This window comes from Sphingomonas sp. AC435, from assembly GCF_979253005.1.
The window spans coordinates 1-114093 of record NZ_CEEDCJ010000001.1; the positions used below are offsets into that span (position 1 = coordinate 1).

Genomic DNA, 114093 nt, shown 5'->3' on the forward strand with positions numbered 1-114093 from the left:
CGTCATACCTTCTATTCTCCCCTCCCCTGAAGGGGAGGGGAGAATAGAAGGTATGACGACATGCAGGTCTGGGTCGGGCTGGGCAATCCGGGGCCGCAATATGCGATGCACCGGCACAATATCGGCTTCATGGCGGCCGACGCGATCGCCGCGGTGCACGACTTCGGCCCGGTCAGGAAGCAGTTCCAGGGATGGACGCAGGAGGGCCGGATCGGGTCGCAGAAGGTTCTGCTGCTGAAGCCCGCCACCTTCATGAACGACAGCGGCCGGTCGATCGGCGAGGCGCTACGCTTCTACAAGCTGGGCGTCGAGGCGCTGACGGTGTTCCACGACGAACTCGACCTCGCACCGTTCCGCGTCAAGGTGAAGACCGGCGGGGGTGCGGCCGGGCATAACGGCCTGCGATCGACCGACCAGCATCTGGGGCCGGAGTATCGCCGCGTCCGGCTGGGTATCGGCCATCCCGGGCACAAGGATCGCGTGACGGGCTATGTCCTCGGCAATTTCGCAAAGGTGGAGCTGGACTCGCTGTCCGACATGCTGGGCGCGGTCGCAGCCGAGGCGCCGCTGCTCGCCGCGAACGAGGACGTGCGCTTCGTCAACGACGTCGCGCTGCGCATGGCGGGCTGACGTGTGAATGATAGTCGTTCGCAACTATGCGCGACGTTGCTTTTGATAGTCTGTCGCAAACAACTATACTGTTATTGACACTAACTCTCATCTTGTATGAGAATAACTCGCAACGGTGATTTGTTGTTGTCTTGGGAACTTTGCGGACGTACTTGCCGTTTTGTCATCAAGATTACGACTACAGGAGCAGTTCTCATGGCCCTCACCACCGCTGGCGTTGCCGCCTGTGCCAAGTGCAAGTTCTTCGACACCGAGGCTTCGGGCGAGCAGCTCGGCCTGTGCCGCTACAACCCGCCGATCAGCCAGCCGAGCGGCGACACCGCCGGTGTCTGGCCGAAGGTCGAGGCCAGCGACTGGTGCGGTCACTTCGAAGCGGTTGCCGCCTGATCGAACAACGGCGGGCGGTTCGCTCGCCAGCCGATTACGGAACGCCGGTCGCGCAAGCGGCCGGCGTTTTTGTTTTCCGCCGTTCTGCCGGGCTCGTCCCGGCATGACGAAGACTATTCCCCCAGCAACTCCGCCAGCCCCACCGGCCGGAACTTCCGCGCATCCACTCCCACGTCGAACTGCCGCAACATCGGCTTCAACCGTCCGTGACTATGGCCATGCAGGTTGATCGCGCCGCGATGCTGGCCGTTCCAGCTTCGGAAGGGATAATGGCCGAGAACGAGCCGCCGCCCTGCCTCTTCGATCTCGGCATAGTCGCGCACGCTGGCCCAACCCGCGATATCGCCGATCTCCGCCGGGTCGTTGTTCCCGCGCAGCAGATGCTTGGTGCCGTTCAGCGTCGCCAGCAACGCCGGCAGGTCCGCCAGCCGGCGACAGACATCGCCCAGGTGCCAGATTACATCGTCCGGTCCCACGACCGCGTTCCAGTTGGCGATCAGCAGCGCATCCATCTCCATGACGCTGGCGAACGGCCGGCGCTGGATGTTGATCGTGCGGTGATCGCCGAAATGCGTGTCGGCGGTGAAGAACACGGCCACGATCAGGTCCAGTAGAGGATGCGAGCCTGCGGCAGGTCGCGGGCGATCCGCATCTGGAAGAACGCCCGCAGGTCCCGCATCGTCGCGGCGTCGTAGACATGCTTCACCGATCCGAACTTGGTCCGCTTCTCCGAGCGTTGCGCGCCGGTCATGTCGAGCGCGGAACCGGGATACCAGCTATCGAGCACGGCCTTCGATCCCGGCGTGTAGCGGTGGGTGATGAGTTCGATCGTCAGGTCCGGCGCATCCGCGAGCAAGGCCGCAACTTGCCCGATAAGGTCGCCATACGCCTGCTCCCATCCCTCGACCGCGATGATCGGCGCGATCGTCAGGCCGAGCGGATACCCCGCGCGGCCCATGCGGGCGAGCGCCGCCAGCCGCTCTGCGACGGGATCGGTGCCCCCCTCGAACCGGGCGAATCGCGCCGGATTGACCGACGCACGCATGCGGGTGCGGCCGTGGTGGTCGAGCGACAGGAGCGGATCGACGGCGGCGAACTTGCTGGTGAAGCGAAGCTGCACGTCGGCGTCCCACACCCCGAACCACGCGATCGTCGCGGACAGCGAGCCGGTCAGATGTTCGAGCGCGAGCGGATCGGTGTAGCAGCTCGCCTCGAACGTCGTACCCTCATGCGCGCGGGCGGCGGAGCGCGAGGTCACGGCCCCCTGCCCCAGCCGTGGCGGCAGCTCCGCCCAGATTTCGGGCAGGTTCGCGTAAGCGCGCGTGATCGGCGGCCCCTTCAGCGATCCGGCGAGGTAGCAATAGCTGCAATGCGCCGGGCATCCTTCCGCCAGATCGATACGCCAGTCGGCGGACGGCGCGATCGGTTGCGGGCGGCGCTTCGACGGCGGCGCGACGACGATCGCCAGCGTCTGCTTCGCTAGCGCATAGGCGGCGCGCGGGTCCTCGGGCTGGGCGAGCGCGAGGCGATCGGTCGCGAGGCGTTCGACGGCGATCCCCAGCGCCTCCACCCGAGCGACGATGGCGCGGCCATGCTCCCATTCTAGCGCCGACCTGGTCGCGACGACCCGGCGCGGTCGCCACAGGCGCGGGGCGGACGCGGACTGCGGTGTGGCGAGCGTGTCGGTTGGGGCGGAAGCCATATCGTTCAAACGCATCAACGCGGGATCGGAAGCATGGATGTCGGCGATCGGCATCCTATGTGACTGATGACGATGCCAGACCCTTCACCGCTCATCCTCGCATTCGGCGACAGCCTGATCGCCGGTTATGGCTTGCGTCCCGACGAAAGCCTGCCCGCCCGGCTTCAGGCGCGGTTGCGCGCGACCCGTCCGCTCGCGCAGGTGGTGAATGCAGGCGTGTCCGGCGACACGACCGAAGGCGCATGGCGGCGGCTGCCCCGCGTGCTGAGCGCGTTGCCGGGCCGGCCCGACCTCGCACTGGTGCAGATCGGCCCGAACGACGTGCTGCGCGCGATCCCGCCGGAACGGATGCGCGCCCATCTGGAGGCGATCCTGACCGAGTTCGAGCGCTGCGCGATTCCCGTGCTGATGGCGACGGTCGCCGCGCCGCCGTTCCTGATCCAGCGGACAGAGGCGTATGCCGGCATTCACGAAGCCGTCGCGGCGCGGCACGGCGCGACGACCTGTCCGTTCTTCCCGCCGGGCGTGTTGGGGCACCCGGACATGGTGCTGTGGGACCGTGTCCACCCCAATGCCCGCTCGATCGCGCTGGTCGCGGAACAGCTTGCGCCGGCGGTGGAGCGGATGCTGGCGCTTGCTGGTTCTGAAGCGGGATAGATCCACCTTTCGTCATTCCGGGCGCAGCGAAGCCATCCAGTCCTGCACTCGCGGCTCTGGATCGCCGCGTCGCTCCGCTCCTCGCAAGGACGGGTGCGCCTAGTGCGACAGGGTGGCGACGGCTCGCGCATCGGAATCGTCGCGAAGGGCCAGCGACAGGCTGGTCGGCGGCATCGCGGCGGCGGGCAGGTCGATCGTCGTGCCGGTGAAGCCGTCCGGAACCGGCGTCCGCTCCGCGCCGCCGGTCCCGACATCGCGGATCAGGAACAGGTTGCTGCCGCTGACGGTGCAGCGCGCCGCGTCGCAGGTGAAGCCGCTCAGGGTCGGCAGGCGGACCAGCGTCATCAATGGCTGCCACTCGCCGGTGGCGTCGCCCCGCTTCAGGCGGAAGCGCAGCGGACCATAAGCGGAGGGGCCGAGCGCGGTCCCAGGAGCGACCGTGGCGACCGCGACCTGTGCGTCCTGCAAGCGCAGGGGGACGCTCGTCGTCAGGCGCTCGTCGGCGGCGGCGATCTCCACCGTGTCGCCGGGCGCGAACCTTTCCTTGGTGCGCAACGAGAAGGTCAGGCGCGCGTCCTGCGCGATGAGGTTCTCGCCCTCCAGCCGCAACGGCATCGGCCCCGGCGGGGCGGTCCGCTCCACCGATTTCGTCACCAGCGAAGCCTGCGGGCGCGGCGGGGCTGATTTGACCGTACACGCGGCCTTGTCGCCGATCACGAAACTCGGTCCGTCGAACGGCGTGAAGCCCCACAGGCCGTGCAGCACGCCCGGCATGGCGGTATCCACGTCGGCTGGCGCTGCACTCGCGAGGACGTAGCCGCCCGTCGCCGCGTCGACCGCCACCGGCAGGTCGATGCTCGCGCCGTCCTTCTTGCGCAGTCGCAACGCCATCCGGCGCGGATAGTCGGTCGCGAACACCAAAGGCGCGCCGTTCACCGGCAGCACCAGCCCGCTGCGGCCGAGGCACAGGGGAGCGTTCGCGGCGGATTGCAGCGGCGGCAGCTTCGGCGCGGAGACGGGCGGCAACGCGACGACCAGCACCGATTGCGGTCGGCGGAACGAGGGAACGGCGTTCAGCAGCAGCCCGGTCGCACCGCCATCCTGCTCGCTGAGCGCGGGGATGAACTGCAACTGCGCCGACTGGAACGCGCCGAAGATGCGGGCAAGATCGCGGACGACGCCGATATAGGGGCTGTAATAGCCGTACCCGCCCTGCGGCGTCGCGCTGAGTTGCAGCGCGAGGTCGACCGGAGCGCCCGCCAGCGTTTCCGCGATCGAACTGGTCTGGCTGTCGGCGAGAACGACGGCGTTGCTGCTCTGCGTCAGGCACGCCGCCTGCACGTCCGCCTGACGCAGCAGGCAATTGGTGTCGAGCTTCACCGCAAGGCTCTGGGCGAGTTGGGGCGACACTTCGGCGATGCGCGTCGAATCGTGGCGCTGGATGCCGTCGAGGAACGCCGCCAGTCGCGCGCGGTCGAGCATCGCCTGGTTCAGCTCCTGCGACGCGCGCACGAATGCGCCCGGCCGGTCGCGGACCGCGCTCGTCACTGCGCCGATCGCGCCGCCGGTATCGGGGACGAGGAACACCAAGGCCTGCTCAGCGCCCTTCGGCACGACGGTGTCGATGATCGCCTTTTTAGGCTTCCACGTCTCCGCCTGCGTCAGCCAGTTCTTAGGGGGCGGGTTGGTCGCGCCGCGCAGGAACGCCAGCACCATCAGGTAATGCGCGCCCTGTTCGGGCGGCAGGTCGACCGCCACACGGATACGGTCGCCCGCCGTCAGGTTGGGCACCTGCGACAGCGGAAGCGTGACATCGCCGTGCCGGACCGACACGCGCAGCGACGGGCCGACAAGGTCGAACTGCCCGGTCTGCGCGACCGCGGCGGAGGTGGCGAGCAGCGCGGCGACCGCGAGGATCAGGGCCTTGGCGAAAGCGGGTACGGACACGCGCGGTGCTGTAGCGTGCGGGGCGCGCGTCGCCAAATCGCGTGGATCAGTACACCCGCTCGCCCACGACATTTCCGGTCGGGCTGTACCGGCACACCAGATACTCGTTCTGCGCATCGCCCGCCATCGCGCAGCCCAACCGCTGCGAATTGCGCCAGACGATCTGGGCATAGTGGCTGGCATCGCGGTAGTCGCCGGTGGTGCTGAACGCCGGGGTAATGCCGTTCACGAACACCTTTCGCTCGTCGAGCCAGTGCCCCAGCATCTCCTGGTAGGTGTAGGCCCGCGTGGTGCCCGTCCACAAATTTTCGCCCTCGTGATCCGGGCCGGGCGGCTGGTCGGCGTGGCGGAAGCGGCCGATCCGCGTCATTTCCAGTGCATAGGCGCGCGCACTCGTCACCAGGGTAGGATCCCAGGTCAGCGGCGGCAGCCCCAGCGTTGCGCGCTCGGCATTCTGCCCGTCGAGCATCGTCGCGCGCAGCAACGCCGCGCCGCGCGGCGCCGGTGCGGCGTCCGTCCTCGGCTCCACCACGCGGCGTGGCCCGTCGGTACAGGATGCCAGCAGCAACAGCGCCGCAATCCAGAGCTTTCCACGCATCCCTCGCATCTCCATAGACGGGGCCGATGACCGCACCTGACTTGGCCCTCTACGTCCATTGGCCGTTCTGCATATCGAAATGCCCCTATTGCGATTTCAACAGCCATGTCCGCGATTCCGTCGATCAGGCGGCGTGGCGCGACGCGATGCTGGCCGATCTCGCCTATGAAGCCGCGCTGACGCCCGGCCGGCGGCTGGGGTCGATCTTCTTCGGCGGCGGCACCCCGTCGCTCATGCCCCCGTCCACCGTCGCCGCCGTGCTGGAGGCGGCCGAGCGTGCGTGGGGCTTCGCGGACAGGATCGAGATCACGCTGGAGGCGAACCCGTCGTCGGTCGAGGCGGCGCGCTTCGCCGATCTGGCGAGCGTCGGCGTCAACCGCGTGTCGCTGGGGCTACAATCGCTGCGGAACGAGGCGCTGCATTTTCTGGGGCGAGCGCATGACGTGGACGAAGGGCTGGCCGCGCTGGCGACCGCGCAGGCGGCGTTCGCGCGTGTCAGTTTCGACCTGATCTACGCGCTGCCCGGCCAGACGATGGCCGAATGGCAGGCGGACCTCGCCCGCGCGCTGGCGCTGGGGACGGAGCATCTGTCGTTGTACCAGCTGACGATCGAGCCAGGCACGCGCTTCGCCACCGATGCGGCGGCGGGGCGGCTGACGATACCGGACGGCGACAGCGCCGCCGACCTGTTCGAGGCGACGCGGGCGACGACCGCGGCGGCGGGGCTGCCCGCCTACGAAACGTCGAACCACGCGCGACCGGGCGCGGAGAGCCGCCACAACCTCACCTATTGGCGCTACGGCGATTATGCCGGGATCGGTCCCGGCGCGCATGGCCGGCGTGCCCATGAGGCGGGGGCACTGGCGACGGTGCGCCACAAGAAGCCGGAGAACTGGCTGGGCGCGGTCGCGCGCAACGGCCACGGTGCGCAGGTCGAGGACCCGCTCAGCCCCCATACCCGCGCGGTCGAGGCGCTGTTGATGGGCCTGCGGCTGACCGAGGGCGTGGACCTGAAGCGGATCGCCGCGTTGGCGGGCGGGGTCGCACCGCTGGACCAGCGCGCGATCGAGCGGCTGTCGGCGCTGGGGCTGATCGTCGCGACGCCGGACCGGCTACGCGTCACCGAGGCAGGCGCGCTGCTGCTCGATGCGATCCTGACGGAGGTCGTGGAAACGCGCGTCGCCGCCTAACGGAGGCGGCACGCCGTCGATACCGCGAGCCCGTTCCCGAAATCGCGGCAATCCCAGCGCGCGTCGCGGGCGAAATCCGGATTGCGTGGGGCATCGCCCAGATGCGGCGTGTTCGCGACCCACAGGATCGCCGTCCCCGCTGCATGGCCCGCCCGCCCGAGGACGTAGCCGTTCGCGTCGATATGGGCGGGCACGATGATCTGGCGCACGGCGACGCCGCGCCCCGCGCGATCGAAGAAGAAGCGCGCGACCTGCGCCATCCGTCCGGTGTCGGATCGCTCTGCATCGGGATCGCTCCACACGAACACCAGTTCGCGGACGGGCCGCTGCATCAGCCATTCGCTGGGGCGTTCGAGATTGAACGAATGGCGCTGGTCCGCCTCCTGGGTGCCGAAGGACGAGCCGACCAGCCCGACCGCCCCGACGATCATCGCGAGGAACGCCGCCGCGACGGCGGGCGCGTTGAAGCGGAGCGCCCACCGGGCCCAGACCGCGATGCCGAACAGCAGAGCCGGACAGGACGGCAACAGGTACCGGGGCGCGAATCCGGGCCGATAGACGCCGATCACGAAAAACAGCAGCACCGCGACGACGCCGCTGATGCCCAGCCACGCCTGCGGCGAGGGATCGAGGCTCAACGATCCGCCGAACCCTGACCGGCCCCTTCTCAGCCGCTCGACCAGCGTCCACAGCATCGCCGCCACGCCGATGCCGGCGAACACCGGCGTCCCCGCCAGCACGCCGGGCAGGCTGACGATGCTGGACCACGGGATCGTATAGCTGCTGCCGACATAGCCGCCGGTGAACCGCAGCACGAACGGCAGATGCACCGCCATCCACGCGATAAGAACGGCGAAAGGCGCCAGCGCCGGCCATGTCGCCAGCGCACGCCGGGGCCGCGTGCCGACGATGATGGCCCCCTGCACCAGTCCGATCAGCAAGGCCCAGTAATGCGTCAGCCCCATCGCGGTCGTGATCGTGGTCCAGATCAGCATCCGCGACGTCGTCGTGCGGCGCATGGCCGCGACGAAAGCGATCCCCTGCGCGGTCGCCTGGAATGCCAGCAGCGAATAGGGCCGCGCGTCGCTCGACAGGATCGGCGCCGGCAACCACAGGAGCGTCGCCGCCGCCCAGAACAGCCGCAGGTCACGATCGGGGTGGCCACGCCACAGGATCATCGCCGGCGCGGCCAGCGACAGTATGAGGCTGGGGAGACGCAGGGCCACGTCGCTGATGCCGGCGATCCGTGCCCATAGCCACATCGGGGCATAGAAGAGCGGCCCGGTCAGCTCGGCGCGCAACCAGTTCCAGAGGCCGTTTGCGTCGTGCTGGCCGGCAATGACGCCCGTGAAGGTTTCGTCGAACCACAAGGGCGCGTGCCGGTTGAAGAACAGGCGCGTGGCGAGACCCAGCGCCAGCGCAGTCGCGAGCAGCGCCGGCCGCCAGTGTCGCTCCGCCCAACGCTCCGCCGCCAGGACGAGCCGCGGCGTGCGGACGGCAGAGATGCTGGTCGCCATGCTGCCCCGTGTACGGGCGAGCGGTTTGCGAATGGTTAATGGAATGCGAAGGCGGGGGCCGCCGATCCCCCCGTCATAGCGAGCGCAGCGAAGCGATCCAGGCCCATGCTTGCGGCTCCGGATGCCGCGTCGCTACGCTCCTCGCAATGACGGATTGGTCAGCATCGCGCTGCACGACCTCAAAGAAAGTTATACGGGTCCACGTCCACCGTCACCCGCGCCTTGGCAGGCCATTCGAGCGCCCCGAGCCATTCGCGGATGACGTCCTGCACGTCCAGCGCGCGGCGGGCATGCACCAGCAGGCGATACCGATGCCGCCCGCGCAGCATCGCCAGCGGTGCGGGCGCGGGGCCGTAGACGTGCATGCCGTCGACCTTCGGTGCGGTCCGGCCGACGAGGCGGGCGATCTCCAGTGCGCAGGGCTGGTCCTCCGACGACACGACGATCGCGGCATAACGGCCGAACGGCGGTGCGCCCGCCTCCCGCCGCGCCTCCGTTTCCGCGGCGTAGAAGGTTTCGGCATCGCCGGTAATCAGCGCCTGCATCACCTGCGCCTGCGGGCTGTGCGTCTGGATCAGCACGCGACCGGGCTTCTCCCCCCTGCCCGCGCGGCCCGACACCTGCCGGATCTGCTGGAACGTGCGCTCGGCGGCGCGCAGGTCGCCGCCCTCCAGTCCGAGATCGGCATCGACCACGCCGACGAGCGTGAGGTTGGGGAAGTGATACCCCTTGGTGACCAGTTGCGTGCCGACGACGATGTCGATGTCGCCGGCCTCCATCCGGCCGACGAACTCCGCCGCCTTGGCCGGCGACCAGATCGTGTCGCTGGTGACGACCGCGGTCTTCGCCTCCGGGAACAGCAGCGCCACCTCGTCGGCAATGCGTTCCACGCCGGGCCCGCAGGCCACGAGCGTGTCCTCGCCCTTGCACTCCGGGCAGGCGCGCGGAACGGGCTCGACATGGCCGCAGTGATGGCAGGCCAGCCGCCGCGTCAGCCGGTGTTCCACCATCCACGCGGTGCAGTTGGGGCATTGAAAGCGATGACCGCAGGTCCGGCACAGGGTCAGCGGCGCATAGCCGCGGCGGTTGAGGAACAGCAGCGACTGTTCGCTTCTCTCCAGCGTTTCGGTCAGCGCCGTGACGAGGCGGGGTGCGAGCCAGCGTCCCCGCTCCGGCGGCTCCGCGATCAGGTCGATCGCGGCGATGTGCGGCATCTCCGCCGGGCCGTAGCGGTCGGGCAGCTTCAGTTCGGCATAGCGGCCCAGCGCGACCTGTTGCCGCGTCTCGATCGCGGGCGTCGCCGAGGCGAGGATCACCGGACACTGTTCGAACTTGCCGCGCATCACCGCCACGTCGCGCGCGTGGTAATGGACGCCCTCCTCCTGCTTGAAGCTCGTCTCGTGCGCCTCGTCGACGACGATCAGGCCAAGATTGGCATAGGGGAGGAACAGCGCCGAGCGCGCGCCGACCGTGACCAGCGCGCGACCCTCCGCGATCGCCCGCCACGCGCGGCGGCGCTGCGTCGAGCGCAGGCCGGAATGCCACGCCACCGGCTCGACACCGAACCGGTCGTGGAAGCGCTTCAGGAACGGCTCCGTGAGGGCGATTTCGGGCAGCAGGACCAACGTCTGGCGGCCCTGACGGATCGCCTCCGCCACCGCCTCGAAATACACCTCCGTCTTGCCCGAACCGGTAACGCCGTCGAGCAGCGTCGGCTCGAAGCGATGATCCGCGACGGCAGCGATCAGGACGGCGGCGGCCTCCGACTGGCCGGGATTGAGCGTGGGGGCGGCGTGGTCCGGGTCGGGCGGGACGAAGGGGCTGTCGATATCGACCTCCACCGCCTCGATCGCGCCCGACTTGACGAGGCCGCGGATGACGGCGTCGGACACGTCGGCGATGGTGGCGAGTTCGCGGATCAGGCCCTGCCGATCGGCGATCCGCTCCAGCGCCTGCTCGCGCTGCGGCGTCAGGCGTGGCGGCGCGTCCCCGGTCGCACGGTACTCGGTGACGGTGCGCGCTCCCTCCAGCGCCGAGGTGGAGGCAAGGCACATGCGCAGCACCGACGCCGGACTGGCGAGATAATAATCCGCCGTCCACTCCACGAGCCGACGAAGCGGCGCGCGCAGCGGCGGCACGTCGGCGACGGCGAGGAGGTTGCGAAGGCGATTGTCGCCGACCTCCGCGTCGGACGGCATCCGTTCCGGCTCCCACGCCACGCCCAGCAACTGCCGCGGCCCCAGCGGCGCGACGACGATCGAACCGGGCTCGACCTCGGTGCCGTGCGGCACGCGGTAGTCGAGCGGGCCCAGAGCGGCATTGAGCAGGAGGACGCGGGCGCGGGTCATGCACCCGCCATATGGCGACGGATCGACTCGCGCGAAAGTCTGGGCAGTGGCAGGGAGCGGGAATGGACCTCCCCTTTCCGCTCGCCGAAGAATGGGCCGCGCATCTGGCGCGCGATCGGCGGCGGTCGGAGCATACGGTCAGGGCGTACCGCGCGACGGCGGTGCGGCTGCTGCGGTTTCTGGGCGAACACTGGGGCGGTGTGGTGACGCGGGAGGCGCTGGGTGGCGTCAGCGCGGCGGACCTGCGCGCATTCCTGGCGTGGCGGCGGACGGACGGACTCGGCAACGCCTCCGCCGCGCGCGAACTGTCGGCGGTGCGCGGGTTTCTGGCGTTTGCGGGGGCGGACGCGCCAAGATTGCGCGGGCCGAAGGTGGCGAAAGGCGTGCCGCGACCGGTCGCCCCTGCCGACGTTCTCGCGCTGGCGGGCGAGGTCGCGGACGAGGCGAGCGCGCCGTGGATCGGTGCGCGGGACTGGGCGGTGCTGCTGCTGCTCTACGGCGCGGGGCTGCGGATCGGGGAGGCGATGGCGCTGACCGCGTCGGTGCTGCCGCTCGGCGACACGCTGACCGTGACCGGTAAGCGCGCCAAGACCCGCGTCGTGCCGCTGCTGCCGCAGGTACGGACCGCGATCGACGACTATGTCGCGCAGGTGCCGTGGCGGCTGGAGCGCGACGCCGCGCTGTTCCGCGGGGCACGTGGAGGTGCCCTGTCGGCGGGCGTGGTCCGGGCGGCGGTGCAGCGCGCGCGCGCCGGTCTGGGGCTGGGTGAGCGGACGACACCGCATGCGCTTCGCCACAGTTTCGCGACACACCTGCTCGGCCGCGGTGCCGACCTCCGCGCGTTGCAGGAGTTGCTGGGCCATGCCAGCCTGTCCTCGACGCAGGTCTATACGTCGGTCGATGCCGCGCACCTGCTCGACGTGTATCGCAACGCCCATCCGCGGGCGTGATCGCCGGCCGCTCCTACCGCTCCCCGCGCGGCTTCCACGTCGTGACGCGGTAGATGTACCAGCCGACAATCGCGACCGTCAGCGCCGCCGCGAACGGACCGACATAGCGGTCGAGCACCTCAAACCTGCGGTCGAGATACACGCCTGCCAGCGCCAGCACCGCGTTCCAGATCGCCGATCCGGCCGCCGTCGCGATCAGGAAGCGCCAGTGCGGCATGCAGGACATGCCGGCGGGGAGCGACACCATCGTGCGGAACGTCGGCATGAAGCGGAACACGAACACGACCCAGCCGCCGCGGTCGTGGAAGAAGCGGGTGATTTTCTCCACATCCTCCCAGTCCAGCGTCAGCCACCGGCCCCAGCGATCGACGAACGGCTTCAATCCCTGATAGCCGAACTTCCGCCCCACCGCGTACCAGAAGTAGTTGCCGATGACCGTGCCGAGCGTACCCGCTGCGATCAGCCAGCCGAGCGTCATGTGACCGCGCCCGACCGCCATGCCCCCCAGACCCATGATCACTTCCGACGGGATCGGCGGAAAGACGTTCTCCAGCGCCATCAGGAAGACGATGCCGAGATAGCCGCCGCGGGCGATGAGTTCGACGATGAAGTCGGTCATGCCGGGCACCGGGGGTCGACTGGCAGGTGGTGCGAGTACATCGCGCCTCAACGCGTCGTGGAGGCATTCCGTTCGCCGACCTTCGCCTCGACCGCGTCCCAGATCATGCCCGCAACGTCCGTGCCGTCGAACTTTTCGATCGCGACGATGCCGGTGGGCGAGGTGACGTTGATCTCGGTCAGCCATTCGCCGCCGATCACGTCGATGCCGACGAAGATCAACCCGCGCGCCTTGAGCTCGGGGGCGAGCGCGGCGCAAATCTCCCGCTCCCGCGCGGTCAGTTCGGTCTTCTCCGCCGATCCGCCGACCGCCAGATTGGAGCGAATCTCCCCCTCCCCCGGCAACCGGTTGATCGCGCCCGCGACCTCTCCGTCGACCAGCACGATCCGCTTGTCGCCCTTCGCCACCGCCGGCAGGAACGCCTGGATCATGTGCGGTTCGCGCCACGTCTGGTTGAACACCTCGATCAGGGCGGACAGGTTCGCGCCGTCGCTGCCGACCTTGAAGATCGCCTTGCCGCCATTGCCGTGCAGCGGCTTGACGACGATCTCGCCGTGCCGGGCGAGGAACGCGCGCGCCTCGTCCAGCGAGCGGGTGATGAGTGTCGGCGGCATGAAGCGGGCATAATCCAGCACCCACATTTTCTCCGGTGCGTTGCGGACGCTGGCCGGGTCGTTGACCACCAGCGTGCGGTCGGCGATCCGCTCCAGCAGATGCGTCGCGGTGATGTAGCCGAGGTCGAAGGGCGGGTCCTGTCGCATCAGCACGACGTCGGCCTGCTCGCCGAGATCGAGCGATACCGGTTCGTCGAAGCGGAAATGATCGCCGACCACGCGCTGCACCGTCACCGGATGCGCCTTCGCCCAGAGCCGCCCGTCGGACCAGTTCAGATCCTCCGCACCGTAATGGAACAGCCGGTGCCCGCGGGCCTGCGCCGACAGCATCAGCGCAAAGGTCGAGTCGCCCGCGATGTTGATGCCGGCGAGCGGGTCCATCTGGACGGCGACGGTGAGGGTCATGCACGGCTCCTGAAATCTGCCGCGCATGTAGGGGGGCGACGCCGCGAAGTCACCCAAGCCCTAACCGATCCAGGCATTCTCGATGTGGCGCGGTCGGGTGCCGGGCGCGAGCAGGATCACGTCGACGCGGATATCGTCGCCCGGCCCGGCATAGCGCGACATCAGCACCTCCGCCGCCGCCGCGACGCGGGCCAGCCGGCGTTCGTCGATGGCGTGATCCAGTTCGGCCACCGTGCGACGGGTCTTCACCTCCACGAAGGCGACGAGATTGCCCTTGCGCGCGACGAGGTCGACTTCCCCCGCCGGCGTGCGGACGCGACGGTCGAGGATGCTCCAGCCCTTCAGCCGCAACCACCAGCCGGCCAGCCGCTCGCCGCGCCGGCCGGCGGCTTCGGCGGTGCGGCGCTGGGGTGTGGAGCGGGACATCGCGGCAGCGTGGCGGAGGGCGGGCCGCTACTCAAGCGCCCCTTCTCCGCGTCGTTCAGGCGGCTTCGGCCCACAACCATTCCAGCGCTTCGTCCTCGCGATCGAAGATGCGATGCTTTTCCTGCGTCGACAGGCGCTTGGCCTGCAATCGGTGCAACGTACCCGACACGACCAGCGCGATCTTGCGCGAGGGGGAATCCGGCCGGACGATCTTGGCGAATTCGGCCGCGGCCTGCTGCGGCAGGATGTTCTTCTCGCGCATGTCGACGATCGTGAGGAACTGACCGTATCGCGCGCCGGCACCGATCATCCCGCGGATCGTGCGTTCCAGATCGGCCACGAACACGGTCGTCAATGGTTGATCCCAAGTCCCTGCGAGTTCGACGCGCAAGAAATTTCGAACAGGATCCGTTTCGAATTTATAGCGACCGTCCGACACGGCATCCTCCAGCGATGTTGCTTCATGTTCGACGATGCCGATGTCTCACATTGCGCTTAAGCAATCATCTCCGGGCCGGTCTTTATTTCGGCAGCGCTTTCAACTCCAGCGCACGTGCATACAGGGTCTTGCGATCGAGGCCGAGCGCCTTGGCGACTTCGCCTGCGGCCTGCGAAACGGTGAGACGCGTCATCGCGTCCGCCAGCGCTGCATCGGCGTCGTCGGCGCTGGCGGGTTCGGCGGCACCCGGCGGCGCCACCACGATCGCGATCTCGCCCTTGGGCGGCGATTCGGCGTAGCGTGCGGCGAGCATGGACAGGGTCCCGGTCACCGCCTCCTCGAAGCGTTTGGAAATTTCGCGGGTCACGGCGGCGTCGCGGTCGCCAAGTCCTTCCGCGAGCGCTGACAGGCAGGCGGCGAGGCGCGGCCCGGATTCGTACATGACCAACGTCGCGCGTACGCCGGCGATCTCCGCGATGGCATCGGCGCGCGCCTTCTCCTTGGGTGGCAGGAACCCCAGAAACAGGAAGCGATCCGTCGGCAGTCCCGCCAGCGTCAGCGCGGCGACGGCGGCGCAGGGGCCCGGGATCGTCGCGACCAGATGCCCGGCCGCCCGCGCGTCGCGCACCAGCTTGTAACCGGGATCCGAGATCAGCGGTGTGCCCGCGTCGGACACCAGAGCGACGATCTCCGTCGCCATGCGCGCGATCAGGCCCGGTCGGACGCCTTCGGCATTATGATCGTGATACGGCGTCATCGGCTTCTTGATGCCGATGTGCCGCAACAAGCCGGCGGTGACGCGGCTGTCCTCCACCGCGATCACGTCGGCCGCGCCCAGCACCGCCGCCGCGCGAGGCGACAGATCGCCGAGATTGCCGATGGGGGTGGCGACGATGTAGAGCCCGGGAAGAAAATCTTGCATGGGGACGTACATGGCAGAGGCCGCATCGATGCCGCAACGGGCGTTCCGCCGGCTGCACTGGGCCACGCTGGCGACAGCGGGGCTGCTCGGCGGGTGCCAGACGGTGCTGCCGCGCGGTGTCGAGCCGCCCGCGCCGACGACGCGCGCACCCGCCGCGACCGCGCCACGCGTGGAGCCGGGCGTGCAGGCCGGCCTGCCGCGCGACGAGGGACGCAACCGTGTCGCGCTGCTGGTGCCGCTGAGCGGCAGCAACGCCGGCGTCGGTCAGTCGATCGCCAATGCGACGATGCTGGCTCTGCTGGACACGCAGAACCGGTCGGTGCGGATCACCAATTACGACACGGCGACCGGCGCGGCGAACGCGGCGCAGCGGGCGATCGCCGAGGGTGCGCAGTTGATCCTCGGGCCGCTGCTCGCCGACGACGTCCGTGCCGTCGCTCCGGTGGCGAAGGCGGCCAAGGTGCCGGTCCTGAGCTTTTCCAACGATACCGGCGTGGCGGGCAACGGCACCTATGTCATGGGCTATGTCCCCGCGCAGTCGGTGGACCGGGTCGTCAGCTATGCGCGCGGGCGCGGTGTCACCAGCTTCGCCGGGCTGGTTCCGAACGGTTTGTACGGGGAGCGCGCATCGACCAGCTTCCTGCGCGCGGTCGAGGGGGCGGGCGGACAGGTCGTGTCGCTCCAGGCCTATGGCCGTACGTCCGGCGGGGTCGCCACGGCGGTGCAGCGGCTGAACACCAAGGCGCCTTACGACGCGGTGCTGATCGCAGACGGCGGCGCGACGGCAGCGGCGGCGGCGCCGCTGGTCAAGCGGGGTGTCGGTGCGGGTACCCGTATTCTCGGCACCGAATTGTGGAACAGTGAGGCCAATATCGGCGCGCGCGCCACCCTGACCGGGGCGTGGTATGCCAGCGTGTCGAACGGCCTGTATCGGCAATATGCGGCCAAGTACCGGACGCGCTTCGGGGCCGCGCCGTATCGCCTGTCGAGCCTCGGTTACGACTCCGTGCTGCTGACCGTCCGGATCGCGCGCGACTGGGCCGTGGGCACGCCGTTCCCGGAAGCTAAACTGCGGGATGGCGACGGCTTCGCGGGGCTGGACGGCGCGTTCCGCTTCGGTCGCGACGGTGTCGCCGAGCGCGCGCTGGAGGTGCAGGAAATCCGCGGTGGTACGACCGTAACGGTGTCCCCGGCCCCGAGCGGATTCGGGAAATAGCGGGCCCTCCGAGGGGCTCGTCCCGGCGACACGGGTCTTTGGCGTTTGAGTCGGTCGACGGACGACCGACCTGTAGCTCCCTCGGCTTGAGAGGTCGTTGCGAAATAACTCCGCTGCCCGCTATCGCGTCATTACATTGGCGAAGGCGGGATCGCAGAATAGGTTTGTAACGATCCCTTCGGTGGAGAATCGGCGGGCCTCTGCACCAGCAACAAGCACGCGAAAACTACCTCGTCTTCGATCTCCGGCGATGGACTCAGAGCGTGATGACACCAGCTTGAACCGTTCGAGCCAAGCCCGTCGAAGCACAGGTGAGACTTATGGCCTTCGCCAAGATCGGGGCAACGGGCAAGGCAGATCGACGTCCTGCCGTCGCGCTTCGAAGCGAAACCTGCACCAAAGGCGGTCGAGGCGGGGTACCGTGGATGCCGGGGAAAGCCCGCCGCGACTGGGCCCGATCGGATCAGCCTGCGTGTTCGGCGAGGACCGTCAGACCCTTGTCGTTGACCTCTGCGAAGCCGCCCTGAATCGCGATCGTCTCGGGCGTACCGCCCGCGGTGCGATAGACGTGGATCGCACCGTCGCGCACGGTGGACATGAAGGGCGCATGCCCCTCCAGCACGCCGAAATCGCCTTCGGTGCCGGGGACGACGACCATATGGACCTCCTCCGACCGGACGAGCTTTTCGGGGGTGACGAGTTCGAAGTGCAGCATGGTCTGTTACCTTCTCCCCTCCCGCAGCCGGGGGAGAGCCTTTCCGAAGAAGCGCAGGCAGTCGACCGGCCCCTCCCGCAGCGGGAAGAGCCGGTCGTCGATTACGCGTCCTGCGCCATCTTCTCGGCCTTGGCGACGACTTCGTCGATACCGCCGACCATGTAGAAGGCGGCTTCCGGCAGGTGATCGTATTCACCATCGACGACAGCCTTGAACGAGCGGATCGTGTCTTCGATCTGCACGAACTTGCCGGCGATGCCGGTGAAGACCTCGGCGACGTGGAACGGCTGCGACAGGAAACGCTGGATCTTGCGGGCGCGCGTGACGGTCAGCTTATCCTCTTCGGACAGTTCGTCCATGCCGAGGATCGCGATGATGTCCTGCAACGACTTGTAGCGCTGGAGCAGCGACTGCACCGCACGGGCGGTGTCGTAGTGCTCCTGACCGACAACGCGCGGCTCGAGCACGCGCGACGTGGAGTCGAGCGGATCGACCGCCGGATAGATGCCCAGCTCCGAGATCGCGCGGTTGAGCACCGTCGTCGCGTCCAAGTGAGCGAACGACGTCGCGGGGGCCGGATCGGTCAGATCGTCCGCGGGAACGTAGACGGCCTGCACCGAGGTGATCGACCCCTTGTTGGTCGACGTGATCCGCTCCTGCAACGCACCCATGTCGGTCGACAACGTCGGCTGATAGCCCACGGCCGACGGGATACGGCCGAGCAGCGCCGACACTTCCGCGCCCGCCTGCGTAAAGCGGAAGATGTTGTCGACGAAGAACAGCACGTCCTGCCCTTCCTGATCGCGGAAATACTCGGCGATCGTCAGGCCCGACAGCGCGACGCGGGCGCGAGCCCCCGGCGGCTCGTTCATCTGGCCGAACACCAGCGCGACCTTCGATCCCTCCGACTGCGGATTGCCGTCGGCATCCTTCGCGATGACGCCCGCGTCGAGGAACTCGTGGTACAGATCGTTACCCTCGCGGGTACGCTCGCCGACGCCCGCGAACACCGAGGTGCCGCCGTGACCCTTGGCGATGTTGTTGATCAGCTCCTGGATCAGCACGGTCTTGCCGACGCCGGCGCCGCCGAACAGGCCGATCTTGCCGCCCTTCGCATAGGGCGCGAGCAGATCGATGACCTTGATGCCCGTCACCAGAATCGCGTTCTCGGTCGATTGGTCGACGAACAGCGGCGCGGGCGCGTGGATCGGGTTGCGCATGTCGGTCGCGACCGGGCCACGCTCGTCGATCGGCTCGCCGATGACGTTGAGGATGCGGCCGAGCGTCGCCGGGCCGACGGGCACGGAGATCTGCGCGCCGGTGTCGCGCACGCTCTGGCCGCGGGTGAGGCCCTCGGTCGCGTCCATCGCGATCGTGCGGACGGTGTTCTCGCCGAGATGCTGGGCGACTTCGAGAACGAGGCGGCTACCGTTGTTGTCGGTCTCCAGCGCCGACAGGATCGCCGGCAACTGCTCGGGGAAGTGCACGTCGACGACCGCGCCGATGATCTGCGAGATCGTGCCGGTGGTGTTGCTGCTGCCCGTCGACTGCGTCGGGCGGATGTCGTCTACGACGGTTGCCATTGCGGTTCTTCCTGCTTCGAAACTTTTAGAGCGCTTCGGCGCCCGAGATGATCTCGACCAGTTCGGTCGTGATCGCGGCCTGACGGGTGCGGTTATACTGGATCGACAGGCGGTTTATCATGTCGCCCGCGTTCTTCGTCGCGTTTTCCATCGCGTTCATACGGCTGCCCTGCTCCGACGCCGCGTTTTCCAGCAGCGCGCGGAAGATCTGGATGGCGACGTTGCGCGGCAGCAGGTCGGCGAGGATCGCCTCCTCGCTCGGCTCATATTCGGTCACCGCCGCCGGGGCATCGGCCTTGCCGGTCGCGCCCTTGATGCTGGACAGCGGCACCGGGACGAGCTGGATGCCGGTCGGCTCCTGCACCAGCGCCGAGACGAATTTGGCATAGAACAGATGCGCTATGTCGAATTCACCGGCGGTGAAGCGGGCGATCACGTCGTCGGCGATCGCGCGCGCATCGTCGAACGCCAGCTTCTTGATGTGGCCCATCTCATGATCGGCGGCGATCATCGTCGGATAGAAGCGGCGCAGCACGCGGCCCTTCTTGCCGGCGATGTAGAACTTCACCGTCTTGCCGTCGGCGATCAGCGCATCCGCCTTCTTGCGGGCGGCGCGGACGATGTTGGTGTTGAACGCACCCGCAAGACCACGCTCGGACGTGGCGACGACGATCAGGTGGACCTGCTCCTTGCCCGTGCCCGCCAGCAGAGGCGACGCACCCGGCGCGATGCCGACGCGGCCGGCGATGCTGGCCATCACGCCCTCCAGCCGGTCGGCATAGGGGCGCGCGGCGACCGCCGCCTCCTGCGCACGGCGCAGCTTGGCGGCGGCAACCATCTTCATCGCCTTGGTGATCTTCTGGGTCGATTTGACCGAGTTGATCCGAACCTTGAGGGCCTTCAAACTTGCCATCTTACGCCAGTCCGTCCGCGAGTTCAGTCATTTGGACCGGCCCGGCGAGCCAATCCTCATAACGCTTGAACACCGCGCGCGTATAATCCTGCGCGTGGTGATGATCGAACGCCGCCCGGTCGGTCCAGCGCTCGTATATGTAGAGCCGGGGCGAACCGTCAGCGGCGGGGTGCGGATCGAACCGCTCACAGCCGCTCTCCGCCCGCGTCGCGGGGACGATCTCGGCCACCGCACGACGCGCCGCGTCGAAGCAATCGGGCTTGAGATCGATCTCCGCGAGATAGGTCAACGCCACTTACGCGAAGTTCTTCGCGAACTGGTCCAGCGCGGCCTTCAGCCCCGACTTCGCCTCGTCGCCCAGATCGCGCGTGTCGCGAATCTTGGTCAGGACGCTGGCATGGTTGGCGCGCAGGTCCTGCAGCATCGCAGCCTCGTAACGGGTCACGTCGGCGACCGGTACGGTGTCCAGATATCCTTGCGTACCGGCGAAGATCGACGCGGTCTGCTCCTCGAACGGCATCGGCGAGAACTGCTTCTGCTTCAGCAGCTCGGTCAGGCGCGCGCCGCGGTTCAGCAGCTTCTGCGTCGAGGCGTCGAGGTCCGAGCCGAACTGCGCGAACGCCGCCATTTCGCGGTACTGCGCCAGCTCCAGCTTGATCGAGCCGGACACCTTCTTCATCGCCTTGGTCTGCGCGGCCGAGCCGACGCGGCTGACCGACAGGCCGACGTTGATCGCCGGACGGATGCCCGCGAAGAACAAGTCGGTTTCGAGGAAGATCTGCCCATCGGTGATCGAGATCACGTTGGTCGGGATGTAGGCCGACACGTCGCCTGCCTGCGTCTCGATGATCGGCAGCGCGGTCAGCGAGCCGCCGCCGTTCGCGTCCGACATCTTGGCCGCACGCTCCAGCAGGCGCGAGTGGAGATAGAACACGTCGCCCGGATACGCCTCGCGGCCCGGCGGACGGCGCAGCAGCAGCGACATCTGGCGATAGGCGACCGCCTGCTTCGACAGATCGTCGAACACGATCAGGGCGTGCATGCCGTTATCGCGGAAATACTCGCCCATGGCTGCGCCGGTGTATGGCGCGAGGAACTGGAGCGGAGCCGGCTCCGACGCGGTCGCGGCGACGACGATGGAATATTCCATCGCGCCATTCTCTTCGAGCGTCTTGACGAGCTGCGCCACCGTCGAGCGCTTCTGGCCGACCGCGACGTAGACGCAGTACAGCTTCTTCGATTCGTCGGTACCGGAATTGACGCCCTTCTGGTTGATGAAGGTGTCGATCGCGACGGCGGACTTGCCGGTCTGACGATCGCCGATGATGAGCTCGCGCTGACCGCGGCCGACCGGGACGAGGGCGTCGATCGCCTTCAGGCCCGACTGCATCGGCTCCGACACCGACTGGCGCGGGATGATGCCGGGGGCCTTCACCTCGACGCGGCTGCGCTGGTCGCTGACGATCGGGCCCTTGCCGTCGATCGGGTTGCCGAGGCCGTCCACGACGCGACCGAGCAGGCCCTTGCCGACGGGGACGTCGACGATCGTGCCGGTGCGCTTGACGGTGTCGCCCTCGCGGATCTCGGCGTCCGAGCCGAAGATCACGACGCCGACGTTATCGGCTTCGAGGTTGAGGGCCATGCCCTGCACGCCGTTGGCGAATTCGACCATCTCGCCCGCCTGGACGTTGTCGAGGCCGTAGATGCGCGCGATGCCGTCGCCGACCGACAACACCTGACCGGTTTCCGAGACCTGCGCCTCGGTGCCGAAATTGGCGATCTGGTCCTTGATGACCTTGGAGATTTCTGCGGCGCGGATATCCATTATCTTCAGCCCTTCATCGCGCTGGCGAGCGCATTCAAACGGGTACGGATCGACGAATCGATCATCTGGGAACCGATGCGGACGACGAGCCCGCCGAGCAGCGCCGGATCGACCGACAGGTCGACCGACACCTCACGCCCGACACGGGTACGAAGCTGCTGCTTCAGTTCGGAAATCTGGCTCTCGTCGAGCGGGTGGGCGCTGGTCACCTCCGCCGACACTTCCCCGCGGTAGCGCGAGGCGAGCTTGCGGAAGGCGCGGATGATCGCGGGAAGCTGCGCCAGACGGCGGTTCTCCGCGAGCACGCCCAAAAAGCTCTTCGTCGTGGCGTCGATGCCGAGCTGGTCGGCGGTGGCAAGCACCGCCTTCACCGCCGGGCCGCGACCGACCATCGGGCTGGTCGTCAGCGTGCGGAAATCGTCCGACTGCGCCAACGCGTCGCGCACCGTCGTCAGGCTAGCCTCGACGGTGTCGATCGCCTTCGCGTCCTGCGCCAGCTCGAACAGCGCGAGCGCGTAGCGTCCACCCAGGCTCGCCTGGATGCCGCCGCCTGCAATACCTCCGGAAGTCTCCACGGACCTGGAATTCCTCGTCGCCGTAACGGATGATGCCCAACACCACGGCGCGCGCAAAACACGCCTCCGAAGGGCTGGCGGGCGGCTAGCATGAGGTCCGCGATTGTGCAAGCCGTGCGGGCCGAACGGTGGCTGCGGCCAGCCACCGTTCAGCCGCGGCGGTTATCGTACCGGCAGCGAAACGGGGGGTGACGATGCGAGGCTGGCGGGCGGCGGCGGTAGTGATGATGGCTTCGACGCCCGCAACGGCGGAGACGATCCGGGTCACCGGCATGCTGCCGGCGGCGACGTCCGAGGCACCGCTGTTGCGAACGATCGCGGTCGCACGCTTCGGCGGGCCGGACGGGAACGCCGTTGCCGGTGCGATCGGCGCGCGGCTGGCGCAGGCGGACGACGAACCGCGCCCCTTCTTCGACCTCGTCGCCCGCCCCGCCGCCGCGGAGGGCGTGATCGACGGTCAGGCGAGTGTCGATATTTCCGAGAGCAGCTACACGGAAACGCGCAAGCGCTGTGCCGAGAAGGTGAAGAAGGAATGCGTGCGCCACGAACGCTATGTCGTCGAATGCCTGCGACGGAGCGTCGCGCTGCACGGCGACTGGCGGTTGGTACGGCAGCGGGACGACCGCGTGCTGTTCGCCCGCCCGATCGCGCAGGAGGCGAGCGATGAGGCGTGCGAGGATTCGGGAGCGCTGTCGGATGTCGGATCGACGGTCGACCGGATGCTGCCCGCGGTGGCGGCGCAGGTCCGCGTCGACATCGCCCCACACCGAGAAAGCTGGACTCCCCGCATCCGCGAGGGGCGCGACGGCATGAGCAAGGCGGACGCAGCGGCATTCAAGGCTGCGGTGGCGTGGACGAAGACCGATGTCCGTGCGGCCTGCGACGCTTTCGCGGCGATCGAGGCGCGGGCGCCGCATCCCTCCACCCGCTTCAATGTGGCGCTGTGCGCAGAGTCGCGCGGCGACTTCACGCAGGCGCAGGCCGGCTATGCCAGCGTCGCGGCGTGGGTGCCCGGCGATGCGGACGACGCGCAGAAGGGGTTGCGCCGGGTCGAGCGGCTGGTCGCAGGCGAGCGCCAGATGGCAGACGTCAAGCGAGCGCGGAGCGAAGCCCGGCTTTGATCGCAAGCCGCGGGATGCGGGCGGCGGACGAAGCGCGTAGATCGACCGATATGGACAGCATCGATCCCGAGAGCGCCTGGACCGCCTTCTCCGCCCGCGACCGCACCGCCGACGGATGCTTCGTCGTGGGCGTGCGGACCACCGGCATCTATTGCAAGCCGAGCTGCCCGGCCCGGCATCCGCGGCGCGAGAATGTCGGCTTCTATGCGGACGGCGCGGCGGCACGGGCGGCGGGCTTTCGCGCCTGCCTGCGATGCACGCCCGACAGCATCGGCCGCGATCGGCTGGCGGTGGCGGCGGCGGCGGAACTGCTGAACGGCGGTGTGGCGATGCCGCTGGCGGAACTGGCGGCGCGGGTCGGCTATGCGCCACATCACTTCCAGCGACTGTTCACGCGCGCGACGGGGTTGAGCCCCGCCGCCTATGCGCGGGCGCGGCGCGAGGAACGCGCGGTCGAAGCGCTGTCGAGGGAGGAGAACGTGACGGACGCGATCTACGAGGCGGGTTACAATGCCGCCAGCCGCTTCTACGACGCCGCCGCGCCGCGGCTGGGCATGATGCCCAGCGTGTGGGTCCGGGGCGGTGCGGGGGCGACGATCCGCTGGACGGTGGTGCCGACGACGCTCGGCCCGCTGATGATCGCGGCCACCGCCAAGGGCCTGTGCCGCGTTGCGTTCGACGAGAACGAGGGGGCGCTGCGGGCACGTTTCCCCGCCGCCGACGTGATCGCGGGCGACGCGGCGCTGGCCGACCTCGCGGCGCGTGTCGTGGCGGAGGTGGAGCAGCCCGCCGGCGCCGCCGACCTGCCGCTCGACGTGCGTGGAACGGCGTTTCAGGAGGCGGTCTGGCGCGCGCTGCGCACGATCCCGAAGGGGGAGACGGTCAGCTACGCCGAACTGGCGGCAATGGTCGGGCGGCCGGGCGCGGTCCGCGCGGCGGGTACGGCATGCGGGGCGAACGGGGTCGCGGTGGTGGTGCCGTGTCACCGCGTGACGAAGCGGGACGGATCGGTGGGCGGCTACGCCTATGGACCCGAGCGGAAGCGGGTCTTGCTGGAGCGGGAGCGGGAGAGCGGGCCAATATGATATTTCGGGGCGGGCGCGCACCTCGCCACATGCGCCTTGCGCGAGGTCCACGCCTGCCCCGGTCCTGCCCTGAACAAGGGGGTAGCAGACTTGTTCGGCAGTTATTCTTGGAGACATGCACCGAGCATGTGTCCCCGCGAAGGCGGGGAGCCAGTACTGGGCTCCCGCCTTCGCGGGAGCACATGGGACGTCGCGCGGGTCGCCTTCACGGTTCGAACGGGTAAATATCGAGTTATTTGGCCGCCTTCGCCTGCGCCTCCAGCGTCGCAATGGCATCGGGTCCCTTCGCGCCGCCATCGAGCAGCGCGACGAGCTTCGCCGCCGGGTTGTCGGGCGCGGCGTGCGGATCGAAGGCCAGCGGGCGGAGCAGCATCTTCGCCTCGGCGACATCCCCGTCGATCAGGAACTGCCGCGCCGCGCGCCAGCGCAGCGAGCCGTCCTGCGGCACCAGCTGCGTCGCGCGCTTCAGGCCGAGGATCGCCGACCTGGTCGGCGGCGCACCGGCCATCGCGAAGCTATCGTAGTAGAGCATCAGCGCATCGGCGTCGTTGGTGTCGACCTTGTTTGCGCGGACGATCCAGCTTCGCGCCTCCTTCCACGCCGCCGCATCCGGCTCTGCTTTCGCGACGATGGCCCGGCGAAGGTGAACCCGCGCCCTGTACAGCAGCGCCTGTGCCGACTTCGGGTCGGCGGCGATCGCACGATCCGCCGCCGCCTCGGCCAGATCGTCCTGCTTGGCGTCGTAGGCGATCTCGGCGAGCCATCCTTGCGCGACGGCATCGTTCGGATGAGCGGCGGCAACCGGCGCGGCCTGCGCCAGCAGCGCCTTGGCCTGTTTCTCGTCGACGCCGCGGTCGGATCGCATCCGAAACCCGATCATCGCCGCCTCTCCCGCCGTCAGCGTGCGGATCGCGATCGGCGCGATCGGCAGCCGCGACCGCGCCATCTGCTTCACGACGAACTTGTTGCGGCTGAGATACGCATCGACCGTGCGGTTGAAGTCGGACAGCTTGCCGAACGCCTGCGTCGCGGCCTCGACGCTGGGCACGCCGGCGGACAGCTTGTCGAGATAGGCGTTGAACCGGCCCGCCATCGCGGGGTCGGACACGATCATGTGCGTGAGCAACCAACCCCGCCCATACATCGCATCCATCTCCTGCGGTCCGCGGATCGTATCGCGGCCATCGAACAGGCGCTTGACCGGCATGGCGTAAGCAAGGCCGTAGACGCGGTGCTGTGCGGGCACGCCGAAGCGGACGTCGGTGGCGTCGAACTTCGTCGTCGCCATGTACTCGGCATAGCCTTCGGAGAACCACGCCGGATACGGGGCCGCGTAATTGCCGAGCAGGAAGTGGTGGCCATATTCGTGGAACAAGACCAGTTGCGGCGAGAAATCGTCGGCACTGGTCGCGGCGGGTGTGTAGGCGACGGACCCGCTGACACGCGGCAGGTAGAAGCCGGCGACGTTCTGGCCGCCCCGCCCCATCAGCTTGCGGATCGCATCCTCGTTGCGGACGGTATAGACGGTGACGACGTTGGCGCCCTCGTCCAGTTCCTTGGGCGTGGCGCTGATCAGCCGCATCAGCGCGTCCAGTTGCTCCAGCCGCGTCGCGGATTCACGAATTTGTTCTTCGGTGGCGTCGGCGTAGACGACGAAATGCCTGCCCTTCGCCTGCCGCCATTCCGCCTGTGCGGCCGTCGATGCCAACAGCGCCGCGACGGCGGCGATCCGGTACTTGAAAGACAGCATCGGCTCAGCGCGGCTTCAGCGTCGTGGCGGGACGCGCCGTACGGTACATCTGCCACGCGATATCGTCGAGCAGGCCGGTATTGTCCTTGCCCTTGTGGAACAGGTCGAAATGCGTGCGATCGGGGATGTAGGTGAAGCTCTGATGCGCGCCCAGCCGCTCGAACACGGCCTGTAGACGGCGGGCCGGACCATCGAGATAGAAGGTGTCGGCGGTGCCCACGGTCAGGTGGATCTTGCCGTCGAGGTCCGATCGCAGCGCCGGCCAGTCGCGCGCGACGATATGCGCGATGTCGTAATGATCGCGCCAATAGGTGGCGACCGCCGGATCGACATCGCCGGTCGCGCGGTCGAACAGCGACACGGGCTTGCCGTCCGCGCCCTTGGGGGAGAACACCCAGTCGAATGACGCGAACTGCCCGCCGACGGGGCCGAGCACCTGTTCGATCGCGGCGAACTGCTGCTGCGTGGCGATGACCTTGCCCTTTTCGCGGGCGACCGGGATCGGCTGGCCGGCAGTATCGCGATAGGCGTTGGCCTTCGCCGCATAGATGTCGACGTTGGTGAAGTCGTGGAAGTCGCTCGGGTCGGGCGAGGTCGGCCATGTGCCGCCGAACGTCTTCGGATAGCGGACCTGCAACCACAGGCTGGCCCAGCCGCCCGAGGAATGGCCGGTCAGGAAGCGCGAGCCGGCGCGCGCATCCATCGCGTAGCGGCCCTCGATCCACGGGATGAACTCCTCCGTCAGCGCCTGACCCCAAGGGCCGTTGTTCGCCGAATCCGCGAACTCGTGCGTGCCGGTGGGGGAGCTTTCGTCGAGGATTACCCAGATCATCGGCGGGGCCGCGCCCGATGCCATCTTGCCGCTCATGCCCGCCGCCTGCCCCTGCGCGCTCATCAGCGTGCTGCCGAAGCCGCCGGTCGAATAGACGGTCGGATAGGTCTGGCCATCGACCCCATAGCCGGGCGGCAACGCCACCCAGCCACGGATCGCCGTCGGCTGGCCCCGGAACCGGGTCATCGTCGGGCTGACGAATTCGACGGACTGCACCTTCGCCAGATTGGCGCGCAGCCGATCGCGCATGGCGACATCGGGAATTTGGGCAAGCGCCTGTTCCGTCGTCTTGGCCGGGATCCCCGTCGCCAGCGTCAGGACCGGCGCGCGGCCGGGCAGCGCCGCCTCGACGATTGGCGACACGAGATCGCCGGCGTCGCGACCGCGATAGTTATAGTTGTGGTTGCGATCGAGGACCGCCTGGAACCGGTACGTTCCGGGCGGCAGGGTCGAGAACGGCGCGGGGAAGGCGTCCGCCTCGCCATCGACCTGCGCGGTCTGGCCCGCGGTCCACCGCGTCGTCTCGCGCGCGGCGATGGCGGTGCCGGACGGCTCGAATGGCGACGTGTCGATCGCCTCGTCCGCCTTCGCACCGGGCTCCACGCGCTTGGCGAAGACGATCAGCCGACCTGACTGCGGCCCCTGAATCGTCGGCGACAGGGTTACCGGAATCGCAACGGGTGTCGCATCCTGCGCCGCCGCAGGGGCCGCGACCATCGCCAAAGCCAGGGCCAGCGAACCCAGCATCATCCCGCGTCTCATCGCCATTCCCCTCGTCCCCGAAGCGTCGATGCTGCCGCAAAACCCGGCGGCGGCAAAGCGGGTTTGGTTAGGCAAATGTAAAACCTTGCCGATTAGTCCGGGACGCGAACAGATTGAGGTCCCGGTATGAGTGCGTTCGGACGTCGGAGCGGAATGGGAACGGGTCAGGGCGCACGACCCGCGTTCGGAGTCGCTCGCCCGATGCAGGGTGGCGGTCCCGCTCCCCGTCCCGAAGCGGATGCCGGCCTGTCGGGCGGCGCGCAATTCCCGTCGATCGACATGCTGACGCCGATGCCGGGCGAGTCGGATGCCATCTTCGCCGCGCCGCAGGCCGATGCGATGCAGCGGCTGGCCGATCGTCAGGCCGCCAGCGGCGAAGCGGGATCGAGCCGGGTCGAAGGCTTCGAAGCCTCCATCCACAAGATCAAGGAACAGGTGCTGCCGCGCCTGCTGGAGCGCGTCGACCCCGAGGCCGCGGCGACGCTGGGCAAGGACGAGCTGGCCGAGGAATTCCGGCCGATCATCCATGAAGTGCTGGCCGAACTGAAGCTGACGCTGAACCGCCGCGAGCAGTTCGCGCTGGAAAAGGTGCTGGTCGACGAGCTGCTCGGCCTCGGGCCGCTCGAGGAGTTGCTGGCCGACCCGTCGATCAGCGACATCATGGTCAACGGTCCCGAGCAAACCTATGTCGAGCGCAAGGGCAAGCTGGAACTGGCCCCGATCCAGTTCCGCGACGAGGAGCATCTGTTCCAGATCGCGCAGCGGATCGTGAACTCGGTCGGCCGGCGCGTCGACCAGACCTCGCCACTCGCCGACGCCCGCCTGAAGGACGGATCCCGCGTCAACGTCATCGTGCCGCCGCTGAGCCTGCGCGGGACGGCGCTGTCGATTCGTAAATTCTCCGCCAAGCCGATCACGATCGACATGATGGCGGGGTTCGGCAGCATGTCGCCCAAGATGGCGACGGCGCTGAAGATCGCGGGCGCAAGCCGCTTCAACGTCGTCATTTCGGGCGGTACCGGTTCGGGCAAGACGACGATGCTCAACGCCCTGTCGAAGATGATCGACCCCGGCGAGCGCGTGCTGACGATCGAGGACGCGGCCGAGCTTCGCCTGCAACAGCCGCACTGGCTGCCGCTGGAAACCCGGCCCGCCAATCTGGAGGGTCAGGGCGAGATCAGCATCCGCGACCTCGTCAAGAACGCGCTGCGTATGCGCCCGGATCGCATCATCCTGGGCGAAATCCGTGGCAGCGAGTGTTTCGACATGCTCGCCGCCATGAACACGGGCCACGACGGATCGATGTGCACGCTCCACAGCAACAGCCCCCGCGAGGCGCTGGCGCGGATGGAGAACATGGTGATGATGTCCGACATCAAGGTGCCGAAGGAAGCGATCAGCCGCCAGATCGCCGATTCGGTCGACCTCATCATCCAGGTGAAGCGCCTGCGCGACGGTTCGCGGCGCGTGACCAACGTCACCGAGGTGATCGGCATGGAAGGCCCGGTGATCGTCACGCAGGAGCTGTTCAAGTTCGAGTATCTGGACGAGTCGGCGGACGGCAAGATCCTGGGCGAATACCGCTCGATGGGCCTGCGCCCCTACACGCTGGACAAGGCCAAGCAGTACGGGTTCGACCAGGCGTATCTGGAGGCCTGCCTGTAGTGCACCGTCACGGCGGTTCGCCCTGACAGCGATTAGTGGCTAGAGCCACCCGCGTGCTGGCCCTGTTCCTTCTTCAAGCCTCCCCCGTCCCGGCCGAGCCGCCGGCGGGCAATGTCACGATCGCGGCGGATGCGGAGGCGCGGTGGGTGCCGTTCACGCTGACGCCGGGCAACCAGATCCTGTTCGACGCGACGCTCGACGGACGACAGGTCAGCGCGATCCTCGACACCGGCGTCAGCGTCACCCTGCTGGCACGTACTTCCGCGGCTCTGGTCCCGGCCAAGGTCAAGGCCGGCGGGACTGCGGCGGCGATCGGCGGGGCGGTGCCGATCGGCTGGATGGCGACTGGTCGCATCAGTTTCGGCGGGGTCGAGCGACGCGGCGGATCGGTGGCGGTCGCCGCCCTGCCCGCCGCCGCGACGGGGCGGACGGAGGCCGTGGACCTGCTGGTCGGGCGCGACCTGCTGGCGAAGGGGGCGCTCGACATCGACTTCGCCAACCGGCGCTTTCGGGTGCTGCCCTCGGGTCGCCTCCCTTTCGCGGGTGCCACCGCGCCGTTGACGATCTCTCGCGAGCGGCGTGTGTACGAGACGAGCATGACCCTCGGCACGCGGCGGCTGGCCCCGGTGGTCGTCGATACCGGCGACGGGGCGTCGGTGACGATCGCCGCACCGGAATGGCGCGCCGCCGCGGTGCCGGGCGTGACGACCACGAGTGCGATCGGCTTCGGACTGGCAGGGCCGCTGGTCACCGACCTCGCGATCGTTCCTTCCCTGAAGCTGGGCACATTGACGACGGGCGAGGTCGAGCTGCGCGTTGAGCCGGCTGGCGGGTTCAGTCAGGCGATCGGCGTCGCGGGGCGCATCGGGTCCAGCTTCCTCCAGCATTACCGCGTCCTGCTCGATCCGGGCGCGGGACGTATGGTGCTGAGGCTGGACGATCCGAAGCCGCCGCTGCGTTCCACCAGCGGTATCCTGCTCGGCGTCGCGAAAGACCGGCTGAACGTGCTGCACGTCATGCGCGGCGGGCCGGCGGCGGCAGCCGGCTGGCGCGCGGGCGAGACGATCTGCGCGATCGACGGCGTGCCGGTGCCGGCGGATTATGCGGAAAACCGGATGGCGGCGTGGTCGATCGGCGCGCCCAGAACCGTCGTGCGGCTGAAGCTGTGCGGGGGCGAAGAGCGACGCCTGACGCTACGGCGCTTCTATTGAGCCATAGCGTCAGGCATCGTCCCTACCGCTCCACGCCCTTCGCCTTGCCCCAGCTGCGCGCCACCGTATAGCCGAGGTAACCGGTGCCGAAGAGCGCGTAGAGCGGCTCCGGAATACCGGCCAGATAGGCGTTCATGCCCGCCGCGATGTTGGTCGCCATCGCCGGGGCGATCGCGGCGATCGCGCCCATCGGAATCGCCCAGAGCAGCAGCGCGTACATCACGTACAGGAACATCGGCCGCGCCCGCGATGTCCACGGATCTGGCGACTGCGCCTCCGCGATCACCGCCGCCATCTGCTGGCGAAGACGTTCGATATCCTGCGTATTCTCAAGGCGAAGCAGTTCCAGCTTGGCCGCGTCGCGCGCCTTGGGATCGGGTATCAGTTTGTCGAGAAGCCCCGCGACGGGGCCGATGATGGCATCCACGATGGCCATGTCGATCCTTTCTAAGGTTAGGCTAAGGTTAGTCCAACGACGCGCGTCAGCTGACGCGGTTTGCGAGCCAGCCGTAGAGGAACGCCTCGTTCGCCGGCCGTCCCTCCGCAAGCGTCAGGTAGCGTTCGCCCTGCAACGCCTCGACCGCGCGGACCAGCACGCCCTCCCCCGATCGACCGCGCCGGCGCAGGAACGCGTCGAGCGCTGCCAGCGTATCCGGCCCGACGCGCCCGTCGACCGCGATGTCGGCGTAATCGCCGCCGCCGCGATTGAGTGCGGTGAGCGCCCGCTGAAGGAAGCCGATCGCGACCGCAGGCCCCATGTTCACCGCCGTATCGAACAGCTCCGCCGCCAGCTTCGGCGCGAGCGCGGCGACCCCATCGAGCCGCGGGCGCGACCAGTACAGCCGGCGGTAGATCGCGACCGCCCTGTCGCGCGGCAGGTCGCGCATCGGCCCGCTCCAGCCGTCGGCGCGCGCCACCGCCTCCGTAATGCCCCAGCGTGTCGCGCCGCCGCGGTCGGCCGGATGGTCGCCGAAGCCGCCTTCGCGGGCGATCACGGCGTTGATCAGATCGTCGATGTTCATGAGGTGCCCACCTGTTGCTGCAAAGGGCGCTCCATTTATACGAGTCGCCGCGTGTAGGACAGCAGCGCCTTTTTTCGGGCGGGCGCTTTGGCTAGAAGTGCAGCGATGAAGGCCATCATCATCGCGGCGGGCCACGGCTCTCGCCTGTTGCCGCTGACGCTGACGACGCCGAAATGCCTGGTGCCGGTGGGCGGTCGCGCGATCCTGGACCACCAGCTCGATGCGATCGCGGCGGCGGGGATCGAGACGGCGGTAATCGTCGGCGGCTATCGCATCGGCCAGATCGCGGAGCATCTGGCGGCGCGGTCCGCGCGGGAAATCGCGACCGAACTGGTCTTCAACCCCTTCTGGTCGGCGGCGAGCAGCATCGGCAGCGTCTGGGCAGCACGCGCGCATCTGGCCGGACCGTTCGCGCTGATGAACGGCGATACGGTATTCGACGCGGACGTGATGCGCAGTGCGGTCGAGGCGGCCCCGTCCGGCGTGACGTTGATGGTGGAGGCGCTGGGCGCGGCGGAGCTGGACGACATGCTGGTCGCGGTGGAACGCGGCCGCGTGCTGGCGGTGGGCAAGACGCTGGAGAGGGCGACGCACCGATCGCTCGGGCTCGTACTCTCGCGTGGCGGCGACGCCTATGCCCGCGCGCTGCGGCTGGTGATCGGCGAGGACGAGGGTATCCACGCCTATCATCACGCGATCGTCGACCGGCTGGCGAAGGCGGATGCGGTGGCGGCGGTGACGATCCCGGCGGACGGCCACTGGCAGGAGATCGACCGGCCGGAGGACATCGACCGCTGGCGGCGGGAGCATGGCGGTGGGTGAGTCGGGGGTGGGCGATGAGGTGATGCTTCGACTCCGGCCATTGTGCGACCCCGGCGCAGGCCGGGGTCCAGTCGCGAAGGTTTCGATTGGCACGGACAGCCCCCACCAACTCTGTGCGCGGCAACGGGGCCCCGGCCTTCGCCGGGGTGGGGTCTGTAGAGACGGCGGTGCCGAACGTCGGATCAAAGAAGCAACCTCTCAGCGCGTTCGCCAAGGACTGCCCGCATGAACAGCGTCGGCTTCCTGTTCCTCGGCGAGTTGCACCTGATTCCGCATCTGCTGCCGATCGCGGCGGCGCTGGCGCGGCGGGAGGATGCGCCTGCCGTGACGCTGCACGTCGCGACATCCGTGCATGAGGAGATCCTGCGCGAGGCGGTCGCGACGCTGGGGATCGATGTCGCCATCCGGCGGGTGCGGGGCTTCCGTGAAGCCGAGCCGGGATCGCGGGAAACGCCGCCCCTGCCCTCCAAGCCGCTGGTGCTGGCGCTGAACGCGCGCCGCTTCCTGCGGCATGACGTGGTGGTGGTGGCGGAGCGGACCAGCCTGTGGCTGCCGCGGGTCGCGCGACGGCTGGGGGTCGGAGGCCGCACGCGGTTCGTCTACAACGAACATGGCGCGGCCCCGCACGCCAACTTTGCCGATCCCCGCAACCGGGAGGCGGATGCGATCCTGATGCCGAGCGAGGGCATGGCCGCGCGCGTGCGGGCATCGGGGCATGACGACGCGCCGATCCACGTCGTCGGCTATATCAAGCCGGATTATGTCCGCGACCTCGTCACCGCCGCCGCGATGCCGCGCTTCCCGGAAGATCGCCCGGTGGTCGTGTACGTGCCGCACTGGAAGCGGGACAAGTCGAGCTGGTGGGGGATGGGCGAGGCGGTGATGGCGTGGTTCGCCGCGCAGGACCGCTACAACCTCATCGTCGCGCCGCACGTGCGCCTGCCGAAATTCGATCCCGAGTTCGAGCGCCGCGTCGCGCCATATCGCGACCGGCCGAACATCGTCGTCGATGCGACATCCTACCGGCTGATCGACCAGAGCTATACCGGTCATGCCGACCTGTATCTGGGCGACGGCAGCAGTCAGGTGGTGGAGTTCGCCGCCGTGAAGCCGCGGCCGGTCGTGTTCCTCAACCCCGACCGACACCCCTGGACGGACGACCCCCGCTTCAGCCACTGGTCGATGGGCGACGTGATCGACGACATCGCCGCGCTGCCGGCCGCACTGGACGCCGCGCCGGGCAAGCTGTCGCACTATGAACCCGTGCAGCGCGCCTATGTCGAGCGGATGATGGGCGTCGACGACGGCCACGCCAGCGACCGGGCGGCGGCGGTGGTCATGGGCTTGATGCGCCAAGATAGTGGCAGCCGGAGCGGAAACCGCTAGGAACGCTGGCGATGACTGCCGTGACCAAGCCCCGCCTGACATCCGTCGGCAACAATCCGACCCGTATCTGGGGCATGACCAATGCCGAACGGACGCGGCGGATCGCCAAGGCGCAGGAGCTGGACGGCGGCGGCGATGCTGGCGTGATGCTGGCGAACGACGATTACGCGTTCGATCCGGCGTGGAGCCGCTACGTCGCCGCGCGGCCGGGCAGCGTGTTGATGCTGGAGGGCGTGCCGGTGCTGGCGCATGTCGATGCTGCACAGGCGGATGCGGTGGCGGCGGAGATGCTGGATGCCAGCAGCGATGCTTCGACTGCGCTCAGCACGAACGCGGGTTCGGGGGCCTCCACGTCTACGCCCCTGGAAAGTTCAGCCACCCCCCTCGCCTCGCTGACGATCATCGACGCCAGCGATCCCGCCGGCATCTACGACGACGTCCTGCGCAAGCGGGAGAAGCCGTTCGCGCTTCCGCTCACGCCAGAGACCGTCCCGGCGATCGAGCGCGCCAGTTATCAGGGCGCGTACAAGGGCGTCACCGACCTGCTGACGCTGTACCTGTGGCCGGTCTGGGCGTTCCACATCACGCGGTTGTGCGCGCGGATCGGTATCTCGCCCAATGGCGTGACTGCGATCGGCAGCGTGCTGTGCATCGTCGCGACGGTGGCGTTCTGGTACGGGTGGTTCTGGTCGGGACTGGCGATCGGCCTCGTGTTCATGGTCTTGGACACGGTCGACGGCAAGCTGGCGCGGTGCACGATCACCTCGTCGAAGCTGGGCAATGCGTGGGATCACGGCGTCGATCTGGTCCATCCGCCCTTCTGGTGGTGGGCATGGGCGGCGGGGTGCGCGCCGTACGGGCGGCCGCTGACCGACGAGACGTTCTGGATCGTCATCGGCACGATGCTGTTCGGCTATGTCGCGCAGCGGTTGATCGAGGGGGCGTTCATCGTCCGCTTCAAGATGCACATCCACGTCTGGCAGCGGTTCGACAGCAAGTTCCGGCTCGTCACCGCGCGGCGGAACCCCAACATGGTGATCCTGTTCGCCAGCCTGCTGATCCTGCGCCCCGATTGGGGCATCATCGGCGTCGCGGCATGGACCGCGATCTCGCTGGTCGTCCATCTCGTCCGTCTGTTGCAGGCGATGGCGATGAAGGCGCGCGGGGTTCCGATCGTCAGCTGGCTGGCCGATTGAGCACGGCGGCCGACATGGTGGAGGAACCGGAAGGCCGCTTCAGCGGTGCGATGGGCGCGGTATGGCGCAACCTCGGCTGGCTGCTTGCCAGTCGCGGCGTGCTGGCGGTGCTGTCGCTGTTCTACCTGGGCATCGCGACGCGGTCGCTGGGCGTGTACGGGTTCGGGCGGTTCGCGCTCATCATCGGCGCGGCGCAGACACTCGCCACCTTGGTGGCGTTCCAGAGCTGGCAGGTGATCGTCCAGTACGGCACGCCCGCACTGGCGCGCGGCGACGACGAGGCGCTGGGCCGCGTGTTCCGCGGGTCGGCGCTGGTCGATGCGGGCAGCGCCGCGATCGGCGCGGTGCTGGCGTGGCTGATCCTCGAATTCTTTGGCGAGGCGCTGGGGATCGGCCCGACATTGCAGCGCGCGACGCTGATCTTCGCCATCGTGCAGCTCGTCACTATCCGCTCCACCCCGCTTGGTATCCTGCGCCTGCGCGACCGGTTCGCGCTGTCGGCGGCGGCGGACAGCGTGACGCCCGTCGCGCGGTTCGTCGGCACCGTGCTGGTCTGGGCGGTACACCCGACCGTGCAGGGATTCCTGTTCGCCTGGGGTCTGGCGGAGATCCTGACCGCGGCGACCTATTGGATCATGGTCGCGCAACGCGGCGAGATCGAATTGATGCGGCGCGGGCGCGGCATGAAGCGGCTGCTGGCCGAGCATCCCGGCATCGTCCGCTTCGCACTGTCGACCAACGCCAGTTCGACGCTGGGCCTGTCGAGCAAGCAGATCCCGCTGCTGGTCGTCGGGGCCGCGGCCGGGCCGGCGGCGGCGGGCGCGTTCCGTCTTGCCAGCCAGATCGCGCAGGCGCTGGCGAAGCTGTCGCAACTCATCAGCCGCGCCGCCTTTCCGGAAGTCGTTAAGACGGTGCGCGACGCCAAACCGGGCGAACTCGGCCGGTTGCTGCGGAGGCTGTTCCTCGCGAGCGGCGCGGCGGCGATCGTCATCATGGCGCTGGTCGCGGTGGCGGGTCGGCCGGTGCTGAATCTGGTCGGCGGGCGCGACTTCACGGGCGCGTGGCCGATCCTGTTGTGGCTGGCGGTGGCGGGGTGCCTCGACTTCGCCACGGTCGGCGTCGACACGGTCATGACCGCGCTGCAACGCGCCGGCACCGTCTTCGCGATCCGGGCGCTGGGTGCGGGACTGATGCTGGCGGCGGCGTTCGCGTTGATGCCGTTCTTCGGACCGACCGGCGTCGCGATCGGCGTCGCGGTCGGGTCTGCGGGGGTCGCGGTGATGATGGCGATCGTGGCTGTACGGCTTGCGAAACATGGGGCGAAACGGCCTTCGTAGCGCCTTCATAAAGCCGTGGTTGCTCCCCATCTGCCACCGCATGATGGCGAATAATCTGGTAAAAACGATGCTTGCGGGCGCGCTGGCGCTCGCCCCCTCCGCTGTCGCGGCGGAGAGCTGCACCGGTACGCCGGGCGGCAATGCGGTGAAGCTGACGGTGCAGGCGACCGGCCTGCGCAACGGTAGCGGCGAGGTCGCGTTCACCGTCTATGCCGATGACAAGAAGCGGTTCCTGGCCAAGGGCGGCAAACTCGCCCGTGTCCGCGTCCCCGCCCGCGCGCCGGTGACGACCGCCTGTTTCTGGCTGCCGGCCGGCAAATACGCGGTCGCGCAGTATCACGACGAGAATGGCGATCGGAACTTCAACCGGACGCTGTGGGCGCCGAAGGAAGGCTTCGGCTTCTCCAACGACGCGCCGACCTCGATCGGGTTGCCGGCGCTCGACGCGGCGCGGTTCACCTTGCCCGCCGGGGGCCGAACGCTGAGCATGGCGATGCGCTATCGCCGTTGAATGCGGCAAGCCGTTAAGTCTGCATTCGATTGCCTGATCCGAAAATCGGAACCGATGCGCTGGCGAAACATTCCCGCCCTGAATTGGTCACAAATGTGTAGTCAGGCATAATGTCCTAGCCTGTCCGGAAGCCCAACGCCGATGTCTGCCACCGTTCTCGCCTTTGCCGGGGTCGAACCGCACTTCACCCCCACGGTGAAGGCGGCGCCGAGCGCGTCCGCGGCGGGCAATCTGCGCGTCGGCATCGTCTGCAACCCCAAGAGCCATCGCAATCGCGGTGCGGCCTATGCCGCGGGCGTACCCGGTGCCGGTCGGGTGATGGTCGCCGCACCGTCGACGCGGGAGGCGCTGGCCGACACGCTCGCCGATTTCGCCAAGGCGGGGATCGACCTGCTGGTGATCGACGGCGGCGACGGCACCGTGCGTGACGTGCTGAGCGGCGCGGGCAACGCCTGGGGCCGGCGCTGGCCGACGATCGTCGTCATCCCGTCGGGCAAGACCAACGCACTGGCGATCGACCTAGGGCTGCCTGCCGACTGGACGCTGGACGACGCGCTGGTCGCGGCGCGCGTCGGTCGTACGGTGACCCGCCGGCCGCTGGAGATCGCACGCACCGACGCACCCGGCACGCCGGCGCTGCGCGGTTTCCTGATGGGCGCGGGCGGCTTCGTCAGCGCGACCGAACTGGCGCAGCGCACGCACCGGGTCGGTGCGTTCAACGGCGTCGCTGTCGGCCTCGCGCTGGGCTGGACCGTGGTGCAGACGATGTTCGGCAGCGATTCGGGTGCGTGGCGCTCCGGCACGCCGATGACGCTGACGACACCCGCCGGCATCGTCGAGGCGCACCCGCGCTATCTGCTGCTCGCCTCGACGATGCAGCGCATGCCGCTGGGGCTGAAGCCGTTCGGCCCGACACGCGAGGGGCTGAAGCTGCTCGACGTCGACGCGCCGCCGCGGCTGATGGCGGCGGCGGTGCCGGCGATCCTGGCGGGCCGTGCGAGCGGGTGGCTGGCGAAGCTGGGCTATCACCGCCGCGACATGACCGGGTTCCGGTTGGACATGGAGGCGAACTTCATCCTCGACGGCGAGCATTTCCCGGGCGGGGCGCTGGAGGTTCGACAGGGCCCGCGCCTCTCCTTCGTCGTCCCGTGACCGACGCACTGCGGGCGTACGTCGCCGATACGCTCGCCGCGCCCGTGCCGGCGGCGGTGCGCCATGTGGCTGAGCTGCTGGCCAAGGATGCCGGCGCGGAGGCGGTGCTGTTCTACGGCTCCAACCTGCGCACCGGCTCGCTGGACGGCGTCCTCGACTTTTACGTGCTGACCGCAGGCGCACGGGAGAGGGGTATCTGGCCGCGCGTCGGCTACCGCGAGTTCGCGATCGGGCCAGCGACGCTGCGCGCGAAGATCGCGACGATGACGCTCGCCACCTTCACAGCCGCCGCCGAGGGGCGGTCGATCGACACGACGATCTGGACCCGCTTCGTGCAGCCCGCCGCACTGGCGCAGGCGCGGTCCGACGCGGCAGCGTCCGCGGTTTTCGACGCGATCGCCGCGGCGGCGGTGACGGCGGCGCGGTTCGCCGCTGCGCTGGGTCCGCCAGAGGGGAATCCGGCGGATTACTGGCGTGCGCTGTTCCGCCAGACCTATGCCGCCGAACTGCGCGTCGAGGCGCGCGGGCGTGAAGAGCAGATCCTGACGCATGGCGGCGACCGCTATGACACGCTGCTGCCGCTGGCGTGGGAGGCGGGCGGCGTGCCGTTCGTGCGCGACGGATCGAGCCTGATCGCGCGCATGCCCGCAAGCGAAGCGGCACGGTGGCGCGCGAAATGGGCGCGGCGGCGGCGGCTGGGCAAGCCGCTGAACGTCGTGCGGCTGGTCCGCGCGGCCTTCACCTTCGACGGCGCGGCGAAATACGGCGCATGGAAGATCGAGCGGCATACCGGCATCGCGGTGGCGATGACGCCGTGGCGCGAACGCCACCCGATCCTCGCCGCACCCGGCATATTCTACCGCGTCTGGCGGGCGCGGCGGTGACGCCCGCCGCCGTCATCCTGGCCGGGTCGCGGCCGGGCGCGCCCGATCCGCTCGCCGCGGCGGCGGGCGTCGCGCACAAGGCGCTGATCGTGCTTCAGGGCGACACGCTGCTGGCGCGGGTGGCGGCGGCGTTGCGGGCGGCGGGGCTGGAGCGGATTGCGGTGTCGGCGTCCGACCCCGCGGTGCTGGCGGAAGCGGCCCGACTCGGTTTGCAGGCGCTGCCCCCCGCCGCCGGACCGAGTGGCAGCGTTACGGTGGCGCTGGAGACGCTCGGCGCGCCGTTGCTGGTCACGACGGCGGATCACGCGCTGCTGGAAGGAGCATGGGTCGAGCGTTTCCTCGCGGACGTGCCTGCCGGTATCGACGTCGCCGCGCTGATGGCGGAGCGCGCCGAGGTCGAGGCGGCGGCACCGGGCACGCGGCGGACATATTTGCGCTTTGCGGACGGCGCGTGGTCCGGCTGCAACCTGTTCCTGCTGGCGACGCCCGGTGCGGGCCGCGCGCTGGATTTGTGGAAGCAGGTGGAGGCGGACCGCAAGCGGCCGTGGCGCATCGTGCGGCGGCTGGGGGTGGGGCTGTTGCTGCGCTACGTCGCGGGGCGGCTGACGCTGGCCGATGCGGTGGCGGCGCTCGGCGCACGCGCGGACCTGACAGCGGCGGTGGTGGCGAGTCCGTTCGGGCTGGCGGCTGTGGATGTCGACAAGGTCGCCGATCTGGAGCTGGTGCGGGGGATTGTTGCAAGCCGGTGATCCTCACCCTTCCCACCAGCTACGCCGGTTGGCCCTTCCCTCTCCTTGAGGGAGAAGGAAGGAAGAGTGCAGCGACGGGAGAGTGAGGGCGACTAGAGCCCCTCGCCCAGTTGCTCCAGCGATCGCTGTTTCGTCTCCGGGAAGAACAGGAACACGATCACCAGCTGCGCGACCATCGCCAGCGCGAACACCACGAACGGCGCACCGCGCGAATAGGCGGCGACCAACGGAAAGCCGCCGGCGATCACCGCGTCGAACGCCCAGTGCGTCGACGACCCCAGCGACTGGCCGCGCGCCCGGACGTCGGTCGGGAAGATCTCCGAGATGTAGACCCAGATCACCGCGCCCGAACTGAACGCGAAGAAGGCGATATAGGCGAGCAGCAGCCACAGCAGATACTGCTCCCCCTGCCCGCCGAGGAAGATCGCTGCGGTTCCCGCCAGCGTGGCGGCCAGCCCGACCGACCCGATCATCAGCAGCGTCCGCCGCCCGAGCCGGTCGATGACGGTCAGCGCGAGACCCGTGAAGATAAAATTGGCGGCACCGATCGCGATCGCCTGAAGATCGGCGGACGTGCCGCTGAACCCCGCCGCCGCGAAGATATCGTTCAGGTAATAGAGGATCGCATTGATGCCCGTCAGCTGGTTGAACGCCGCGACGGCGAAGGCGAGCAGCATCGGCTTGCGATGCCGTGACCAGCTGAGCTTCGCGCTCGACGCGTGATCATCGGCACGCTGATAGGCGGCGACGCTGCGGTCCGGATCGGGATCGCCCAGGCTGGCGAGCACCGCCGCCGCTTCCCGCGCCCGGTGCTTCGCCGCCAGCCAGCGTGGGCTGTGCGGGATCGTGAACAACAGGGCGAGCAGGATCACCGCCGGCACCGCGGTGACGCCGAACTTCACGCGCCAATCCCACGCCCCCAGATCGAGGCTCGAAACGAAGAAGTTCGACAGATAGGCGACGAGGATGCCGAACACGACGTTCAACTGGAACGCGCCGACCATCGCGCCGCGCTTCTCCGCCGGTGCGATCTCCGCGATGTAGACGGGCGCGAGCACGGACGATGCGCCGACCGCCAGCCCCGCCATGACGCGGAACAACAGCAACGCTCCCCAGTCCCACGCCAGCAGGCAACCGACGCCCGACAGGATATACAGCAGCGCGATGGCTTGCAGCGACGTGCGCGCGCCGTAACGGTCGCCGGGAATGCCAGCGGTCAGTGCACCGATCAACGTGCCCCACAGGGCGCTGGACACTGTAATGCCGACGCCGCCCGCATCCAGCGCGAAGGCATCGCGCACACCCGATGTGGTTCCCGCGATCACGGCCGTGTCGAACCCGAACAACAGGCCGGCGAGCGCGCCGACCGTCACACCCCGGATCAGCGTTGCGTTCAAACGGCTACTCCTTCGCTCGCGTGGGCGCCCGTGGTGCGCCCGACGCCGCGGGCGGGTCAAGCCATGCGAGGCAACCCACTGATGAAGAATGTTTCATGGGCAGCAAAGCATGCGCAACAATCATTGATCGTATACCGGGTTTAGTATACGATCCTCAATCTCACTGGACAGCGATCCAGATTTTTTCGGGGGCTTCAATGATTTACAGGATTCGAGCAGCGGGTGCGATCGCGGTGGCGTGTGGCGCTTTGCTGACTAGCACCGCGATCGCGCAGGTTGCGACTTCTCCGGCCGATCTGCCGCAGGGTGCGCCCACCGGTACCGATGAGGGTAGCGCCGACATCCTGGTCACCGGCACCCGCATCAAGCGCGCGGACCTGAACAGCAACAGCCCGCTGACCGCCGTCGACAGCCAGGAAATCCAGTATCAGGGCGCGACGACCGCGGAGGCCGTGCTGAACCGCTTGCCGCAGTTCACCGCCGACGCGAACGAGAACGTCTCCAACGGATCGGACGGCACCGCGAACGTCAACCTGCGCAATCTCGGCAGTTCGCGCGTCCTGACGCTGATCAACGGTCAGCGCATGCTGCCGCAGCAGGCGGTCGACATCAACTTCATCCCCAGCGCGCTGATCGAGCGGATCGACGTCGTCAGCGGCGGCGCATCCGCGGTGTATGGCTCGGACGCGCTGGCCGGCGTCGTCAACTTCGTCCTCCGCAACAAATTCGACGGGCTGCGGATCGATGCGCAGGCCGGATTCGCGCAGCACATCAACGATAACAAGGACATTCGCGCCGTTCAGGCCGCACGCGGCTATGCGCTGGCGCCGCGGCAAGTGGCGGATGGCGGCAAGCAGGACATCAATGCGGTGTTCGGCAAGACCTTCCTCGACGGTCGCGCCAACATCACCCTCTACGGCGGCTACCGCCACTTCGATCCGGTGCTGCAATCGAACCGCGACGTGTCGTCGTGCGGTATCAACCCCGACGGAGACTCCGCGTTCGTCTGCGGCGGATCGAGCAACACGCCGTTCGGCACCTTCGTGCCGCTGGCCGGGCCGAACCAGGGCCGCACGCTGACCAACGCCAAGGACGGGTCGCGCACCTGGGTCCCGTACGACAACAGCTTCGCGTATAATTTCTCGCCGACCAACTATTTCCAGCGCTCGGACGAACGCTACACCGGCGGCGGCTTCGCCAGCTTCAAGATCGCCGATGCGGCGGAGGCCTATGGCAGCCTGATGTACATGAAGGATCACACCTTCTCGCAGGTCGCACCCTCCGCCCTGTTCCAGGGCACCACCTTCAACATCCCCTGCAACAACCCGCTTGCCAGCACGAGCCAGTTGAACGCGCTCTGCGGCGCCAATGCCGGCACCGGTACGCTGCAACCCGCATTCATCGGCTATCGTCTGGCGATCGCGCCGCGGCGCGACGATCTCCGGCACGAAGACTATCGCTATACCGCCGGCCTGCGCGGCGATCTGGGCAGCGGCTTCAGCTACGATGTCGGCTTCCTGCAATCGCGCGTGAAGTTCGACGAGACGTATCTGAATAACGTCGACAACGTGAAGGCGCAGCGCGCGCTGGATGTGGTGACCGTCGGCGGCGTCGCGACCTGCCGCTCGGTCGTCGACGGCACCGATCCCGCCTGTATCCCCGTCAACGTGTTCCAGGCGAACGGCGTTACGTCCGAACAGGCGCAGTATCTGTTCTCCCCCAGCAACACCGGTTCTCGCAATCGCCAGACGGTGTATTCGGGTACGATCAGCGGCGACCTCGGGAAACTGGGCATCACCAGCCCGTTCGCGACTGCGGGCGCATCGCTGGTGCTGGGTGCCGAGCGCCGCATCGAGACGCTGCGTGCGTTCGGCGACGCGGTTGCGCAGCAGGGTGGCTTCCGCGACAGCGACGGCCGCATCGCCGTCAACGAAGGTTATGGCGAACTCGAAGTGCCGCTGGTGCAGGATCGGCCGTTCTTCCACGACCTGACGATCAACGGCGCGGCGCGCTATTCCGCGTACAAGAACACGCAGGGATCGACCGGCTTCGGGTCGAAGTACAATGTCTGGACGTACAAGGGCGAGCTGACGTGGAGCCCGGTCCGCGACATCCGCGTGCGCGCCAGCTACAACCACGCGATCCGCGCGCCCAATATCGGCGAGCTGTTCGCGGCGCAGAGCATCGGCAACGTGTCGGCGCAGGACCCCTGCTCGGGCGCAACGCCGGCGGCCAGCGCGGCGGTCTGCTCGCTCACGGGCGTCACGGCCGCTCAATATGGCAACATCATCGCCTGCCCGGCGGACACCTGCTCCGGCCAGTTCGGCGGCAACCGCAACGTCAAGCCGGAGACGGGCGACACCTACACGATCGGCCTGGTGCTGACGCCGCGGCAGATGAAGGCGTTCTCGCTGTCGATCGACTATTTCAACATCAAGGTGAAGGATTACATCAGCTCGGTCGCGCCGCAACTCGCGATCACTCAGTGCGCGCAGACCAGCGATCCGTTCTTCTGCAACCTGTTCAACCGCGATCCGCGCAGCGGCGCGATCTTTGGCGATCAGGGCTATGTCATCTCCACGACCGTCAACACCGGCTATCTGAAGACGTCGGGCATCGACGTCACCGCCGACTATACGCTGGAACTGGGTGGCGCGGGCCGCATCAACATGAACATCGTCGGCACGTGGCTGAACGAGCAGGTGTCGCAGCCGCTGCCGGGCCTCGGCAGCTACGACTGCAAGGGTCTGTACGGTTACACCTGCGGCCAGCCGAACCCCGAATGGCGGCACGTGGCGCGTGCGACGTGGATGCTGCCGGACGATGCGACGCTGTCGCTGTCGTGGCGCCATCTGGGCGCGACCAAGCTGTCCAGCCTGTCCGACAATTCGTTCCTGGAGGGCACGCCCAGCATCATCAACCGGCGGATCGGCGACTATAACTATTTCGACCTCGCCGGGACGGTCAGCGTCGGCAAGCAGTTCACGCTGCGGATGGGCGTCAACAACCTACTCGACAAGGACCCGCCGATCATCGCCAGCGGCATCCTGTCGGCCTTCGGCAACGGCAACACCTTCCCGGGCGTGTACGACGCACTGGGCCGGACGGTGTTCGCAGGCGCGACGGTCACGTTCTGATCGCGTGACGGGCCGATCGCAGGATGGGCGGGTGCGAGATCACCCGCCCATCCCGCTGATCTAAAGCCCATCCATTCAACGCTTTGGCATTGACAAGCAAATTGCTTTAATCGATCGCACGGGTGCAGCCCGGCCGATGACGCGGGCGCCTTCGCAGGGGAGTGACGCCGATGGCCATGACAGACCGCGCTCGCCGCGCCGTTCGGCCAAACGGCGTCCCCGCCGGTGGCAACATCGCCGCCCCCGCCCGACCCGAGCTTTCGATCTTCCCGTCACATCCCTGACGGGCAGCGCCCGCCGTTATACCACCCCCCTCCCCGGCGGCGGAGCGAGGCACTCCGGACCCCCATCCGGGGTGCCTTTTTTTTGCGCGCCCAATTTCGGGCGTGCCCAAATCCGAAAAGCACCGAAACGGCATGATTTGATGTCCTCGCCGCCCGCACACGCGGGAACATGCGCCACCACTCACGACGATGAGGGCGGGGCTGGACGACGGGGGAGACTGGAATGGGACGGGGGCTGGTCGAATCGGCACGGCGGGTGGCGCAACTGGACAGCTTGCGTGGGATCGCCGCGCTGCTGGTCGTGCTCCATCATTCGCGACAGGCGTTCATCAACGACGTGAACGATGCGACGACCGGGCTGTCGGCCTATCTGGACATGGGCAGGCTGGGCGTCGTCATATTCTTCATCATCAGCGGCTTCGTGATCGTCAAGGCGGTACCCGGCCGCGGACCGCGCTCCGTCGGCCTATTCTGGAAGCACCGGTTCTTCCGCCTGTTTCCCGCTTTTTGGATTTCCGTGATCCTCGCCACGATCGTCGCGCAACTGGTGGCGGGCAGCCAGTGCTGCGCGTTCGCGACGCCGGTCAGCCGCGACATCGTCCTCGCCAATATGACGATGATCCCGCTCCGCCTGCACGAGCCGATGCTGATCGGGGTGTACTGGTCGCTCGAGTTGGAGCTGTTCTTCTACGCGCTGATCTCCGCGATCGCATTGGCGGGCCGGAACGTGGGGCAGAACGGAGCACGCACCGTGACGCTGACGGCGTTCGGCATGTTCTTCGCGGCGATCGTCGCCGCCGGCGCCACGGCGATCCGCGAAGGCACCGGGGAAATCGGCAAGGATCAGGTGTTCCTCGCATTGCTGCACCTGTCGCTGATGTTCGCGGGCAGCGCGCTGCGCTATCATTGGGACGGCACGCCGCGTCGCGAAACCTTCCTGCGCGATATGCCGGTGGCGCTGAAGGCGTATCTGTTCCTGCGACTCGGCTTCTTCGTTGGCGTCGCGGCAATCAAGATGCGGCACGGCATCGAACCGCACACCTTCCGCGTCGCCGCCACGTACCTGCTCGGGATCGGCGGATTCCTCTGGTGCCTGCGATCATTCGACGGATCGTGGCTGGGCACCGTGGTCGGCAACCGTAGCTACGGCATCTACCTGGTCCACGTGCCGGTGATGAGCCTGCTGTCCTACGCTATCGCCCGGTCCGTGTTGCCGCCGCTGGGCTATGCGACGTACCTGATTGCGACATTGGCCGTGACCATGCTGCTCGCCGACCTGATGCGCCGCTTCGTGGAACGCCCGGCGATCCGGCTCGGCCACCTCCACGACCGTTGGGTATCGAACCGGCGCGTGCTGACGGTCGTTGCGCCGCCGGTCGCAGCACTGGCGGTGGAGCCGATCCCGGTGCCGGCGAACGATGCGCTGGCGAGACCGTCGACGCAGCAGGCGTGAGCGCGAGCAGCGAGAGTTGATAGCGTCATGCCGGGCTGGTGCCGACATCCACATCACCCGAGCCAGACGGCGTCGAGTTTGTTGCACGGCAGGATGCCGGGACGAACCCGGCATGACGAGCTACGCGATCATGCGGAAGGCCCCTGCCCCGCCCCGCGCCCGAACGACGGGGGCCGGTCCGCGACCGCCATCCCGAAGCGCGACGGCGCGGTGCCCATCGTGAACTCCAGTTCGCCACCACGGATCAGGTCGGCGTGCGCAATCCAGTTCTTCGTCCACGGCCGACCGTTCCAGCGCACCGACTGGACGTAGGGCGCATTCGGCGCGTTGCCGATCGCGCGGACGCGCAGCCTGCGCCCCTTGCCGACTTCGACCTCCGCCGTGTCGAACAGGGGCGATCCGAAGACGTAGATCGCGCTGACCGGATCGACCGGATAGAAGCCCAGCGCCGACAGCACGAACCACGCGCTCATCTGGCCGCAATCGTCGTTACCGATCACACCGTCCGGGTCCGCCTTGTACATCTCCACGCACAGGCGCCGCACCATCGCCTGCGTCTTCCACGGCGCACCGGCATAGGCGTAGAGATAGGCGGCATGCTGGTCCGGTTCGTTGCCGTGCGCATACTGTCCAACCAGCCCGGTGATGTCGGGCGGCGCGTTGCGCGGCAATGTCGACGGCGCGGTGAAGAACGCGTCGAGCTTGCGCACATAGTTGTCGTCGCCGCCGAACAGCTCGATCATCCCGTAAATGTCGTGCTGGTTCAGGAACGTCGCCTGCCAGCCGTTCGCCTCCGTATAATCGCGGTACTTCTCCGGATTATGGCCAAGCTGGATCGGATCGTACGGCGTCCACCACTTGCCATCCGCAAAGCGCGGGCGGGCGAAGCCGATCGAGGGATCGATGACGTTGCGATAGTTGCGGCTGCGCTGGCGCAGCGCCGCCGCGTCGTCGCCTGCGCCGACCGCATCGGCCAGCACCGCCATCGCCCAGTCGTCATACGCATATTCCTGCGTCCGGCTGACCGACTCCCAGATCTTGTCGGCGGGCACATAGCCCAGGTCGTAATAGAAACCGCGGCCCAGGGTGCTGTCGGCATCCTTCAGCGTGCGGTCGAACGCGCGACGGCGGATCATCGGCCAGGCGGCGGCATAGTCCGCCTCGATCCCCTTCGCCTTCGCCTCCGCCAGCACCGACACTGCGTGCCAGCCGGTCATCGTCCCGGTCTCCACGCCCTGCAGCGGCCAGATCGGCGGGCCGTACGGGCTCTGTGCGGTCTGGCGGATCAGGTCTCGGGTCAGCAGCGTCGCCACCTCCGGCCGCACGATCGTCAGCAGCGGGTGCAGCGCGCGGTACGTGTCCCACAGCGAATAGGCGCTGTAGGCCTTTTCGCCCGCCGGCACGCTATGCACCTGCCGGTCGAGCCCGACATAGCGGCCATCGCGATCGGTGAAGAGCGTGGGCGACACGAAGCTGTGATACAGCGCGCTCGCCATGATCGTGCGCTGCGCCTCCGTGCCGCCCGACACCTTCACGCAATCGAGTTCCTTCGTCCACGCACGTGCCGCCGCCTTGCGCGTCGCGTCGAACGGCCAGCCCGGCGCTTCCGCCGCGAGAGCCGCCTTCGCGCCCTCGACATCGACCGCGCTGATGCCGGTCTTGATCTCGATCGGCGCGCCGCCCGCCTCGTCGAAGAAGAACGCGACCTTGAGCGTGTTGCCCGTCACGCCGGTGGCGCCGGCCGCGGCCGGCGCATCGCTGTCGCCGAAGAACTGCACGCGGTCGGGCTGGCGTGACATCCGCATTGCGAAGTGGATGCGGCGGCCCTTGGCCCAGCGATGGACGCGGCGGCTGCCGGTCAACAGCCCGTCCGGCGACAGCGCCAGCGACGCCTCGTCGACCAGCGTTCCCTTGTCCCACACGTCGAGGATCATATGCGCGAAGTCGATCAGGATGTGGCCCGGCCCGGCCGGGAAGCGATAACGGTGCTGCCCGGTCCGCTCCGTCACGGTCAGCTCCGCCAGCACGCCCGATTCCAGCTTCACGCGGTAATAGCCCGGCTCCGCGTGCTCCTCGGAGAACCGCTGTCGATAGCCCGCATCGGGATTGTCGAGAGGCCCCGGCTGCAATTGCAGCGGCCCCGTCGTGGGCACCACCAGCACGTCGAGCATGTCGCCGATGCCCGTGCCCGACAGGTGCGTGTGCGAGAAGCCCATGATCGACGTGTCGGTCCGGTGATAACCCGAACACGCGTCCCAGCGTTTGTTGTCGGTGTCGGGGCCAAGCTGCACCATCCCGAACGGCATCGATGGCCCCGGGAAGGTATGGCCATGACCGCCGGTGCCGACGAACAGGTCTGGCTTCCCCGCCACGGCGCGTGCCGCGAACGCGGGGGCGGGCAGCGCACCGGCGACGCCGGCCAGCCCGGTCGTCGCCAATACCTGTCGGCGGGTCGTGGTCGTCAAAGCGTGTCTCCGGGTGAAATCAGATTTTGGCGGCGAGCAATGCCGGCTTGCGCTTTTCCAGGTCGAGGATCAACTCGCCGAACAGCCCGTTCGCCCACGCAAACCAGCTTCGCGTGAACTTCGCCGGGTCATCCTTGTGAAAAGATTCGTGCATGAAGCCGGTGCCGCCATGCGTCGTCTTCAGCCACGACAGGCATTGCCGGATCACGGCCTCGTCGTCGCTGTTCATCGCGTGCGTGACGATCGACATCGGCCAGATCATGTCCAGCCCGATATGCGGCCCGCCGATCCCCTTCGCGGCGGTGCCGCTGAAGAAATACGGATTACGATCGCTGCACGCCAGCGCGGCGGTGCGGCGGAACAGCGGGTCGGTGCGATCCGCCGCGCCGAGCAGCGGCAGGCCAGACAAGGACGGCACATTGGCGTCGTCCATAAACACGGCGTTGCCATATCCGTCGACCTCGTACGCCCAGACCTCGCCACCCTGCCCGTCCGGCATCTTCCCGCACTGGCGCAGCGCCGCCTCGACCTCGGTCGCCAGCGCCTCCGCATCGGTCGCCGCCGCGGTGTCGCCGCGCGCCTCGCGCTGGACCGTCGCCATCATGCGCAGCGCGGACACCGCGAAGAGGTTGGACGGGATCAGGAACGGGTACAGCGTGGCATCGTCGGACGGGCGGAACATCGAATGGATCAGCCCGACCTTCTTCGTCGGTGCGCCCAGCCCCTCGAACATCAGCGTCTCGGTCGGGGAGACGTTCAGCCGCTGAAACCGGTACGGACCGGGGCCGTCCTTGCGCTGCTGCTCCCGGAACGTGGCGACGGCGCGAGCCATCGCCTGCGCCCAGAGGGCGTCGAACGGCGTCTTGTCGCGCGTCGTCGTCCAGTACGCATGCGCCAGCCGCATCGGATAGCAGAGCGAGTCGATCTCCCACTTCCGCTCGGCCACGCCCGGCTTCATCTCGGTCTGGTCGGTCCGCGCACCGAGGTTCGACTTTGCGGTCGGGTCCTCCATGAACGCGTTGGCATAGGGATCGATCAGGATGCAGCGCGCCTGCCGCTGGATCAGCCCCGCGAACAGCTTCCGCAGCTTAGCGTCGCGGGGCGCGAGATGGACATAGGTCTGGAGTTGCGCGGAGCTGTCGCGCAGCCACAGCGCCTCGATATCGCCGGTGATGACGAACGCGTCGGGCCTGCCGCCGATTTCCGAATATTGGACCGTCGTGTCGAGCGTGTTCGGGTAGCAATTCTCGAACAGCCACGCGAGTTCGGGGTCGGCGATCTTCGCCTTTACGCGCGCGATCTCCGCCTCCACCGCCTTGCTGACGAAGCGGCGCTGCGCCACCGGCGGCCGCTTGCTGGCGAGGCCGGTGGTTGCCGCCCGCAGCGGCATCGCGCTCGTCACGGCCAGCGCCGCACTACCGGTCAGCATGTCGCGCCGGTTCACTTCTGCGCACTCCGCGCCGTATTCGGGGCCGCGCCTTGGGGCGCACTCATCGAGAACGGCGCATCCGCCTTGCGCGTGCCCCAGTTGCGGTTCGGCGTCGGCCCCATCACGAAGCGCAGATTGCCACCCTGCTTCAGTGCGTCGCGCGACAGCCAGGGCTTGTCGTACGCCTTGCCGTTGAAGCGCACGGACTGGATGTAGACGTTGTCCGGCCCGTTGTTCTGCGCCTCGATCGTCAGCGTCCTGCCGCCCGGCATCGCCAGGCGGACGTTGCGGAACAGCGGACTGCCGACCGCATATTGCCCGACCGCGGGCGTCACCGGATAGAAGCCGAGCGCGGAGAACACGTACCACGCCGATGTCTGGCCGTTATCCTCGTCGCCCGGATAGCCGTCCGGCGCGGAGGAATAGAGCTTCCGCATCACGTCGCGGACGTGGAACTGCGTCTTCCACGGCTGGCCCGCCCAATCGTACAGGTAGATCATGTGCTGGATCGGCTGGTTGCCGTGTGCGTACTGGCCCATATCGACGATCTGCATCTCGCGGATCTCGTGGATGACCTGCCCATAATAGCTGTCGTCGAAGATCGGCGGCGTGGTGAACACCGAATCCAGCCGGTCGGTGAACGCCTTGTCGCCACCCATCAGGTCGATCAGGCCCTGCACGTCCTGCATGACGGACCAGCTGTAATGGACCGAATTGCCTTCCGTGAAGGCGTCGCCCCATTTGTACGGATTGAACGGCGTCGACCACGAACCGTCCTGGTTGCGACCGCGCATCCAGCCACTCTCTGTGTCGAACAGCTTGCGGTAATTCTGCGCGCGACCCGCATAGAGCTTGGCGTCCTCGGTCTTGCCGAGCGCGGTGGCGAGGCGCGACAGCGAGAAATCGGCGGTGGCATATTCCAGCGTGCGCGCCGCATTCTCGTTGATGTCGACGTCGTACGGCACGTAACCGAGGCGGTTGTAATATTCGACGCCCTCGCGCCCGACCGCGCCCACGACCTTGCCCTTCTTGTCGCGCGGGCGCCCCTCGGACGTGGTCGCGTTCTTGACCATCGCCTCGTACAGCGTGTTCACGTCGAAGCCGCGCACGCCCGCCGAATAGGCGTCGGCGATCAGGTTTGCGGAATTGGACCCGATCATCACGTCGCGGTGGCCGGGGCTGGCCCATTCGGGCAACCAGCCGGACTCCTTGTACGTGTTGACCAGCCCCTGCATGATCTCCCCGTCCCGCTCCGGATACATCAGCGCGAAGAAGGGGAAGACCGCACGCCACGTGTCCCAGAAACCGTTGTCGGTATACAGCGGGCCGGCATGGACCTTGCCGTCATACGGGCTGTAATGGACCGTCTGGCCGCCCGCATCGACCTCGTGGAAGGTGCGCGGGAATTGCAGCATCCGGTACAGCGCCGAATAGAAGATGCGCCGGTTCTCGGTATCGGGATCGGTGACCTCGATACGGTCGAACTCGCGCTGCCACGCGGTCTTCGCCTTCGCCTTCGTCTGCTCGAACCCGTCGCGGCCGATCTCCGCGTCCAGATTGCGCGCGGCCTGTTCGGCGCTGATGAAGGACGATGCGACCTTGACCGAGACCTGTTCGCCCTTGGCGGTGCGGAAGCTGACGACCGCGCCGACATGATCACCCTCGCGCGTCGGTGCGGCGGTGACCTGGCCGTTGTCGTCCCATGTCCGCGTGACGGTGAAGTCGTGGTCGAACTCGGCGACGAACCAGTTGTGGAAATTGGCCGGCACGCCGCCGCTGTTGTTGCGGACGTAACCGGTGATCCGCCGCCGCGCGGGATCGACCGACACCATCGAACCGCCCGCCTGTCCGTCGATCAGGATGTGCGCGTCGTCACTCTTGGGAAAGGTGAAGCGGAACTGCGCGGCGCGGTTGGTCGGCGCCACCTCCGCCGTGACGTCGTAATCGGCCAGATACACCTTGTAGCTGTACGGCCGGCTTTCTTCCGCCTTGTGGCTGTACCACGATGCGCGCTCGTCCTGCTTGACGCGCAGCGGCCCCGTCATCGCCATCAGCGCCAGCGCGGCGTAATCGTTCATCCACGGACTGGGCTGGTGCGTCTGCTTGATGCCGTTGATCTTGTTCGCGTCATAGGTGTAGCCCCAGCCGCTACCGAGCTTCCCCGTCACCGGCGTCCAGGCATTCATCCCGAACGGCACCGCGACCGCCGGGTACGTGTTGCCGTAGGACAGTTCGTAGCTGGAATCGGTGCCCATCAGCGGATTGACGAGATCGACGGACGCGGTCCGAGCGGTCGCCCCCGCTTGCGGCCGCGCGAACGCCGCGCCGGCGTCGATCACGCCCGTCGCCAGCATCGATCCGGCGAACAGCGTCGCGACCGCGGCGCGCAGCGGCCGGGTGGTCAGGATGCGCTTCATGTCATTCTCTCCCATCGCGCATCGGCGCGTGTCGTCGTCATCGTCTGGCGATCAGCGGCCGGGGTGCGACACCGCTGTTCGTCATCTTGACCGGCCGGATCGTACCATCGGCGGCGAAGCTCAGGCGATCGATCGCGACCTGACGATGCTCGCCCTTGTCGTCGTTCAGCGGGCGGCGGTGATAGACGATGTACCAGTCGTCGGTGCCGGGCACGTTGACGACGGAATGATGCCCCGCGCCGCGCGCGATCGTCATGTCCTGCGCCAGGATCTTGCCCTTGGGCGTGAACGGACCGAGCGCGGTCGGCCCCGTCGCATAGGCGACGCTGTAATCGGGGCCGGTCCAGCCACCCTCCGACCACATCAGGTAATATACGCCCTTGCGCTTGATGACGAACGATCCCTCGACATAGCCGGGCGGCGTGATCTCCTTGTAGGTCGTTCCGTCCGCGAACGGCTTCACGCTGCGCAGGTCGTCGCTCAGCCGCACGACGTTGCAGTGCTTCCAGCCGCCGTAGAACAGGTACACCTGCCCGTCGTCGTCGCGGAACACGAACGGGTCGATCGGCTGTGCGCCATTGTGGAATGTATCGATCAGCGGCTTGCCGATCGCATCGCGGAACGGCCCGCCGGGCGTATCGCTGACCGCCAGCCCGATACCGCCGACCTCCGCATCGCTCTGGATGTCGTTGGCGCTGAAGAACATGTAGTATTTGCCGTGCGCGTCGATCACCGTCGGCGCCCAGATCGCGTAGGATGCCCAGGCGACGTTCGTCACGTCCAGCACGTGCGGGTGCTTGGTCCAGTGGACCAGATCGTTCGACGAGAACGCGTTGAAGAACGTCTGCTTCCCATAGGACGGCCGCACCATCCGGCGCTTGCGGTCCTCCTGCTGGCGCGCGGAAAAGCGTGTCGTGACGTCGGGCTTGCCGTCGTCGTCGGAATAGGTCGGGTAGATCCAGTAGCGGTTCTGGAAGACGCGGATTTCCGGGTCGGCGTACCAGCCCTTGACGATCGGGTTCGCCGCGATGACCGCCACCGGCAGGGTCAGCAGCGCCAGTCCGGCCAGCAGCGCCTTCTTCATCTCGCGTCCTTCCCGAACGGCCGGGCCGGGATGCTCGCGATCCCGGCCCGATTTAGCATCAGAACTTGTACGACACGCCGACATAGGCGCGACGACCCGAATAGAGGTTCGAGATGAACCGCGCATCGGTGTCGTTGCCCAGATGCTGGCGCTGTTCCGACTTGGTCAGGTTGATGATCGACGCGCTCAGCACGACGTTGTCGAGCAGGTTGTACGACGCGTTCAGATCGATCTGCTCGTACGGGTTGTCGTAGACGTTCAACCCGGACTGAAGCCCGCGGACGACCTCGCCACGACGATTGTACGACGCGCGGAGCAGCATCTTGTCGGTCTCGTAGAACAGCGACGCGTTGACCTGCGTCTTGGCGCTGCCGATCAGCGGCGAGCTGCCGACATTCTGCCCGTCGACCGTGATCTGCGCGACCGACGTATCGTTGTAGGTGAAGTTCACCTGCGCGCCGAGACCGAACGGCAGCGTGTGCTGCGCGTACACCTCGACACCCTGCGACCGCGCGTTGGAGCCGTTGGCGACCGTGCTGTACGGCTGGATCAGAACCTGCTCGCCGTTCACCGTCTGCGTCACGTCGAGCACCAGCGGCACGATGAAGTCCGACACGTCTTTGCGGAACAGCGTCGCGCCCAGCACCGACCCGCGCTTGAAATACCATTCGATGCCGATGTCGTACTGCCACGCCTTGAACGGGTTGAGCGCACTGTTGCCGCCCGATCCGGACCAGCCCTCGCGCTCGCCGAACTGACGCCGGTCGAACGCGTATTCGGGCGTGCGGAACGTCAGGTTGCGCTGCGATCCCAGGTTGCTGAACGCCGGGCGGGAGACGACCTTGGCGATCGCGCCGCGCAGCAGCAGGTTCTCGGTCACGTCGAACGCCGCGTTCACGCTCGGCAGCCAGTCGTCGTACGTCCGGGTCTGGTCGAGCCGCGTGTTGACGATCTGCTCCCGCTGCGCGAGCGGCAGCACGATGCAGTTGCCGTCCGCCCCGACCGGGGGGGTCTCGAACGGTCCACCGGGCGCGTTCACGCAGTAATCGGACAGTAGCTGCAACCGGTCCGACGTGACGCCGGTCTGCTTCGTGTTGACGTAGCGCAGGCCGATATTGCCGCGGAAGCGATCGGTCTTGAAGTTGGTCTGGACGTACCCTGCCCAGATCCGCTCGCCGATGTCGTAGACGAAGTCGGTCTCGTCGACGCGTACCGCTTCGCCGTACGTCGTGTTCAGGTAATTCAGGTAGTTCTGGAAATCGATCGCCGGGAACGCATTGCCGGTAAAACCACCGGCGATATTGCCGATCGGCTTGTCGAAGAAGAACCCCGGCTGTGTCGTCGCGGCCCCGGGCGTGTCCTGATAGCGGAGCTGCGTCGCAGGATCGGCATACCATTCGTTGCGGCCCGTGGAGCGATGCACGCCACCGTCGCGCCACTTGGCGCCGACCTGCACCGAGTCGAGGAACGTCTCGAACTTCCGCGTCAGGTCCAGCTGCGCGTAACGCTGGTCGATGCGGCTGCGGTTGAACGACGAGTTGGTCGAACCCAGATCGATCTGTGTCAGGCCCTTGTTGATGTTGTCCTGAAGCTCCGGCGAGAACTCGAAATTGGCCGACTGGTCGGTGAAGTTCCACGCGCTGTACAGGTTGCCGTTGATGCCGCTGGTGCCGTTCACGACGCGCGGCTTGGCGGCGACGCTGAACCGGCCGGAGGGGCCGCCGGTGGCGCGCGTCTTGCCGATCTTGAACGTCGCCTCGAACCGGTCGCGGGCGAACGCGCCCTCGACGTCGAAGGTGTTGGAGACGGACTTCTCGCGGCTGTACGTGCCGTAGATCTGTGGCGTCTCCATCGTGCACGGCGGCTGGTTGCCGACCTGCACGCGGCACCCGGTCCCGTCCTGCGGCACGGTGAACTGCGCCGATTGGAAGATCGTGCCGCTGGGGTCCAGCGACGCACCCGAGAAGAAGTTGCCGTAACCCCATTCCGGGATCTGGATGCCGTTGCTGACGAAGTTGTCGTTGACCTGGAAGCGGAAGTAGTTCGCCGTGACGGTGAAGTCCTCGAACGGCTTCATCTGCGCGGTCGCCTGGATCCCGAGCCGCTTGCGCCGCTGGTCGGTGATCGTCTGGCTGACCTGCTGCGGCGCCCAGTACCCGGAATAACGCTGCCCCGACTGCGTCGTCGCGCCGGTATTCTCCGGCCAGTAGGAGATCGCATCGTCATTGGCGAAGGTGTTGCCGTTGACGTCGGTCGCCGGCTCGCTCGCGCGGTCGTACGTCCACCAGTTCCAGCTCGACGCCGCGGCGCGGTGATCGCGCACGGTGCGGACCTGGTAGGTGCCGCCGACCAGCACGCCGAACGTCTCGTCCGCATTCTTCCACGACAGCTGGCCACCGATCTGCGGCTCCACCTTCTTCGTCACGTCGGCATAGGTGCCTTCGGCGGAGATGAAGCCGCTGAGCGACTTCAGGTCGAGCGGTCGGCGCGTGTGCAGGATGATCGTGCCGCCGACGCCGCCCTCGTCGAGGCGCGCTTCGGGCGACTTGAACACGTCGACGCTGCCGATCATGTTCGACGGCAGCAGCAGATAGTTGAACGAGCGCGACGGCTCGTTGTCGTCGGCGGACGCGATGAAATTGCCGTTGAGCTGCGTCAGCGTCAGGTCCGACTGGAGACCACGGATGCTGACGCGCGAACCCTCGCCACCGTCGCGATCGATGATGATGCCGGGCACGCGTTGCAGCGAATCGGCCACGTTCTTGTCGGGGAACTTGCCGATGTCCTCCGCGGTGATGACGTCGACGAACGCATTCGCCTCGCGCTTGCGGCTCAGGCTCTGTTCGATCGACTGGCGGTATCCCGTCACGACGATATCACCCCCGGCCGCATCGTCCTGCGGCGCGGCCGTGGCGGCGTCGCCCAGCGGCGCGGCCTGGTTCTCGGTGCCCGGCTGGTTCGATGGCGCCTGCGCCTGCGGCGTTTCCACCGGTTGTGCCGTCGCAGGGGCGGTGGCGGGCGACGTGGCCTGCTGCGCCTGCGCAGAGCCCGCACCGATGACGAGAGTGGCGGTCGCCAGCAAATGCGGCAGCGCGCGGCGGCGATAGCGATCGGAAACGGTCATGCGAAATCCTCCCACGGGTCGGACGCGCTCTGCGTCGCCAACCTCAGTCCCACGACCGTCTGCTGCCGCGTCCCTACCCCACGGGGCGGACGGCGATCGGCAGCGGCCTGAGGCGCATTTCGCAATATGAAAAGCAAATTGTCAATAGAATGATATAGATAGGTCCTATCCGGTCATAGATGAAGCGATGCAAATGATTGCGGTATCGCTCCCATCAAGTAGCGAGCCGGAAAGGGAAGTTGGGTTCATCTCCGAAGCGGGAAACGAATCGCGCGGCCGCGGACCGGTGCGCGCGCCACGACGTGTCCTACATCGGTATGCCCACGCGGGTGACCGCGCCGTCGCCCTGCGCGGCCTTCCACAACGCTCCCGGCTTGGGCAGCAGGAAGTGGCTGAAGGGCAGGATCGCGGCACCTACCGCCGGCGCATCCTCCGACAGCGCGGCCCGCGCGACCGGTGCGATCGCCGGCGCATCCGTGGCATCGCCGATCCGCGCGTTCACCCGCTCCGCCAGTTGCTCGACGATCGCGCTCGGGAGTCGCCCGCCGATCAGCACCACCGCCGGATTGATGAGGCAATTGATCGCATCGAGCGGCGTGCACAGCCGTTGCGCGGCACGGTCCACCCACCGATCGACGCACGCCGCCAGCGCAGCGTCGCGGTTACCGCCGCGCAGCATGTCGGCCAGTGCGAATCCCTCGCCGCGCAGATGCTCGGCCAACCCCGATAACGAGACCAGCGCCTGCACCTGCTCCTGCCCGCCCTCACCGTCCGGCGCGAGCATGAAGCCCAGTTCGCCGCTGCGCCCGTTCGCGCCGCGTGCATACGCGCCGTCGATCACGAAGCCGCCTCCGAGCCCGGAGGAGATGAGGATGTAGAAGAAGCTGTTGAAGCTCTGCCCGAGCCCCAATTGCATCTCGCCCGTCGCCGCCGCCGCTGCATCGTTCTCCACGAACACGGCGAGGGGCAGCGGCTGCGCGAACAGCTCGGCCATGTCGACGTCGTTCCACGCCGCATAGGCCGCCGGTCGGCCCGGCAGATCGACCGACCCGAGATCATCGGGCACCGCGACGCCCAGCCCGACCAGCTTCGCCGGATCGACGTTCGCACTCTTCAACATCGGCTTGATCGAGCGGCGGTACAGCGCGCGGACATCCTCCGGCAACGCGAAGTCGATCTCCTCCGATTTGCGTGCCAGCACGTCGCCCGCGAAATCGACCAGCACGATCGTCATGTGGTCGCGGTCGACATTGACGCCGATCGAGTAACAGGCGTCGCGCCGCACCTCCAAATTGGTCGGTGGCTGCCCCCGACCGCCGCGACGCTGGCCCGCCTCCTCGATCAATCCGTCCTGCAACAGCCGGCGCGTGATGTTGGCGATGGCCGGCGCGGTCAGGCCGGTGATCCGCGCCAGATCGACCCGCGTCAGCGATCCGCCGACGCGGATCGCGTGCAGCGTCACACGCTGGTTGTGGTCGGCGGCGCGTTCCAAATTGGTCCCCGACAGCCGCGGGACATCGCGGCGCGTCACGCCGCTATCGCGATCGAGCTTAGGGCGGCACCCGGCCGGCCGATCGTCAGAACCCGCTGCCCCATTCGTCCTCCCCCGCAAGATCGCTGTTTGAATTATGCAATTTGATTGTTTAATCGGCTGCGATCATCGCACAAGAGCGAAGCAGACGACCGGTATCGAGTAAAGCCGGCACGTAAGGGGACAGGACGCTTGGGTCCAGATACGCAGCATCGCCACCCATTTGCGGGCATCGAGCTCGGCGGCACCAAATGCGTCTGTACGCTGGCGCACGGTCCCGGCGAGATCGTCGATCAGCGAACCATTCCGACCACGCTGCCGGCCGAGACGCTCGCAGCGATCCTGACGACGTTGCGCAACTGGGATGCGGCGCATGGCTTCGCTGCGGTCGGGATCGCGTCGTTCGGGCCGGTCTGCCTCGACCACGCCGATCACCGCTACGGACATATCCTGGCGACGAACAAGCCCGGCTGGCGCGACACCGATATCGTCGGGCCGATCGCCGCCGCCGTCGATCGACCGGTCGGATTCGACACGGATGTCAACGGCGCCGCGCTGGCGGAGATGCGCTGGGGCTGCGCGCAGGGCTTGCACGACTTCGCCTATGTCACGGTCGGCACCGGCGTCGGCGTCGGCCTGATCGTCCACGGCAAACCCACGCGCGGCATCAGCCATAGCGAGATCGGCCATATCCGGGTGCCGCGCCTGCCGGACGATAGTGTCGCCAGCGCCTGCATCTACCACGACGATTGCGTCGAGGGTCTGGCGTCGGGCAGCGCGCTGGTCGTGCGGCTCAAAGGTCGCGCGGTCGCCGACGTGGCGGCGGACGATCCGGTCTGGGACCCGGTCGTCGCGACGCTGGCGGCGATGTGTCATTCGCTCGTCGCCACCACCGGACCCCTGCGCATCGCGATCGGCGGCGGCGTGCTCAACCGCCAGCCGCATCTGCTGCCGCGAATCGAATCGGCGCTGGAGCGCAGTCTGGGCGGCTACATGGATCTGCCCGACACCCGCCCCTTCATCACCGCGCCGGCGTTGGGCGATCTGGCGGGGCCGCTCGGCTCGATCGTCCTCGCCGCCAACGCGCTCTGACATCCCCATCCGGAAAGGTCCGACTATGGCATCCAAGCTGCACCGCCTCGGCCTGACCGCCGCGCTGATCCTGACGTCTCCGCTCGCCGCGCAGGACGCGGTCCGCCCGTCCGACGCGGTCGATCCGTTCATCGGCACCGGAGGAGAGGGTCACACCTTTCCCGGCGCGGTCGCACCGTTCGGGATGGTGCAATTGTCGCCGGACACCGACACCGGTTGCCAGATCCGCGACTGTTACGGCCACGCCGCGGGCTATCGCTACGACGATCCCACGATCGAGGGGTTCAGCCACACGCATTTCTCCGGCGCGGGCCATTCCGATCTCGGCGACATCCTCGTCATGCCGGTCTCGGGCGATACGGTGCCGATGGATCCCGGCACCCCCGCCGCGCCCGGCTATCGGTCGAAGTTCGCGCACGCGACCGAAACCGCCCGCCCCGGCTATTACGCCGTCACGCTCGACGGTCCCGGCGTGCGTGCGGAGATGACCGCCGGCACGCGGGTCGGAGTCCACCGCTACGCTTTCCCCAAGGGCCGCGCGGCGCATCTGGTCGTCGACCTGCGCTCGTCGCTGTACAATTATCCGGGCAAGATCCTCTGGTCCGGGTTGCATCTGCGTCCCGACGGCATCCTGACGGGCTTCCGCGAGACGCGCGGTTGGGCACCGGGCCGCAAGCTGTTCTTCGCGATGCGCTTTTCCGCACCGCTCACCGGGCACGCCCTGGTCGACCGCGACAAGGACGTCCCCTATCGCGGCTTCCAGGGACCCGGCCGCGGCAGCGATGCGCTCGCGGAAAAGCTCGGCAGGGCGCTGGAGGCGCGGCTCGACTTCGGCAAGCTCGACCGCCCGCTGGAGGTGAAGGTCGCGCTGTCCGGCGTCGACGAGGCCGGCGCGGTCGCCAACCTGTCGGCCGAACCCGGCGACTTCGACGCGGTCCTCGCCCGCACCCGCACTTCGTGGGACGACGCGCTGGGCGCTGTCGCGATCGAGGCGGCGACACCGATGAAGCGCATCGTCGCGACCGCGCTCTACCACAGCCTGCTGGCGCCCAGCGTCTGGAGCGACGCCGACGGGCGCTGGCGCGGTCCCGACGATCAGGTGCATGTCGCGGACGGTTACACCGTACGCTCCACCTTTTCGCTGTGGGACACGTTCCGCGCCGAACATCCGCTGCTGACGCTGATCCAGCCGGAGCGCACCACCACCGATGTCGTCCGCTCGCTGGTCGACAGCCAGCGCTACAGCCCCGACGGTATCCTGCCCGTCTGGCAGTTCGCGGGGCGCGAGACGTGGACGATGATCGGCTACCACGCCGTGCCCGTGATCGCCGATGCGTACATGAAGGGCCTGCGCGGCTTCGACGCCAACGCCGCGCTCGACGCGATGGTCGCGAGCGCCGACGCCAAGGCCTATGGCGGTCTCGGCGAGTATATCGCGCGCGGCTACGTGCCGATCGACAAGGAGCCGGAGGCGGCGTCGAAGACCGTCGAATACGCCTATGACGACTGGACGATCGCCCGCATGGCGCGCGCGATGGGCCGCACCGATGTCGCCGCGCGGTTCGAAAAGCGCGCCGGCAACTGGCGCAACAGCTTCGACGCCAAGACCGGCTGGCTCCGCGCCCGCAAAAGCGACGGCAGCTTTCGCGTGCCGTTCGATCCGACCGCGATCAACTACGGGTCCGACTATACCGAGGGCAATGCATGGCAATATAGCTGGTTCATGCCGCAGGATCAGGCCGGGCTTATCCGCCTGCTCGGCGGCGACCGCAAGACCATCGCCAAGCTCGACGCGATGTTCGATTACGACAACTCGAAGCTCGACTACAGTCACGCCGAGGACATTGCCGGGCTGATCGGCCAGTATATTCACGGCAACGAACCGAGCCACCACGTCGCCTATATGTACAACTTCGCCGGCGCGCCGTGGCGCACGCAGGAGCGGTTGGCGCAGATCGTCGGGTCGCAGTACAAGGCAACGCCGGACGGACTGTCGGGCAACGACGATCTCGGTCAGATGTCGGCGTGGCTGGTGTTCACGTCGCTCGGCTTCTACCCCGTCGCGCCGGGATCGAACGAGTACGTCATCGGCCGCCCCTTCGTCGACCGCGCGACGCTGCGCCTGCCCAACGGCAAGCAGTTCGCGATCGTCGCGGACGGCCTGTCGGACGCGAATCGCTACGTCGCTTCGGTGACGCTCAACGACCGTCCCCTGACCCGCAGCGTGATCCGCGACGAGGACATCCGAGCCGGCGGCACGTTGCGGTTCACGATGGCCAGCACGCCGAACAAGGTCTGGGGCAGCGACGCGAAGGCGCGGCCGTACTCGATGTCGACGGCGCGATAGGCGGCAACGAGGACCTCAGCACTATACTTCTTACCCACCCCGGCGAATGCCGGGGTCCAGTTGCCACGAATTCGGTGAGATGCACTGCCTGTGCCGAGACTGGACCCCGGCCTTCGCCGGGGTGGTGGCAAATCAGAGGCCAGCCAAGCCTCGGCCAGTTGAGGACGAGGGGGGCCTCGCCGCCAGCACACCGCCGGCGAACGAAGCCCCCCGCCCGATCAGGCCCGCATCGCCTTCACCGCATGATCCGCGGCACGCGCGGTGAGCGCCATGAAGGTCAGCGACGGGTTCACGCACGACACCGACGCCATCTGCGCGCCGTCCGTGACGTACAGGTTCGACGCATCGTGCGCCTGGCTCCAGCCGTTCAAGACCGACTTGCGCGGGTCTGCGCCCATGCGCGCGCCGCCCATCTCGTGGATGGCGTCACCCGGAACATGCTCGCTTTCCGAACTGGAGACGTTCAGCAGGCCCGCCTCGCGCAGCATCATCTCGCCCTGCTGACGCGCGTCCTTCATCATCTTCAGCTCGTTGTCGCGGAACGTCACGTCGAACCGCATCACCGGCATCCCGAACCGGTCGAGCTTGTTGGCGTTCAGCGACACGCGATTGTCGGCATAGGGCAGGCATTCGCCGAACGCGCCCATGTCGAACTTCCAGCCGCCATACTTGCGCATGCCCTCCTTCATCGAGGCACCGAAGCCGACCGGCTTCGCCGGCTCGCGCCGCGCGCTGCCCTGATAGCCGTAGCCGCGCTTGAAGCCGACACCCTCTTCGCCGCCGATGTTGCGGAACCGGGGGACGTAGACGCCGCCGGGACGACGACCATATTCGATATAGTCTTCCATGCCCGGAATGTCGCCGCGCACACCAACGCGGAAGATGTGGTCCATCACGTACCGGCCCAGCGTGCCGCTATTGTCGAAATAGCTCTTGTCGCTGCCCGGCGCGCGGGAGTTCATCAGGATCTGAGTCGAGGCCATCGCGGACGCGCACAGGAACACCAGATCGGCATTCACGACCTGCGCCTGCCCGGTCTTCGCATCAACGTAACGGACACCCGTCACCTTCTTCCGCGCGGCATCATATTCCAGGTTGGTGACCACCGCGTCGGACCGCAGCGTCAGCTTGCCCGTCGCCCGCGCCGCCGGCAACGTCACCGCCTGCGTCGAGAAATACGCGCCGAACGAGCAGCCGTTGCTGCACTGGTTGCGGAACTGGCACTTGGTCCGGTTCTGGTCCGGCTTGTCCTGCGTCATGTTCGACAGGCGCGTGTTGATCAGCTTGCGACCGGGGAACTTCGCCTCCAGCCGCTGCTTCACCCACTTCTCGGCGATGTTCATCGGCATCGGCGGCTGGAAGTCGCTGTCGGGCAGGTACGGCAGGTTCTCGCGCGAGCCCGACACGCCGATGTATTTCTCGATGTAGCTGTACCACGGCGCGACGTCGTCATAGCCGATCGGCCAGACGCCATCGATCCCGTCACGCTTGTTCGCCTCGAAATCCTCCGGCGCCCAGCGGAAGCTCCAGCGACCCCAGATCAGCGACTTGCCGCCGACCGCACCCGGACGGATCCAGTAGAACGGGCTGCCTTCGTCGTAGTCGTACGGATTGGCCTTGTCGTCGTTGTAGAACTTCTGGTTGCTCGGCGCGACGTAGCCGTGCTTGGCGATGAAGTAATTACTCTGCATCAGCGACTGCGGCATCATGTTGCGCGCCGGCACTTCGTAGGCGGGCTTGCCGTCGTAGGTATAGCCCTCCTGGTGCTCGACCATCACGCCGCGGTCCAGCATCAGGACGCGCAGGCCCTTTTCCGTCAATTCCTTCGCGGCGAAACCGCCGCTGACGCCCGATCCGATGACGATCGCGTCGAACCTGTTCGTGGAAGCCATAATATCCTCTCCCCGTATCGTTCAGAATCGCTGCTCAGAAACGCAGTGCGCGCAGCGTCCGGTAGCTGGTGGTGATGTCGGGAAGATACGGCGCTGGCGCCTCGTCGTTCTCGACGTAGAAATGGCGGACGCCTGCTCCGGCCTTCAGCTTGAACAGCGACGCGAAGTCGATCGTCCCCTGTCCGACCGCGGTCATGCTGCGGTCGGGGCGCATGTCCTTGACGTGGTACGCGTAGAGCCGCGACCCGAGCCGCTCGATCAGCGCCTTCGGATCCTCACCCGCGTGCACCGCCCAGTACAGGTCCAGTTCCAGCTTCACGAGCGACGGGTCGGTTTCCTTGAGCAACCGGTCGTACAGGCTGACGCCACCCGGCTTGATCGTGAACTCGAAGTCGTGGTTGTGATAGGCGAAGCCCAGCCCCGCCTTCTTCAGGTCCGCGGCGAAACGGTTGATGTTCGGCAGCGCCGCGTTCCAGCCCGCCTCGGTCCGATGCTCGTCGGTCATGTACGGCAGGACGACTGTCGTCGCGCCCAGCGTCTTCGCCATCGTCACCGACTGATCGAAATGTCGCAGCAGCGCGTCATAACTGATATGCGCGGACGGTGCCTTCAGCCCGAGCCGGTCCGTGGTCCGGCGCAGCATCGCATGGTCCATCGTGTCGTAGCCGCCACCGCCATATTCGACCTCGCGGTACCCGATCTTCGCGATCGCCTCCAATGTGGCGGCCGGGTCCTTCTGGAACAGTTCGCGGACGGTATAGAGCTGGATGCCGATCGCCTTGAGCTGAGCGGCGAAGGCCGGCGCGATCCCCAGATCGGTGAGCGCGAGGGCGGCGATGCCGCCTGCCCCCGCCAGCAGATGTCGACGGGAGACGATCATGAGGAATACACCTTGTTGACCTTGGAGTAGAGGAACTCGCCGTTATATTCGCCCGGCACCGGCAGATACTCGCGCTCCTGCGTGATGCCGACCTCCGACGTGAAGTAGCCGATGATGACGAGTTGGCGGAACGGTTCGAAGAACTTGGCGCCGCCGGGGATCTGATCGTTCATCGCCAGCGTCAGCAGCGCATCCTGCTGCGCCGGCGTCGCCTTCGATCCGGAGACCTTGTAGTCCTTCATACTGCGCGCTTCGATCGCGTCGAGGCCGGCGACGATCGGCACCTTGTCGTTGGGGGAGGCCCAGTCCGCCAGCAGCTTCTCGATGAACGCCGGCACGCCCGCGGTAATCGCGCCCGGCGTGTCGGTGGTCGGCATCACCCGCTCGCTCAGCGCCGTCATCAGCGCGCGTTGCGGCGCGGTGAAGATCGCGGTGGTCGGCGGTCCGTCGTTGATGACGGGCATCTTCGCCACCAGCGACGCGCCCGCGGCGCGGGCGATCGGCGCGAACAGTGCGGAGCCGAACATCGCCACGGCTCCTGCCAGGGCGGTTCTGCGATCGATCATTGGCCATATCCTCCCATGCCCTGCGTGGCCGGTATCTCGGCGTGCGGGCGTACCCAGATTTTGCGGAAACTATAGATGGTTATCAACGCGGTCGTCACGCTTGATCGATTTCGCAATAGGCCGCGATCAGGCGATCCTCGCCGGCCCGGCCGGCGAGCGAATTGCCATGTTCCATGCCGATCACGCCGTCATACCGCTTTGCTTTCAACCATGTGACGATGTTGCGGTAGTTGATCTCGCCCGACGTCGGCTCCTTGCGGCCCGGATTGTCGCCGAACTGGATGTAGCCGATCTCGCTCCAGCAGGTCTGAAGCGAAGGGATCAAATTCCCCGACTGGATCTGCTCGTGATACAGATCCGCCAGGATCTTCACCGCCGGGCTGTTCACTCCGCGGGCGACCGCGAAGCCCGCCGCGAACGACTGCATGTACACGCCCGGATGATTGGTCCGGGTGTTCAGCGGCTCCATCACCAGCGCGGCTCCCGATGGCGCGACGATGTCGCCCGCGCGCCGCATCACGTCGATGACCCGCGCGGTCTGGATCTCGACCGGGATCTTCGGATCGAGGAAGCCCGTGACGACCGTCATCCGCGACGCATTCAGCCGTTTCGCGACATCCAGCGACGCGCGGACGTCGGCCAGAAACCCCTCGCGCTCCGCTTCGTCGTTCCCGCCCAGCACCGGCCGCGACTGCGACCATTTGGGCATGCTGGCGACGAACACGCCCATCGTCATGCCGCGCTGTTGCAGCGCCTTCGCCATCTGCTCCTGCTCAGCGACGGTGCGGCCAGCGGCCTCGTTATCCTCCCAGGCAGTGAAGCCCTGGTCGGCGGCGTAGGCGATCTGCTCGATCCGGCCGCCGCGGCTGGCGAAGCTGCCCTCGTGCGGCGCGTATTTCAGCGCGAACCGCGCCGCATTCGACCCACGCCGCTGCGCCGCGACGAGCCCGGGGATGACCGACGCCGCGGCCCCCACGGCCAGCATCGCGCGGCGCGAGACGGTCATGCCGGAAGCCGAGGAAGCGGCGTGTGGATCACTTGGACCCTTCCGCCTTCAGATAGGCGATGATCGCGGCGCGCTTCGCCGGATCGGGCGTGGCGATCGGCATGCGCGTACCGGGCACCTTCTTCTGCGGCGCGGCGAGATACTCGCTCAGCGTCTTTTCGTCCCACTTCAGCTTCGACGCCTTCAGCGCGGGCGAATAGTTGAACCCCGCTGCCGATGCGGCCGGACGCCCGACGACGCCGTACAGATTGGGGCCGATGCCGTTCCGGCCGCCCTTGTTGACCGTATGGCAGGCCTTGCATGCGGCGAACTGCGGGGGCGACGCCGCGGGCGCGGTCTGCGCCGTCGTGGGCTCCGACAGCCCCAGCACCGCGAAAGCAGCAGCCGCCGCCGCGGCCATACCGATGAACAGCTTCATGCACTCTCTCCCGAATCGACCATCGTCCATTTCTGGTCGGACGATGCGTTCGTTATCATGGCTTCGATGAACCGCATCGTACGCAAACCGTCCGAAATGCCCGGATACCAACGATTTGCATCCCCGCGGATCGTCGCGGCGAACGCGCGGTAAAGGTTGGCGAAAGCCTCGATATAGCCCTCCGGATGGCCCGCCGGCGTCCGCCCCAGCGCGACGCTGCGCGGGTCCAGCCCGGGTCCGCCGGCCCGCACCACCTCAACCGGGCGGTCCAGCCAGCGCAGCGTCAGCGTGTTGGGCTCCATCTGCGCCCATTCCAGCCCCCCGCGCTCGCCATAGACGCGCAGCTTCAGGCCGTTTTCCTCGCCCGCCGCGACTTGACTCGCCTTCAGCATGCCCCGCGCGTCGGTGTCGAAGCGCAGCAGTGCGCTGACATCGTCATCCAGCCGGCGTCCCTCGACATGCGTCGACAGGTCGGCCGATACCGACGCCACGCGCAGCCCGCTGACATGCTCCGCCAGCTGGAACGCGTGCGTGCCGATATCACCCAGACAGCCGCCCATGCCGGCGCGCGCCGGATCGGTGCGCCACTCCGCCTGCTTGTTGCCGCCGGTGTCGATCGGCAGGCTGAGCCAGCCTTGCAGATATTCGACCTGCACGAGGCGAATAGAGCCCAGATCGCCGCGCTCGACGCGCAGCCGCGCCTCCTCGACCAGCGGATAGCCGCTGTACGTAAAGGCCAGCCCGAAATGGCGGCCGCTCGCCTTGGCCGCGTCGGCGATCGCCACCGCTTCCGCGACGTTCATCGCCATCGGCTTTTCGCAGAACACGTGGAAGCCGGCGTTCAGCGCCGCGATCGCCATCGGCGCGTGGAGGTAATTGGGCGTGACCACCGCGACCGCGTCGATGCGCTCGCCATCCGGCAACGCCGCCTCGCCCGCGACCAGCGCGTCGAGCGTGTCGTATACGCGCGCCGCATCCAGCCCCAGCAGTTCGCCGGTGCGCGTATTGCGCCCGGCGTCGGTGCTGAACGCGCCCGCCGTCAGGCTCCAGTCGCCGTCCAGCGCCGCCGCCATGCGGTGGATCGCGCCGATGAATGCGCCTTCGCCACCGCCGACCATGCCCAGCCGTAGAGGTTGCACCGCCGCCACGCGCCTAGTTCCCCTGCCCCGCGTTGAATCCGGCGGCGGGGAGCCCCATGATCGCGCGGATCGCGTCGCGATCGACGCCGCTCTTGGCGAAGTCGTCGAAGGCGTGGTCGGTCAGGTGGATGATGTGGTCGCGGATGAAGGGCGCACCCTCGCGCGCGCCGTCCTCGGACCGCTTCAGCGCACACTCCCATTCCAGCACGGCCCAGCCGGTATAGCCATACTGCGCCAGCTTGCTGAAGATCGACGAGAAGTCGACCTGACCGTCGCCCAGCGAACGGAACCGCCCGGCGCGATCGACCCAGTCCTGATACCCGCCGTAGGCTCCAGAGCGCCCGGTCGGGTTGAACTCCGCATCCTTGACGTGGAAGCACGAAATGCGGTCGTGATAGCGGTCGATGAAGTCGAGATAGTCGAGCTGTTGCAGCACGTAATGCGACGGGTCGAACAGCAGCCGCGCACGCGGATGCTCGCCCACCGCGGTCAGGAACCGCTCCCACGACGCACCGTCGTGCAGGTCCTCGCCGGCATGCACCTCGAATGCGCAATCAACGCCCGATTCCTCGAACACGTCGAGGATCGGCAGCCACCGCCGCGCCAGTTCGGCAAACGCTTCCTCGACCAGCCCCGCCGGCCGCTGCGGCCACGGATAGACATAGGGCCATGCCAGCGCACCGGAAAAGGTCGCATGCGCCTTCAACCCCAGATTGGCGCTGGCCCGCGCCGCCATCTTCACCTGCTCGACCGCCCAGATCTGACGTTCGGCGGGCTTGCCGTGCACCTCCGGCGGCGCGAAGCCGTCGAACAGCGTGTCGTACGCCGGATGCACCGCGACCAGCTGCCCTTGCAGGTGCGTCGACAGCTCGGTCACCTCGATACCGTGCCGCGCCAGCCGCCCTTGCAGGTCCTGGCAGTAATCCTTGCTCTCTGCCGCCGTCTTCAGGTCGATCAGCCGCGAATTGCAGGGGATCTGCACCCCGACATAGCCCAGTCCGGCGGCCCATTCGGCCAGCCCGTCGAGCGTGTCGAACGGTGCGGTATCACCCTGGAACTGCGCCAGGAAGATTGCGGGTCCCTTCATCGCCGTCATGCCGTCGCTCCCATGCGGTGGTCACCCCTGCTGTTGTCGCGGAACGTCAGTTGGAACAGGATCGCGATCAGCGCCGCGGCGATGGCGGGATACCACCACATCTGATGCCAGTCGGCGATCGTCGGATTGGCCGGAAGCTGCGAATACAGCAACGCGCCGATCTGCGACCCCAGCAGCATGCCGACGCCGTAGGTGAACAGCGTCAGCATCCCCTGCGCCTGCGCGTTGACGCCCTTCGGCGTCGCAATCGTGCCGGTGTAGATCGCGCCCGCGACGAAGAAGAAGTCGTAGCACACACCGTGCAGCGCCACGCCCAGATACACCGCCCACAACGACCCGCCGCCGTCGCCGATCGCGAACAGCGCATAGCGCAACGCCCAGGCGAGCATGCCGACCAGCAGCAACGGCTTCACTCCGAACCGGCGGTACAGCCACGGCATCGAGAACATGAACACCAGTTCGGACATCTGCCCGATCGCCAGCGTGCCGCCGACATTGGTGATCCCCGCCGCGCCGACGAACGGCGACGCATAGGCATAATACATCGCCAGCGGGATCGAGATCAGCGTCGCGCAGAGGATGAAGATCAGGAACGACCGCTGTTGCAGCAGGCCGAACGCCTCGACGCACAGCACCTGCCGGACGATACCCTCGTCGCTCGGCTTGTCGGCCTCCACGTTCGGCAGCGTCAGGCTGTAGAAGCCGAGCGCGATCGACACGACCGCGGCGACGCGGAATATCTGCGGGCTGGCGGACAGTCCGGCCCAGCCGATGATGAGGCCGGCGGTGATCCAGCCCAGCGTTCCGAATGCGCGCACGAAAGGGAAATTATCGGTGCGGTCGCCGAAGCTCTTCAGCGCGATCGTGTTCGCGAGGCCGACCGTCGGCATGTACAGCATCATATAGCCGAGCAGCAGCCAGACGAAGGTCGATCCGGTTTCGGGCGTCAGCAGCGTCGGCAGGATGAACAGCAGCACGCCGCCGAGCAGGTGAAGGATCACCATCAGCATCTTCGGGCTGACGTAGCGCGCCGCGGCCATGCCGAGCAGGAACGATCCCGCGATCGATGCGATCGGCCCGACCGAGAAGGCGTTGCCGATCAGGTTGCCAATGCCGACCGTCTGCATCACCAGGCCAAGCGTGACGGCCCCGGCACCCCAGACGAAGAATTGCATGAACATCAACGCACTAAGGCGTGCGGTCAGCATGCCGCCGTTCCGATCACCCGCCGTCAACACGGCGTCCGCAGTGGCCATTCGCCATACCCTCCCCACGCAGCTTTGCTGCTTGTCGGACAACAGGCTAGGCAGATCGTAAAGCGATGTAAAGGATTACATCATGCGGGCTCGACAGGTCGTCCGGCCGGCCCCATGACGGTGGCATGCCGACGATCATCGACGTCGCCGCAATGGCGGGTGTCTCCACCGCGACCGTGTCGCGGGTGTTGAGCCAGCCCCAGCGCGTGGCCGAGCAGACGCGCCTGCGCGTACTTCAGGTCGTGCAGTCGCTCGGCTATTCGCCCAACGTCGCCGCCCGCACGCTGCGCACGCTGCGCGCCGCGAAGATCCTGCTGACCGTGCCCGACATCTCCAATCCGTTCTTCGCCAGCATCATCCGCGGCGCGGAAGAATCGGCACGCGACGCCGGCTACGCGGTCGTCGTCGGCGACACTCGCCATGATCCGGAGGTCGAGGACCAATATGCCGACATGCTGTCGCGCCGCGAGGTCGACGGCCTGATCTTCCTGGGCCACCGCCTGCCCGACAGCCTGAAACCGCTGCTCGCCGCACAGGGCGCCGCCGCGCCGATCGTCAACGGCTGCGAATACAGTCCCGACATCGGCGTCCCCAGCGTCCATATCGACAATGCGGCGGCCAGCATCGACGCGGTCGAACATCTGATCGCGCTCGGCCACCGCGACATCGGCGTCATCGCCGGCCCGGCGATCAGCCCGATCAGCCGCGACCGCCTTGCCGGGGCGATGACCGCTGCCGACCGCCACGGCCTGCGCCAGCGCCTGCTCGTCCGGGCCGGCGATTACTCGGCGCAGTCCGCCTTCGAACAGGCCGGCGCGCTGATCGCGCGCAACGTCACCGCGATCTTCTGCTTCAGCGACGAAATGGCGATGGGCGCGATCAGCGCGATCGCGCAGGCCGGTCTGTCCTGCCCTCAGGACATATCCGTCATCGGCTTCGACGACCTGCCGCTCGCCCGCTTCTTCCAGCCCGCGCTGACGACGATCGCGCAGCCCAAGGCAATGATCGGCCGCCGCGCCGTCGACCTGCTCGTCGACATCCTGCGCGACGTCGAAAGCCCGGTACGGCAGGTGACACTACGCCACGAACTCGTCGTCCGGAACAGCACCGCGCGGGTGCGATAGGAAACGGCCGGACCGCGCCGGTCGTTGCGGCAGGCGTCACCACATCATAGCGTGCGGGCGGGTTTGTCGTCGGGGAGCGTGAAGCATGGTCATATTAGCGGTGCTTCTGCAACTCGCCCCCGTCACACCTCCAACGGCGCCGCCGGCCTACACACCGCCCCCATTGCACGGCGGCCCGCGCGAGATGACCTGCCCCGTCGGTGGCGAGCGCTTCTCTATATGGCAGCCGACGATGTACAGCACCTATGGCGAGCGGCCCGATGGCAAACCCTACGGCTATCTGCCGTTCCCGTTCCCCGTACCCGAATGCCCCAGTAACAGGCTGATCGCCTTCGATAGCTTCTCGCCAGACGAGGTCGCGAAGCTGGCCGGCATCATCGACACCGTCGAATACACGCGGCTGACCACGACCGAGACCACCTACTACCGCGCCTGGTGGCTCGCGGAGCGTCTCGGCCGGCCGCCCCAGGATTCACTCGGCTTGCTGCTGTCCGCGATCTGGCAGGTCACGCCGGACGCGGTCAGCGAACCGACGGCCAGCCGCGACGCCGAACAGCGCCGCCGGTATCAGGAATTGTTCGTCGCCGAAGTTCGCCGCCTGCCCGCCGCCACGCCCGCCAAGGACCGCTTCTGGCTCGAAGCCCGCGCCGCGAACGCCACCCGACAGTTGGGACGTTTCGGGGACGCGGAAGCCTTTCGAAAAACCGCTGAAGCGTCGCTGTCCGGGCTGTCTGAGAAAAAGGGTTGGGACACCTATCTCACCAAGCTGAAGAGGGTCATCGCTCGCCGCGACACCGGCGTCGAGCCGCTCGACATGATCCCGGAACAGGAGGCCGACATCGCTTGCGCATTCCGCCCCCCGTCGCACGCCTTCGACCGCGCCTTCTGCGCCAGTCCCGAAACGGCCGCGCGCGTCGCCGAGATGCGCAAGTCCCGATAACGGCTGCGGCATTGGGGTTCTCGACCATCAGGTACGCGTCGCACTAGCCCCACACCGTTGGTGCCGAACGAAGTCGCAGCCATAGGCGGGGCGATATCGCCTTCAACTCCGCGCAGACCGGCAAAAATCGATGCGAACGGGTCGGATATGTCCCAGCGCCGATCGACATTCAGCATGGCTCTGTCACCCCGGACTCGTTCCGGAGTCTACTGCGCGGCTTTCGGCACGAAACCGCACGTCGGCGACTGAATGCCAACCGGCCCTAGCGCTTCGCTGACGGACTGCTCTGCCGGGTGCTCGCCGGCTTCCCGTCGCGGCTCGTCGGACAGATGCGCTGAAAGGGCTGGCACGCGATGCCCGGCGTCGAGCAGGCCATCTTGCCCCCGGTCGTCGTGCAGGCGCGGCATTGCTGCTTCACGGCGACGCACGCCTGCGGAGCGGCGAGCGACAGGATGATCGTCATCAGCATCGCAATATCCTTCGCTCGACCGATCGGCTCGGCATCGGGACGACGATGACCTCGCCGTCGTAAACACCACGATCGCGGCTGTCCTACAAGCGTCGATCCGGGTTACACGGCGTCGCCCAATCAACGCAGCCTGCCGCTCCTTGCATCGTGAACCAACACCCGTATCGAAGGCATTCGATCCGAATGTGCGTCGTTGGACTAACCTTAGCCTAACCTTCCGCGCGCACCGACAGACGCCATTTCGGCCAAGCTCCTACGATCCAGCCATATTTCCCGAAACGTCTACGACTGGCTCGACCGGCTTGGGCGGCAGGTCGACCGCCACTTCAACTCGCCGGTTCCTGGCGCGTGCCTCCGGATCGTCGCTGCCGTCCGGGCGGGCGTTGGGCACCAGCGGAGTCGTCTCGCCGAGTGCCACCACGGTGATCCGGTCCGCCGCGATACCCTTTTCGACCAGATAGTCGCGCACCGCCTCCGCCCGCGATTGCGATGCACGGAGGTTGACGCGATCGTTGCCCGGCGAGTCCGAATGGCCGCGCACGGTGATCGGCCCACCAGCCGCCATCGTCGGGCTGGCGAGCACCGCATCGATCGCCGCCCGCCCCGCATCGTCCAGCACCAGCCCGGATGCACCGAAGGCCACCGTCGCCGCGACCGGTTCCAGCGCTGGCGGGGTCGGTTCCGGCTCGACGATCTCCGGCCGCAGGATCGACTTCGCGGGTTCCGCGGCGTTCTGCGCGACGTTGGCCAGAGCGTCGTTGCCGACCGCCTCGTTCGTCGTCGCCGGCTCGACCCGGTTGCCGTCCGGCCCCGGCGCACAGGCCGCCAGCCCCGCCGCCGCCATCAGCACCGCATGTTTCATCACGCCGCCTCCCCCTGCATGCGCCTTGCCCCCGGTCGGGTCGGCGGGGCGTAGGACAATATCGTGTCGCCCGGCTGCGGCGTCGGCCGGCTGGCGTGCGAGAAGAAGCGCAACGCGCCGCCCTTGCGCAACAGCAGCAGCATGTCCGCTTCATCGGGCAGATCGGCCTTGATCGCGTCGAAGTCGAACTGCTCGGTGATCCGCGTCTTGCGAAAGCCCCAGCCCTGCCGCTCCCGCGACACGATTTCTTCCACGCCGTGGCCGCTGGCGAACAATGCCCGTCCGCGCAGGGACGACGGCAGGGCGCGCGTATCCTCGTCGTGTTCGTCGGTGCCGCCGCCGAGCTGATAGACATTGTCGCGGCCGATCTCCGGCGCGAATTCGTTGCAGACCAGCGCGTTGTACGCTTCGTTGTCACTGGTCGCGACCAGCACCTGGAATTGTTGCAGGTCCAGCCGGTCCTCCGTCGCCTCCGCCAGGATCTCGCCGTGATAGGTGGCGATCCCCGCCTGCCGCGCCGGCGACAATCGCTGCCAGCTGGTGTCGCAGATCGTCACCGGCACCTCCAGCGTGCGCAACTGGTCGGCCAGCGACAGGCTCCACGGCGTGCCGCCGACGATCAGCAGCCCCCGTTCCGCCGCGCCGGTCACCTTCAGCCAGCGCGACACGGGGCCGATCGAGAACCCGTGCGCGACGATCGTCGCCACCACGACCGCGAACGACAGCGTGACGAGGATCGACCCGTCACCATACCCAAGCTGGTCGAGCCGCAGCGCGAACAGGCCGGAAATCGCGACCGCGACGATGCCGCGCGGCGCGATCCACGCGACCAGCAGCCGCTCGTTCCACGGCACCCGCGTGAACGCCAGGCTCAGCAGCACCGTCGCCGGCCGCACGACGAACAGCAGCGCGAGCAGGAACCCCGCGAACCGCCATTCGAACCGGCGCAGCACCTCCAGGTTCAACGTCGCCGACAGCAGCACGAACACGCCGGAAATGAGCAGGACGGTGACGTTTTCCTTGAATGCATGCACGTCGCGCAGCGACGCCAGCCGCATGTTCGCCAGCGCGACGCCCATCACCGTCACGGTCAGCAGGCCGGTCTCCTGATGGATCAGGTTCGACACGACGAACGCGCCGACGACCGCGACCAGCAGCACCGGCGCCTTCAGATATTCGGGCACATATCCGCGCGGGAACGCCCAGCCCACCGCCCGCGCGGCCAGCCAGCCGATCAGCCCGGCGATCACGCTCGCCGCCAGCAGCGACACGACGACGCTGGCGATCGTGCCGCCCTCCCCCACCCGGCGCAGATATTCGTAGGTGACGACACCGCACAGCGCGCCGATCGGATCGTTGACGATCGCTTCCCATTTCAGGATCGCGCGGGGCCGCGCCGCGATGTTGCTCTGGCGCAGCAGCGGCAGGACGACGGTTGGGCCGGTCACCACGAGGATACCGGCGAACAGCACCGCCACCGGCCACACCAGGCCACCGATGTAATAGCAGGCCAGCGTCCCGAGCACCCAGCCGATCGGTACGCCCAGCAGCAACAGTCGCGTCACCGCACCGTCGGTCCGTCGCAATTCGCGGAAGTTGAGGCTCAGTCCGCCCTCGAACAGGATCAGCGCGACGGCGATCGAGACGATCGGCTCCAGCAGCTCGCCGAAGACGTGCTTGGGATCGATCAGGCCGGTCACGGGGCCGGCGACGACACCCGCCACCAGCATCAGCGCGATCGCAGGCCAGCCGGTGCGCCACGCCACCCACTGCGCGCCGATACCGAGCGCGCCGATCAGCGCGATCACGAGGGCGGGATGCTCCATCCGATCGTTCGATAGCGACTACGATCCCGAAGGTGAACCCGAAGTTTCAGCCGTGGGTTGTTCCTGTGAACAAAATTGCCTATATTCGTTCGGAGGAGAACGTCATGGCGACGCTGGCTAGAGCGGCCGACACATCCAACGCCGCCCGCGTATTGAGCGAAGCGGTCGCACGGATCGCAGGCTTCTGGAACCTGTCCAACGCACAGGCAGGGGCGATCCTCGGCCTATCGGCGCCGACCATTTCGCGGCTGCGGGGTGGGCAGTATCGGCTGGAACCGGGCAGCAAGCCATTCGAACTCGCCCAGCATCTGCTGCGGCTGTTCCGCTCGCTCGACAGCTGGCTGGGGCAGGACGACCTTTCGGCACGATCCTGGCTGGAAACGCCGAATCTCGACCTCGGCGGCCCGCCGATCGCGCAACTGGCAACGGTTCGCGGGCTGCTGCGAACGAGCGACTATGTCGACGCGCTGCGTGCCCGCGTCTGACATTCGCCCCTATAAAGGGCGCGGCATCCGCATCGTGGAGGCGCAGCACCGGATCGCCACCAACCGCCTCGCCGCCGATGCCGTGGATCAGGCGCTGCTGGAGGCGCTGGCCGACGAGGTGAAGCCGCCGCTGCCCGACGCGGCACGGCACCTGCCGTGGCTGCTCGCTTCGCCCTTCCGCTATGGGCTGGGCCGTCCCTCCCGCTTTCGCGCGGCGGATGTGCTGCCCGGCATCTTCTACGCGTCGGAGGATATCGAGACCGCGGTGACCGAGACCGCCTATTGGCGACTGGTCGCATTCGCGCGCTCGCCGGGCTTTGCACGACCGCGCACGCCGACGCCGATGTCCGCCTTTTCCGTCGCGGTCGACGCCCCGCGCAGCATCGACCTGACCTTGGCCGACCCGGATCGCTGGACCCACCCGTCCGACTATACGCGAACACAGGCACTCGCCGCCAGGGCGCGCGCCGACGATGTCGCGGCAATCCGAGCCCCCTCCGCCCGGCGTACGGGCGGCGTGAACCTCGCCGTCCTCGACCCCGCCGCGCTGAAACCGCCGCCCCGCCCGCATTCCAGCTGGGCCTATCTCACGACCGGGGACGGCCTGCTCGCCACGCGGGAGATGAGCGATCAGGCGATGCGCTTCACGCCGGCCGGGTTCGGCCTGTCGCCCGAGCTCGCCTGAATCCGCACCCTCTCCGGGAGAGCCCCTTGCCCAAGTCGCTGACGATCCTGCTCGCATCGTTACTCTGGCTCGGCGGGTGCACCGCCGCCGATCCCGTCAACAGCCTCGCTGCGATCGGCACCGAGACGCAGGCCCCTCCCGCCGCAGCGCGTCGCACGATCGACGTCGCGGTCGCGTACTGGGCACGCGGCCGGTTCACCCCCGGCACGCCACGCTGGTTCGTGCTGAAGCCCGGCCTGCCCGGCATCGCCGTGATGAAGGCGATGGACAACGGGCTGGGCGGACGCGCCCGTCGCTTCGTCGAAACCGGACCTGACGGTATCGATGCCACGCTCTACGGCTGGCGGCTGAGCGAACCCGCGGCGGACAGCCACGATGCCCTGATCGCCGTTGTCAGCCACGGCGATCCCGCCGTCGCCGCCTATCTTCCGGCGACGCTGTCGGGCCACCGGCCGCAATGACCTGCTGGCACCTGCGTCGCATTTAGTCGCAGGAAACGTGCGGTACATCGCGCCCAACCACATGGGTCAGGGTTCTCGCCGGATTCAACGATGACAAAGCGCTCATCTTTTGTCAGAGGCGCGTCATGATCGACCTCGACCGAAAGCTGATTGCCTACGCCATCATCGGCGTGGTGATCATCATCGCATTGCCGATCATCATCGCCGTCCGTCGCAAGCGCCACCGCGAGAAACTGCGTCGGCGCGGGATCAAGACTTACGGCCACTGATCGGCGGCCGTCCTTGGACGGGTGCGTAGCCTAGCGGGGCGCATCCAACGCAACGCCCGCCGTCGGTATCGGAAACACTGGCCTGCCATCCGCCGACCAGTCCACACGCTGGATACGCGGCGACCGCTTGGCGGTGCACTTCAGATCCGGGCCCGGATTGGCGTGGTAGACGATCCACGTTTCACGCCCGTTCGGCGACGTGAAGAATCCATTATGGCCCGGTGCATAGACGCCCTGCGCCGCCGCGGTCGCGATCACCGGCTGCGGCGACTTTCGCCATGCCCGCGCGTCCAGTGGATCGCTGCCCCTCGCCGCGCTCAGCAGTCCGATCGCATAGCCGTCCGACCAGCAGGCGCTGGCGGAATAGGTGATGAACAGATCGCCTTTGGGCCCCGACAGGAACTCCGGCCCTTCCAGGATCTGGCGACCTCCCTGCCGCTCCCACTGCAGGTCGGGGCGTGCGATGATCGTCTCCAGCCCCGTCAGCGTCCACGGGTTCGTCATTTTGACGATCGCCAGCACACTGTCGGGACCGACATAGGGCGAATAGACGAAATACCGCTGGCCACGATGCGCGAAGGTCGTTCCATCAATACCCCGGTGCGCGGTCTTCAGCATGCCGCGATCGGTCCATTCACCGGCCAGCGGGTCCTCGCTCGCATTCTCCAGCACGAACACGCCGCGATGCGCGTCGTCGTCATGCCCGCTCGCCGCAGCGGTGTAATAGAGGTACCATTTGTCATCGATCCGGTGCAGCTCCGGCGCCCAGATCGACTGCGCGTTCGGTCCCGTCGCGGGGGGCGTCCACACCACCGTCTCGGGTGCCTCGGCAAGCCGCGATACATCCTTCGTCGCGCGGATCGCGAGCCGGTTCCCGAGCGTGTGCATGTAATAATAGGTGTCGCGATGCCGCACGATCCACGGATCGGGCCCGGACGGTAGCAAGGGGTTGGTGAAACTGCGCACGGAGGGAGCCAGTGCGGCACTCCCCGTCATCGGCGAAGCCGTACACGCGGCGGCCGCGATCATCGTCGCGATCTTCATCGCCTCGACCCTTTCATGAATCCGGAAACGCCGCCACGATCGCATCGTACTGCGTCTTCGATATGGCGATCATCGATCCGTGCCGAACTCCTGCGGGCATCGTATAGCGGTCCCATTCCGGCATACCGGTATTGCCGGCGACCTGATACCATGGACCGTTCAGCCGCGGTGCCGTCGACAGCCCGTAGCTCGTTCCGGCATATTGCTCGTAGTAGAGCAGCCAGTCGCCTGAGTGCGGCGAACGGATCACCGTCGGCGCCTCCCGGAAATTGGGGCTGATCGGCGGACCGGGCGGCGGATAGGGCCCTAGCAGCCGCTTCGCACAGCTGATGCGGATCGTCTTGCCCGTCGGCCAGTCGGTCGACGGGTAGCGTTCGTCCTTTACGATCGCGCAATAGCCGCCCGACCCGTTCGGCTGCACGACCGTGTCGATCGTCGCCATCGGCCATGCGAACAGCCGCAACGGCCGATCGGGGAAGGACTTCAGATCCTTCGACAGCACGTACAATGTCCGCTGGCTGGCCCAGTAGCGTTCGGGGTCCTCCCGCGATGTGTCGCGATTGGGCGTGTGCCAGCTCAACAGGAACCGGCCGGACGGCGCATCGAAGAACAGTTTCGGCGCGCCGATCCGCTGCAACGGATGCGGGTGGCCCGGCGCCGCGCTCAGGTCCGGCCGGTATGTTCCGTAAGGTGTCCAGCGGATCAGATCGTCCGACACCCAGAAGCGGATCAGCGGATCGTCGTCGCTGCGATTGCCGACGAGATAATAACGCCCATCGCCCCCGCGCGCGATCGATGCGTGGCCGTGATAGTCCGCGGACACGGGCCGTCCGCCATTCACCGACCGCCAGTGCAGCCCGTCACGGCTGACGGAATAATGCAGCACGCCGTACCGCGCCTTGGTCATGTGCGCGAACAGATAGGCACCGTCGACATCGATGCGCGGCGTGACCGGGCCGCCCGGCGGGTTCTGGCGCGGCGGTAACGGGCTGTGTGCCAGCAGGAGCAGCGCGGTACCGGCGAAGACCGTGCAACCGACGCGATGCATATGCCTAGACCTGTCCGGCGAAGGCGCCGCTCGGGCGAAAGCCGCCGACATGCGCGCCCTTAGATCTGGGCCTGTGCCGATGTCATCGCGTCACGGTTCCACGCGAGTCGCCGACTTCCAGCCAATATCCGTCCGGGTCCTGCACGTATATCTGGCGCACGCCGTCGAAGCGGGTCTGCATCGTGCTGGGATCGCCCGCCAGATTCGTCCAGACCAGCTTGTGCCGGTCGAGCCAGGCCGTCACGCGCGCCAGATCGTCGACGTGCAGCGCCAGATGCTCGTTGCGGTTCGACGGCTTCGGTGCCGTCCGACCGTCCAGGATATGGAGTGCCATGCCGTTGCCGAGGTCCAGCCACCGCCGGTTCTTGAGCGGGGTCGGGATCATCCGCAATCCGAACGCTTCCCGGTAGAACGTCGCGCTCCTGTCGAGATCGGCCGCCTGGATCGCGACGTGCTCCGCCTTGGCGGGGACCTGGCTCTCCGCCTGCGGCATCATGGCCATCAACAGCAGCGCGGAAACCGGGACCATCGACATCTCTCCATTACGAGTGTTTCCAGCAACCTATCCGCTTCTCCCGCGGACGCCAGCCCCCGTGGTGCAACAATCCCGACACCTCCTTGTCGAGCAACGCCTAGTTGCGTCCGCAGCACTTCTTGAATTTGTTGCCGGACCCGCACGGACAAGGGTCGTTGCGGCCAACCTTGGCGACCGACGGTGCGGGCGCAGACATCGAGCCCCGACGCGCGGACCGATCCCTATGCAGCGCGGCGGTCCACATCGCGATCAGGTCCGCCGCACGGTCTGCAATGGCATCGATTTCGTGATGCGCCAGATCGCTACGCTCGTGAGCGATATCGATCAGCGTGTTCATCCCCGTCAGCGCTGCGCGCGTCTCGTCGTCCCCGGCATCGGCGATCACGGCCCAGCCTTCCGGTTGCAGGACCAATGCCTTCTCGAAGCCCTCCACCCAGAATTCCCACAGGAGCTCACCATTCCGCTCGTCCACGTCCAGCAACGGCTGATAGCGGCTGCGCTCCATTGCCCGCGACAGTTCCTCGGCATAGGCCGTGATCATCGAGGTGAACCAACGGACGTCGTCGGCTTCTTCGAACGGCGCGTCGCCACCGCCCCAGATCACCGGCATCCAGTCCGCCTGTGCGATGCTTTGCGGACTCACGAGGATGCCCGCGAGATAACCGTCCAGTTCGGAAAGGAGCATCGCATCGTCGATCGGCAGATCGGCGAGCGCGCCATCGAGGCGACGAAGACGGGAGGGTGGCTTGGCAGCGGCGTTCAGCATGATCGCCGCCTTGGATCGGGGCGCGGCGCTTCGCAAGCGATCACCAAGTCTAAGCCGCGGGGAACGACGCCATCACGCAACCGACTGCTCAGCGGTGGCCGACGCTCCTGCCGGTCAGACTTCGTGCCGCTCTTCCGATTGCGGACTGCTGCCGAACGCGAGAGCCTCTGCCGAGCCGACCGGCTGCTCGCCGCCGAACAGGCGGTCGAGCCGTTCCCTGATCTCGCGACGGAAGTTCTGAATGGCGGTTCGTCGGGGCGCGGCGATCGATACCTCGTCCGCGATCGCATCCTTGATGCGCTGCAAGGCGAGGTCGCTCAGGATGTTGGCGTTGTGCAGCTCGATACAGAGTTGCACCAGTCCCACGGCGGTGGCCTGCGCCCGCAGCCCGACGTTGGTGACGTCGAAATGCAGTCGCTTCTGCTTGTCTACGGAGTTCACTGCTCCTCTCCTTTTCAGCGGCAATAACGCATCAAGGCCGTGATTGGCTGCCAAAAAGTCTGGGGGCGGCGACACAGTGGCGTCAGGACCCGGGGCGGCGCGTCCCTTCGACATCATCGTCCGCAAGCCCGCCGCCGAGCGACCGGTAAAGTTCCACGAGGTTGCTCTCCCGGTTCAGCCGCGTCGTGACGAGCTGCTGCTGTGCGGCGTAAGCGGTGCGCTGCGAGTCCAGCGTGTTGAGGAACGACTCGACGCCCGCGCGGTACCGGGCATCCGAGATGCGCAGCGCCACGGAAGCGGCGTTGACGCGCGCAGTCTGCGCGGAGACCTGTTCGTCGATCGTCCCGCGCTGCGCCAATGCATCCGCAACCTCGCGAAAGGCTGTCTGCACAGTGCGTTCGTAGGTCGAGACGGCCGCCTGCTGCTGCGCCTCGGCCACCTGCACGTTGCCGCGCAGCCGGCCGCCGTCGAACAGCGGTAACGAGACTGAGGGCGCGCCGGTGTAGGTGAAGCTGCCACCCGCGAAGAGGCCGCTCAACGCCGTGCTGATCGTGCCCAGCGTCGCCGTCAGCGAGATACGCGGGAACAGCGCGGCCCGCGCCGCACCGATATTGGCGTTCTGCGCGATCAGTTGATGTTCGGCCTGCAACACGTCGGGACGTCGCAACAGCACGTCGGACGTGATCCCGCCCGGCAACGCCTTCAGCGCCGCACCGCCTTCGCCCAGGCCCTGCGGCAGCAGCTCGGTCGTGACGGACGCACCGACGAGCAGGTCGAGTGCATTCTTGTCCTGCGCCAGCCGGGTCCGCAGCACTGCAATGTCGTTGCGGGCGGTCTGGTAGCTGGTTTCCGACTGCCGCGCCTCCAACTCGGACGCAACGCCGATACGGAACTGAGCCCGCGTCAATTCGAGCGATTGTTCGAACGACTTCAGCGACTCCTGCGAGATGCGGAGCTGATCCTGATCCGACGCATAGGTCAGCCACGCGGTCGCGATCTCGGCGATCAGGCTGATGCGCGTGGAGCGCTGCGCCTCCTCGGTGGCGAAATACTGTTCCAGCGCGGCGCGGCTGAGGTTCCGCACCCGGCTGAACAGGTCCAGCTCGAATGCCGAGAAGCCCGCATTGACCGAATAGAATTCCAGATTCGAGGAGGACGAGCCCACCCCGGCACCGACGCCGCCCGTGCCGGTACCGGTCCCCGTTCCGGTGCCGCCACCGGTACCACCGCCGGCGGCGCCACCCAGCGCGCCGGCCGCACCCTGGATGTTGTTGGTGTAGGTACCCGACCCCGACAGCGTGGTGGAGGGGACCAGATCGGCGCGCTGGATGCGATATTGCGCCCGCGCCTGAAGCACATTGGCCGCCGCGATCCGCAGGTCGCGGTTGTTGTCCAGCCCCAGCGCGATCGTGTTGCGCAGCCGGTCATCCGTGAAGAACGCCCGCCAGCCGATCCGGGTGATGTCCGGGGCGTCGGTCGCGGCGACCGGATAGACGCCGCCCTGTGGCAGCACGGCCGGGACCGCGCCGACCGGCCGGACGTATTTGGGTGCCAGATTACACCCGGCGAGCGCGGTCGCCGCGAGCAGGGCCAGGACACACTTGCTGTTCATCACCACTCAGGCTCCCTGCGGCGCGGGCGTGTGCCCATGCTCGCCCCCATCACGTCGGTCGTCGTCGCGCCCGCCGTCATCCTCCGGCTTCACCTCCGCGCTGTGGCCGAACAGGCGCAGCACGATGATGAAGAACATCGGTACGAAGAAGATCGCCAAGACGGTCGCCGAGATCATGCCGCCGACCACCGCCCGGCCGATCGCGTTCTGCCCGCCTGCGCCGGCTCCGCTGGCGATCGCGAGCGGGAACACGCCGAACACGAAGGCGAGACTGGTCATCAGGATGGGTCGAAGCCGCAGCTTCGCCGCCTCCACCGCGGCGTCGAACGGCGTCAGCCCCTGCCGGATCTTCTCCTCCGCGAACTCCACGATCAGGATGGCGTTCTTCGCCGAGACGCCGATCGTCGTAATCAGGCCCACCTGAAGGTAGATGTCGTTGTTGAGACCCGTCAGGCTCGCCGCCAGCAGTGCGCCGACGATACCCAGCGGCACGACCAGCATCACCGAGATCGGCACCGACCAGCTCTCGTACAACGCCGCGAGGCAGAGGAAGACGATCAGCAGCGACAGGCCGTACAGCGCCGGTGCCTGACCACCCGACAATTGCTCTTCGTAGCTGAGACCGGTCCAGTCCAGCCGCGTGCCCGGCGGCAGCTTGGCCTGCATATCCTCCATCGCCTTCAGCGCGGCACCGGACGAGACGCCCGGCGCAGGCTGCCCCAGAATCTCCATCGAAGGCTGTCCGTTATAGCGCGTGAGCTGCGTCGGACCCTGGCTCCACGACAGGGTGGAGAAGGCGGTGAACGGCGCCATCGACCCACTCGCCCCGCGGACGAAGAGGTCGCCGATATCGTCCGGCGCCATGCGATAGGGTGCATCCGCCTGAATATAGACGCGCTTCACGCGACCACGATCGATGAAGTCGTTGACGTACGATCCGCCCCACGCGGTCGCGATCGTGCTGTTCACCGTCGACAGGTCGAGACCCAGCGCGCGCGCCTTGTCCTGATCGACCTCCACCTTCAGCTGCGGCGCGTCGTCCAGCGCGTTCGGGCGGACGCCGACGAGTTGCTTGTTCTGCGACGCCATGCCGAGCAGCATGTTGCGCGCGGCGAGCAGCTTCTCGTGACCCAGCCCGCCGTCATCGACGAGCTGGAGGTCGAAACCGGTGGCGTTGCCCAGTTCCTGCACGGCCGGCGGGATGACCGCGAAGATCAGACCGTCGCTGTAGCGCGAGAACACGCCCATCGCGCGGCCGATCACCGCCTGCGCCTTGTTCTCGGCGCCCGGTCGATCCTTCCACTCCTTCATTGGGATGAAGGCGATGCCGCTATTCTGGCCCTGCCCTGCGAAGCTGAAGCCGTTGATCGTGTAGACGCCGCGGATCGCGCTGCCTGCATCGCTCAGGAAGTGATCGCGGACGAGGTCCAGGCCCTTTTGCGTCCGGGCGGTGGTGGCACCCGGAGGTCCCTGCACCAGCGCGATCATCACGCCCTGATCTTCATCGGGCAGGAAGCCCGTCGGCAGGCGCATGAACAGGAACGTCATGCCCGCCAGGATCAGGGCATAGGCGATCAGCGACCGCACCCAGCGATTGGCGGTGGACCGCACGCCACGCTCGTAACGGTCGCGGCCGCGATCGAACCGGTCGTTGAACCAGCGGAAGAACCGCGTCAGCGGGCCGTTACCCTGATTCTTGTTCTTGTCGTGCGGCTTGAGGATCGTGGCGCAGAGCGCCGGCGTCAGGATCAGCGCGACGGCGACCGACAGGACCATCGCCGACACGATCGTGATCGAAAACTGGCGATAGATGACGCCGGTGGAGCCGCCGAAGAATGCCATCGGCAGGAACACCGCGGACAGGACGACGGCGATGCCGATCAGCGCGCCGGTGATCTCGTCCATCGATTTGCGCGCGGCCTCCTTGGGCGTGAGGCCCTCGTCGGTGATCAGGCGCTCGACGTTTTCGACGACGACGATCGCATCGTCGACCAGCAGACCGATCGCCAGCACCATGCCGAACAGGGTGAGCGTGTTGATCGAATAGCCGAACGCCGCCAGCACCGCGAACGTCCCCGTCAGCACCACCGGCACCGCGATCGTCGGGATCAGCGTCGCGCGGAAGTTCTGGAGAAAGAGGAACATCACGAGGAAGACGAGCACGACCGCCTCGACCAGCGTATGGATCACCTGTTCGATCGACAGCCGGACGAACGGCGACGTGTCGTACGGGAAGATGACCTTCACGTCGGGCGGGAACTGCTTGGCGATCTCGTTGACGCGCGCCTTGACGGCCTCGACCGTGTCGAGCGCGTTGGCACCCGGTGCCAGCTTGATGCCGATGCCCGACGCGGGCTTGCCGTTCCACTGCGCCGAGAAGGCGTAGTTCTCGGCCCCGATCGCGACGCGCGCGACGTCGCCCAGCCGCACGACCGACCCGTTCGCGTTGCTCTTCAGACGGATCTGCGCGAACTGCTCGGGCGAGGTCAGGCGCGACGACACCGACACGGTGGCGTTGAGCATCTGCTCTTTCGGGGCGGGCTGCGCACCGATCTGGCCGGCGGACACCTGCGCGTTCTGCGCCGTGACCGCGCTGGTCACGTCCGCCATCGTCAACGCGAAATTGTTGAGCTTCAGCGGGTCGACCCAGATGCGCATCGCGTACTGGGAACCGAAGATCTGCGTGTCGCCGACGCCGGTGACGCGCGACAGCGGGTCCTGGATCTTGGAGGCGACGATATCGGCGAGATCGTCGGCGTCGTGGCTGCCGTTCTCGGAATACAGGCCGACGAACAGCAGGAAATTCTGCGTCGCTTTCGCCACGACGATGCCCTGACGCTGCACTTCCTGCGGCAACAGCGGCGTCGCCGCCTGCAACTTGTTCTGGACCTGCACCTGCGCGATGTCGGGATCGGTGCCCTGCTCGAACGTCAGGGTGATCGTGACGATGCCGGCGGACGACGACGAGGACGAGAAGTAGCGAAGGTGGTCGATCCCCTTCATCTGCTGCTCGATGATCTGGGTCGTCGTGTTCTCCAGCGTCTGCGCGTCGGCACCCGGATAGTTCGCGGTGATCGACACCGCGGGCGGCGCGATGGCGGGAAACTGCGCGATCGGCAGGACGCGGATCGACAGGATTCCGACGATGACGACCATCACCGCCAGCACATAGGCGAAGATCGGGCGGTCGATAAAAAAGCGTGCCATCAGCGTCTACTTCGCCTGCGCCTGCGCCTGACCCTGCTGCGGCGGCTGACCGGCGGGCTTGGCGTTGGGATTCCACGGCTTGCCCTGCACCGGCATACCCGGACGCAGCATCATGCCGCCTTCTACGATGACCTTGTCGCCGGGCTTCAGACCGCCGGTGACCAGCCAGTTGTCGCCGATCGCGCGGTTGGTCTGAAGCGTGCGCGGCTCGACCTTGTCGCCGGCCCCGACGACCAGCACGGTCGCCTGACCCTTTTCGTCGCGACTGACCGCACGCTGCGGGACCAGCATCGCCTTCGACTGCGTCCCCTCGACGAGCGAGGCGCGGACGAACATGCCCGGCAGCAGCAGCCCGTTGGGATTGGGGAACAGCGCCCGGATCACCTGCGAACCGGTGGTCGGATCGACGGTCACGTCCGCGAAGCGCAGCGTACCCTCGGGACCATAGTCGCTGCCGTCCTCCAGCATCAGCTTGACGCGGGCATTGCCGTCACGGGTCAATTGCCCGCTGATGATCTGCCGGCGCAGCTTCAACAGGTCGGCGCTCGACTCCTGTATGTCGACATAGATCGGGTCGATGCGCTGGATCGTGGCGAGCGCGTTGGTCTGCGCCGCGGAGACGAGTGCGCCGGTCGTGAACACCGATCGGCCGATGCGGCCGGTGATCGGCGCGCGGATCGTCGTGCGTGCGAGATCGATCTGCGCCGTGCGCAACGCCGCCTGCTGAGCGGCGACATCGGCCCGCGCCTGCGCCGCGGTGGTCTGGGCGTTTTCATACTCCTGCCGCGCGATCGCGTTGATCTTCACCAACTCGCCGTAACGGCGGGCAAGGGCGGCGCTCGACGCGATGCTGGACCGCGCGCGGGTCAGGGCGGCGCGCGCACTCGCGACCTGTGCCTCGTACGGGGCGGGATCGATCCGGTAGAGCGCCTGCCCCTTGCGGACCACGTCGCCCTCCACGAACAGGCGCGCCTGCACCAGCCCGTTGACCTGCGGCCGAACCTCGGACGTTTCGAACGCGGTCGTTCGACCGGGCAGTTCGGTCGTCAGCTGCACCGGCTCCTCGCGAACGACGACGTAGCCGACCGGCGCCGGGCCCTGTGGAGCCTGCTGCTGCGGTGCACCGCCCCCGCACGCCGACAAGGCGAGCAAGGCGGACGACGCCAACACACAGCCCATCAGCCGCTTGGAGAACATAAATTTTCCTGCTTGAAAAAAGGGAAGAGAGCGATCACTCACGAAATCGGTCGTTAGCCGCGCCATTCGGACGCGTCAACAAGGCTTGAGAGAGGTTCTGAATTGTCGATTGTCGAATGCCCGCCCTTGTCGCGTGCGGAGTTGCGCCGGGAAAACGTCAAGGACGTGGCACGAAGGCTGTTCGTGGAGCACGGCTTCCATTCCACCGGTATCGCATTGATCGCCAAGGAGTCGGGCGTTGCCGTCCAGCAACTTTACCGCGACTTCCCGTCGAAGGAGGACATCATCGCGGCCATCGTCGAGGAAGATTGCCGGAAGTTCGCCGACCTCGCCACGCTGGACGCAGCCCTGGCGGCGAAAGATCGGACAGGCGTGCGAACCTGGCTCGATTCGGCGACGTGCAAGGAGGACGAGGAAGGCGACCGTCTCTTCCTGGAAATCGCAGCGGAAGCATCCCGCAACGATCGCATCCACGCGATATTCACGAAGATACGACTGATGATGTCGGACAACATCAGCAGAGCTTTCGCCGGCCTGATGGGCAGCACGGCCGTCACCCACGAACATCGACTGCTCGCGGAATCGTTCATGATCGTGTCGATCGGCTCGGTCTTCACCCGAACGCTGCACAGCGAGGCGGTACAAGCCGCCAGCGCCAAGCTCATTTCCTGCCTTATCGACGGCGCGTCGAGTGGGACCGCGATCGGCTGCGAGGCTTGATTATCGGGCAGTGCAAGGTCCGGCGACCATTGCTGTTCACGCAAGTTTCTCGTGAAGGCTCCGCGTGCCCTTCATCGGCGAAGCTGAACGTCACGATGCGCTCCTGAGCGGCGATCGATTGGCAATCCTCTCTCGGGGAAGCCCCCGATCAAGGCCTCAGTGCTCGTGCGGAGTTGCCCTCAGCGCCTCCAGCACCTCCTCCGCCCGCGCGGGATCTCCGATCGCCAGGACATGACCTTCACTCGATGCGGTGAGCGGGTCGCCGTTCCAGTCGCACAGGCGTCCGCCGGCTCCCTCCACGATCGGCGCGAGCGCGGCGAAATCGTATAGCTGCAACCCCGATTCGCAGACGATATCGAGGTGTCCCGACGCGAGCAGCCCGTAATTGTAGCAATCGCCGCCATAGACGGGCCCCTGCCGGACGTGCCCGCCCGACGCTGCTGCGACGAGCGCCATGTAGTGCGGCACGTCACCCTCCGCGAACAGATGCGGGCTGGTGGTGGCGACGACCGCGCCTTCCAGAGCGGGGCAGGCGCGGGTGCGAACGGGGACGCCGTTGAACGTCGTCGGGCGGCCGGCAACGCCGACCCAGCGTTCGCGCTGCACCGGCTGGTCGATGATGCCGAGCACCGGCCAGCCATCCTCCAGCAGCGCAATCAGCGTGCCGAAGATCGCGCGGCCGGCGGTGAAGCTGCGCGTACCGTCGATCGGGTCGAGCACCCATTGCCGGTTCGTCACCCCCGGCTTGATCCCGTATTCCTCACCGTGGACGCCGTCGCCCGCGCATTCGGCGTCGAGCAGGCGGCGCATCGCCGCTTCGGCCTCCTTGTCGGCGAGGGTGACGGGGCTGTGGTCGGCCTTCGTCTCCAGCCCGTGAGGCTTGCGGAAATAAGGGCGGATCACCGCGCCCGCGGCGTCGGCGAGGCGGTGGGCGAGGTCGATATCGGCGGGGCGGACTGGCATGACACCGGCCTATCGCGGCGCACGCGCCCGCGCTACAGCCTTGTCCGATAACGCCCGAGAGGATTTTCCATGCGCCTGCTGCCGATCATTGCCGCCGTTGCGATCGCCGCCCCTGCCTGTGCGGCGCTGGCGCCCGGTGCGCAGGCACCCGACTTCACCACGCGCGGCGCGGTCGCGGGCAAGGTGGTCAACGTCCACCTCGCCGACCTGCTGAAGAAGGGCCCGGTCGTGCTCTACTTCTTCCCGGCGGCGTTCACCGGCGGCTGCAACGCGGAGGCGCATGCGTTCGCGGAGGCGATGCCCGCGTTCCGCAAAGCGGGCGCGACCGTGATCGGCATGTCCGCCGACGACGTACCCACGCTCCAGCGCTTCTCGTCGGAGAAGTGCGCCGGCAAGTTCGCGGTCGCGAGCGCCGGGCCGAAGGTCATCGCCGGCTACAACGTGTCGCTCGGCAAGCAGATGGCCGGTCGCGACATCACGAAGCGCACCAGCTACGTTATCGGCCGCAACGGCCGGATCGCATTCGTCCATGATAATATGGATGCCAGCGGCCATGTCGAAGAGACGCTGGCGGCCGTCCAGAAGCTGAAATCCTGATCTTTTTACGCTTTTTGTCAGTCGGTTGACGCTCTTGACCCACCGCAAACCGTTAATGTTGCGGCTCCGACATGATTACCGGATGCTAACGGTTGTCCCGTAAACGCCTTCGCTGGAGATCAGCGGAGGGTGGGAATGGGACACGCCGGCATTGCGCGGCGACAGGATCATGGGGAAGACCTGTACGATCGGATCGGGGCATTTCTGGCCGCGCACCGGCTGAGCCCCGATCCTGCGCATTACATGTTCGCTCACGCCGTGTTGTCGGAGCCGGGGGGGGATCTGGCACGCGAAGTCGCGCTGCTGACCGATGGCGGTTATCGGCTGACGCACGAGCAGATCGAGCAGCTCGGCGGCGAGGTAGTCGCCGGCGGGATGCCGCCGGCGCGGTGGGCTGGCGGCGACGTCGCGCTCGACCGTCAGGCCGAAGCGCTGGTCGCGCAGACCCAGGCGCAGGTCGACGTGTTCGCGGCCATGACGCGGGCGATGCATGTCGAAACGCGCGACTTCGGTCGTGATCTCGCCGCCAGCGCCGCCGCGATCGAACGCTCGCCCCGGTTCCAGCACAGCGACGAAGTGACGCGGATCGCCACCGCAATGATCCGCCGCATCCGCGAATCGGAAGCCAAGCTGGCGCAGGCTACCGAGGAAGCCGACACGTTGCGCGCCAAGCTCGCACAGGCGCGCGACGACGCGCGGCGCGATCCGCTGACCGGTCTGTGCAACCGACTCGGCTTCGCCGACGCGTTTGCGGAGCGGGTGGAGGGCAGCGGCCCGCACTGCCTCGCCCTATGCGACATCGACCGGTTCAAGCGCGTCAATGACGAGTTCGGACATCCCGTGGGCGACCGCGTGCTCTCGGCGATCGGCGAGGCGCTGGCCAAGACGTGCGACGGTCATATCGTATCGCGCCACGGCGGCGAGGAGTTCGCGATCCTGTTGGCGGGATGCGACCTGGCGAGTGCCGCCGCATTGCTCGACGCGGCGCGGGCCGAGGTCGCTTCGCGCCGGTTCCGCGACCGCGATACCGGCAAGCCGCTGGGCATGGTCACCATCTCTGCGGGCGTGACGGCGATCCGGGCGGGCGAGAAGGCCGATACCGCCTTCGAGCGCGCCGATCGGCTGTTGTACACGGCCAAGGATACGGGCCGGGACAAGGTCTGCGCCGCCTGACGCAGGCTGCGCCATTAGCTGGCGCCGAACCCCATGCGAAATGGCGAAGAACGCCAGACGCTTCGGTCGGGGCGAACAGAAGTCATAGTTATCAATGGCTTAGAAAATTGGCACGGTGTCTGCAAAGCTGCTGACATCGGAGCCGAACGGTCGGTTCCGCCAAAAGGAGAACGACCATGACCCAGTATTTTCAGTCCGCCCAGCGCTTCGCCGTCTGCTTCGTCGCTGCCCTGAGCTTCGCCGCAATCGCCGTCAGCGCCGCCGTTCCCATCGTTCCGATCGCCTGAACGATCCACCCGGAGCAACGGACATGAAACAGAGCATCCTCATCGGCCTGATCGGCTTCGCTTCGACCGTGATGCTGATGATGGGATCGGCGCACGCCACGCTGATCTGAAGCCGAACCGCGGGCGGTGTGTCGATCAGGCCGCCGCCGCCCCCGCCCCAGCGCCTACCGGGCCTACCGGGCCTACCGGAGCCTCCTCCATCCGCGAATAGGTCCCGATCAGGATCCCCGCCGCCAACACCTTCCCGGCCATCGCCGCCAGCAGGGCCGTCCGACCCGGCGTATCGCCCGGATCGCCCGTCCCCTCCGCCAGCGCGAAAAGCTGAAACGCATAGCGATGCTCGCCGTGGCCGGTCGGTGGATCGGGCGGCAGCCAGCCCTCCCGGTAATAGGAATTGCGGCCGACATCGCGGCCCGCCACGTCGCCCTGCCCGTCGGCGACGATCGCACCTTCCGCCAGATGCCCCGCCTCCGGTGCGAGGTCCCAGATCACCGCATGCACCAAGGGCTGCGGCGTCGGCGAATCTGCATCCTCGACCAGCAGCGCGAGCCGGGCCGTGCCCGGCGGTGGATCGCGCCACATGAGGGGTGGCGAGGTGCCAGCGCCATCCGCGGTGAACCGGTCCGGCAGGCGGCCGCCATCAGCGAAGGCCGGGCTGGACAGCGTCAACGCCTCGAACGCCCCCAACCCCTCCTGTGCGACCGCCAGCTTGTCGGTGCCCGCGCGCAAGCCCTTCAGCGCGCTTCCCAGCCAATGCGGCACGTGTTCCAGCATGTCGTATCCTTCAGGCGGAGGGGCAGTCGCCGGGCCGGCGTTCGGCGCGGGCGCGGGTGGTCCAGCGGCTGGCGTCGCCCATCGACGCCACGTCGTGGTAGCAGACGACCGCCTTGTCGGCGTTGGCGTCCGCGGCGATCATCACGGTCCAGTTCCGGTCGCCGCAATTGTTCTGCTCGCACCCATGCGCCGCCACTAGCGCGCCGCGGCGGAAGATCGGCGTCGTCGTCGCCTCCCGCCCGGCGATCAGGTGCCGCGGGCGTTCGTCCGGCACCAGTTCGATCAGCACATTCGCGACCTCGCTGCGGTCGAAGAAGGTCACGCCGTCGACCGCGTCGTTCGGCAGATGCCCGATATAATTGGACAGCGGTGTCGTCTGCGCCTGCCCGGCGATCGGCGCGGGCGCCTGGGTCGCGGGTGGCACGAAGCCGCTGGGAGCGAGGGTATTGCCGTCCGGCTGACCCTTGCCACACCCGGCGATCGACAACGCGACGGGGAGGATCGCCGTGGCGATGATCGTATGACGCGACATGCGCAGCTGTTCCTCCCTGCGATTATGGTCTTGGCGGTGGGAACGCGCCGCACGGACGGCGGTTGCAGTCGGCACAGAACGAGGGAGCCGTGCCGTGGACTTGTCCCGCTTCATCGATGCACAGGCCCGGAGCTGGCCGACCGCGATCGCCGAACTCACTGCCGGACGAAAACGAAGTCACTGGATGTGGTGGATCTTTCCGCAGATCGCCGGGCTGGGGCGCAGCGAAACCGCGCGCCATTACGCGATCGCTTCGGCCGACGAGGCCCGCGCCTATCTGGCGGACCCGCTGCTCGGATCGCGGCTGATCGAAGCGACGCGGGCGGCGATCCCCGCATCGGGGTCGGCGGAGACGATCTTCGGATCGATCGACGCGATGAAGCTGCGGTCGTCGCTCACGCTGTTCGAAGCGGTCGCTGCCGATTCGCAGAAGGCCGTGTTCACGGCCGGGCTGGACCGGTTTTATGGCGGCGAGCGCGACAGGGCGACGCTGGATCTGCTGAAATGAGGAATATGGTCACCACGCATAAACGAACATGCGTGGTGTGATCGATCAACGGTCGCGTCGAGAAGCGGTTGCATCGACAGCAAAATTCCAACCGGAATACATCCGGATCGGTAACATGGCGCAATTGCAGTCAGTTCAGGAGCTATTTCACCTGCGAAAGCCGAATTGGGCCGCAGTATTCCGGTGAGTTGCATGGTTACGACATTGTTAACCCTGTCCGCTTTTGCTCATGGAAGCGGATGGCGAAGCTGTTGATTGCCAATGTGACTTGGTAGATTCTGCTTAATATAAATCGAGCGATTTTGTTCCCGCGAAAAAGCGCTGGGAGCGAAATTTGACGTGTTCGGGTACAACGTTGCGACTGTGGATGGGGGGGCTTCCCGCAGCCGCCCTTGCTGCTGCCGCTGCGTGCGTTCCCGCCTCCCCTGCGACGGCCGACACCCGCGCCGGCACCGCGATCACCAACACCGCGCAGCTTCGCTACGACGTGGACGGCAAGTCGCAGTCCATGCCCTCTAACACCGTCACGATCGTCGTCGCGGAACGCCTGGACATCGGGCTGTCTCATGACGGCGGCATGGTCACGATCGACACGACGCCCGTGTCGGTGCCCGTGCAACTGACCAATCAGGGTTCTGGTCAGGAAAGCTTCACCGTCACCGCCGGCACCTCCACGCCGACGACGACGGTGCAGACCGTCGCGATCGACACCAACGGCGATGGCCGGTTCGAGCCGGAGCAGGACATCGTCCTGACCGGGGCGACGCCGGTCCTCGCGCCCGGCGAGACGCTGCCGCTGGTCGCGGTGCTCGCTCCGACCGCCGGCACCACCCCGGCCGACGGCAGCCTGACGGTGACGGCGGAGGCGACCACCGGTCACGGCGATCCCAAGCGGCAATTGCCGGGTCTTGGCGACGATGGCAGCGATGCGATCGTCGGGGATACCGGCGCGATCGCGAGTGCGGCGATCCCGTTCGTCGCCACCGCCTCCACCACCCCGACGCTGGTCAAGTCGCAGTCGGTCGCCGCCGCCGACGGCACCCCGCTGGCGGCAGGGGCAACCGCCGGCAGCGGCGCCGTCGTCACCTACACGCTGGTGGCCCGGATCCCCACCGATGCCGCCCTCTCCGCGGCGATCATCGACGACCCTGTCCCCTCAGACGCGGTCTACCTGCCCGGCACGCTGACCCTCGACGACGCCAGGATCAGCGACGCCGCCGACGGCGATGCCGGCGGCTTCGACGGCCAGTCCGTGTCCATCCGCCTGCCCGACCGGCCGGGCGGCCCCGCCACCACCCACACCGTCCAGTTCAAGGTCCGTCTCCAGTGAAGGAAATTGCGATGATCCCGTTCCTGTTCGCCGCGGTCGCGGCGGCAGCGAGTCCCCAACCCGCTGCCGCTGCCGCTTCCCCGCTCGCCCTGACGACGACGATGCTCGCGGAGACGCGGGTGCCGGCGGCGGACGGCAGCGTCACGATGACACTCGCCGCGCCGAACCATGTAGGACCCGGCGACCGCGTCGTCGTGCAGCTCGCCTATCGCAACCGCGGCACCGCGCCGATCGCCGGGCTGGTGCTCGCCAATCCGGTGCCAACGGGGCTTGCCTATCGCGGTCCGCGCGGGGCCGGCGCCGCGCCGGAAGTGTCGGTCGACGGCCGCACCTTCGGACCGCTGTCCACCTTGCGCGTGCCCGCCGTCGCGGGCGGCACGCGTCCTGCCACCGCCGACGACGTCACGCACGTCCGGTGGCGCCTGAATTCGCCGGTGACCGCGGGCACCGGCGGCGAACTCGCCTTCCAGGCGATCGTCCGATGACCCGTCCCACCACCACCACCACCACCACCACCATCCGAACGACAGGAGGCACCATGTTCACGCGTACCATGCGCCTGCTGCTGACCGGCACCGCGGCCGTTTCCGGCATCGCGGCGTCGCAGGCAGGAGCGCAGACCACCCCCAACGGCACCGCCGCCGGCGTGTTGGTCACCAACACCGCCAATGCGACCTATTCGGTCAACGGCCAGTCGCAGACGACCGCGTCCAACGCCGCGACGTTCGTGGTCGATCGCAAGGTCAACCTGACCGTCGTCGCGCTGCAATCGGCGGACACGCAGGTGAACCAGGGTCAGGTCGGCGCGGTGACGACGTACCGCGTCACCAACAAGACCAACGCCATTCAGGACATCCTGCTGGACGGCGACCAGAACCTGTCGCTCGGCCTGGGTCTCGGCACCGACAATTTCGACATGCAGAACCTGAAGGCGTACGTCGATTCGAACGGCAACAACCAGTATGATCCGGGCGTCGACACGGCGACCTTCATCGACGAACTGGCCCCCGACGGCGCGGTGACGGTGTTCCTGGTCGGCGACGTGCCGGCCAGCTCCGCGCAGCTCGCCATCGTCAACCTGCACGCGACGGTCGCGGCGGGTGGGCAGGCCGGCACCAAGGGGGCGGCGCTCACCGCAACGCTGCTCAACAGCAAGGACGATGTCGACGTCGTCTTCGCCGACGCCGACACCGACGGCGTCGGTGCCGATCTGCTGCGCGACGGGCAGGCGCGTGCCTATCTGGCCTATGTCGTCGGTATTCACGACGTCGCGCTGAGCGTCACCAAGTCGTCGTTCGTGGTCAGCGACGGCGTCAGCACGCTGAACCCGAAGGCACTCCCGGGTGCCGTCGTCGAATACTGCCTCGCCGTCCGCAACGCGACGCTCGGCACCGGCGCCAATGCGGTGACGCTGACCGACGTCATCCCGACCAACACCACCTATGTCCCCGGATCGCTGAAGATCGGCCTGCCGGGCGGTAGCTGCGTGTTGCTCGGCGGCGAGGCGCAGGACGACGACGCCACCGACGATACCGACGGCACGACGTACAAGGGCAGCTTCGACACGCAGACCAAGACGGTCACGGCCATCATCCCGACCGTGAACGGCGGCGCCGCCGTCAGCGCCGCCTTCAATGTGACGATCAACTAAGCCCCTCCCCCTCCCCGAGGCCCCTCCCCCCTCGGGCTCCGGCACGCGCGGACCGTCTGTCCCCTCGTTCGCGCGTGCCGGCACTTTTTCAGGATATCATGCGACCGCTTCACCGCCTTGCCCTGTCGATCATGCTCCCCCTCGCCCTGTTGTCGGCGGGCGTGGCGGCATTGGCGCAGACGGCGACAGGCGGACGCGTCGAGAATACGGCGACGCTGTCGTTCCGCGCCGCGACCGGCGAAACCGCTACGGTCCGCTCGAACACCGTCACCCTGCCCTTTTCGCGCTCCAAGCGCCCGACGCGCATCAGCTTCCGCCTTGCCCCTCCCGGTCGCGAACTGACCGGCGCGCGCTGCGACCTGACGCCGTCCCCGCAATATACCCCCGCCCCGATCGACGAAGCGATGCTGGCCGCGGCCCCGCCCCTGGCCGCGTTCGACCTGTCGCAGCCGATGATCTTCGTGCTCGACGCCCCCGGCGCCAATCGCGATCCCGCCGTCCGCGACACCGCCAACATCGGCATCTCCACGCCCAGCTACAAAGGCGAGATCCCGATCCTGGAAACCGCCCCCGACAGCGGTGTCTTCGCCGGCGGCGTTCCGCAGGTCGGCACGCAAGCCGAGCTGAAGCCGTGCGAAGCGATCCTGAAACGCGGAGAGCGGCTGAGCTTCAGCTATTCCGAGGACAATTTCAGTTTCTCGTCCGACAACTCGCTGCTGATCGACCCCGCCGGCTACGTCTTCGATTCGCGCGACGGCACGCTGGTCGACGGTGCGATCGTCAGCCTGGTCGATGCCAACGGTGCCCCCGCCACCGTCTTCGGCGTCGACGGCATAAGCCGTTACCCGTCCACCGTCGTCAGCGGCCAGGAGGTGACCGACGCCAGCGGTCGCATCTACGTCGCCGACAAGGGCCGTTACTGGTTCCCGCTGACCCTGCCCGGCACCTATACGATCCGGATCCAGCCGCCGGGCGACTATACCGCGCCCTCCGTCGTCCCGCGCGAGGATCTGGCGAAGCTGGCCGGCAGCAACGGCGCATACGTCATCAACGATGCGTCGTTCGGCCTGCCCTTCGTGCTGGAGACGCCCGATCCCTTCCTGACCGATATCCCGCTCGACCGGCCGGGATCGAACAGCCTGTTGCTGACCAAGACCGCCTCCGTCCGCGACGCGTCGCCGGGTGATTTCGTCCAGTACCGCCTGCAACTGTCGAACCGCGGCGACGCGCCCGCCCGTGCGCTGAAGGTCACCGACACCCTGCCGACCGGCCTGCGGTACGAGCGGGGATCGACCCGCGGCGCGGCGGAGCCCGACGTCGCCAGCGACGGCCGCACGCTGTCGTTCACGATCCCCGACGTCGGCGTCGGCGGCAGCGTCGACGTGCGCTATGTCGTGTCGATCGCCCCCGGTGCGCCGGTCGGCGAGGCGCTGAACCGTGCCCGCGTCGCCGGCAGCGGCGTGACCAGCAACGAAGCCGCCGCCTCCGTCCGCCTGCGCGCCTTGCTGTTCAGCGACGCGATGACGCTGATCGGTCGCGTCACCGAGGGTGCGTGCGGCGATCCGGTCGAGAAGCGCAAGGGCGTGCCGGGAATCCGCCTGATGATGGAAGACGGCACCTTCACCGTCACCGACAAGGACGGCCTGTACCATGTCGAGGGCCTGCGCGCGGGCCGCCATGTCGTGCAACTGGACGAGAACAGCCTGCCCGCGACGCACCGCGCCGTCGCCTGCGACGCCGATACCCGCGCGGCCGGTTCCGCCATCTCGCGCTTCGTCGAGGGCGTGGGCGGCACGCTGAAGCGGGTCGATTTCCAGCTGGAGCCGACCGGCCGCACCGCCGCCGCCAGCGATGCGCTGCCCGTCGCCGTCGCCGACGATGCCGCCGCCGCCGGCAACCGGGACTGGATCAGCGGGCAGACACCCGGCACCGACTGGCTGTTTCCGGCCGCCGATCACAACCCCCGCGACCCCGCGCTTCGCGTCGTCATCAAGCATGCCCCGTCCGAACGGATCGCGCTGAGCGTCGACGGTACGCCGGTCGAGGCGCTGACCTATGACGGCTCCGATACGGCTCCAGATGGCGGTGTCGCGGTGTCCAAGTGGACGGGCGTGCCACTGCATGCAGGCAACAACCTGCTGACCGCCCGCGTCCTCGACGCCGGGGGCAAGACCGTGACCACGCTGGAGCGCACCGTGCATTATGCCGGCGCCGGCGTCCGTGCGACGTTAGATGCCGCCAAGAGCCGGCTGGTCGCGGACGGCCTGACCCGCCCGCTGATCGCCGTGCGCGTCGTCGACAAGGACAATCGCCCGGTGCGCGCCGGCACGCCGGTGCCCTTCCGCCTCGACCAGCCGTACCGCGCCGCGGTCGAAGCCGCGCTGGAGCAGCGCCGCCAGCTTGCCGGGCGCGAGAAAACCGAGACGCTCGTCAATGTCGTCGGCGACGACGGCTATGCCTTCATCGCGCTGGAGCCGACGACGCAGGCAGGTGCGGTCCACGCGACCGTGTTGCTGACCGAAGACAAGACCGTGCGGTCGAGCGACATTCGCGCCTGGCTGTCGGGTGCTGCCAAGCAGTGGTCGGTGGTCGGCTTCGGCGCGGGCACGATCGGCTACGACACGCTGAAGAGCCGGTCGACCGCGCTGCCTCGTTCGGAGCGCAACAAGCTCGTCACCGACGGTCAGCTCGCGGTCTATGCCAAGGGCCGGATCAAGGGTCAGTGGCTGCTGACGATGGCCTATGACAGCGACCGCGCCTATGATCCGCAGCGCGGCCTGCTCGGCGTGATCGATCCCGATCGCTACTACACCGTCTACGGCGACGGCACCGTGCAGGGCTACGACGCGCCGACCCGCCGCAAGCTGTACCTGCGCCTGGAGCGGCGTGAACTGTACGCGCTGTTCGGCGATTTCGAGACCGGCTTCACCGATACGCAGCTGACCCGCTACAGCCGCACGCTGAACGGCGTGAAGGCCGCCTACGAAGGGCGCACGATCCGCGCAACCGGCTTCGCCGCGAAGACCGACACGCTGTATGCGCGCGACGAGATCCAGGGCAACGGCCTGTCCGGCCCGTATCGCCTGTCGACCCGCCGCATCGTGCCGAACAGCGACAAGCTGCGCATCGAGACGCGCGACCGCTTCCGGTCGGAGCTGATCCTCGACGTGCGCCAGCTGACGCGCCACATCGATTACGACATCGACACGGCGGCGGGTACCGTCCGCTTCCGCAATCCGATCCTGAGCCGCGACGGCAACCAGAATCCGGTGTTCATCGTCGCCGATTACGAGGTCGAGGGTGGCCGGACGAGCAAGCTCGCCGCCGCCGCGCGCGTCGCCGCCCGCGTCGGTCGGGTCGAAATCGGCACCAGCATGATCCGCGACGAGACGATCGCCAAGTCCACCGTGATCGGTGCCGACCTGAAGGCGAAGCTGGGCGTCACCGAACTGCGCGCCGAACTGGCCGCGGGCGGACGCGGCGGCATCGGTGCCGGCACCGCCTATCTGGTCGAGGCGGACACGCACACCGGCGGCATCGACGTGCTCGCCTATGCGCGGCAGCAGGATGCGATGTTCGGCGTCGGCCAGCAGAATCTGGTCGAGGCGGGCACCCGCAAGCTGGGCGTCGACGGCCGCCTGAAGCTGAGCGATCGCCTGTCGGTCACCGGCACCGCCTGGTACCAGACGCAGCTGGTCGGCCCGGGCGAGCGGATCGCCGCCGATGCGCGCGTTGAGTACCGCCGCAACACCGGCACGCTCTATGCCGGTACCCAGATCGCGTCCGACCGCGGCCTCGACGGGCGCGACCGCGACAGCCGGCTGTTGACGCTGGGTGGTACGCAGGCGCTGTTCGGCGACAAGCTGACGCTGGGCGCGGAGACGCAGATCGCACCGGGCGGCGACAAGGCGAGCACCGACTTCCCGGAGCGCACGCGCGTCACCGCCGGCTATCGCATCACGCCCGGCATCCGCCTGATCGGCGGGTACGAGATCGCCTCGGGCCGGGATTTCGTCGCGCACACCGCGCAGGCCGGTTTCGACCTGACTCCGTGGAGCGGTGCGAAGCTGTCGAGCACGTTGAACCAGCAGGCGGCGGGCGAGAATGGCAGCCGTACCTTCGCGCAATATGGCCTCAGCCAGTCGGTGCCGATCGGCACGCGCTGGACGATCGACGCGACCATCGATGCGGCGAACACCGTGAAGGGCAACATCTCGCCCCTCGCTGCGGTCAACGCGTTCCAGCCCGCGGCGTCGGGCGGCTTCCTGTCGCAGACGCAGACCAACGGCGACTATGCCGCGCTGACGCTGGGCACGACCTATCGCGGACCGCGCTGGTCGTGGAACGGCCGCGCCGAATACCGCGACGCCGATACCGAGCAGCGGCTGGGCTTCACCAGCAACCTGCTGCGCGCGCTGGGCGAGGGGCAGACGCTGGCGTCGTCGGTCCGCGCGTATCGCGTGCGGGACGAGGCGGGGCGGATCGCGGCGACGGCCTCTGCGGATATCGCGCTGGCGCTGCGCCCGCTCGACAGCCGCTGGTCGGTGCTGGAGCGGCTGGAGCTGCGTCACGAGCGGGCGGACAGCGGCTTCTCCGCCGCCAACGCGCTGGGCGTGCCCGCGTATGGCGGCGGCGACCAGATCACCGATCGCATCGTCAACAATCTGGCGCTGAACTATCGCACCGGACCGGAGGGGCTGTCGCACGGGACGGAAGCCACGCTCTATTACGGTGCGAAGTATGTCCGCGGCCGGTTCGCCGACGACGTGTACGACGGCTTCATCGACGTCGCCGGCTTCGAACTGCGCCACGACGTGGCCAAGCGCTTCGACATCGGCGTGCAGGGGTCGGTCAGCCATGCCTGGGATCGCGGCGTGTGGTCGTGGAGCGGCGGGCCTTCGGTCGGCGTCACCCCCGGCGGGAATGTGTGGGTCAGCGCCGGCTACAACATCGGCGGCTATCGCGACCGCGATTTCTCCGCCGACCGGTACACGCGAAAGGGGCCCTATGTGACGATGCGCGTGAAGTTCGATCAATGGTCGCTGAAGTCGGTGGCGGGCCGACTGTTCGGGCAGCGGCCATGATCCGGGTCCGCTTCCTGACCGCGGCGATGCTGCTCCCGATCCTGACGGCGACGGCGCCGTTGACGATCGTGAAAACCAGCGCGGTCGCGGACGACAGGATCAGCACGCTCAATCCCAAGGCGCTGCCGGGGGCGCTGGTGGATTACAGCATCCTCGTCACCAACCCGCTGGGCACGTTCAGTGCGGGCAACACCGGCGCCGTGGTGACGGGCGAACAGTTCACCGATCCGATCCCGGTCAACATGTGCCTGGTGGTGACCAACTATCCGGGCGCGACCGCCCCCGTCGAACTGGCGGACGGCGTGGCGGCGGGCGCGCTGATCGGCAGTGGGCTGACGCTGCCGTACACCTCGCTTGCCAGCCTCACCGACGGGATCGAATTTTTTGACGGCACGACCTGGAACTATGTTCCCGTACCCGACGCGAACGGGTGCGATGTGAAGGTGAAGCAAATCAGGATGAAGCTGAATGGAAACCATTTTACCGGCGGTACCTTCCGCCTCCGCTTCCGCACGCGAGTAAACTGATGCCCCCCCTCCCCCGCAACTGCAGCGATCATGGCAGCGACGTCACCGTCGTCGCCAAGATCTTCGTCACGCACAACGAAGCCAAGGCGGAAGCGTTGATCGCGACGCTGATCGCGGAGGCGCTGGAGCGCTGGTTGCTCGACGACGCAACCTTCTGGCAGCGGGTCCGGTACCGGACCCGCCAGCTTCGCGCGCAGGCGAGGCCGCGCGGGACGATGGGGGAGCCACGGTTTTGCTGAAGGATTACGATCCGCGCGACGACGGACCGGCCACCGCGGGGGTGGCCGACCGGCGGCGACCGGGCAAACGCCACCGCGCCGTGTTGTTGATCGGGCGAGCGACCTATGCGGGAACAGAGGTCGCGTGCCTGATCCACGACATCTCGGCGGGCGGGATGATGGCGCGGTTCGCGGTGCCGCCGGTCGTGGGAGACCGGATGACAATCGCGATGCGGGGCCTGGACATGGTGGAGGCGACCGTGCGCTGGGTGCGGGACCGCAAGGCCGGGCTGGAGTTCGCGATGCCGCAACCGGTGGAGCGGGTGTTCCAACCGGCCGACGAGGCCGGGCTGATCGCGCGCGCCCCCCGCTTCGCGCTGGTCCGGCCGGCGCTGCTCCGGTTCGGGGACAAGCGGCTGGCGGCACGGACGATCGACGTGTCGGCGGGCGGCGCGAAGATCGCAACACCGTGGCCGATGCGGGTCGGCGACACGGGACAGTTGCTGCTGCCCGACACGGGATCGTCGCTCTACGGGCGCATGTGCTGGGTGCGGCCGAGCGATGCGGCGGGCGAGGCCGGGGTGCGATGCGGTTTCCGCTTCGTCACGCCACTGTCGCTGGAGGCGCTGGCGCACATCCTGGCGGGCTGATCGTCTGATGGCGTGATCCCCGGCGGGGGGAATGCTCTATTCAGGGGATGTCTGGTGCGGTCGAGAAGACTCGAACTTCCACGTCCTTTCGGACACAACGACCTCAACGTTGCGCGTCTACCAATTCCGCCACGACCGCACGTGAACTCCGCCGGGTAACCGGCAGCTGGCAGGCCGCGGCCACTAGCAAGCGGTGCGGGGGACCGCAACGGGAATCGTCAGCGGCGGTTGCGATCCTCGTCGGCGGGGGAGACCTGCTCTTCTCCCCTCCCCTTCAGGGGAGGGGCTGGGGGTGGGACGGTGCCGCATGCTCTCGCGCGTGGAGAGGCCCCACCTCAACCCGTCCCCTGAAGGGGAGGGGCTATATGCCTATGCTCCGCCGTCGCCGGCGAAGGTCAGTTCCAGTTGTTTCGAATTGGAGGGCACGTCGAGTTTGGCGGAATTGAAGTCCAGCGTCGTTCCCGGTGCCAGCGTCCGGCGTTCGGGCGTGATCGTCCAGCTGTACACCAGCCGTCCCTGTGCATCGCGAAGTTCGGCGCGGATGTCGGGCACCCGCTGCCGCTCCGACGAGGGATTGATGACCTGACCGCTGACCGCGAACAGTTCCGACCCGTTCTCCAGCTCGCGCCGCTCGATCGGATTGTCGCGCAGCCGCAGCGGGCTTTCGGCCGGACCGATGCTCAGCCCCAGTTGCTGCGCCAGTCCGGGCGCGCCGACCCACAGGATCGCGGCCGCGCCGACCAGCATCAACAATCCGGCCAGTACCGCGAGCAACGTCCAGAACCGGGCGGGATTGCGCCGCGGCTTGAACGGCGCCTGATGCGCGAAGGCATCGTAATCCTCCGCCTTCTCCTCCACCGCAGGACTGGCATAATTGGGTTCGGCGAAGGCGGGCTCCGGCTGCATCGGGTCCGAATAGCTGGGGTCGGCGAAGACCGGCGGCTCCTCGGGCTGCGGCGGTTCGGCCGGCACGGCCTCGGCTTCGGCCTCGGCGGCGAGAGGCGCGAGCGGCTCCGGCGGCAGGTCTACAGGCGTCGGTTCCTGAAACCAGCTATGCCGGCAATTGGCGCAGCGGACGGTCCGCCCCTCCACCCCGATGGCGCTGTCGGGCACCAGATAACGTGTTCGGCACTCTGGACATTCGAGGATCATGCTACGCCCCAGCACGCCGACGAAGCGCGGCCGTCATGAATGTGCCACGCCCGCGCCGCGGCTGGCAAGCGCGAAGCGGTGCGCCTCCGCGCCGGCTGCCAAGCGCGAAGCGGCGCGCCTCCGCGCCGGCTCCCAAGCTTGAAGCGGCGCGCCGCACGTGCCAAGCACTGGGCGGCCATGACGACGATCGTGCAATTCGAGAATGTCGGCTTGCGTTATGGCACCGGCGCGGAGACGCTGACCGATATCAGCTTCAGCCTGCAGGCCGGGTCCTTCTATTTCCTGAGCGGGGCCAGCGGCGCGGGCAAGACGTCGCTCCTGAAGCTGCTGTACCTCGCGCAACGCCCCAGCCGCGGCGTGATCCGCCTGTTCGGCGAGGATGCGGTGGTGCTGCCGCGCGAACGATTGCCGGGTTTCCGCCGCCGTATCGGCGTGGTGTTCCAGGATTTCCGCCTCGTTCCGCATCTGTCGACCTGGGACAATATCGCGCTGCCTCTGCGCGTCGCCGGCATCGCCGATGCGGAGATCGAGCGGCCTGTGCGCGAGATGCTCGCCTGGGTCGGACTGGCCGAGCGCGCCGACGCGAAGCCGGCCACGCTGTCCGGTGGCGAGCAACAGCGCGTGGCGATCGCGCGCGCGGTCATCACCCGGCCGGAGATGCTGGTCGCGGACGAGCCGACCGGCAACGTCGACCCGGATATGGCGGACCGGCTGATCCATTTGTTCGGATCGCTCAACGCGATCGGCACAACTGTGGTGGTCGCGACCCACGATCTGCACCTCGTGTCGCGCATCCCGACCGCGCAAATGATGCGGCTGGATCACGGCCGCCTGCTCGATCCCACCGGTGCGCTGCGCTATCCGCCGCCGCGAGGCGAGCCGTGAACTCTTTCCTGTCCCGACGCCGCCCCGACACGACGCGCCTGCTCGACGAAGCCGGCGGCGTGCGCGCCATGACGTGGGTCATGGCGATCATGGTGTTCCTGACCGTGCTCGCCGCCGCACTCGGCCTCGGCACTGCGAGTGCGGGACGGCTGCTCGACCGGCAACTGGCGGGACGGTTGACCGTGCAGGTCGTCGAGGGCGAAGCAGCGCGTCGCGACGCCGCCGCCGCACGCGTCCTGGCGGTGTTGCGGACGATGCCGGAGGTGGCGCGGGCGACCCCCGTCGATCGCGCCGAGCTGACGCGGTTGCTGCGCCCCTGGCTGGGCAGCGACGCAGCCGATACGGGCCTGCCGGTGCCGGCGATGATCGATGTCGATCTCGCCGCGAACGAAGACGGTGCCGCCGAGGATCGGGCAGCCGACCGCGTCGTCGCGCGCGTGACCGCTACCAGCAAGGCCGCGCGTGTCGACCGGCACGCGCGCTGGATGTCGCCGGTCAGCGGCCTGATGCGCTCCGTCACCTGGCTGGCGGCGGGGGTCGTGCTGCTGATGGCGGGGGCGACGGCGGCGGTCGTGGTGCTGGCGGCGCGCGCGGGATTGGAGGCTCACCGCGCCACGATCGAGGTCATGCACATGCTCGGCTCGACCGACGTGCAGGTCGCTCGGCTGTTCCAGCGGCGCATCGCGCTCGACACCGGCATCGGCGGGATCGTCGGGACCGTCGTGGCGCTCGGCGTCATCGCGCTGATCGGAGGACAACTCGCGGCACTCGGGTCGGAACTGATCGGCGGCGTCACGCTGGGACCGGCGGACTGGGTGCTGCTCGCGATCCTGCCGCTGGGCTTCGTCGCGCTGGCGATGGCCGCCGCTCGCTTCGCCGTGACCCGTGCACTCAGGCGTACGCTGTGATCCGGCTGCTGGGGTTCCTGGGTCTGATGTGGGCGCTGGGTTTCGCCGTGTTCATGGTCTCCTTGCCGCAACCGCTGGAGGGGACGACCACCGATGGCATCGTCGTGCCGACCGGCGGGGCCGGACGCATCGATCGCGGATTGGAATTGCTGCGCAGCAAACAGGCGAAGCGGATGCTGGTGACGGGAGTCGGCTCCGGGGTACGGCCTGCCGATCTGGCGCGGACCTATCCGGGATCGACGCGGCTGTTCGCATGCTGCGTCGATCTCGGCACCGATGCGGTCGATACGCGCTCGAACGGCGAGGAGACCGCGCAGTGGGTTCGCGCGCACAACTATCGCACCGTTCGCCTCGTCACGTCCGACTGGCATCTGGCCCGCGCCGGGATGGAACTGCGCGCGTCGATGGGCAAGGGCGTGCTGGTGCTGGGCGACGGTGTGCCGAGCAGCCCGCGGCTGGGTACGCTGGTCAACGAATACAACAAGCTGATCCTGCGCCGGGTCGCCATCTGGTTGGGAAGAGCATGATCGTCCGGTTGCGTAATATCCTGTTCGCCTTGGTCTTCTGGACAGGATCGGTGCCGATCGTGCTGTTCGCGCCGGTCGGGGCGCTGTTCGGACGCCGCGTACTGCGCGTCTACGTGCGCGGCTGGGTGAAATATCACGTCTGGTGCGCGCGCGTATTCCTGGGAATCACCGTGCGTGTCGAGGGACCAAGGCCGACCGGGCAAGTTCTTTACGTCGCCAAGCACCAGTCGATGTTCGACGCGATCATCGCGCCCGACCTTTTTCAGGCGCCCGTCATCGTGCTGAAACGCGAGTTGGCCGACATCCCCGTCTGGGGCTGGGCCGCCAAACGGTACGGCGCAATCGCTGTCGACCGCGAAGCGTCGGGCGTCGCGCTGCGCCGGATGCTGCGCGAAGCCGCCGCAGCACGAACTGCCGGCCGGTCGGTGCTGATCTTCCCGGAAGGGACTCGGGTAGCCGCCGGCGAGCAGCCGCCGCTGCGGCCGGGCTTCGCGGGCCTGTACCGGTCGCTGAACCTGCCGATGGTGACCATCGCCAACGACAGCGGCCGGCTCTGGCCCCGCAAAGGGTTGAAGCTGCCGGGTGTCGTGACGTTTCGATACGGCGAGCCGGTCCCGCCCGGCCTTTCCCGGGACGAGGCGGAGGCGCAGGCGCACGCCGGGATCAACCTACTGGATGTGTCGAGCAGTTGATCGCTCGCCGGGGCGACCGCCTCAGCTGAAATGCAGCCGCCGGTATCGTCCGCGGAAGTACAGCAAAGGATCGCGGCGTGGTTCGAAGCGGACGCGCTGGACGTGACCGACCAGGATCACATGATCGCCCGCCTCGTGCCACGCGAACTTGGTGCAGTCGAAGCTGGCGAGCGAGTGCTCGATGATCGGCGCGCCTGTATCCCACGTCTCCCACGGCGTCGCGGCGAAGCGGTCTTCGTGGCGGCTGGCGAAGCGGCCAGATACGGTCTGCTGCCCGGTGTGCAGTACGTTCACCGCAAACCCCTTCGCCGCGGCAAACGCCGGCAAAGACTGAACGGTGTTCGCGAGGCAGACGAGCAGCAACGGCGGGTCGAGCGACACGGCGGTGAAGCTGTTGGCGGTCAGCCCGACCGGCTTGCCCTCCGCGTCGATCGTCGTGACCACCGTCACGCCCGTCCCGAAGCAACCGAGCGCATCGCGCAGCGTCCGCGGGTCGCTGCCCGCGCGATATTCCGGCACCGCGCGCGGCGCCGCCTGTTCGAGGAATTCGAGCAACAGCGCGTTGAACGCGTCGGCGCGATCGGCCGCAACCAACGGTCCACCTTCGGAAATCGCGGCTTCGCGTGCGCCCACAATGTCGTGGCAGGGGCCGTCGATCACCAGCGTCGGCACCTTGATTCGGGTCGCCGCCGCATCGAGGCGCGTCCGCATCGGGGCGTCGCCCTCGTCCTCGTCGAGCAGGACCAGCCCGGTCGCGAGGTGCTCGCCCCCCTCCCCCAGCGTCGCCAGCGCGACCTGCGCACCGAGGCCGGAGCCGACCACGACCGGTCGCGACCCCAACGTCTCCAGCACGCCGCGAACATCCGCGACGTGCGCGTCGAGATCCGCCGCGCCCTCGCTCGCCGCTCGGCTTTCGCCGTGGCCGCGCAGGTCGAGCGCAATGACGTAGCGACCCGCCTCCGCCAGCGCGGTGACCGCCTCCGACCACATCGCCCGGCTTTGCCCCTCGCCGTGGAGCATCAGCACCGCCGGCGCGTCCGCGTCGCCCTGCGCTACGGCAACCAGCGACGCACCGGCCGGAACGGCGTCATATCCGCGGGGAGCGATCGTCATGCCGACGCCATGCGACAGCGCTTCGCGGCGCGCAACCCGGCTGCCGGCCTGCCCCCTTTACCGAGAGAGCCGTCCATCCTCCCCAGCGGCGGGATCATAGGCGAACAGGATGTCGGGATCGGGCCGCGGCAGGTCCTCGACGATCGCGGCCGGTGCGACCTGATGCAGGATATGCGCGATGATCGCACGGCGCGCGGCCTTCTTGTCGTCGGCACGGACGCAGTACCACGGCGCGATCGCGCTGTGCGTGCGCGCCAGCATCGTGTCGCGCGCGGCCGAGTACCCCTTCCACTTCTTCTGTGCGACGGCATCCATGTCCGACACCTTCAGCGCCTTGAGCGGATCGGTGCGGCGCGCGGCAAGTCGCTTCTTCTGTTCCTTCTTGGTAATATCCAGCCAGATCTTGACCAGCTTGATGCCACTTTCGACCAACATTCGCTCGAAGTCGGGCGCGTCGCGAAGGAACTCTGCCTGTTCAGCCTTGCTGGAAAAACCCATTACCACTTCAACGCCGGCACGGTTGTACCAGGAGCGATTGAAGATCACGAGTTCCCCGGCCGCCGGCAGATGGGCAACATAGCGTTGCAGATACCACTGCGTCCGCTCCCGATCCGATGGCTTGGGCAGCGCGACGACGCGGGTCGCCCGCGGGGACAAATGCTCGATGATCCGCTTGATTGTGCCGTCCTTGCCGGCTCCGTCGCGCCCCTCCAGCACCACGACGACGCGCTCACCGGACGCCGCCATCGCAGTCTGCAGATGCACAAGTCCCAGTTGCAGCCGTTCCAGGCGGCCCTCCACATCGTCCCGATCATCGTTCATCGCGATACCTTTTGAAAACAGCTTTTGAAACGCAGCGTTCGTGTTTCGCACACTCACGTGTTTACGTGCATTTGAGTCAACTATGTTGTATACGATGTTGGTCCGGGTGTTGACGCACTGTTGCGCATCGCTACGTACACTCGGACCAAAGGAGTAACTGATGTCCCCCGACACCACTGATACCAATGCCGTCGAATTGGCAACCGAGCTGACGATTGCTTGGCTCGGCAACCCCAACACTCGCACCTCCGCCGATGAAGTTCCTTCCTTCCTGGGCAAGATGCACGATACGGTTTCCGCGCTGCTGAACGCCGGCAGCCAGCCCGCTCCGACGGCCGAAACGTCGACCGAGTATGTACCAGCGGTCAGCGCGCGCAAGTCGCTCGCGTCCAAGGATCACATTATCTCGCTGATCGACGGGAAGCCGTACAAGACGTTGCGCCGCCATCTGGCGACCAACGGCCTGACCCCGGTCGAGTATCGCGAGCGTTATGGCCTGAAGCCCGACTATCCGATGGTCGCCGAGAATTACTCGGAAAGCCGTCGCGCGATGGCGAAGAAGATCGGTCTGGGCCGCAAGCCGGGCACCAAGGTCGAGAACCAGGGCGTGAACCGTCGTCGCAAGGCGACCGAGGCGCAGGCGGCGGAATAAGCCTCTGCCGACGCAAGGAAAAAGGGGCGGTCCGCTCGGCCGCCCCTTTTTCTTTGCCTACTGACCGAACACGCCGCTTCGATAGAGCAGGGTGATCGCGACGCGCCGGTTGCGCGGGTCGCTGGGGTCCTTGACGATCATCGGCTCGCGGTCGGCGACGCCCTCGATGCGTTCGAACCGGTTTTCCGGAATACCGCCGAGCGCCAGACGCCGCCGCGTCGCTTCCGCCCGGCCGGTCGCCAGCATCCAGTTGTTCATCGCGCGCGGATCGCCGTACGGCACGCTGTCCGTATGCCCGCGGATCATGATCGGGTTGGCGGTGCTGCGGATCGATTCCGAGATCATGCCGATCAACTCCGCCGCACGGGGGTCGAGCGCGGTCGTCCCCATCGCGAACATCGAATAATCGGCGTCGTCGACCAGATCGATACGCAATCCCTCGTCGGTCCGCACGAACTTCACATGGCTCGCGAGCTTGGCGAGGTCCGCGGACTGCGCCATCTTCTGCATCACCTGCCGCTTCATCTGCTCGAAAGTCTTGATATCCTCCGCACGGCTGGCCGGCGTGCTGCGCAGCGAACCCTTCTTCCCCATGCCCACTTCGGGGCCGGCCTGGACCGACGCGGACGGGATACCCATCGACGCGATCGCCGCCGCCGCCGCTTTCGGCCCAGTCTTGTTGTTCGACATCATCGATTCGCCGCCCAGCGGTCCCGAGCCGCCGATGCCGAGCTTCTTCGAATCCATCAGCGTCGGCGCGAAGTAATCGGCCAATCCCTTGCGCTGCTTCTCGGTCGTCGCTCCAAGCAACCACAGCAAAAGAAAGAACGCCATCATCGCGGTCACGAAATCGGCATAGGCGACCTTCCACGCACCGCCGTGATGGCCGCCGTGACCCTCGATGTAGATCTTCTTGACGATCACCTTCGGCGGGACGTTGTGCCCGTGGGGAGCTGCCTTCGCCATCGTTTACTTGCCCCGGAGGCCGTCGAACACTTCGGCGAAGCCGGGCTGGTTCTTGTGCTTGATGCCGGAACGCGCCGCTTCAATCACCAGCGGCTGCGGATGGCCGTGGAGCGAGGCGATGATGATCTGCTTGACGACGTCGTAGATCGCGGCATCGGCGTCGATGACCTGCTTCAGGCGACCAGCGAGCGGCGACACGACGCCGTACGCCAGCAACACGCCCATGAAGGTACCGACCAGCGCCGAGCCGATCATGCCGCCCAGCACCGACGGCGGCTTGTCGATCGAACCCATCGTCTTCACGATGCCGAGCACCGCCGCGACGATGCCCAGCGCGGGCAGCGAATCGGCGAGGCTGGACAGCGTCGTATGCGGTCCCTCCACCTCATGGTGGTGGGTCTTGATCGAGTGGTCCATCACCTCTTCGACCGCATGCACGTCCAGCGTCCCCGACGACACCACGACCAGGCGCAGCGTATCGGCGATCAGGTTGATGAGCGTGTGGTCCTTCAGCAGCTTCGGGTATTCGGCGAAGACGGCGGAAGACTTGGGGTCCTCGACATGCGGCTCGACCGCGATCGGGCCTTCCATGCGCAGCATCTTCATCAGCTTCGACACCAGAAAGATGACGTCGAGATAATCCTGCTTCTTGTACTTCGGTCCCTTGAAGACCTTGCCCAGTCCGCCGCCCATCGCCTTCAGCTCGGCGCCCGAGTTGCCGATGATGAGCGCGCCGGCGGCCGCGCCGCCGATGATGAGCATTTCGTGCGGGATCGCGTGCATGACGGGGCCGAGCGCACCGCCGGTGAACGCGAAGCCTCCGAACACCATCGCGATCAGGACGACTATGCCGATGGTTGGGAACATTGTGGGGGCTGCCTCCGGTGGCCGGCATCGCCGGCGTTACCCCACCCGATTAGCGCAAAGTCGTCGCCATTCGGTTACCGGCCGAGTAACTCAGCGTAGATAATCGAACAATGACAGCTGCGACAGCTTGCTGAAGCTCTGCTGCGTCGCCTGCAACGCCGTCATCAGCTGCTGCATTTCGATATACGCCGCCGGAACGTCGGTATCCTCCAGCTTGGAGCGGAGTTCGCTGCGGTCCGTGCCGGTCGTCGTCTGCAACGACTGCTGAAGCTCGACGCGGGCGGAACGCGCGCCGACCGACGCCTGCACCACATCGACCCGGTCGCCGGCGACCTGGATCTCGTCGAGCGCGGCGCGTGCCGATGTTCCGTTGGGGTCGCCCGCGGTCAGCGCCTTGGCCAGCGTGTCGAGCATGTTCAGCGTGTCGCCGGTCGCGCCCTTGAAGATACGGCTCGCGCTTTCGGTCGCCTGCACCGACTGGTTGTCGGCGATCGGCACTTCGGACACGTTGGTCGTCGCGTACTGGAAGACGCCGTCCGTATCGCGGGTGACCGCCAGCGTGCCGTCGGGCGTCCCGAACAGCGGCTGGCCGCGGACATTGCGGGTGTTGGCCAGACCGACGATCGCGTCGACGATCGACGCCAGTTCGGTGCCGATGATCCGGCGCGACTCGACCGTTTCCGTGCCGTTCGCGGCCTTGGTCACCAGTTCGCGGGCGCGCTGGATCTGCGTGCCGATCTGGCCGAGCACGCCGTCCGCCTGATCGAGCAGCGATCCCGCCAGCGTCATGTTCTTGCCGTAGACCTCGGCATCCTGGTCCTTGCGCGCGATCTCCGCCAGCTGCTGCGACACGGCCGGGTCCTGCGATGGCGCCTGCACCTTCTTGCCGGTCGCGATCTCCGTCTGCAGCTGCGTCGCGCGCGCCGTCATCGCGGAGATGCGCTTGGCGTTCAGGTCGTAGAAGGATGCGGTCGATATCTGCATGGCAATCACCGGATATCCAGGATGGTTTGCAGCGTGTCGCGGGCGACCTGGATCACCCGGCTGGAGGCCGAATAGGCCTGTTGGAAGCGCATCAGCTCGACCGCCTCGCTGTCCATGTTCACACCCGTCACGCTGGTCAGCGCGCTGACCGCGCCGTCGCGGATCGCGGTCTGCGCAGCGACGATCGTGTTCTTCTGATCGAGCGCGCTGGCGTTGTCGGTCGTGATCTGAGTCAGCTGACCTTCCCAACCGCTGTCCGTGCGCAGTTTCTGAAGGTCGGCGAGATTGCTGGCGTCGCGCTTGCCGAGGCCGCCCTTCGCCGCCGCGATCTTCGCGCCGCTGTCGAAGTTCAGCGAAATCTCCGTGGGCTTGGTACCCACCTTGAACATCTCCACGCCGGTCGTGCCGGTCTGGTCCTCACCCGCGAGCTGCGTCGTGTTGACCTTGTCGACCAGATCTTTGGCGACGTTGTTCAGGTTCGTGCGCGATGCGGCGGATTTCTGGGCACCGTCGACGATGCCCGCCAATTCGCCGCCGTTCAGCGACACGGTCAGGCGGTCGAAGCCGTTGACGACGGACAGGCCGACCGAACCGTCGGTGTTGCGCGAATAGGCGAGACCATTGACCGTGTTCTTCTCCACGAACGCGGTACCCTGTGAACCACCCAGCTTCACGCTGGCGCGACCGAGCGCGTCGAGCGTGACGCCGACATCCGCCAGCGTGCTCATCTGGTCAAGGATCTGGTCGCGCTGGTCCGCCAGCTGCGCCGCCGCCGCGCTGTCGGGCGGGGTCCGGCCGAGGCCTTCGTTGATCTGCACCAGCGACGTGGCGAGCGAGTTCAGCTGCGTCGTCGCCTGATTGCCGGCGATGTCGAGATCGGCGTCGATCTGGTCGAACGCCTGCCCGGTCGCGGTGAACGCGATCGCCGCGGAACCACCCGCGTTCAGCATCGTGGTGCGCAGCGCACCCGAATCGGGCTCGGCCGCCAGACCGGTCGCGGCGTTGAAGAAGCTGGTGACGCGATTGGCGAGCTGGTTGCCCGTCATCGCCTTCTCGATCCGGTCGAGCCACTGCGCGCCGGACGTCGAGCGGGCGAGGTCGGCGCCCGAGGACCGGACCGCCAGTTGCGCGTAGCCGTCGCCCGCACGGACGATGCCCGTCATCAGCACGCCGTTCGCGGCGCTGCGATCGACCGCGCCGACGCCGGCGCTGATCTCCGTCATCCGCACGCTGCGACGCGTGTAGCCGGCCGATCCGACATTGGCGATATTCTCGCCAGTGACGGTCAGCGCGCTCTGGTACGCACGGACGCCGGATGCGCCGATCGAGAGAAGATCGCTCATGACCGGCCGTTATCCGGGGGGCTGATTAAGATCTGGTTGAGAGCGCGACAGAAACTCCGTCATCGCCTTGCCGATGCCGAGCGGCGTGTGCTGCGCCATGTCCTTGACGGTCAGCTGATCCTGCATGTCGCGAAAGGTGTCGCTCGCCTTCGAATCGAACAGTGGATCGGCCAGTTTGGCCTGGCGCATCGATTTCAGCATCATGCCGGTGAACACCGATTCGAATTTGTCACCGGCCTCTTTCAGATTGGCCTTGCTCGTCACCCGGCTCGAGTCGACCGAGATGCCGGTGGTCGGCGCCGCCGTCGCGGACGCAATGGACGGGATGTCGGTCACAGGACGATCAACTCCGCCTTCAGCGCGCCGGCTTCCTTCAGCGCTTCGAGGATCGCGACGAGGTCGGCGGGCGATGCGCCGATCGCGTTCACCGCCTTGACTACATCGGCCAGCTTCGGACCGGGCGTCAGCAGGAACATCGGCTTCTTCTCTTCGTCGACCGAGACGTTGGAACGTTGCTCGACCGCCGTCTGGCCGTTCGACAGCGGCGCCGGCTGGCTGATCCGCTGATTCTCGTCGATGCGCACGGTCAACTTGCCGTGCGTCACCGCCGCCGCCCCAACCCGCACCGCGGAACTGATGACGACGGTGCCGGTACGCGCATTGACGATGACCTTGGCAGGAGGTTCGGCGGAGACGACATCGAGATTCTCGATCGCCGACATCAGCGTCGCGCGCGGCTCCGCGCCCATCGGCGCGCGCACCTGCACCGACACCGCATCGATCGCCTGCGCGACGCCGGCGCCGAGGCGACCGTTGATCGCGGCGGCGACGTTCTGTGCCGTCGTGAAATCGGCGCGCTGAAGATTGAAGGTCAGATTCGGCGCGCTGTCGAACCCGGTCGCGACTGCGCGCTCGACCGTCGCACCTTCCGGAATACGGCCGGTCGAGGGGACGTTGACGACGATCTTCGATCCGTCCGCGCCTTCCGCGCCAAGACCGCCAACCGCCAGGTTGCCCTGCGCCATTGCGTAGATCTGGCCGTCCGCGCCCATGAGCGGCATCATGATGAGGCTGCCGCCGCGCAGCGACTTGGCGCGGCCCATCGATGCGACGGTGATGTCGATCCGCTGACCGGGCTTCGCAAAGGGCGGAAGGTCGGCGGTGACCATCACCACCGCGGCGTTCTTCATCGCCGGGTTGACGGTCGGCGGCAATTGCAGCCCGAAGCGCGAGGTCGCCGCCTTCAGCGACTGCACCGTATATTCGAGGTTGTCGTCCCCCGTGCCCGGCAGACCGACGACGACGCCGTAGCCGGTGAGCTGGTTCGAACGGATGCCCTGGAACCCGCCCAGATCCTTGATGCGATCGGCGCTCGCGGGAGCGATCCCCGCGGAAGCGGCGATCAGGATCGTGAGCGCGAGGAGGAGATGACGGATCATGGCCACCGTCTTGCCAGCAAGATGGTTACCGAATCGTTCACGTTTTCCGCCGTGCAGCAGCGAAGGCATCAGAACGGGCTCA

Annotated in this window: 104 protein-coding genes and 1 tRNA gene (1 of these 105 only partly in view); 44 read left to right on the top strand and 61 right to left on the bottom strand. The window is 67.5% G+C overall.

The features are described 5' to 3' along the window. Positions 1 to 60 precede the first annotated feature (60 nt). Positions 61 to 630 (top strand): aminoacyl-tRNA hydrolase, encoded by a 570-nt coding sequence (gene pth, locus AC0CH8_RS00005; RefSeq protein ID WP_465238159.1) that lies wholly within the window; start codon positions 61 to 63, stop codon positions 628 to 630. 195 nt (positions 631 to 825) lie between these two features. After that, positions 826 to 1017: a hypothetical protein gene (locus AC0CH8_RS00010; protein WP_055841169.1), complete on the top strand. Its 192-nt coding sequence runs from the start codon at positions 826 to 828 to the stop codon at positions 1015 to 1017. Between the two features lie 113 nt (positions 1018 to 1130). Here AC0CH8_RS00010 and AC0CH8_RS00015 read toward each other — a convergent pair whose 3' ends face one another. Next, positions 1131 to 1616: a metallophosphoesterase gene (locus AC0CH8_RS00015; protein WP_465238160.1), complete on the bottom strand. Its 486-nt coding sequence runs from the start codon at positions 1614 to 1616 to the stop codon at positions 1131 to 1133. 2 nt (positions 1617 to 1618) lie between these two features. Further along, positions 1619 to 2734 carry an SPL family radical SAM protein gene (locus AC0CH8_RS00020; RefSeq protein WP_465238161.1) on the bottom strand — a complete coding sequence of 372 codons (1116 nt, stop codon included), beginning with the start codon at positions 2732 to 2734 and terminating at the stop codon, positions 1619 to 1621. A 51-nt stretch (positions 2735 to 2785) separates the two neighbouring features. Here AC0CH8_RS00020 and AC0CH8_RS00025 point away from each other — a divergent pair, with 51 nt between their 5' ends. Then, a complete protein-coding gene (locus AC0CH8_RS00025; protein WP_465238162.1) occupies positions 2786 to 3376 on the top strand; it encodes a GDSL-type esterase/lipase family protein in 591 nt (196 codons plus the stop codon). Between the two features lie 99 nt (positions 3377 to 3475). On the opposite strand, the gene AC0CH8_RS00030 is transcribed toward AC0CH8_RS00025, so the two are convergent. Both AC0CH8_RS00030 and AC0CH8_RS00035 read right to left on the bottom strand, forming a co-directional pair. Continuing rightward, positions 3476 to 5323: a hypothetical protein gene (locus AC0CH8_RS00030; protein ID WP_465238163.1), complete on the bottom strand. Its 1848-nt coding sequence runs from the start codon at positions 5321 to 5323 to the stop codon at positions 3476 to 3478. Between the two features lie 46 nt (positions 5324 to 5369). Then, positions 5370 to 5921 (bottom strand): CAP domain-containing protein, encoded by a 552-nt coding sequence (locus tag AC0CH8_RS00035; RefSeq protein WP_204200338.1) that lies wholly within the window; start codon positions 5919 to 5921, stop codon positions 5370 to 5372. A gap of 26 nt (positions 5922 to 5947) precedes the next feature. Between AC0CH8_RS00035 and hemW the strand changes: the two genes are divergently transcribed. After that, positions 5948 to 7111, top strand: coding sequence for a radical SAM family heme chaperone HemW (gene hemW / locus AC0CH8_RS00040; protein WP_204200337.1), 1164 nt, complete (start codon positions 5948 to 5950; stop codon positions 7109 to 7111). Here hemW and AC0CH8_RS00045 read toward each other — a convergent pair. Both AC0CH8_RS00045 and AC0CH8_RS00050 read right to left on the bottom strand, forming a co-directional pair. Then, positions 7108 to 8628: a hypothetical protein gene (locus AC0CH8_RS00045; protein ID WP_465238164.1), complete on the bottom strand. Its 1521-nt coding sequence runs from the start codon at positions 8626 to 8628 to the stop codon at positions 7108 to 7110. The two genes, hemW and AC0CH8_RS00045, sit on opposite strands and share 4 nt — an antisense overlap. Before the next feature lie 179 nt (positions 8629 to 8807). Next, complete coding sequence (locus tag AC0CH8_RS00050; protein WP_465238165.1) at positions 8808 to 10976, bottom strand: primosomal protein N'; 2169 nt, start codon at positions 10974 to 10976, stop codon at positions 8808 to 8810. Between the two features lie 62 nt (positions 10977 to 11038). On the opposite strand from AC0CH8_RS00050, the gene AC0CH8_RS00055 reads away from it, so the two are divergent. Then, a complete protein-coding gene (locus AC0CH8_RS00055; protein WP_465238166.1) occupies positions 11039 to 11926 on the top strand; it encodes a tyrosine recombinase XerC in 888 nt (295 codons plus the stop codon). Positions 11927 to 11939: 13 nt separating this feature from the next. Here AC0CH8_RS00055 and AC0CH8_RS00060 read toward each other — a convergent pair whose 3' ends face one another. From AC0CH8_RS00060 to rsmI, 5 genes are all read right to left on the bottom strand, one after another. Further along, a complete protein-coding gene (locus AC0CH8_RS00060) occupies positions 11940 to 12545 on the bottom strand; it encodes a DedA family protein (protein WP_465238167.1) in 606 nt (201 codons plus the stop codon). Between the two features lie 47 nt (positions 12546 to 12592). Further along, positions 12593 to 13564: a glutathione synthase gene (gene gshB / locus AC0CH8_RS00065; RefSeq protein WP_465238168.1), complete on the bottom strand. Its 972-nt coding sequence runs from the start codon at positions 13562 to 13564 to the stop codon at positions 12593 to 12595. A gap of 60 nt (positions 13565 to 13624) precedes the next feature. Then, complete coding sequence (locus tag AC0CH8_RS00070) at positions 13625 to 13990, bottom strand: YraN family protein (protein WP_465238169.1); 366 nt, start codon at positions 13988 to 13990, stop codon at positions 13625 to 13627. Positions 13991 to 14045: 55 nt separating this feature from the next. After that, positions 14046 to 14345 (bottom strand): hypothetical protein, encoded by a 300-nt coding sequence (locus tag AC0CH8_RS00075; RefSeq protein WP_465238170.1) that lies wholly within the window; start codon positions 14343 to 14345, stop codon positions 14046 to 14048. Between the two features lie 166 nt (positions 14346 to 14511). Beyond that, on the bottom strand, positions 14512 to 15351 hold the full coding sequence (gene rsmI, locus AC0CH8_RS00080) for a 16S rRNA (cytidine(1402)-2'-O)-methyltransferase (RefSeq protein ID WP_465238171.1): 840 nt from the start codon (positions 15349 to 15351) through the stop codon (positions 14512 to 14514). 10 nt (positions 15352 to 15361) lie between these two features. On the opposite strand from rsmI, the gene AC0CH8_RS00085 reads away from it, so the two are divergent. Continuing rightward, complete coding sequence (locus AC0CH8_RS00085) at positions 15362 to 16567, top strand: penicillin-binding protein activator (RefSeq protein ID WP_204200328.1); 1206 nt, start codon at positions 15362 to 15364, stop codon at positions 16565 to 16567. A gap of 463 nt (positions 16568 to 17030) precedes the next feature. On the opposite strand, the gene AC0CH8_RS00090 is transcribed toward AC0CH8_RS00085, so the two are convergent. The 6 genes from AC0CH8_RS00090 to AC0CH8_RS00115 all read right to left on the bottom strand — a co-directional run bounded on the left by AC0CH8_RS00090 (position 17031) and on the right by AC0CH8_RS00115 (position 22178). Then, a complete protein-coding gene (locus tag AC0CH8_RS00090; protein ID WP_465238172.1) occupies positions 17031 to 17282 on the bottom strand; it encodes an ATP synthase F1 subunit epsilon in 252 nt (83 codons plus the stop codon). A gap of 101 nt (positions 17283 to 17383) precedes the next feature. Beyond that, on the bottom strand, positions 17384 to 18865 hold the full coding sequence (atpD, locus tag AC0CH8_RS00095; protein WP_055841128.1) for a F0F1 ATP synthase subunit beta: 1482 nt from the start codon (positions 18863 to 18865) through the stop codon (positions 17384 to 17386). A gap of 25 nt (positions 18866 to 18890) precedes the next feature. Next, complete coding sequence (locus AC0CH8_RS00100; protein WP_465238173.1) at positions 18891 to 19778, bottom strand: F0F1 ATP synthase subunit gamma; 888 nt, start codon at positions 19776 to 19778, stop codon at positions 18891 to 18893. A 1-nt stretch (position 19779) separates the two neighbouring features. Continuing rightward, complete coding sequence (locus AC0CH8_RS00105; protein WP_465238174.1) at positions 19780 to 20073, bottom strand: putative quinol monooxygenase; 294 nt, start codon at positions 20071 to 20073, stop codon at positions 19780 to 19782. Then, entirely contained in the window at positions 20074 to 21603 is a 1530-nt protein-coding gene (gene atpA, locus AC0CH8_RS00110; protein WP_465238175.1) for a F0F1 ATP synthase subunit alpha, read from the bottom strand. Between the two features lie 5 nt (positions 21604 to 21608). Then, entirely contained in the window at positions 21609 to 22178 is a 570-nt protein-coding gene (locus tag AC0CH8_RS00115) for a F0F1 ATP synthase subunit delta (protein WP_204200325.1), read from the bottom strand. 194 nt (positions 22179 to 22372) lie between these two features. Between AC0CH8_RS00115 and AC0CH8_RS00120 the strand changes: the two genes are divergently transcribed. After that, positions 22373 to 23299, top strand: coding sequence for a hypothetical protein (locus AC0CH8_RS00120; protein ID WP_465238176.1), 927 nt, complete (start codon positions 22373 to 22375; stop codon positions 23297 to 23299). A gap of 50 nt (positions 23300 to 23349) precedes the next feature. Further along, on the top strand, positions 23350 to 24384 hold the full coding sequence (locus tag AC0CH8_RS00125) for a bifunctional transcriptional activator/DNA repair enzyme AdaA (protein ID WP_465238177.1): 1035 nt from the start codon (positions 23350 to 23352) through the stop codon (positions 24382 to 24384). 232 nt (positions 24385 to 24616) lie between these two features. On the opposite strand, the gene AC0CH8_RS00130 is transcribed toward AC0CH8_RS00125, so the two are convergent. Both AC0CH8_RS00130 and AC0CH8_RS00135 read right to left on the bottom strand, forming a co-directional pair. Continuing rightward, a complete protein-coding gene (locus AC0CH8_RS00130) occupies positions 24617 to 26134 on the bottom strand; it encodes a tetratricopeptide repeat protein (RefSeq protein ID WP_465238178.1) in 1518 nt (505 codons plus the stop codon). Positions 26135 to 26138: 4 nt separating this feature from the next. Beyond that, positions 26139 to 27734 (bottom strand): alpha/beta hydrolase, encoded by a 1596-nt coding sequence (locus AC0CH8_RS00135; protein ID WP_465238179.1) that lies wholly within the window; start codon positions 27732 to 27734, stop codon positions 26139 to 26141. Between the two features lie 120 nt (positions 27735 to 27854). On the opposite strand from AC0CH8_RS00135, the gene AC0CH8_RS00140 reads away from it, so the two are divergent. Then, positions 27855 to 29393 (top strand): CpaF family protein, encoded by a 1539-nt coding sequence (locus AC0CH8_RS00140; protein WP_465238180.1) that lies wholly within the window; start codon positions 27855 to 27857, stop codon positions 29391 to 29393. Between the two features lie 53 nt (positions 29394 to 29446). Continuing rightward, entirely contained in the window at positions 29447 to 30604 is a 1158-nt protein-coding gene (locus AC0CH8_RS00145; RefSeq protein WP_465238181.1) for a hypothetical protein, read from the top strand. 22 nt (positions 30605 to 30626) lie between these two features. Here AC0CH8_RS00145 and AC0CH8_RS00150 read toward each other — a convergent pair whose 3' ends face one another. Both AC0CH8_RS00150 and AC0CH8_RS00155 read right to left on the bottom strand, forming a co-directional pair. After that, positions 30627 to 31040, bottom strand: coding sequence for a holin family protein (locus AC0CH8_RS00150; RefSeq protein WP_465238182.1), 414 nt, complete (start codon positions 31038 to 31040; stop codon positions 30627 to 30629). A gap of 46 nt (positions 31041 to 31086) precedes the next feature. Then, positions 31087 to 31626, bottom strand: a complete 540-nt coding sequence (locus AC0CH8_RS00155) for a glycoside hydrolase family 108 protein (RefSeq protein WP_465238183.1) — start codon at positions 31624 to 31626, stop codon at positions 31087 to 31089. A gap of 105 nt (positions 31627 to 31731) precedes the next feature. Between AC0CH8_RS00155 and AC0CH8_RS00160 the strand changes: the two genes are divergently transcribed. From AC0CH8_RS00160 to AC0CH8_RS00195, 8 genes are all read left to right on the top strand, one after another. Beyond that, on the top strand, positions 31732 to 32448 hold the full coding sequence (locus AC0CH8_RS00160; protein ID WP_465238184.1) for a phosphocholine cytidylyltransferase family protein: 717 nt from the start codon (positions 31732 to 31734) through the stop codon (positions 32446 to 32448). 225 nt (positions 32449 to 32673) lie between these two features. Next, positions 32674 to 33834: a CDP-glycerol glycerophosphotransferase family protein gene (locus tag AC0CH8_RS00165; protein WP_465238185.1), complete on the top strand. Its 1161-nt coding sequence runs from the start codon at positions 32674 to 32676 to the stop codon at positions 33832 to 33834. Between the two features lie 11 nt (positions 33835 to 33845). After that, positions 33846 to 35030, top strand: a complete 1185-nt coding sequence (locus AC0CH8_RS00170) for a CDP-alcohol phosphatidyltransferase family protein (RefSeq protein ID WP_465238186.1) — start codon at positions 33846 to 33848, stop codon at positions 35028 to 35030. 14 nt (positions 35031 to 35044) lie between these two features. Then, complete coding sequence (locus AC0CH8_RS00175) at positions 35045 to 36367, top strand: lipopolysaccharide biosynthesis protein (protein ID WP_465238187.1); 1323 nt, start codon at positions 35045 to 35047, stop codon at positions 36365 to 36367. 40 nt (positions 36368 to 36407) lie between these two features. Then, positions 36408 to 36878 (top strand): DUF2141 domain-containing protein, encoded by a 471-nt coding sequence (locus AC0CH8_RS00180; RefSeq protein ID WP_465238188.1) that lies wholly within the window; start codon positions 36408 to 36410, stop codon positions 36876 to 36878. Positions 36879 to 37019: 141 nt separating this feature from the next. After that, positions 37020 to 38030: a diacylglycerol/lipid kinase family protein gene (locus AC0CH8_RS00185; RefSeq protein WP_465238189.1), complete on the top strand. Its 1011-nt coding sequence runs from the start codon at positions 37020 to 37022 to the stop codon at positions 38028 to 38030. Further along, positions 38027 to 38914 (top strand): hypothetical protein, encoded by an 888-nt coding sequence (locus AC0CH8_RS00190; RefSeq protein WP_465238190.1) that lies wholly within the window; start codon positions 38027 to 38029, stop codon positions 38912 to 38914. Before AC0CH8_RS00185 ends, AC0CH8_RS00190 begins: the two co-directional genes overlap by 4 nt. Next, positions 38911 to 39663, top strand: a complete 753-nt coding sequence (locus tag AC0CH8_RS00195) for an NTP transferase domain-containing protein (RefSeq protein ID WP_465238191.1) — start codon at positions 38911 to 38913, stop codon at positions 39661 to 39663. Before AC0CH8_RS00190 ends, AC0CH8_RS00195 begins: the two co-directional genes overlap by 4 nt. 92 nt (positions 39664 to 39755) lie before the next feature. Here the strand turns inward: AC0CH8_RS00195 and AC0CH8_RS00200 are convergent, their stop codons facing one another. After that, positions 39756 to 41060 (bottom strand): sugar porter family MFS transporter, encoded by a 1305-nt coding sequence (locus tag AC0CH8_RS00200; protein WP_465238192.1) that lies wholly within the window; start codon positions 41058 to 41060, stop codon positions 39756 to 39758. A 248-nt stretch (positions 41061 to 41308) separates the two neighbouring features. On the opposite strand from AC0CH8_RS00200, the gene AC0CH8_RS00205 reads away from it, so the two are divergent. Further along, positions 41309 to 44197, top strand: a complete 2889-nt coding sequence (locus tag AC0CH8_RS00205) for a TonB-dependent receptor domain-containing protein (RefSeq protein ID WP_465238193.1) — start codon at positions 41309 to 41311, stop codon at positions 44195 to 44197. A gap of 507 nt (positions 44198 to 44704) precedes the next feature. Beyond that, the gene (locus tag AC0CH8_RS00210) at positions 44705 to 45934 is read left to right on the top strand and encodes an acyltransferase family protein (protein WP_465238194.1); all 1230 of its coding nucleotides are present in this window, start codon (positions 44705 to 44707) and stop codon (positions 45932 to 45934) included. A 128-nt stretch (positions 45935 to 46062) separates the two neighbouring features. On the opposite strand, the gene AC0CH8_RS00215 is transcribed toward AC0CH8_RS00210, so the two are convergent. The 6 genes from AC0CH8_RS00215 to AC0CH8_RS00240 all read right to left on the bottom strand — a co-directional run bounded on the left by AC0CH8_RS00215 (position 46063) and on the right by AC0CH8_RS00240 (position 57984). Further along, a complete protein-coding gene (locus tag AC0CH8_RS00215; RefSeq protein WP_465238195.1) occupies positions 46063 to 48399 on the bottom strand; it encodes a GH92 family glycosyl hydrolase in 2337 nt (778 codons plus the stop codon). 19 nt (positions 48400 to 48418) lie between these two features. After that, positions 48419 to 49789 carry a glycoside hydrolase family 125 protein gene (locus AC0CH8_RS00220; protein ID WP_465238703.1) on the bottom strand — a complete coding sequence of 457 codons (1371 nt, stop codon included), beginning with the start codon at positions 49787 to 49789 and terminating at the stop codon, positions 48419 to 48421. A 50-nt stretch (positions 49790 to 49839) separates the two neighbouring features. Then, entirely contained in the window at positions 49840 to 52245 is a 2406-nt protein-coding gene (locus tag AC0CH8_RS00225) for a GH92 family glycosyl hydrolase (protein WP_465238196.1), read from the bottom strand. Between the two features lie 37 nt (positions 52246 to 52282). After that, on the bottom strand, positions 52283 to 53329 hold the full coding sequence (locus AC0CH8_RS00230; RefSeq protein WP_465238197.1) for a glycoside hydrolase family 43 protein: 1047 nt from the start codon (positions 53327 to 53329) through the stop codon (positions 52283 to 52285). 58 nt (positions 53330 to 53387) lie between these two features. After that, a complete protein-coding gene (locus tag AC0CH8_RS00235) occupies positions 53388 to 56453 on the bottom strand; it encodes a TonB-dependent receptor (RefSeq protein ID WP_465238198.1) in 3066 nt (1021 codons plus the stop codon). 307 nt (positions 56454 to 56760) lie between these two features. Next, positions 56761 to 57984 carry an ROK family transcriptional regulator gene (locus AC0CH8_RS00240; RefSeq protein ID WP_465238199.1) on the bottom strand — a complete coding sequence of 408 codons (1224 nt, stop codon included), beginning with the start codon at positions 57982 to 57984 and terminating at the stop codon, positions 56761 to 56763. A gap of 192 nt (positions 57985 to 58176) precedes the next feature. On the opposite strand from AC0CH8_RS00240, the gene AC0CH8_RS00245 reads away from it, so the two are divergent. After that, positions 58177 to 59076: an ROK family protein gene (locus AC0CH8_RS00245; protein WP_465238200.1), complete on the top strand. Its 900-nt coding sequence runs from the start codon at positions 58177 to 58179 to the stop codon at positions 59074 to 59076. A 25-nt stretch (positions 59077 to 59101) separates the two neighbouring features. After that, a complete protein-coding gene (locus tag AC0CH8_RS00250) occupies positions 59102 to 61423 on the top strand; it encodes a GH92 family glycosyl hydrolase (RefSeq protein WP_465238201.1) in 2322 nt (773 codons plus the stop codon). Positions 61424 to 61641: 218 nt separating this feature from the next. Here the strand turns inward: AC0CH8_RS00250 and AC0CH8_RS00255 are convergent, their stop codons facing one another. From AC0CH8_RS00255 to AC0CH8_RS00290, 8 genes are all read right to left on the bottom strand, one after another. Next, positions 61642 to 63315, bottom strand: coding sequence for a GMC family oxidoreductase (locus AC0CH8_RS00255; protein ID WP_465238202.1), 1674 nt, complete (start codon positions 63313 to 63315; stop codon positions 61642 to 61644). Positions 63316 to 63349: 34 nt separating this feature from the next. Next, a complete protein-coding gene (locus tag AC0CH8_RS00260; RefSeq protein ID WP_465238203.1) occupies positions 63350 to 64195 on the bottom strand; it encodes a sugar phosphate isomerase/epimerase family protein in 846 nt (281 codons plus the stop codon). Further along, positions 64192 to 64761 (bottom strand): gluconate 2-dehydrogenase subunit 3 family protein, encoded by a 570-nt coding sequence (locus AC0CH8_RS00265; protein ID WP_465238204.1) that lies wholly within the window; start codon positions 64759 to 64761, stop codon positions 64192 to 64194. Before AC0CH8_RS00265 ends, AC0CH8_RS00260 begins: the two co-directional genes overlap by 4 nt. Before the next feature lie 94 nt (positions 64762 to 64855). Continuing rightward, positions 64856 to 65767, bottom strand: a complete 912-nt coding sequence (locus AC0CH8_RS00270) for a hydroxypyruvate isomerase family protein (RefSeq protein ID WP_465238205.1) — start codon at positions 65765 to 65767, stop codon at positions 64856 to 64858. Positions 65768 to 65795: 28 nt separating this feature from the next. Then, complete coding sequence (locus AC0CH8_RS00275; protein ID WP_204200293.1) at positions 65796 to 66185, bottom strand: c-type cytochrome; 390 nt, start codon at positions 66183 to 66185, stop codon at positions 65796 to 65798. Further along, entirely contained in the window at positions 66182 to 67303 is a 1122-nt protein-coding gene (locus AC0CH8_RS00280; protein WP_465238704.1) for a Gfo/Idh/MocA family protein, read from the bottom strand. The genes AC0CH8_RS00275 and AC0CH8_RS00280 overlap by 4 nt, the downstream gene beginning before the upstream one ends. A 34-nt stretch (positions 67304 to 67337) precedes the next feature. Next, positions 67338 to 68420 carry a sugar phosphate isomerase/epimerase family protein gene (locus AC0CH8_RS00285; protein ID WP_465238206.1) on the bottom strand — a complete coding sequence of 361 codons (1083 nt, stop codon included), beginning with the start codon at positions 68418 to 68420 and terminating at the stop codon, positions 67338 to 67340. Beyond that, positions 68417 to 69676 (bottom strand): MFS transporter, encoded by a 1260-nt coding sequence (locus AC0CH8_RS00290; RefSeq protein ID WP_465238207.1) that lies wholly within the window; start codon positions 69674 to 69676, stop codon positions 68417 to 68419. The genes AC0CH8_RS00285 and AC0CH8_RS00290 overlap by 4 nt, the downstream gene beginning before the upstream one ends. 125 nt (positions 69677 to 69801) lie before the next feature. Here AC0CH8_RS00290 and AC0CH8_RS00295 point away from each other — a divergent pair, with 125 nt between their 5' ends. After that, entirely contained in the window at positions 69802 to 70800 is a 999-nt protein-coding gene (locus tag AC0CH8_RS00295) for a LacI family DNA-binding transcriptional regulator (protein ID WP_465238208.1), read from the top strand. Positions 70801 to 70885: 85 nt separating this feature from the next. Further along, positions 70886 to 71740, top strand: a complete 855-nt coding sequence (locus AC0CH8_RS00300; RefSeq protein ID WP_465238209.1) for a hypothetical protein — start codon at positions 70886 to 70888, stop codon at positions 71738 to 71740. A 262-nt stretch (positions 71741 to 72002) separates the two neighbouring features. On the opposite strand, the gene AC0CH8_RS00305 is transcribed toward AC0CH8_RS00300, so the two are convergent. From AC0CH8_RS00305 to AC0CH8_RS00315, 3 genes are all read right to left on the bottom strand, one after another. Next, positions 72003 to 72209: a hypothetical protein gene (locus AC0CH8_RS00305; protein ID WP_465238210.1), complete on the bottom strand. Its 207-nt coding sequence runs from the start codon at positions 72207 to 72209 to the stop codon at positions 72003 to 72005. Between the two features lie 253 nt (positions 72210 to 72462). Continuing rightward, the gene (locus tag AC0CH8_RS00310; protein ID WP_465238705.1) at positions 72463 to 73071 is read right to left on the bottom strand and encodes an OmpA family protein; all 609 of its coding nucleotides are present in this window, start codon (positions 73069 to 73071) and stop codon (positions 72463 to 72465) included. Next, the gene (locus AC0CH8_RS00315) at positions 73071 to 74897 is read right to left on the bottom strand and encodes a cation:proton antiporter (protein WP_204200285.1); all 1827 of its coding nucleotides are present in this window, start codon (positions 74895 to 74897) and stop codon (positions 73071 to 73073) included. The genes AC0CH8_RS00310 and AC0CH8_RS00315 overlap by 1 nt, the downstream gene beginning before the upstream one ends. Positions 74898 to 75001: 104 nt before the next feature. Between AC0CH8_RS00315 and AC0CH8_RS00320 the strand changes: the two genes are divergently transcribed. The 4 genes from AC0CH8_RS00320 to AC0CH8_RS00335 all read left to right on the top strand — a co-directional run bounded on the left by AC0CH8_RS00320 (position 75002) and on the right by AC0CH8_RS00335 (position 76797). Next, positions 75002 to 75382, top strand: coding sequence for an MbcA/ParS/Xre antitoxin family protein (locus AC0CH8_RS00320; RefSeq protein WP_204200284.1), 381 nt, complete (start codon positions 75002 to 75004; stop codon positions 75380 to 75382). Then, positions 75354 to 76067, top strand: a complete 714-nt coding sequence (locus AC0CH8_RS00325; RefSeq protein WP_465238211.1) for an RES family NAD+ phosphorylase — start codon at positions 75354 to 75356, stop codon at positions 76065 to 76067. The genes AC0CH8_RS00320 and AC0CH8_RS00325 overlap by 29 nt, the downstream gene beginning before the upstream one ends. 26 nt (positions 76068 to 76093) lie before the next feature. After that, a complete protein-coding gene (locus tag AC0CH8_RS00330) occupies positions 76094 to 76528 on the top strand; it encodes a hypothetical protein (RefSeq protein WP_465238212.1) in 435 nt (144 codons plus the stop codon). A gap of 125 nt (positions 76529 to 76653) precedes the next feature. Continuing rightward, positions 76654 to 76797 (top strand): hypothetical protein, encoded by a 144-nt coding sequence (locus AC0CH8_RS00335; protein WP_465238213.1) that lies wholly within the window; start codon positions 76654 to 76656, stop codon positions 76795 to 76797. A gap of 30 nt (positions 76798 to 76827) precedes the next feature. Here AC0CH8_RS00335 and AC0CH8_RS00340 read toward each other — a convergent pair whose 3' ends face one another. The 8 genes from AC0CH8_RS00340 to AC0CH8_RS00375 form a co-directional block, all read right to left on the bottom strand. After that, on the bottom strand, positions 76828 to 77841 hold the full coding sequence (locus tag AC0CH8_RS00340) for a glycoside hydrolase family 43 protein (protein WP_465238214.1): 1014 nt from the start codon (positions 77839 to 77841) through the stop codon (positions 76828 to 76830). Between the two features lie 13 nt (positions 77842 to 77854). Beyond that, positions 77855 to 78889 (bottom strand): glycoside hydrolase family protein, encoded by a 1035-nt coding sequence (locus AC0CH8_RS00345; protein WP_465238215.1) that lies wholly within the window; start codon positions 78887 to 78889, stop codon positions 77855 to 77857. 82 nt (positions 78890 to 78971) lie between these two features. Next, positions 78972 to 79418 (bottom strand): VOC family protein, encoded by a 447-nt coding sequence (locus AC0CH8_RS00350; protein WP_204200278.1) that lies wholly within the window; start codon positions 79416 to 79418, stop codon positions 78972 to 78974. A gap of 103 nt (positions 79419 to 79521) precedes the next feature. Beyond that, positions 79522 to 80190, bottom strand: a complete 669-nt coding sequence (locus AC0CH8_RS00355; protein ID WP_465238216.1) for a UPF0149 family protein — start codon at positions 80188 to 80190, stop codon at positions 79522 to 79524. A gap of 114 nt (positions 80191 to 80304) precedes the next feature. Further along, a complete protein-coding gene (locus tag AC0CH8_RS00360; RefSeq protein ID WP_465238217.1) occupies positions 80305 to 80631 on the bottom strand; it encodes a hypothetical protein in 327 nt (108 codons plus the stop codon). A gap of 82 nt (positions 80632 to 80713) precedes the next feature. Beyond that, positions 80714 to 82243 carry an efflux transporter outer membrane subunit gene (locus AC0CH8_RS00365; protein ID WP_465238218.1) on the bottom strand — a complete coding sequence of 510 codons (1530 nt, stop codon included), beginning with the start codon at positions 82241 to 82243 and terminating at the stop codon, positions 80714 to 80716. A gap of 6 nt (positions 82244 to 82249) precedes the next feature. Continuing rightward, positions 82250 to 85450, bottom strand: a complete 3201-nt coding sequence (locus tag AC0CH8_RS00370) for an efflux RND transporter permease subunit (RefSeq protein ID WP_465238219.1) — start codon at positions 85448 to 85450, stop codon at positions 82250 to 82252. Positions 85451 to 85456: 6 nt separating this feature from the next. Then, positions 85457 to 86647: an efflux RND transporter periplasmic adaptor subunit gene (locus tag AC0CH8_RS00375; RefSeq protein ID WP_204200273.1), complete on the bottom strand. Its 1191-nt coding sequence runs from the start codon at positions 86645 to 86647 to the stop codon at positions 85457 to 85459. A gap of 102 nt (positions 86648 to 86749) precedes the next feature. On the opposite strand from AC0CH8_RS00375, the gene AC0CH8_RS00380 reads away from it, so the two are divergent. Further along, positions 86750 to 87367: a TetR/AcrR family transcriptional regulator gene (locus AC0CH8_RS00380; protein ID WP_465238220.1), complete on the top strand. Its 618-nt coding sequence runs from the start codon at positions 86750 to 86752 to the stop codon at positions 87365 to 87367. A gap of 156 nt (positions 87368 to 87523) precedes the next feature. Here the strand turns inward: AC0CH8_RS00380 and AC0CH8_RS00385 are convergent, their stop codons facing one another. Continuing rightward, the gene (locus tag AC0CH8_RS00385) at positions 87524 to 88330 is read right to left on the bottom strand and encodes an inositol monophosphatase family protein (protein WP_055846525.1); all 807 of its coding nucleotides are present in this window, start codon (positions 88328 to 88330) and stop codon (positions 87524 to 87526) included. A 69-nt stretch (positions 88331 to 88399) separates the two neighbouring features. Between AC0CH8_RS00385 and AC0CH8_RS00390 the strand changes: the two genes are divergently transcribed. Then, positions 88400 to 88927 carry a peroxiredoxin gene (locus AC0CH8_RS00390; RefSeq protein WP_204200271.1) on the top strand — a complete coding sequence of 176 codons (528 nt, stop codon included), beginning with the start codon at positions 88400 to 88402 and terminating at the stop codon, positions 88925 to 88927. A 135-nt stretch (positions 88928 to 89062) separates the two neighbouring features. Further along, the gene (locus AC0CH8_RS00395; protein WP_465238221.1) at positions 89063 to 90100 is read left to right on the top strand and encodes a GGDEF domain-containing protein; all 1038 of its coding nucleotides are present in this window, start codon (positions 89063 to 89065) and stop codon (positions 90098 to 90100) included. A 422-nt stretch (positions 90101 to 90522) separates the two neighbouring features. Here the strand turns inward: AC0CH8_RS00395 and AC0CH8_RS00400 are convergent, their stop codons facing one another. Both AC0CH8_RS00400 and AC0CH8_RS00405 read right to left on the bottom strand, forming a co-directional pair. Then, on the bottom strand, positions 90523 to 91161 hold the full coding sequence (locus AC0CH8_RS00400; RefSeq protein ID WP_465238222.1) for a YbhB/YbcL family Raf kinase inhibitor-like protein: 639 nt from the start codon (positions 91159 to 91161) through the stop codon (positions 90523 to 90525). A gap of 10 nt (positions 91162 to 91171) precedes the next feature. Next, a complete protein-coding gene (locus AC0CH8_RS00405; protein ID WP_465238223.1) occupies positions 91172 to 91693 on the bottom strand; it encodes a hypothetical protein in 522 nt (173 codons plus the stop codon). Between the two features lie 94 nt (positions 91694 to 91787). On the opposite strand from AC0CH8_RS00405, the gene AC0CH8_RS00410 reads away from it, so the two are divergent. From AC0CH8_RS00410 to AC0CH8_RS00445, 8 genes are all read left to right on the top strand, one after another. Then, positions 91788 to 92201 (top strand): DUF1810 domain-containing protein, encoded by a 414-nt coding sequence (locus AC0CH8_RS00410; protein ID WP_465238224.1) that lies wholly within the window; start codon positions 91788 to 91790, stop codon positions 92199 to 92201. Between the two features lie 367 nt (positions 92202 to 92568). Beyond that, the gene (locus tag AC0CH8_RS00415) at positions 92569 to 93531 is read left to right on the top strand and encodes a hypothetical protein (protein ID WP_465238225.1); all 963 of its coding nucleotides are present in this window, start codon (positions 92569 to 92571) and stop codon (positions 93529 to 93531) included. Between the two features lie 11 nt (positions 93532 to 93542). Then, a complete protein-coding gene (locus AC0CH8_RS00420) occupies positions 93543 to 94016 on the top strand; it encodes a hypothetical protein (RefSeq protein ID WP_465238226.1) in 474 nt (157 codons plus the stop codon). Continuing rightward, positions 94013 to 95182, top strand: a complete 1170-nt coding sequence (locus AC0CH8_RS00425) for a hypothetical protein (protein WP_465238227.1) — start codon at positions 94013 to 94015, stop codon at positions 95180 to 95182. The genes AC0CH8_RS00420 and AC0CH8_RS00425 overlap by 4 nt, the downstream gene beginning before the upstream one ends. Before the next feature lie 98 nt (positions 95183 to 95280). After that, entirely contained in the window at positions 95281 to 100266 is a 4986-nt protein-coding gene (locus tag AC0CH8_RS00430; RefSeq protein WP_465238228.1) for a hypothetical protein, read from the top strand. After that, a complete protein-coding gene (locus AC0CH8_RS00435; RefSeq protein WP_465238229.1) occupies positions 100263 to 100793 on the top strand; it encodes a hypothetical protein in 531 nt (176 codons plus the stop codon). The genes AC0CH8_RS00430 and AC0CH8_RS00435 overlap by 4 nt, the downstream gene beginning before the upstream one ends. After that, a complete protein-coding gene (locus AC0CH8_RS00440) occupies positions 100793 to 101032 on the top strand; it encodes a hypothetical protein (RefSeq protein ID WP_204200261.1) in 240 nt (79 codons plus the stop codon). Before AC0CH8_RS00435 ends, AC0CH8_RS00440 begins: the two co-directional genes overlap by 1 nt. After that, positions 101026 to 101661, top strand: a complete 636-nt coding sequence (locus AC0CH8_RS00445; protein ID WP_465238230.1) for a PilZ domain-containing protein — start codon at positions 101026 to 101028, stop codon at positions 101659 to 101661. Before AC0CH8_RS00440 ends, AC0CH8_RS00445 begins: the two co-directional genes overlap by 7 nt. 52 nt (positions 101662 to 101713) lie before the next feature. Here AC0CH8_RS00445 and AC0CH8_RS00450 read toward each other — a convergent pair. Continuing rightward, positions 101714 to 101800: transfer RNA gene (locus AC0CH8_RS00450), tRNA-Leu, on the bottom strand. A 230-nt stretch (positions 101801 to 102030) separates the two neighbouring features. Continuing rightward, the gene (locus tag AC0CH8_RS00455; RefSeq protein WP_465238231.1) at positions 102031 to 102813 is read right to left on the bottom strand and encodes an MJ0042-type zinc finger domain-containing protein; all 783 of its coding nucleotides are present in this window, start codon (positions 102811 to 102813) and stop codon (positions 102031 to 102033) included. 177 nt (positions 102814 to 102990) lie between these two features. Here AC0CH8_RS00455 and ftsE point away from each other — a divergent pair, with 177 nt between their 5' ends. The 4 genes from ftsE to AC0CH8_RS00475 all read left to right on the top strand — a co-directional run bounded on the left by ftsE (position 102991) and on the right by AC0CH8_RS00475 (position 105825). Continuing rightward, positions 102991 to 103698, top strand: a complete 708-nt coding sequence (ftsE, locus tag AC0CH8_RS00460) for a cell division ATP-binding protein FtsE (RefSeq protein WP_204200258.1) — start codon at positions 102991 to 102993, stop codon at positions 103696 to 103698. 68 nt (positions 103699 to 103766) lie between these two features. Next, positions 103767 to 104606, top strand: coding sequence for a cell division protein FtsX (locus tag AC0CH8_RS00465; RefSeq protein WP_465238706.1), 840 nt, complete (start codon positions 103767 to 103769; stop codon positions 104604 to 104606). Positions 104607 to 104632: 26 nt separating this feature from the next. Continuing rightward, on the top strand, positions 104633 to 105133 hold the full coding sequence (locus AC0CH8_RS00470; RefSeq protein WP_465238707.1) for a YdcF family protein: 501 nt from the start codon (positions 104633 to 104635) through the stop codon (positions 105131 to 105133). Then, the gene (locus AC0CH8_RS00475) at positions 105130 to 105825 is read left to right on the top strand and encodes a lysophospholipid acyltransferase family protein (protein ID WP_465238232.1); all 696 of its coding nucleotides are present in this window, start codon (positions 105130 to 105132) and stop codon (positions 105823 to 105825) included. Before AC0CH8_RS00470 ends, AC0CH8_RS00475 begins: the two co-directional genes overlap by 4 nt. Before the next feature lie 21 nt (positions 105826 to 105846). Here the strand turns inward: AC0CH8_RS00475 and AC0CH8_RS00480 are convergent, their stop codons facing one another. Continuing rightward, positions 105847 to 106938, bottom strand: a complete 1092-nt coding sequence (locus AC0CH8_RS00480; protein WP_465238233.1) for an alpha/beta fold hydrolase — start codon at positions 106936 to 106938, stop codon at positions 105847 to 105849. A gap of 57 nt (positions 106939 to 106995) precedes the next feature. Then, complete coding sequence (gene ppk2, locus AC0CH8_RS00485) at positions 106996 to 107934, bottom strand: polyphosphate kinase 2 (protein WP_465238234.1); 939 nt, start codon at positions 107932 to 107934, stop codon at positions 106996 to 106998. Here ppk2 and AC0CH8_RS00490 point away from each other — a divergent pair. Next, the gene (locus AC0CH8_RS00490) at positions 107921 to 108412 is read left to right on the top strand and encodes a Ros/MucR family transcriptional regulator (RefSeq protein ID WP_465238235.1); all 492 of its coding nucleotides are present in this window, start codon (positions 107921 to 107923) and stop codon (positions 108410 to 108412) included. The two genes, ppk2 and AC0CH8_RS00490, sit on opposite strands and share 14 nt — an antisense overlap. A gap of 57 nt (positions 108413 to 108469) precedes the next feature. Here AC0CH8_RS00490 and AC0CH8_RS00495 read toward each other — a convergent pair whose 3' ends face one another. The 7 genes from AC0CH8_RS00495 to AC0CH8_RS00525 form a co-directional block, all read right to left on the bottom strand. Further along, entirely contained in the window at positions 108470 to 109378 is a 909-nt protein-coding gene (locus tag AC0CH8_RS00495) for a flagellar motor protein MotB (protein ID WP_204200251.1), read from the bottom strand. Positions 109379 to 109381: 3 nt separating this feature from the next. Continuing rightward, a complete protein-coding gene (gene motA, locus AC0CH8_RS00500; protein WP_204200250.1) occupies positions 109382 to 110245 on the bottom strand; it encodes a flagellar motor stator protein MotA in 864 nt (287 codons plus the stop codon). A gap of 90 nt (positions 110246 to 110335) precedes the next feature. Beyond that, the gene (locus AC0CH8_RS00505) at positions 110336 to 111229 is read right to left on the bottom strand and encodes a flagellin N-terminal helical domain-containing protein (protein ID WP_465238236.1); all 894 of its coding nucleotides are present in this window, start codon (positions 111227 to 111229) and stop codon (positions 110336 to 110338) included. 5 nt (positions 111230 to 111234) lie between these two features. Next, a complete protein-coding gene (flgK, locus tag AC0CH8_RS00510) occupies positions 111235 to 112572 on the bottom strand; it encodes a flagellar hook-associated protein FlgK (protein WP_465238237.1) in 1338 nt (445 codons plus the stop codon). Positions 112573 to 112581: 9 nt separating this feature from the next. Further along, a complete protein-coding gene (locus tag AC0CH8_RS00515) occupies positions 112582 to 112908 on the bottom strand; it encodes a rod-binding protein (protein WP_204200247.1) in 327 nt (108 codons plus the stop codon). Next, positions 112905 to 114011 carry a flagellar basal body P-ring protein FlgI gene (locus tag AC0CH8_RS00520; protein WP_211534586.1) on the bottom strand — a complete coding sequence of 369 codons (1107 nt, stop codon included), beginning with the start codon at positions 114009 to 114011 and terminating at the stop codon, positions 112905 to 112907. Before AC0CH8_RS00520 ends, AC0CH8_RS00515 begins: the two co-directional genes overlap by 4 nt. 68 nt (positions 114012 to 114079) lie before the next feature. Further along, positions 114080 to 114093, bottom strand: the end of a protein-coding gene (locus tag AC0CH8_RS00525; protein WP_343283981.1) for a flagellar basal body L-ring protein FlgH. The gene runs 682 nt beyond the window's last position; the window shows 14 of its 696 coding nt (coding positions 683-696); its start codon lies beyond the right edge, outside the window — the gene reads right to left on this strand; the stop codon is at positions 114080 to 114082.

Coding starts and splice junctions, on each gene's coding strand:
- AC0CH8_RS00225 (WP_465238196.1), bottom strand. CDS start 52,245: ATGAAGCGCATCCTGACCACCCGGCCGCTGCGCGCCGCGGTCGCGACG.
- AC0CH8_RS00275 (WP_204200293.1), bottom strand. CDS start 66,185: ATGAAGCTGTTCATCGGTATGGCCGCGGCGGCGGCTGCTGCTTTCGCG.
- AC0CH8_RS00250 (WP_465238201.1), top strand. CDS start 59,102: ATGGCATCCAAGCTGCACCGCCTCGGCCTGACCGCCGCGCTGATCCTG.
- AC0CH8_RS00235 (WP_465238198.1), bottom strand. CDS start 56,453: ATGACCGTTTCCGATCGCTATCGCCGCCGCGCGCTGCCGCATTTGCTG.
- AC0CH8_RS00130 (WP_465238178.1), bottom strand. CDS start 26,134: ATGCTGTCTTTCAAGTACCGGATCGCCGCCGTCGCGGCGCTGTTGGCA.
- motA (WP_204200250.1), bottom strand. CDS start 110,245: ATGTTCCCAACCATCGGCATAGTCGTCCTGATCGCGATGGTGTTCGGA.
- AC0CH8_RS00350 (WP_204200278.1), bottom strand. CDS start 79,418: ATGGTCCCGGTTTCCGCGCTGCTGTTGATGGCCATGATGCCGCAGGCG.
- flgK (WP_465238237.1), bottom strand. CDS start 112,572: ATGAGCGATCTTCTCTCGATCGGCGCATCCGGCGTCCGTGCGTACCAG.
- AC0CH8_RS00375 (WP_204200273.1), bottom strand. CDS start 86,647: ATGTTCTCCAAGCGGCTGATGGGCTGTGTGTTGGCGTCGTCCGCCTTG.
- AC0CH8_RS00025 (WP_465238162.1), top strand. CDS start 2,786: ATGACGATGCCAGACCCTTCACCGCTCATCCTCGCATTCGGCGACAGC.
- AC0CH8_RS00490 (WP_465238235.1), top strand. CDS start 107,921: ATGTCCCCCGACACCACTGATACCAATGCCGTCGAATTGGCAACCGAG.
- AC0CH8_RS00035 (WP_204200338.1), bottom strand. CDS start 5,921: ATGCGTGGAAAGCTCTGGATTGCGGCGCTGTTGCTGCTGGCATCCTGT.
- AC0CH8_RS00165 (WP_465238185.1), top strand. CDS start 32,674: ATGAACAGCGTCGGCTTCCTGTTCCTCGGCGAGTTGCACCTGATTCCG.
- AC0CH8_RS00120 (WP_465238176.1), top strand. CDS start 22,373: ATGCGAGGCTGGCGGGCGGCGGCGGTAGTGATGATGGCTTCGACGCCC.
- AC0CH8_RS00285 (WP_465238206.1), bottom strand. CDS start 68,420: ATGACGGCGATGAAGGGACCCGCAATCTTCCTGGCGCAGTTCCAGGGT.
- AC0CH8_RS00425 (WP_465238227.1), top strand. CDS start 94,013: ATGACCCGTCCCACCACCACCACCACCACCACCACCATCCGAACGACA.
- AC0CH8_RS00345 (WP_465238215.1), bottom strand. CDS start 78,889: ATGCATCGCGTCGGTTGCACGGTCTTCGCCGGTACCGCGCTGCTCCTG.
- AC0CH8_RS00295 (WP_465238208.1), top strand. CDS start 69,802: ATGCCGACGATCATCGACGTCGCCGCAATGGCGGGTGTCTCCACCGCG.
- AC0CH8_RS00355 (WP_465238216.1), bottom strand. CDS start 80,190: ATGCTGAACGCCGCTGCCAAGCCACCCTCCCGTCTTCGTCGCCTCGAT.
- AC0CH8_RS00230 (WP_465238197.1), bottom strand. CDS start 53,329: ATGAAGAAGGCGCTGCTGGCCGGACTGGCGCTGCTGACCCTGCCGGTG.
- AC0CH8_RS00385 (WP_055846525.1), bottom strand. CDS start 88,330: ATGCCAGTCCGCCCCGCCGATATCGACCTCGCCCACCGCCTCGCCGAC.
- AC0CH8_RS00365 (WP_465238218.1), bottom strand. CDS start 82,243: ATGAACAGCAAGTGTGTCCTGGCCCTGCTCGCGGCGACCGCGCTCGCC.
- AC0CH8_RS00495 (WP_204200251.1), bottom strand. CDS start 109,378: ATGGCGAAGGCAGCTCCCCACGGGCACAACGTCCCGCCGAAGGTGATC.
- AC0CH8_RS00055 (WP_465238166.1), top strand. CDS start 11,039: ATGGACCTCCCCTTTCCGCTCGCCGAAGAATGGGCCGCGCATCTGGCG.
- AC0CH8_RS00260 (WP_465238203.1), bottom strand. CDS start 64,195: ATGATCGTCTCCCGTCGACATCTGCTGGCGGGGGCAGGCGGCATCGCC.
- AC0CH8_RS00135 (WP_465238179.1), bottom strand. CDS start 27,734: ATGGCGATGAGACGCGGGATGATGCTGGGTTCGCTGGCCCTGGCTTTG.
- AC0CH8_RS00395 (WP_465238221.1), top strand. CDS start 89,063: ATGGGACACGCCGGCATTGCGCGGCGACAGGATCATGGGGAAGACCTG.
- atpD (WP_055841128.1), bottom strand. CDS start 18,865: ATGGCAACCGTCGTAGACGACATCCGCCCGACGCAGTCGACGGGCAGC.
- AC0CH8_RS00085 (WP_204200328.1), top strand. CDS start 15,362: ATGGCAGAGGCCGCATCGATGCCGCAACGGGCGTTCCGCCGGCTGCAC.
- AC0CH8_RS00315 (WP_204200285.1), bottom strand. CDS start 74,897: ATGGAGCATCCCGCCCTCGTGATCGCGCTGATCGGCGCGCTCGGTATC.
- AC0CH8_RS00255 (WP_465238202.1), bottom strand. CDS start 63,315: ATGGCTTCCACGAACAGGTTCGACGCGATCGTCATCGGATCGGGCGTC.
- AC0CH8_RS00480 (WP_465238233.1), bottom strand. CDS start 106,938: ATGACGATCGCTCCCCGCGGATATGACGCCGTTCCGGCCGGTGCGTCG.
- AC0CH8_RS00180 (WP_465238188.1), top strand. CDS start 36,408: ATGATGGCGAATAATCTGGTAAAAACGATGCTTGCGGGCGCGCTGGCG.
- AC0CH8_RS00505 (WP_465238236.1), bottom strand. CDS start 111,229: ATGCAGATATCGACCGCATCCTTCTACGACCTGAACGCCAAGCGCATC.
- AC0CH8_RS00430 (WP_465238228.1), top strand. CDS start 95,281: ATGCGACCGCTTCACCGCCTTGCCCTGTCGATCATGCTCCCCCTCGCC.
- AC0CH8_RS00320 (WP_204200284.1), top strand. CDS start 75,002: ATGGCGACGCTGGCTAGAGCGGCCGACACATCCAACGCCGCCCGCGTA.
- AC0CH8_RS00140 (WP_465238180.1), top strand. CDS start 27,855: ATGAGTGCGTTCGGACGTCGGAGCGGAATGGGAACGGGTCAGGGCGCA.
- AC0CH8_RS00280 (WP_465238704.1), bottom strand. CDS start 67,303: ATGGTCGGCGGTGGCGAAGGCGCATTCATCGGCGCGATCCACCGCATG.
- AC0CH8_RS00335 (WP_465238213.1), top strand. CDS start 76,654: ATGATCGACCTCGACCGAAAGCTGATTGCCTACGCCATCATCGGCGTG.
- AC0CH8_RS00070 (WP_465238169.1), bottom strand. CDS start 13,990: ATGTCCCGCTCCACACCCCAGCGCCGCACCGCCGAAGCCGCCGGCCGG.
- AC0CH8_RS00100 (WP_465238173.1), bottom strand. CDS start 19,778: ATGGCAAGTTTGAAGGCCCTCAAGGTTCGGATCAACTCGGTCAAATCG.
- AC0CH8_RS00155 (WP_465238183.1), bottom strand. CDS start 31,626: ATGAACATCGACGATCTGATCAACGCCGTGATCGCCCGCGAAGGCGGC.
- AC0CH8_RS00045 (WP_465238164.1), bottom strand. CDS start 8,628: ATGGCGACCAGCATCTCTGCCGTCCGCACGCCGCGGCTCGTCCTGGCG.
- AC0CH8_RS00150 (WP_465238182.1), bottom strand. CDS start 31,040: ATGGCCATCGTGGATGCCATCATCGGCCCCGTCGCGGGGCTTCTCGAC.
- ftsE (WP_204200258.1), top strand. CDS start 102,991: ATGACGACGATCGTGCAATTCGAGAATGTCGGCTTGCGTTATGGCACC.
- AC0CH8_RS00170 (WP_465238186.1), top strand. CDS start 33,846: ATGACTGCCGTGACCAAGCCCCGCCTGACATCCGTCGGCAACAATCCG.
- AC0CH8_RS00270 (WP_465238205.1), bottom strand. CDS start 65,767: ATGACCGTCTCGCGCCGCGCGATGCTGGCCGTGGGGGCCGCGGCGTCG.
- AC0CH8_RS00440 (WP_204200261.1), top strand. CDS start 100,793: ATGCCCCCCCTCCCCCGCAACTGCAGCGATCATGGCAGCGACGTCACC.
- AC0CH8_RS00455 (WP_465238231.1), bottom strand. CDS start 102,813: ATGATCCTCGAATGTCCAGAGTGCCGAACACGTTATCTGGTGCCCGAC.
- AC0CH8_RS00420 (WP_465238226.1), top strand. CDS start 93,543: ATGATCCCGTTCCTGTTCGCCGCGGTCGCGGCGGCAGCGAGTCCCCAA.
- AC0CH8_RS00340 (WP_465238214.1), bottom strand. CDS start 77,841: ATGAAGATCGCGACGATGATCGCGGCCGCCGCGTGTACGGCTTCGCCG.
- AC0CH8_RS00390 (WP_204200271.1), top strand. CDS start 88,400: ATGCGCCTGCTGCCGATCATTGCCGCCGTTGCGATCGCCGCCCCTGCC.
- hemW (WP_204200337.1), top strand. CDS start 5,948: ATGACCGCACCTGACTTGGCCCTCTACGTCCATTGGCCGTTCTGCATA.
- AC0CH8_RS00020 (WP_465238161.1), bottom strand. CDS start 2,734: ATGCGTTTGAACGATATGGCTTCCGCCCCAACCGACACGCTCGCCACA.
- pth (WP_465238159.1), top strand. CDS start 61: ATGCAGGTCTGGGTCGGGCTGGGCAATCCGGGGCCGCAATATGCGATG.
- AC0CH8_RS00210 (WP_465238194.1), top strand. CDS start 44,705: ATGGGACGGGGGCTGGTCGAATCGGCACGGCGGGTGGCGCAACTGGAC.
- AC0CH8_RS00265 (WP_465238204.1), bottom strand. CDS start 64,761: ATGATCGATCGCAGAACCGCCCTGGCAGGAGCCGTGGCGATGTTCGGC.
- AC0CH8_RS00290 (WP_465238207.1), bottom strand. CDS start 69,676: ATGGCCACTGCGGACGCCGTGTTGACGGCGGGTGATCGGAACGGCGGC.
- AC0CH8_RS00010 (WP_055841169.1), top strand. CDS start 826: ATGGCCCTCACCACCGCTGGCGTTGCCGCCTGTGCCAAGTGCAAGTTC.
- AC0CH8_RS00090 (WP_465238172.1), bottom strand. CDS start 17,282: ATGCTGCACTTCGAACTCGTCACCCCCGAAAAGCTCGTCCGGTCGGAG.
- atpA (WP_465238175.1), bottom strand. CDS start 21,603: ATGGATATCCGCGCCGCAGAAATCTCCAAGGTCATCAAGGACCAGATC.
- gshB (WP_465238168.1), bottom strand. CDS start 13,564: ATGACCCTCACCGTCGCCGTCCAGATGGACCCGCTCGCCGGCATCAAC.
- AC0CH8_RS00050 (WP_465238165.1), bottom strand. CDS start 10,976: ATGACCCGCGCCCGCGTCCTCCTGCTCAATGCCGCTCTGGGCCCGCTC.
- AC0CH8_RS00400 (WP_465238222.1), bottom strand. CDS start 91,161: ATGCTGGAACACGTGCCGCATTGGCTGGGAAGCGCGCTGAAGGGCTTG.
- AC0CH8_RS00220 (WP_465238703.1), bottom strand. CDS start 49,789: ATGCCGCTGCGGGCGGCAACCACCGGCCTCGCCAGCAAGCGGCCGCCG.
- AC0CH8_RS00405 (WP_465238223.1), bottom strand. CDS start 91,693: ATGTCGCGTCATACGATCATCGCCACGGCGATCCTCCCCGTCGCGTTG.
- AC0CH8_RS00465 (WP_465238706.1), top strand. CDS start 103,767: ATGACGTGGGTCATGGCGATCATGGTGTTCCTGACCGTGCTCGCCGCC.
- AC0CH8_RS00415 (WP_465238225.1), top strand. CDS start 92,569: ATGGGGGGGCTTCCCGCAGCCGCCCTTGCTGCTGCCGCTGCGTGCGTT.
- AC0CH8_RS00125 (WP_465238177.1), top strand. CDS start 23,350: ATGGACAGCATCGATCCCGAGAGCGCCTGGACCGCCTTCTCCGCCCGC.
- AC0CH8_RS00300 (WP_465238209.1), top strand. CDS start 70,886: ATGGTCATATTAGCGGTGCTTCTGCAACTCGCCCCCGTCACACCTCCA.
- AC0CH8_RS00475 (WP_465238232.1), top strand. CDS start 105,130: ATGATCGTCCGGTTGCGTAATATCCTGTTCGCCTTGGTCTTCTGGACA.
- rsmI (WP_465238171.1), bottom strand. CDS start 15,351: ATGCAAGATTTTCTTCCCGGGCTCTACATCGTCGCCACCCCCATCGGC.
- AC0CH8_RS00520 (WP_211534586.1), bottom strand. CDS start 114,011: ATGATCCGTCATCTCCTCCTCGCGCTCACGATCCTGATCGCCGCTTCC.
- AC0CH8_RS00060 (WP_465238167.1), bottom strand. CDS start 12,545: ATGACCGACTTCATCGTCGAACTCATCGCCCGCGGCGGCTATCTCGGC.
- AC0CH8_RS00435 (WP_465238229.1), top strand. CDS start 100,263: ATGATCCGGGTCCGCTTCCTGACCGCGGCGATGCTGCTCCCGATCCTG.
- AC0CH8_RS00305 (WP_465238210.1), bottom strand. CDS start 72,209: ATGCTGATGACGATCATCCTGTCGCTCGCCGCTCCGCAGGCGTGCGTC.
- AC0CH8_RS00185 (WP_465238189.1), top strand. CDS start 37,020: ATGTCTGCCACCGTTCTCGCCTTTGCCGGGGTCGAACCGCACTTCACC.
- AC0CH8_RS00470 (WP_465238707.1), top strand. CDS start 104,633: ATGTGGGCGCTGGGTTTCGCCGTGTTCATGGTCTCCTTGCCGCAACCG.
- AC0CH8_RS00370 (WP_465238219.1), bottom strand. CDS start 85,450: ATGGCACGCTTTTTTATCGACCGCCCGATCTTCGCCTATGTGCTGGCG.
- AC0CH8_RS00160 (WP_465238184.1), top strand. CDS start 31,732: ATGAAGGCCATCATCATCGCGGCGGGCCACGGCTCTCGCCTGTTGCCG.
- AC0CH8_RS00310 (WP_465238705.1), bottom strand. CDS start 73,071: ATGAAACATGCGGTGCTGATGGCGGCGGCGGGGCTGGCGGCCTGTGCG.
- AC0CH8_RS00175 (WP_465238187.1), top strand. CDS start 35,045: ATGGTGGAGGAACCGGAAGGCCGCTTCAGCGGTGCGATGGGCGCGGTA.
- AC0CH8_RS00325 (WP_465238211.1), top strand. CDS start 75,354: ATGTCGACGCGCTGCGTGCCCGCGTCTGACATTCGCCCCTATAAAGGG.